This is a genomic window from Crossiella sp. SN42, from assembly GCF_023897065.1.
GTDB lineage: Bacteria > Actinomycetota > Actinomycetes > Mycobacteriales > Pseudonocardiaceae > Crossiella.
This window is the reverse complement of the sequence record NZ_JAMHIV010000005.1, coordinates 1-112,379: the sequence shown is the minus strand read 5'-3', so window position 1 is coordinate 112,379 and position 112,379 is coordinate 1. Positions and strand designations below refer to the sequence as shown.

General features: G+C 72.4%; 101 protein-coding genes, 1 pseudogene and 1 riboswitch (1 of these 103 running past the window's edge). Of the genes and pseudogenes, 49 read left to right on the top strand and 53 right to left on the bottom strand.

Annotated features, from left to right (window positions below; translation table 11 throughout):
- Positions 1-693 carry the 3' portion of a MerR family transcriptional regulator gene (locus M8C13_RS08165; RefSeq protein WP_252479880.1) on the top strand. 135 nt of this gene lie to the left of the window's left edge, so 693 of the gene's 828 nt are visible here — the last part of the coding sequence; its start codon lies off the left edge, out of view; its stop codon occupies positions 691-693.
- Between the two features lie 158 nt (positions 694-851).
- Here M8C13_RS08165 and M8C13_RS08160 read toward each other — a convergent pair whose 3' ends face one another.
- The 4 genes from M8C13_RS08160 to M8C13_RS08145 form a co-directional block, all read right to left on the bottom strand.
- On the bottom strand, positions 852-1,832 hold the full coding sequence (locus tag M8C13_RS08160) for a hypothetical protein (protein WP_252479879.1): 981 nt from the start codon (positions 1,830-1,832) through the stop codon (positions 852-854).
- A gap of 104 nt (positions 1,833-1,936) precedes the next feature.
- Positions 1,937-2,806 (bottom strand): serine protease, encoded by an 870-nt coding sequence (locus M8C13_RS08155; protein ID WP_252479878.1) that lies wholly within the window; start codon positions 2,804-2,806, stop codon positions 1,937-1,939.
- A 189-nt stretch (positions 2,807-2,995) separates the two neighbouring features.
- Positions 2,996-3,271: a DUF2277 domain-containing protein gene (locus tag M8C13_RS08150; protein ID WP_252479877.1), complete on the bottom strand. Its 276-nt coding sequence runs from the start codon at positions 3,269-3,271 to the stop codon at positions 2,996-2,998.
- Positions 3,272-3,309: 38 nt separating this feature from the next.
- Positions 3,310-3,855, bottom strand: a complete 546-nt coding sequence (locus tag M8C13_RS08145) for a hypothetical protein (RefSeq protein WP_252479876.1) — start codon at positions 3,853-3,855, stop codon at positions 3,310-3,312.
- 37 nt (positions 3,856-3,892) lie between these two features.
- Between M8C13_RS08145 and M8C13_RS08140 the strand changes: the two are divergent.
- Positions 3,893-4,778 (top strand): annotated as a pseudogene (locus tag M8C13_RS08140) (IS5 family transposase).
- Here M8C13_RS08140 and M8C13_RS08135 read toward each other — a convergent pair.
- Positions 4,762-5,430 carry an aminotransferase class I/II-fold pyridoxal phosphate-dependent enzyme gene (locus tag M8C13_RS08135; protein ID WP_252479875.1) on the bottom strand — a complete coding sequence of 223 codons (669 nt, stop codon included), beginning with the start codon at positions 5,428-5,430 and terminating at the stop codon, positions 4,762-4,764. The pseudogene M8C13_RS08140 and the gene M8C13_RS08135 overlap by 17 nt on opposite strands.
- A 75-nt stretch (positions 5,431-5,505) precedes the next feature.
- Here M8C13_RS08135 and M8C13_RS08130 point away from each other — a divergent pair, with 75 nt between their 5' ends.
- The 3 genes from M8C13_RS08130 to M8C13_RS08120 all read left to right on the top strand — a co-directional run bounded on the left by M8C13_RS08130 (position 5,506) and on the right by M8C13_RS08120 (position 8,863).
- Positions 5,506-6,420 carry a LysR substrate-binding domain-containing protein gene (locus M8C13_RS08130; RefSeq protein WP_252479874.1) on the top strand — a complete coding sequence of 305 codons (915 nt, stop codon included), beginning with the start codon at positions 5,506-5,508 and terminating at the stop codon, positions 6,418-6,420.
- A 104-nt stretch (positions 6,421-6,524) separates the two neighbouring features.
- Positions 6,525-6,701: a hypothetical protein gene (locus tag M8C13_RS08125; RefSeq protein ID WP_252479873.1), complete on the top strand. Its 177-nt coding sequence runs from the start codon at positions 6,525-6,527 to the stop codon at positions 6,699-6,701.
- Positions 6,702-6,994: 293 nt separating this feature from the next.
- On the top strand, positions 6,995-8,863 hold the full coding sequence (locus tag M8C13_RS08120; protein ID WP_252479872.1) for a discoidin domain-containing protein: 1,869 nt from the start codon (positions 6,995-6,997) through the stop codon (positions 8,861-8,863).
- A 56-nt stretch (positions 8,864-8,919) separates the two neighbouring features.
- On the opposite strand, the gene M8C13_RS08115 is transcribed toward M8C13_RS08120, so the two are convergent.
- The 3 genes from M8C13_RS08115 to M8C13_RS08105 all read right to left on the bottom strand — a co-directional run bounded on the left by M8C13_RS08115 (position 8,920) and on the right by M8C13_RS08105 (position 10,719).
- Positions 8,920-9,180: a hypothetical protein gene (locus M8C13_RS08115; protein WP_252479871.1), complete on the bottom strand. Its 261-nt coding sequence runs from the start codon at positions 9,178-9,180 to the stop codon at positions 8,920-8,922.
- The gene (locus M8C13_RS08110) at positions 9,180-9,977 is read right to left on the bottom strand and encodes a hypothetical protein (protein WP_252479870.1); all 798 of its coding nucleotides are present in this window, start codon (positions 9,975-9,977) and stop codon (positions 9,180-9,182) included. Before M8C13_RS08110 ends, M8C13_RS08115 begins: the two co-directional genes overlap by 1 nt.
- Positions 9,978-10,116: 139 nt before the next feature.
- Complete coding sequence (locus tag M8C13_RS08105; RefSeq protein WP_252479869.1) at positions 10,117-10,719, bottom strand: TetR/AcrR family transcriptional regulator; 603 nt, start codon at positions 10,717-10,719, stop codon at positions 10,117-10,119.
- A 92-nt stretch (positions 10,720-10,811) separates the two neighbouring features.
- Here M8C13_RS08105 and M8C13_RS08100 point away from each other — a divergent pair, with 92 nt between their 5' ends.
- The 4 genes from M8C13_RS08100 (at position 10,812) to M8C13_RS08085 (ending at position 17,774) form a co-directional block, all read left to right on the top strand.
- Positions 10,812-12,419: a carboxyl transferase domain-containing protein gene (locus M8C13_RS08100; RefSeq protein WP_252479868.1), complete on the top strand. Its 1,608-nt coding sequence runs from the start codon at positions 10,812-10,814 to the stop codon at positions 12,417-12,419.
- Positions 12,420-12,430: 11 nt separating this feature from the next.
- Positions 12,431-14,425, top strand: coding sequence for an acetyl/propionyl/methylcrotonyl-CoA carboxylase subunit alpha (locus tag M8C13_RS08095; protein ID WP_305883931.1), 1,995 nt, complete (start codon positions 12,431-12,433; stop codon positions 14,423-14,425).
- 1 nt (position 14,426) lies between these two features.
- Positions 14,427-15,575 (top strand): acyl-CoA dehydrogenase family protein, encoded by a 1,149-nt coding sequence (locus M8C13_RS08090; protein ID WP_252479866.1) that lies wholly within the window; start codon positions 14,427-14,429, stop codon positions 15,573-15,575.
- 75 nt (positions 15,576-15,650) lie between these two features.
- The gene (locus tag M8C13_RS08085) at positions 15,651-17,774 is read left to right on the top strand and encodes an NB-ARC domain-containing protein (RefSeq protein ID WP_252479865.1); all 2,124 of its coding nucleotides are present in this window, start codon (positions 15,651-15,653) and stop codon (positions 17,772-17,774) included.
- Here M8C13_RS08085 and M8C13_RS08080 read toward each other — a convergent pair whose 3' ends face one another.
- On the bottom strand, positions 17,775-19,256 hold the full coding sequence (locus tag M8C13_RS08080) for a hypothetical protein (RefSeq protein ID WP_252479864.1): 1,482 nt from the start codon (positions 19,254-19,256) through the stop codon (positions 17,775-17,777). It abuts the gene before it with no gap.
- Positions 19,257-19,510: 254 nt separating this feature from the next.
- The gene (locus M8C13_RS08075) at positions 19,511-20,521 is read right to left on the bottom strand and encodes a sigma-70 family RNA polymerase sigma factor (protein ID WP_252479863.1); all 1,011 of its coding nucleotides are present in this window, start codon (positions 20,519-20,521) and stop codon (positions 19,511-19,513) included.
- 50 nt (positions 20,522-20,571) lie between these two features.
- On the opposite strand from M8C13_RS08075, the gene M8C13_RS08070 reads away from it, so the two are divergent.
- Positions 20,572-21,231 (top strand): transcriptional regulator, encoded by a 660-nt coding sequence (locus tag M8C13_RS08070; RefSeq protein ID WP_252479862.1) that lies wholly within the window; start codon positions 20,572-20,574, stop codon positions 21,229-21,231.
- Here the strand turns inward: M8C13_RS08070 and M8C13_RS08065 are convergent.
- The 6 genes from M8C13_RS08065 to M8C13_RS08040 all read right to left on the bottom strand — a co-directional run bounded on the left by M8C13_RS08065 (position 21,219) and on the right by M8C13_RS08040 (position 30,279).
- Complete coding sequence (locus M8C13_RS08065; protein WP_252479861.1) at positions 21,219-23,336, bottom strand: diguanylate cyclase; 2,118 nt, start codon at positions 23,334-23,336, stop codon at positions 21,219-21,221. The two genes, M8C13_RS08070 and M8C13_RS08065, sit on opposite strands and share 13 nt — an antisense overlap.
- Positions 23,337-23,469: 133 nt before the next feature.
- Positions 23,470-24,600: a hypothetical protein gene (locus M8C13_RS08060; protein ID WP_252479860.1), complete on the bottom strand. Its 1,131-nt coding sequence runs from the start codon at positions 24,598-24,600 to the stop codon at positions 23,470-23,472.
- A 122-nt stretch (positions 24,601-24,722) separates the two neighbouring features.
- Positions 24,723-25,253 (bottom strand): pyridoxamine 5'-phosphate oxidase family protein, encoded by a 531-nt coding sequence (locus M8C13_RS08055; RefSeq protein WP_252479859.1) that lies wholly within the window; start codon positions 25,251-25,253, stop codon positions 24,723-24,725.
- Between the two features lie 36 nt (positions 25,254-25,289).
- Positions 25,290-26,273 (bottom strand): hypothetical protein, encoded by a 984-nt coding sequence (locus tag M8C13_RS08050; protein WP_252479858.1) that lies wholly within the window; start codon positions 26,271-26,273, stop codon positions 25,290-25,292.
- A 113-nt stretch (positions 26,274-26,386) separates the two neighbouring features.
- On the bottom strand, positions 26,387-27,463 hold the full coding sequence (locus tag M8C13_RS08045; RefSeq protein ID WP_252479857.1) for a ribonucleotide-diphosphate reductase subunit beta: 1,077 nt from the start codon (positions 27,461-27,463) through the stop codon (positions 26,387-26,389).
- Positions 27,460-30,279, bottom strand: coding sequence for a ribonucleoside-diphosphate reductase subunit alpha (locus tag M8C13_RS08040; protein ID WP_252479856.1), 2,820 nt, complete (start codon positions 30,277-30,279; stop codon positions 27,460-27,462). Before M8C13_RS08040 ends, M8C13_RS08045 begins: the two co-directional genes overlap by 4 nt.
- 292 nt (positions 30,280-30,571) lie before the next feature.
- A riboswitch (cobalamin riboswitch) is annotated at positions 30,572-30,809 on the bottom strand.
- A gap of 107 nt (positions 30,810-30,916) precedes the next feature.
- On the opposite strand from M8C13_RS08040, the gene M8C13_RS08035 reads away from it, so the two are divergent.
- Complete coding sequence (locus M8C13_RS08035; RefSeq protein WP_252479855.1) at positions 30,917-31,903, top strand: zinc-binding dehydrogenase; 987 nt, start codon at positions 30,917-30,919, stop codon at positions 31,901-31,903.
- A 9-nt stretch (positions 31,904-31,912) separates the two neighbouring features.
- Here M8C13_RS08035 and M8C13_RS08030 read toward each other — a convergent pair whose 3' ends face one another.
- Entirely contained in the window at positions 31,913-32,317 is a 405-nt protein-coding gene (locus M8C13_RS08030; RefSeq protein WP_252479854.1) for a hypothetical protein, read from the bottom strand.
- 198 nt (positions 32,318-32,515) lie between these two features.
- On the opposite strand from M8C13_RS08030, the gene M8C13_RS08025 reads away from it, so the two are divergent.
- Entirely contained in the window at positions 32,516-33,898 is a 1,383-nt protein-coding gene (locus M8C13_RS08025) for a polysaccharide lyase 6 family protein (RefSeq protein ID WP_252479853.1), read from the top strand.
- A gap of 91 nt (positions 33,899-33,989) precedes the next feature.
- Positions 33,990-34,721, top strand: a complete 732-nt coding sequence (locus M8C13_RS08020) for a DUF4097 family beta strand repeat-containing protein (RefSeq protein WP_252479852.1) — start codon at positions 33,990-33,992, stop codon at positions 34,719-34,721.
- Positions 34,722-34,766: 45 nt separating this feature from the next.
- Here the strand turns inward: M8C13_RS08020 and M8C13_RS08015 are convergent, their stop codons facing one another.
- Positions 34,767-36,698, bottom strand: a complete 1,932-nt coding sequence (locus tag M8C13_RS08015; RefSeq protein WP_252479851.1) for an N-acetylmuramoyl-L-alanine amidase — start codon at positions 36,696-36,698, stop codon at positions 34,767-34,769.
- 50 nt (positions 36,699-36,748) lie between these two features.
- Entirely contained in the window at positions 36,749-37,537 is a 789-nt protein-coding gene (locus M8C13_RS08010; protein ID WP_252479850.1) for an alpha/beta hydrolase, read from the bottom strand.
- A 68-nt stretch (positions 37,538-37,605) separates the two neighbouring features.
- Between M8C13_RS08010 and M8C13_RS08005 the strand changes: the two genes are divergently transcribed.
- Positions 37,606-38,664: an AraC family transcriptional regulator gene (locus M8C13_RS08005; RefSeq protein ID WP_252479849.1), complete on the top strand. Its 1,059-nt coding sequence runs from the start codon at positions 37,606-37,608 to the stop codon at positions 38,662-38,664.
- Here M8C13_RS08005 and M8C13_RS08000 read toward each other — a convergent pair.
- Positions 38,609-39,901 carry a HAMP domain-containing sensor histidine kinase gene (locus M8C13_RS08000; protein ID WP_252479848.1) on the bottom strand — a complete coding sequence of 431 codons (1,293 nt, stop codon included), beginning with the start codon at positions 39,899-39,901 and terminating at the stop codon, positions 38,609-38,611. The two genes, M8C13_RS08005 and M8C13_RS08000, sit on opposite strands and share 56 nt — an antisense overlap.
- Before the next feature lie 14 nt (positions 39,902-39,915).
- Entirely contained in the window at positions 39,916-40,584 is a 669-nt protein-coding gene (locus M8C13_RS07995; RefSeq protein WP_252479847.1) for a response regulator transcription factor, read from the bottom strand.
- A gap of 63 nt (positions 40,585-40,647) precedes the next feature.
- Between M8C13_RS07995 and M8C13_RS07990 the strand changes: the two genes are divergently transcribed.
- Entirely contained in the window at positions 40,648-42,471 is a 1,824-nt protein-coding gene (locus M8C13_RS07990) for a glycoside hydrolase (protein WP_252479846.1), read from the top strand.
- Here the strand turns inward: M8C13_RS07990 and M8C13_RS07985 are convergent.
- Positions 42,463-43,452: a LacI family DNA-binding transcriptional regulator gene (locus tag M8C13_RS07985; RefSeq protein ID WP_252479845.1), complete on the bottom strand. Its 990-nt coding sequence runs from the start codon at positions 43,450-43,452 to the stop codon at positions 42,463-42,465. The genes M8C13_RS07990 and M8C13_RS07985 overlap by 9 nt on opposite strands.
- A gap of 209 nt (positions 43,453-43,661) precedes the next feature.
- On the opposite strand from M8C13_RS07985, the gene M8C13_RS07980 reads away from it, so the two are divergent.
- Positions 43,662-44,747, top strand: a complete 1,086-nt coding sequence (locus M8C13_RS07980) for an S-(hydroxymethyl)mycothiol dehydrogenase (protein WP_252479844.1) — start codon at positions 43,662-43,664, stop codon at positions 44,745-44,747.
- On the top strand, positions 44,747-45,376 hold the full coding sequence (locus M8C13_RS07975) for an MBL fold metallo-hydrolase (RefSeq protein ID WP_252479843.1): 630 nt from the start codon (positions 44,747-44,749) through the stop codon (positions 45,374-45,376). Before M8C13_RS07980 ends, M8C13_RS07975 begins: the two co-directional genes overlap by 1 nt.
- Positions 45,377-45,428: 52 nt before the next feature.
- Here the strand turns inward: M8C13_RS07975 and M8C13_RS07970 are convergent, their stop codons facing one another.
- Both M8C13_RS07970 and M8C13_RS07965 read right to left on the bottom strand, forming a co-directional pair.
- Positions 45,429-47,231, bottom strand: a complete 1,803-nt coding sequence (locus M8C13_RS07970; protein WP_252479842.1) for a S8 family serine peptidase — start codon at positions 47,229-47,231, stop codon at positions 45,429-45,431.
- A 104-nt stretch (positions 47,232-47,335) separates the two neighbouring features.
- Positions 47,336-47,896, bottom strand: a complete 561-nt coding sequence (locus M8C13_RS07965; RefSeq protein WP_252479841.1) for a hypothetical protein — start codon at positions 47,894-47,896, stop codon at positions 47,336-47,338.
- 72 nt (positions 47,897-47,968) lie between these two features.
- Between M8C13_RS07965 and M8C13_RS07960 the strand changes: the two genes are divergently transcribed.
- Positions 47,969-49,546, top strand: a complete 1,578-nt coding sequence (locus M8C13_RS07960) for a sodium:proton antiporter (protein WP_252479840.1) — start codon at positions 47,969-47,971, stop codon at positions 49,544-49,546.
- On the opposite strand, the gene M8C13_RS45015 is transcribed toward M8C13_RS07960, so the two are convergent.
- From M8C13_RS45015 to M8C13_RS45010, 3 genes are all read right to left on the bottom strand, one after another.
- Positions 49,543-50,847, bottom strand: coding sequence for a helix-turn-helix transcriptional regulator (locus M8C13_RS45015; protein WP_305883930.1), 1,305 nt, complete (start codon positions 50,845-50,847; stop codon positions 49,543-49,545). The genes M8C13_RS07960 and M8C13_RS45015 overlap by 4 nt on opposite strands.
- 35 nt (positions 50,848-50,882) lie before the next feature.
- Complete coding sequence (locus tag M8C13_RS07950; protein WP_252479839.1) at positions 50,883-51,401, bottom strand: hypothetical protein; 519 nt, start codon at positions 51,399-51,401, stop codon at positions 50,883-50,885.
- A 293-nt stretch (positions 51,402-51,694) separates the two neighbouring features.
- Positions 51,695-52,921 carry a LuxR family transcriptional regulator gene (locus M8C13_RS45010; protein ID WP_305883929.1) on the bottom strand — a complete coding sequence of 409 codons (1,227 nt, stop codon included), beginning with the start codon at positions 52,919-52,921 and terminating at the stop codon, positions 51,695-51,697.
- 75 nt (positions 52,922-52,996) lie between these two features.
- On the opposite strand from M8C13_RS45010, the gene M8C13_RS07940 reads away from it, so the two are divergent.
- Positions 52,997-53,467, top strand: coding sequence for a DUF4334 domain-containing protein (locus M8C13_RS07940; protein ID WP_252479838.1), 471 nt, complete (start codon positions 52,997-52,999; stop codon positions 53,465-53,467).
- The gene (locus tag M8C13_RS07935) at positions 53,467-54,759 is read left to right on the top strand and encodes a GDSL-type esterase/lipase family protein (RefSeq protein ID WP_252479837.1); all 1,293 of its coding nucleotides are present in this window, start codon (positions 53,467-53,469) and stop codon (positions 54,757-54,759) included. Before M8C13_RS07940 ends, M8C13_RS07935 begins: the two co-directional genes overlap by 1 nt.
- On the opposite strand, the gene M8C13_RS07930 is transcribed toward M8C13_RS07935, so the two are convergent.
- A complete protein-coding gene (locus tag M8C13_RS07930) occupies positions 54,746-55,405 on the bottom strand; it encodes a response regulator transcription factor (RefSeq protein WP_252479836.1) in 660 nt (219 codons plus the stop codon). The genes M8C13_RS07935 and M8C13_RS07930 overlap by 14 nt on opposite strands.
- A 663-nt stretch (positions 55,406-56,068) precedes the next feature.
- Entirely contained in the window at positions 56,069-57,187 is a 1,119-nt protein-coding gene (locus tag M8C13_RS07925; protein ID WP_252479835.1) for a sensor histidine kinase, read from the bottom strand.
- A 166-nt stretch (positions 57,188-57,353) separates the two neighbouring features.
- Between M8C13_RS07925 and M8C13_RS07920 the strand changes: the two genes are divergently transcribed.
- The 5 genes from M8C13_RS07920 to M8C13_RS07900 all read left to right on the top strand — a co-directional run bounded on the left by M8C13_RS07920 (position 57,354) and on the right by M8C13_RS07900 (position 66,787).
- Positions 57,354-58,088, top strand: a complete 735-nt coding sequence (locus M8C13_RS07920) for an ABC transporter ATP-binding protein (RefSeq protein ID WP_252479834.1) — start codon at positions 57,354-57,356, stop codon at positions 58,086-58,088.
- Positions 58,088-60,520 carry an ABC transporter permease gene (locus tag M8C13_RS07915; protein ID WP_252479833.1) on the top strand — a complete coding sequence of 811 codons (2,433 nt, stop codon included), beginning with the start codon at positions 58,088-58,090 and terminating at the stop codon, positions 60,518-60,520. The genes M8C13_RS07920 and M8C13_RS07915 overlap by 1 nt, the downstream gene beginning before the upstream one ends.
- A gap of 69 nt (positions 60,521-60,589) precedes the next feature.
- Complete coding sequence (locus tag M8C13_RS07910; protein ID WP_252479832.1) at positions 60,590-61,384, top strand: FHA domain-containing protein; 795 nt, start codon at positions 60,590-60,592, stop codon at positions 61,382-61,384.
- Positions 61,385-61,460: 76 nt separating this feature from the next.
- A complete protein-coding gene (locus tag M8C13_RS07905; protein WP_252479831.1) occupies positions 61,461-62,429 on the top strand; it encodes a D-2-hydroxyacid dehydrogenase in 969 nt (322 codons plus the stop codon).
- Positions 62,430-62,488: 59 nt separating this feature from the next.
- A complete protein-coding gene (locus M8C13_RS07900) occupies positions 62,489-66,787 on the top strand; it encodes an ATP-binding protein (RefSeq protein WP_252479830.1) in 4,299 nt (1,432 codons plus the stop codon).
- Here the strand turns inward: M8C13_RS07900 and M8C13_RS07895 are convergent.
- Complete coding sequence (locus tag M8C13_RS07895; RefSeq protein WP_252479829.1) at positions 66,784-67,140, bottom strand: helix-turn-helix domain-containing protein; 357 nt, start codon at positions 67,138-67,140, stop codon at positions 66,784-66,786. The genes M8C13_RS07900 and M8C13_RS07895 overlap by 4 nt on opposite strands.
- Before the next feature lie 63 nt (positions 67,141-67,203).
- Here M8C13_RS07895 and M8C13_RS07890 point away from each other — a divergent pair, with 63 nt between their 5' ends.
- A complete protein-coding gene (locus M8C13_RS07890) occupies positions 67,204-68,064 on the top strand; it encodes an NAD(P)H-binding protein (protein ID WP_252479828.1) in 861 nt (286 codons plus the stop codon).
- Here the strand turns inward: M8C13_RS07890 and M8C13_RS07885 are convergent.
- On the bottom strand, positions 68,054-68,665 hold the full coding sequence (locus tag M8C13_RS07885; protein ID WP_252479827.1) for a TetR/AcrR family transcriptional regulator: 612 nt from the start codon (positions 68,663-68,665) through the stop codon (positions 68,054-68,056). The two genes, M8C13_RS07890 and M8C13_RS07885, sit on opposite strands and share 11 nt — an antisense overlap.
- A gap of 99 nt (positions 68,666-68,764) precedes the next feature.
- On the opposite strand from M8C13_RS07885, the gene M8C13_RS07880 reads away from it, so the two are divergent.
- On the top strand, positions 68,765-69,505 hold the full coding sequence (locus tag M8C13_RS07880) for a 3-oxoacyl-ACP reductase family protein (RefSeq protein WP_252479826.1): 741 nt from the start codon (positions 68,765-68,767) through the stop codon (positions 69,503-69,505).
- A 12-nt stretch (positions 69,506-69,517) separates the two neighbouring features.
- Here M8C13_RS07880 and M8C13_RS07875 read toward each other — a convergent pair whose 3' ends face one another.
- Together M8C13_RS07875 and M8C13_RS07870 are read right to left on the bottom strand one after the other, a co-directional pair.
- Positions 69,518-71,086 carry a multicopper oxidase family protein gene (locus M8C13_RS07875; RefSeq protein ID WP_252479825.1) on the bottom strand — a complete coding sequence of 523 codons (1,569 nt, stop codon included), beginning with the start codon at positions 71,084-71,086 and terminating at the stop codon, positions 69,518-69,520.
- On the bottom strand, positions 71,083-71,490 hold the full coding sequence (locus M8C13_RS07870; protein ID WP_252479824.1) for a hypothetical protein: 408 nt from the start codon (positions 71,488-71,490) through the stop codon (positions 71,083-71,085). Before M8C13_RS07870 ends, M8C13_RS07875 begins: the two co-directional genes overlap by 4 nt.
- Before the next feature lie 80 nt (positions 71,491-71,570).
- On the opposite strand from M8C13_RS07870, the gene M8C13_RS07865 reads away from it, so the two are divergent.
- The 4 genes from M8C13_RS07865 (at position 71,571) to M8C13_RS07850 (ending at position 74,686) form a co-directional block, all read left to right on the top strand.
- A complete protein-coding gene (locus M8C13_RS07865; protein ID WP_252479823.1) occupies positions 71,571-72,446 on the top strand; it encodes a LysR family transcriptional regulator in 876 nt (291 codons plus the stop codon).
- A 53-nt stretch (positions 72,447-72,499) separates the two neighbouring features.
- Positions 72,500-73,054, top strand: coding sequence for a TetR/AcrR family transcriptional regulator (locus M8C13_RS07860; protein WP_252479822.1), 555 nt, complete (start codon positions 72,500-72,502; stop codon positions 73,052-73,054).
- Between the two features lie 17 nt (positions 73,055-73,071).
- Complete coding sequence (locus M8C13_RS07855) at positions 73,072-74,247, top strand: FAD-dependent oxidoreductase (protein ID WP_252479821.1); 1,176 nt, start codon at positions 73,072-73,074, stop codon at positions 74,245-74,247.
- 130 nt (positions 74,248-74,377) lie between these two features.
- The gene (locus tag M8C13_RS07850; RefSeq protein WP_252479820.1) at positions 74,378-74,686 is read left to right on the top strand and encodes a hypothetical protein; all 309 of its coding nucleotides are present in this window, start codon (positions 74,378-74,380) and stop codon (positions 74,684-74,686) included.
- Positions 74,687-74,762: 76 nt separating this feature from the next.
- On the opposite strand, the gene M8C13_RS07845 is transcribed toward M8C13_RS07850, so the two are convergent.
- Positions 74,763-75,152 (bottom strand): lipocalin-like domain-containing protein, encoded by a 390-nt coding sequence (locus tag M8C13_RS07845; protein WP_252479819.1) that lies wholly within the window; start codon positions 75,150-75,152, stop codon positions 74,763-74,765.
- A gap of 326 nt (positions 75,153-75,478) precedes the next feature.
- Complete coding sequence (locus M8C13_RS07840) at positions 75,479-75,847, bottom strand: helix-turn-helix transcriptional regulator (RefSeq protein ID WP_252479818.1); 369 nt, start codon at positions 75,845-75,847, stop codon at positions 75,479-75,481.
- A gap of 273 nt (positions 75,848-76,120) precedes the next feature.
- Between M8C13_RS07840 and M8C13_RS07835 the strand changes: the two genes are divergently transcribed.
- Together M8C13_RS07835 and M8C13_RS07830 are read left to right on the top strand one after the other, a co-directional pair.
- Positions 76,121-77,350, top strand: coding sequence for a sodium:proton exchanger (locus tag M8C13_RS07835; RefSeq protein WP_252479817.1), 1,230 nt, complete (start codon positions 76,121-76,123; stop codon positions 77,348-77,350).
- Between the two features lie 58 nt (positions 77,351-77,408).
- Positions 77,409-77,933, top strand: a complete 525-nt coding sequence (locus tag M8C13_RS07830) for an RICIN domain-containing protein (protein WP_252479816.1) — start codon at positions 77,409-77,411, stop codon at positions 77,931-77,933.
- Here the strand turns inward: M8C13_RS07830 and M8C13_RS07825 are convergent.
- On the bottom strand, positions 77,915-78,730 hold the full coding sequence (locus M8C13_RS07825; protein ID WP_252479815.1) for an AfsR/SARP family transcriptional regulator: 816 nt from the start codon (positions 78,728-78,730) through the stop codon (positions 77,915-77,917). The genes M8C13_RS07830 and M8C13_RS07825 overlap by 19 nt on opposite strands.
- A 120-nt stretch (positions 78,731-78,850) precedes the next feature.
- Between M8C13_RS07825 and M8C13_RS07820 the strand changes: the two genes are divergently transcribed.
- Positions 78,851-79,309, top strand: coding sequence for a DUF309 domain-containing protein (locus M8C13_RS07820; RefSeq protein ID WP_252479814.1), 459 nt, complete (start codon positions 78,851-78,853; stop codon positions 79,307-79,309).
- Positions 79,310-79,478: 169 nt separating this feature from the next.
- Here M8C13_RS07820 and M8C13_RS07815 read toward each other — a convergent pair whose 3' ends face one another.
- The 5 genes from M8C13_RS07815 to M8C13_RS07790 form a co-directional block, all read right to left on the bottom strand.
- The gene (locus M8C13_RS07815) at positions 79,479-80,108 is read right to left on the bottom strand and encodes a DUF2625 family protein (protein WP_252479813.1); all 630 of its coding nucleotides are present in this window, start codon (positions 80,106-80,108) and stop codon (positions 79,479-79,481) included.
- Between the two features lie 5 nt (positions 80,109-80,113).
- Positions 80,114-81,355 (bottom strand): hypothetical protein, encoded by a 1,242-nt coding sequence (locus M8C13_RS07810; RefSeq protein ID WP_252479812.1) that lies wholly within the window; start codon positions 81,353-81,355, stop codon positions 80,114-80,116.
- A complete protein-coding gene (locus tag M8C13_RS07805) occupies positions 81,330-81,671 on the bottom strand; it encodes a hypothetical protein (RefSeq protein ID WP_252479811.1) in 342 nt (113 codons plus the stop codon). Before M8C13_RS07805 ends, M8C13_RS07810 begins: the two co-directional genes overlap by 26 nt.
- Positions 81,672-81,708: 37 nt before the next feature.
- Positions 81,709-84,549 carry an AAA family ATPase gene (locus M8C13_RS45005; protein WP_305883928.1) on the bottom strand — a complete coding sequence of 947 codons (2,841 nt, stop codon included), beginning with the start codon at positions 84,547-84,549 and terminating at the stop codon, positions 81,709-81,711.
- Between the two features lie 113 nt (positions 84,550-84,662).
- Entirely contained in the window at positions 84,663-85,400 is a 738-nt protein-coding gene (locus M8C13_RS07790) for a carbonic anhydrase family protein (RefSeq protein ID WP_252479810.1), read from the bottom strand.
- 253 nt (positions 85,401-85,653) lie between these two features.
- Between M8C13_RS07790 and M8C13_RS07785 the strand changes: the two genes are divergently transcribed.
- Both M8C13_RS07785 and M8C13_RS07780 read left to right on the top strand, forming a co-directional pair.
- On the top strand, positions 85,654-86,508 hold the full coding sequence (locus M8C13_RS07785; RefSeq protein WP_252479809.1) for a cyclopropane-fatty-acyl-phospholipid synthase family protein: 855 nt from the start codon (positions 85,654-85,656) through the stop codon (positions 86,506-86,508).
- Positions 86,505-87,434, top strand: a complete 930-nt coding sequence (locus M8C13_RS07780) for an OsmC family protein (RefSeq protein WP_252479808.1) — start codon at positions 86,505-86,507, stop codon at positions 87,432-87,434. Before M8C13_RS07785 ends, M8C13_RS07780 begins: the two co-directional genes overlap by 4 nt.
- On the opposite strand, the gene M8C13_RS07775 is transcribed toward M8C13_RS07780, so the two are convergent.
- The 3 genes from M8C13_RS07775 to M8C13_RS07765 are packed head-to-tail and all read right to left on the bottom strand — an operon-like array spanning position 87,428 to position 89,868.
- Positions 87,428-88,375 carry a MerR family transcriptional regulator gene (locus tag M8C13_RS07775; RefSeq protein ID WP_252479807.1) on the bottom strand — a complete coding sequence of 316 codons (948 nt, stop codon included), beginning with the start codon at positions 88,373-88,375 and terminating at the stop codon, positions 87,428-87,430. The two genes, M8C13_RS07780 and M8C13_RS07775, sit on opposite strands and share 7 nt — an antisense overlap.
- 41 nt (positions 88,376-88,416) lie before the next feature.
- Positions 88,417-89,010: a chorismate mutase gene (locus M8C13_RS07770; RefSeq protein ID WP_252479806.1), complete on the bottom strand. Its 594-nt coding sequence runs from the start codon at positions 89,008-89,010 to the stop codon at positions 88,417-88,419.
- A gap of 27 nt (positions 89,011-89,037) precedes the next feature.
- Entirely contained in the window at positions 89,038-89,868 is an 831-nt protein-coding gene (locus M8C13_RS07765; RefSeq protein ID WP_252479805.1) for an EamA family transporter, read from the bottom strand.
- 52 nt (positions 89,869-89,920) lie between these two features.
- On the opposite strand from M8C13_RS07765, the gene M8C13_RS07760 reads away from it, so the two are divergent.
- Both M8C13_RS07760 and M8C13_RS07755 read left to right on the top strand, forming a co-directional pair.
- A complete protein-coding gene (locus M8C13_RS07760; RefSeq protein WP_252479804.1) occupies positions 89,921-90,448 on the top strand; it encodes a TetR/AcrR family transcriptional regulator in 528 nt (175 codons plus the stop codon).
- 10 nt (positions 90,449-90,458) lie between these two features.
- Positions 90,459-90,977: an isochorismatase family protein gene (locus M8C13_RS07755; protein WP_252479803.1), complete on the top strand. Its 519-nt coding sequence runs from the start codon at positions 90,459-90,461 to the stop codon at positions 90,975-90,977.
- Here the strand turns inward: M8C13_RS07755 and M8C13_RS07750 are convergent.
- The 3 genes from M8C13_RS07750 to M8C13_RS07740 all read right to left on the bottom strand — a co-directional run bounded on the left by M8C13_RS07750 (position 90,943) and on the right by M8C13_RS07740 (position 96,259).
- Positions 90,943-92,220 (bottom strand): cytosine permease, encoded by a 1,278-nt coding sequence (locus M8C13_RS07750; protein WP_252479802.1) that lies wholly within the window; start codon positions 92,218-92,220, stop codon positions 90,943-90,945. The two genes, M8C13_RS07755 and M8C13_RS07750, sit on opposite strands and share 35 nt — an antisense overlap.
- Before the next feature lie 76 nt (positions 92,221-92,296).
- Positions 92,297-95,302 (bottom strand): BTAD domain-containing putative transcriptional regulator, encoded by a 3,006-nt coding sequence (locus tag M8C13_RS07745; protein ID WP_252479801.1) that lies wholly within the window; start codon positions 95,300-95,302, stop codon positions 92,297-92,299.
- Positions 95,303-95,617: 315 nt separating this feature from the next.
- A complete protein-coding gene (locus M8C13_RS07740) occupies positions 95,618-96,259 on the bottom strand; it encodes a GTP cyclohydrolase II (protein ID WP_252479800.1) in 642 nt (213 codons plus the stop codon).
- Positions 96,260-96,346: 87 nt separating this feature from the next.
- Here M8C13_RS07740 and M8C13_RS07735 point away from each other — a divergent pair, with 87 nt between their 5' ends.
- The 4 genes from M8C13_RS07735 to M8C13_RS07720 are packed head-to-tail and all read left to right on the top strand — an operon-like array spanning position 96,347 to position 99,592.
- Positions 96,347-96,745 (top strand): 6-carboxytetrahydropterin synthase, encoded by a 399-nt coding sequence (locus M8C13_RS07735; RefSeq protein WP_252479950.1) that lies wholly within the window; start codon positions 96,347-96,349, stop codon positions 96,743-96,745.
- A complete protein-coding gene (locus M8C13_RS07730) occupies positions 96,742-97,791 on the top strand; it encodes a glycosyltransferase family 4 protein (RefSeq protein ID WP_374213039.1) in 1,050 nt (349 codons plus the stop codon). Before M8C13_RS07735 ends, M8C13_RS07730 begins: the two co-directional genes overlap by 4 nt.
- The gene (locus M8C13_RS07725) at positions 97,788-98,555 is read left to right on the top strand and encodes a class I SAM-dependent methyltransferase (RefSeq protein ID WP_252479799.1); all 768 of its coding nucleotides are present in this window, start codon (positions 97,788-97,790) and stop codon (positions 98,553-98,555) included. The genes M8C13_RS07730 and M8C13_RS07725 overlap by 4 nt, the downstream gene beginning before the upstream one ends.
- Positions 98,555-99,592 carry a lysylphosphatidylglycerol synthase transmembrane domain-containing protein gene (locus M8C13_RS07720; protein ID WP_252479798.1) on the top strand — a complete coding sequence of 346 codons (1,038 nt, stop codon included), beginning with the start codon at positions 98,555-98,557 and terminating at the stop codon, positions 99,590-99,592. Before M8C13_RS07725 ends, M8C13_RS07720 begins: the two co-directional genes overlap by 1 nt.
- On the opposite strand, the gene M8C13_RS07715 is transcribed toward M8C13_RS07720, so the two are convergent.
- Together M8C13_RS07715 and M8C13_RS07710 are read right to left on the bottom strand one after the other, a co-directional pair.
- Positions 99,515-100,204, bottom strand: coding sequence for a creatininase family protein (locus M8C13_RS07715; protein WP_252479797.1), 690 nt, complete (start codon positions 100,202-100,204; stop codon positions 99,515-99,517). The two genes, M8C13_RS07720 and M8C13_RS07715, sit on opposite strands and share 78 nt — an antisense overlap.
- Before the next feature lies 1 nt (position 100,205).
- The gene (locus tag M8C13_RS07710; RefSeq protein WP_252479796.1) at positions 100,206-101,174 is read right to left on the bottom strand and encodes a zinc-binding alcohol dehydrogenase; all 969 of its coding nucleotides are present in this window, start codon (positions 101,172-101,174) and stop codon (positions 100,206-100,208) included.
- Positions 101,175-101,214: 40 nt separating this feature from the next.
- On the opposite strand from M8C13_RS07710, the gene M8C13_RS07705 reads away from it, so the two are divergent.
- Positions 101,215-101,934 carry a CDP-alcohol phosphatidyltransferase family protein gene (locus M8C13_RS07705; RefSeq protein WP_252479795.1) on the top strand — a complete coding sequence of 240 codons (720 nt, stop codon included), beginning with the start codon at positions 101,215-101,217 and terminating at the stop codon, positions 101,932-101,934.
- Positions 101,927-102,364 carry a DoxX family protein gene (locus M8C13_RS07700; protein WP_252479794.1) on the top strand — a complete coding sequence of 146 codons (438 nt, stop codon included), beginning with the start codon at positions 101,927-101,929 and terminating at the stop codon, positions 102,362-102,364. The genes M8C13_RS07705 and M8C13_RS07700 overlap by 8 nt, the downstream gene beginning before the upstream one ends.
- Here M8C13_RS07700 and M8C13_RS07695 read toward each other — a convergent pair.
- Positions 102,303-102,986 (bottom strand): dihydrofolate reductase family protein, encoded by a 684-nt coding sequence (locus M8C13_RS07695; protein ID WP_252479793.1) that lies wholly within the window; start codon positions 102,984-102,986, stop codon positions 102,303-102,305. The two genes, M8C13_RS07700 and M8C13_RS07695, sit on opposite strands and share 62 nt — an antisense overlap.
- Positions 102,987-103,068: 82 nt before the next feature.
- Between M8C13_RS07695 and M8C13_RS07690 the strand changes: the two genes are divergently transcribed.
- The gene (locus M8C13_RS07690; RefSeq protein ID WP_252479792.1) at positions 103,069-104,817 is read left to right on the top strand and encodes a sulfatase-like hydrolase/transferase; all 1,749 of its coding nucleotides are present in this window, start codon (positions 103,069-103,071) and stop codon (positions 104,815-104,817) included.
- Here the strand turns inward: M8C13_RS07690 and M8C13_RS07685 are convergent.
- The gene (locus M8C13_RS07685) at positions 104,783-105,661 is read right to left on the bottom strand and encodes an alpha/beta fold hydrolase (protein ID WP_252479791.1); all 879 of its coding nucleotides are present in this window, start codon (positions 105,659-105,661) and stop codon (positions 104,783-104,785) included. The genes M8C13_RS07690 and M8C13_RS07685 overlap by 35 nt on opposite strands.
- A 116-nt stretch (positions 105,662-105,777) precedes the next feature.
- Between M8C13_RS07685 and M8C13_RS07680 the strand changes: the two genes are divergently transcribed.
- The 4 genes from M8C13_RS07680 (at position 105,778) to M8C13_RS07665 (ending at position 109,771) form a co-directional block, all read left to right on the top strand.
- Complete coding sequence (locus M8C13_RS07680) at positions 105,778-106,980, top strand: GNAT family N-acetyltransferase (protein WP_252479790.1); 1,203 nt, start codon at positions 105,778-105,780, stop codon at positions 106,978-106,980.
- A 91-nt stretch (positions 106,981-107,071) separates the two neighbouring features.
- Positions 107,072-108,025, top strand: coding sequence for a ParB/RepB/Spo0J family partition protein (locus M8C13_RS07675; protein WP_252479789.1), 954 nt, complete (start codon positions 107,072-107,074; stop codon positions 108,023-108,025).
- Complete coding sequence (locus tag M8C13_RS07670) at positions 108,022-109,062, top strand: hypothetical protein (protein ID WP_252479788.1); 1,041 nt, start codon at positions 108,022-108,024, stop codon at positions 109,060-109,062. The genes M8C13_RS07675 and M8C13_RS07670 overlap by 4 nt, the downstream gene beginning before the upstream one ends.
- Positions 109,063-109,156: 94 nt before the next feature.
- Complete coding sequence (locus tag M8C13_RS07665; protein WP_252479787.1) at positions 109,157-109,771, top strand: QsdR family transcriptional regulator; 615 nt, start codon at positions 109,157-109,159, stop codon at positions 109,769-109,771.
- 37 nt (positions 109,772-109,808) lie between these two features.
- Here the strand turns inward: M8C13_RS07665 and M8C13_RS07660 are convergent, their stop codons facing one another.
- Entirely contained in the window at positions 109,809-111,017 is a 1,209-nt protein-coding gene (locus M8C13_RS07660) for a S1 family peptidase (RefSeq protein WP_252479786.1), read from the bottom strand.
- Positions 111,018-111,257: 240 nt separating this feature from the next.
- Positions 111,258-112,286 carry an acyltransferase gene (locus tag M8C13_RS07655; RefSeq protein WP_256508744.1) on the bottom strand — a complete coding sequence of 343 codons (1,029 nt, stop codon included), beginning with the start codon at positions 112,284-112,286 and terminating at the stop codon, positions 111,258-111,260.
- Between the last annotated feature and the right edge of the window lie 93 nt (positions 112,287-112,379).

The window sequence follows — 112,379 nt, the reverse complement described above, 5'->3', positions numbered from 1 at the left end:
CGCCGCCGCTACGGCTACGAGGACATGATCCGCCTGCTGTGGATCCGCAAGATGGCCGAGGCCGGCATCAAGCTCGACGACATGCGGGCCGCGTTCGACGAGACCCGGGACATCGGCGAAAACCTGGGCCGCCTGGAGGAAACCCTGGCCGCCCAGGAGGACGGCATCAGACGTCAGCGCCTGGCCGTCCAGCGCCTGCGGGCCGTGGGCAGCCCACTGGGACTGCTCTCGGACCTGGTGACCGACCGGCTCAGCCACCTGCCCCCTGGCGCGCTGCGCCCCGCCGACCTGGACGCCCTGCTGGTCACGGAACGGATCTTCGGCCCGCTGGCCGCCGCCATCCAGGCCAGCGCGTTCATCGTGCTGGCCACCCACCCCGGCCTGCGAGCCGAGGAAGACCGCCTGGACGCGGCCGAGGCCGCCCTCGATGACGGCGTCGATCCCGACGACCCGCGCGTCGAAGAACTCGCCACCCAGCGCTACCGCCACCTCAAGGCCCTGGGGCAGGCCATCGAGGCCGCCGGGCTGGACACGGCCGAGGAGAAGCTCTTCGAGCTCCACGGCGACCTGGACGAGGAGCAGGACGCGCGGATGAGCGCCTTCGAAGCGATCACCAAGATGCCGTACGACTTCTCGCCCGCTCGGCTGCGCTGCGTCGAGCGCGCGGGACAACTCCTCGGTCAGGGCCTCTAGGGCGTGTCTTCACAGTCCCGCCCGCGATAGCCGCGCCGGTTCGGCCGCTGGCGGCGCGGCCGGAACGCCCGAATACGCCCGGTATGAGGCCGTCCCGGCCGCACCGCCAGCGACCGAACCGATCACGACTCTCACAGACGGGACTGTGCGGACACGACCTAGCCGCAGCGCCAGCGCACCGAGCGCAGCGGCCCGCCGCCCCGGCCGAACACCACGCCGTCGTCGCCGACGTGGTTCACCCTGGCCGTGGTCATGCCCGGCAGCAGCGGCAGCAGCGTCACGAAGGACTCGGCGCGCCACACCGCGGGAGGGCCGTCGGGCCGGTCGGCCTGCCCGCCGACCAGCTGCGTGTGGTTGATCGACTCGGCCCAGGTGGAGCGCGGCAAATAGGTCACGTTGCCGTGCTCGCTGTCCCACTGCCACCCGGCGGGTTCGAGGCTGCTGAGGTCCACGCCCACGGCCATCCCGCCGCTGATGGCACGCGGGGAAAGCCTGGTGCGCAAGCCGTTCCGGCTGATGTCGCCGTCCCGCCAGACCAGCGCGGCCAGCTCCGCGGTGTTGGTGGTGTTGAGCAGCACCGCGCCCTGGTCGTCCAGGTCGACCGCGCGCACGCCCGAGGTGCCGGGCGCGTCCACGACCACGGTGCCGGTCGAGCGCCAGAGCAGGCCGACGGAGCGGTTGTCCGCGGTGCGGGTGGCCGAGGCGAGCACCTCGCCGCGGTTGTTGATCGCCAGCGCGGTCACCGAGGTGAACCCGGCTGGCACGGCCAAGCTGTGGTAGGTCCCGGCCTTGGTCTGGGTGAACAGCACCCCGGTCTCGCCCTGCAACAGCACGGTGCCCGCGGCGTTCTCGTCCACGACCAGTCGCAGCGCGGTCGCCGCCGGTGGCTGCGCGACCGGGTTTCCGTTGACCCAGCGGTAGAACACGGCCTCGGCCGAGCCCGCCTTGTAGTGCCCGGAGTAGTTGCCGCTGCCGTCGGAGCCGGTGACCGCGAAGTCGGCCGGGTCGAGCCCGGCCGGAGTCGGCACCGCGCTCGCCCGCCAGGTGCAGGCGGGCGCGGCGGTGGCAGCCGGGGCGAGGAGTCCGGTGGCGAGTACGGCGGCGAGCAGGGCAAGGCGGAGCGAAGTGGTGGCACGCATTGCTGAACCCCCTCAGGTTCCCCAGTGAGCCACCCATTCTGCGCGCCCCGCCCCGGCCCTGACCACCGTTCTCAGTCGGACAGCGCGGTTCGCGGTCGGACAGCTCAGAGCTGCCCGGCGCGGGTCAGCAGCTCGCGGTCGGCCGGTGCGAGCAGCGTGCCCACCAGGTCCTTGGTGTAGACCTCGCCGGTGGTCTCGTCCAGGTCGACGGTGCCCTTGCTGGTCACCGAGTAGACGGTGCCCTCGCCGGTGGCCGGGTTGAAGCCGGTGAACCACGGGCCGCCGCTGGAGCCACCGGCCATGTCGCAGAGCGTCTCCCACTGCGAGCCGCGCTTGGCCGGGAGCTCGCAGCGGAACAGCTTCTGGCCCAGGCCCGCCTTTGATCCCGGGTAGCCCAGGATGGTGGTCTCCAGCGAGGCAGGCGGGTCGAAGCTCAGCCGCTGGGTGCCCGCCCGGTCGCCGACGTGCTGACCGTCCACCGGATCCAGCACCACCATGGCCACATCCGGCGAGGACTGCTTGGTGTAGGAGCTCTGCAACAGGAAGGCCCGCGCCGGGTACACCCCCAGCGGCGTCTGACCCTGGTCGTAGCCCGGCGCGAACACCAGGTTGCGCACCGCGATCGGCTCCTCCCAACGGGTGTAGCCCGGCCACACGCAGTGCGCCGCGGTCACCACCACGTCCTTGGCTACCGCGGTGGCCGTGCACCAGGTCTCCGGCCCCGGCTGCTGGGTGGTGAACAACCTGCCCACGCCCCTGGCCGCCCCGGTGTGCGGCGTGGCCACCCGCTCGGCCCGGTCCCCTGAGTCCCGGCCGACCTCGCGCATCCGCTCCGGCGTCCAGTGCGCGAGCGCGGCCGCCCGGTCCGGCCGGCTGACCTGGGTGATCAGGACGGTGTCGGCGGCCGGGGCCACCGGTGCCGCGGTGGCCAGGGCGGTGGTCGCGGCGAGGGCGAGGCTGGTGAGAGTTGCCATGATCAGGAGACGCCCCGGGCCGCGGTCACGTTGCGCGAGGCCGTCGAAGACGACGGTGCGCGGGGGCCGCGACCCCCGCGGTGCCGGCCAGCAGGACGTCGACAGCTGGCGCCCCGTTGCGCGGCCTCGCCGTCCCCGTCGACCCCGGCGAGCCGTTCGCGCTGCCAGCATCTTCGTGCTCGGGACGCCCTAGCCCTTGGCTTTCGCGGCCAAACGGGCCTGGACCTCCGGCCGACGCAGCGGCGGCACGGTGGGCGGCGGCACCTTGCGGTCCGGCAGCTCGGCCAGCAGCCGGGTGGTGGTCTCCGCGACCTCGGCGACCGCGCGCTCGAAGGCCTCGCGGGTGGCATCGGAGAGCGACTGCACGCCACTGATCTTGCGGATGTACTGGCGGGCGGCGGCCTCGATCTCCTCCGGGGTCGCGGAGGGTTCCAGGCCCCGGAGCGTGGTGATGTTGCGGCACATGCGAACCACAGTACGACCGGGCACCGACAGCGGCCGGTTCACGGACCGTGCAGCAGGGCGCGGGTACTGGCTGAGTCGGTGACCGCGGCGGCGGCCTGGTCCATGGCGTCGTCGACGGCGGTGGCGAAGGCCTCCGGGCCGCCGATCGCGGCGATGGTCTCCGGCGGCAGGAACTTGATCAGGAGCGCGTCGGTGCCCGGCGGCAGCCCGGCGAAGTGCACGGTGAGCAGGCCGTGGTCGCGGAGCAGGGTCATGGCCAGTGCCGCGGTGGCCTCGATCGGGGCCAGCGGGCCGACCGGCTTTCGGCGGCCCAGTTCGGCGAGCACCCCGGCGCCGGGCAGGCGGGTGATGAACGGGGTCTGCTCGACCCAGTCGCCGAGGCGGGCGCGCAGGGCGGCACCGACCAGGTGGGTCTGCGCGACCAGCTCGCGGACCCGTTCCGGCCGGTAGTCCTGGAGGGTCTGCGCCACGGCGGGGTAGAGGGCGGGTCGGCACTCGCTGCCGAGCTCGAACGCGCGGGCACGGGCCAGGGCGACCAGGTCGGCGCGACCACCCAGCAGGCCGGCCCTAGGGCCTGTCCTCAAAGTGGGTGCGGGTGATCTGGTTTGATCTTCGGCTGTGGTGCGCAGGCATGAGCTGACCGATGAGCAGTGGCACGCGATCGAGCCTCTGCTGCCCGCCTCGGGCAGCAGAGGACGACCTCGGGTCGATGACCGCCGGGTCATCAACGGGATGCTGTTCAAGGCCAAGACCGGTATCTCCTGGCGTGACCTGCCCGAGCGCTACGGGCCGTGGAAGACGATCTACAACCGGTTCTGGCGCTGGTCACGCAACGGCACCCTGACCACCCTGGTCACCCAAGTGCGGGTGATCGCCGAGGCGATCGACGAACTGGACCGGGAGGTCTCGGTCGACTCCAGCATCGTGCGCGCCCACCAGCACTCCGCCGGAGCCCGCCGCATGCCGGCGACGGCGTCACACACAGGGGGCGGGCGGATTCTGCGGCGGGCACACCGAGCCAGCTGATCATGCCATCGGGCGTTCCCGCGGCGGACCCACCACCAAGATCCACCTGGCCTGCGACGGTCACGGACGACCACTCTCGATCGTGCTCACCGGCGGCCACGTCAACGACTGCACTATCTTCGAGCAGGTCATGGCCGGAGTCCGCTTCCGCAGGCCAGGACCAGGCCGACCAGCCACACGGCCGAGCCGGGTGCTGGCCGACAAGGGCTATTCCACTCGCACGATCCGCGCCCACCTCCGTCGACGCAACATTCCCGCCAGCATCCCGGAACGCCGGGACCAGCAGGCCAACCGCCAACGGCGCGGACACACCGGCGGACGCCCGCCGTCCTTCGACCGCACCGCCTACCGCCGCCGCAACGTCGTCGAACGCTGCTTCAACCGGCTCAAAGGCTTTCGTGCCATCGCCACCCGCTATGACAAGACCGCCACCTCGTTCCAGGCCATGATCGACCTGGCCACCCTCACACTCTGGCTTTGAGGACACGCCCTAGGTCCGCGCCGAGTTCCAGGGTGCGGGGCTGGCCGAGGACGGCCGGGCCGACCCGCGCGCCGCCCGCGTCATCCACCACGACCAGCGCGCCGTGCGCGTGCACCAGCTCGACCACCTGGTGCAGGTCCTCGGTGGTCAGCGCGTCGTAGGTGACGGCGAGGCGGGTGAGCGCGACCACCGAGACATCCCGTTGCGCGGCAAGGGTTTCCGCCAGCGCGGCCACGGTGGTGTCGACCAGGTGGCCGCCCGCGTCGCGGACCGCGCGGGCCACCGCGGGATGGCTGTGGCTGGGGGAGACGCCGAGCACGGTGGAGCCGGGGCGGACGGTGACCTGCATGGCCGCGTACAGGGCCGCGGTGAGGCGGTTGGTGACCAGGATGTCGTCCCGGCCGGACTCGCCGCCCAGGTGTTCCAGGCCCAGCTCGTGCAGGGGTTCGGCGTAGAGCGCGCCCGCCCACTCGTCGTCCAGGACCCAGGTGTCCAGCTCGGGCAGGTTGATGCGGCGGTCCAGGCCGCTGACGTTGTGCAGGGGCAGCGCCTCGGCGACGCGGTGCCGGATGTGGCGGCGGGCCTCGTCGAGTTTGCGCAGGTGGGCTCGGGTGTCGTGGAGGATGGCGCCGGGGGCGTACGGGAGGGTCACGGGTCCAGCAGACCCTGTGCCACGGTGGCACACAAGCTCAACAATTGACCGGATAGTGTTCGATATGGTGCACCGGTGCTGTCCCTGCCCGCCCTGCGCCTGCTGCACGAGCTGCGCCGCCGGGGCACCCTGACCGCGGCCGCGCAGGCGCTGCACCTGAGCCGGTCCGCGGCCAGCCACCAGCTCGCCGCGCTGCAACGGGCCGCCGGGGTCGCGCTGACCGAGAAGGTGGGCCGCACGCTGCGTTTCACCGAGGCCGGTCTGCTGCTGGCCGGGCACGCCGAGCGGGTGCTGCACGAGCTGGAGGAGGCGGGCACGGTCGCCGAGCGGGTCAGGGGCGACCCGTCGGGCGTGATCCGGATCGGCGCGGTGCAGACCATCGCCGCCGGCGTGCTGCCCGGCGTGCTCACCGACCTGGCCGCCGAGCACCCGCGCCTGCGCGTGGAAGCCGCGCACGTCACCACCGAGGAGGCCCAGGACGCGGTGCCCGCCGGCCGGCTCGACCTGGCCGTGGTCTCCTCCTACGACAGCGCCCCGCTGACCATGAAACCCGGCACCCACACCGAAGTCCTGTTCCGCGACCCGGTCCGGCTGGCCCTGCCCGCCGGTCACCGCCTGGCCAGGCGCTCCGGCGTGGTGCGGATCGCCGAGCTGGCCGGGGAACGCTGGATCGCGGGGGAGGCGGGCAGCTACTTCGGCAGGTTGGTGCCCGCGCTGTGCCACCGCGCCGGGTTCACCCCGGACATCCTGCACCGGACCAGCGATGTGGCGGTGCTGGCGGCGTTCGTGACGGCGGGGCACGGGGTGGCCTGCGTGCCCGCGATCGCGGACCTGGCCCGGGGGCCGGGGATGGTGACGGTGGGCATCGACGCGGAGGACGCGGGGCGGGACATCGTGGTGCTGCTGCGCGAGGGCAGCCGGGGGCGGCCTGCGGTGCAGGTCGCGCTGGCGGCGCTGCGTCGGCACCGGTTGGCAGAGAGCGCTCTCTAGTCAGCGGGCCGAGTTCAGCCCTCGGCGTCGAGGCCGGACCCGTTGCCCTGACCAGGATCGGCCGGGTCGAGTGCGGGCGGAAAAACTCGATCAGGGTGAAGTCCGTGTTGTCGTCGACCTCCTTGGTCCGGCACCGCGGCCCTCGGCTGGCAGGCGGACTGGCCGCTGGTGATGGCCGGGTCATCGACCTCGACGCGCACCGAGCCCGCGCGACCGTCGGCGGCCTGGAGCTGAGCTTCCGCGGTGTGGTTCCTGGCCTGCGGCCTCCGCGGTGCCGGTGATCCGGATGGCCGGGGCCTCGGCACAGGAACTCGCGCAGCAGGGTTTCCAGTTGCCGGGAGTGCGGGCCGCTTGGTGCCCCGGAGCGGTGCGACCGCTGGCGGCGCGGCCAGGGCGGGCGGCGGTGAGTCGTGCACGAGGTCAGCGGTGCCAGCGCGGCCAGGGCACAAGCGTGTATCGCGCGCTGGGTCGGGACGGGCGATTGACAGCCAGGTAAATCGTTCTAGTCTGACATCGGAGAGAGCGCTCTCACGCCGCCAGCTGACAGCCCTCCCTGAAGTTGCGAGGTGGCGCCATGCGCGCACAACACCGTTCCCTGGCGCGACGACTGCTCATCGCCCCACTGGTCGCCGCCCTGTTCGGCACCGCCCTCATCCCCGCGGCGCAGGCCGCGCCCGAACCCGGCTGGGACCAGGACTGGGCCGCGGCGGCACTGGCGGTCAACCCCGCCGCGGCCACCGCTTCCGGTTCGGAGAACCCGGACTTCGCGCCGGGCAAGGCCATCGACAACAACCCCGGCACCCGCTGGGCCAGCAACCCCGCCGACGACGCCTGGCTGCGCATCGACCTGGGCACCAGCATCCGCATCAGCCAGGTGCAACTGGTGTGGGAGGCCGCCTTCGGCCGCCGCTACGCGCTGGAGGTCTCCGGCAACGGCAGTGACTGGCGGCCCTTCTACACCGAGAACGCGGGCACCGGCGGCACCACGAACGTGCACACCTACCCGCGCGAGGTGGTCGGCCGGCACCTGCGGCTGCGCGGCATCGAACGCGCGACCCCGTACGGCTACTCGCTGTTCTCGGTGGTGGTCAAGGGCGGCGTGCCCGCACCGGCAAGCGCCACCGAGCGGAACCTGGCGCTGCACCACCTGGTCTTCGGCGACTACTACCAGCACGCCGGGAACTCGCCCGCCTTCGCGGTGGACGGCGGCTACCCGGAGAACCTGCGGGATGACGCCACCCGCTGGTCCAGCGACTGGAACGCCAACCGCTGGCTCGGCGTGGACCTGGGCGCGACCGCGCGGATCAACCGGGTCGAGCTGTACTGGCAGGCCGCCTACGCGGTGGACTACGCCCTCGAAGTCTCCGCGGACAACCGGAACTGGCGGCAGGTCTACCGGCCCTCGGCCAGTGAGGTGGCCGCGCGGCGGGCCGATGTGAAGCCGCCCGGTGAGGCGGTCGGCCGGATCGACCGGGTGAACCTGGGCGCCGACGCCCGCTACATCCGGATGCGCGGCATCGAGCGGCGGTCCTTCTACAACCCCGCGCCGCACACCGCGCAGTTCGGCTACTCGCTCTACGAGTTCCAGGTCTGGGGCACCGGCGGCAGTGCCGCGGCCCGCTACCCGGACGCGCCGCCCAGCCCCGGTGGCACGTACCAGACCACGTTCTTCGACGACTTCACCGGCGCGGCGCTGGACCGGAACCGGTGGCGGGTGCAGCGCACCGGGGCGACCTTCAACCCGGTCAACGGCGAGGCCCAGGCCTACGTCGACTCGCCGGAGAACATCAGTGTGCGCAACGGTTCCCTGGAGCTGACCGCGCGCTGGCAGCCGGGGTTCACCACGCCCGACGGCGGCAAGTTCGACTTCACCTCCGGCCGGATCGACACCAATACCAAGCACGACTTCACCTACGGCCGGATCAGCGCCAGGGTGAAGATGCCGGTGGGTGACGGCTACTGGCCGGCGTTCTGGTTGCTGGGCAGCGATGTGGACGATCCCAACGTGGGCTGGCCCGCCAGCGGGGAGACCGACATCCTGGAGAACATCGGCTACGGCAACTGGGTCAGCGCGGCGATGCACGGCCCCGGCTACTCCGCCGACGGCAACATCGGCAAGACCGAGTACTTCCCGGCTGGTGGCAGCGCGGACCAGTGGCACGTCTACTCGGCCGAGTGGACCCCGCAGCACATCGCGTTCTCCCTGGACGGCCGGGAGTACCACCGGATCACCAGGGACCACGTGGAGTCGCTGCGCGGGCAGTGGGTCTTCGACAAGAACCAGTACGTGATCCTGAACTTCGCGCTCGGCGGGGCCTATCCCGCCGGGCACAACAAGGTGACCCAGCCGTACTGGGGGCTGCCGCAGTCCAGTGTGGACCGGGTGCGCACCAGCGAGATCAAGACCGAGGTGGACTGGGTGCGGGTGGAACAACGACGTTGACCCGCGCCATGGTGGGGCGGGCAGCGCCCGATGCGCGCCGCCCGCCCCACCCCCGGTCAGCGGACCGGGTGCCAGTCCGCCTCGCGGAGCTGGACCACGTCGCCGATCAGCCCGTGCCGGTCCGTGTTGCCGGGGCCGGGCACGATGGTCACCACCCCGGTCACCTCCACGGTCAGCCCGGCGGCGGCGCCCCAATTGGACAGCCCGGCCACGTACACCGGCGGTTCTCCGTCGCGGAGGAGAACCGCGCCCGCGTGCGCGTTGCCCGCGGTGCCGCGGAGGCGGACGGTTTTCCCAGCCTGGTCGGCGAGGTTCATCAGACCTTCTTCGCGAATGCCACGGTGAACACCTGGCGGTCGAAGTCCAACAGGTCCCGCGAATAGTAGTCGAAAGTGCTCTGGAATACCTTCATGCCCGGTTCGGCGTGGTTCGCGTGCCACCAGTTCTTGGTGTTCTCGTCGTACCAGCCGTAGTCGAAGTTGACATAACCGGGGCGGGCGGCATAACGGTAGGAGTTCATGTCCACCTGGCCGCGCGCATTCGGCCGGTACATCTTCGCGGCGAACTCATCGGTCCAGTCCGGGTGCTGCTTCGAGTAGAACCGCTTGGAGAAGATGGCCGCGGTCAGCTCGCCGGTGTCCAGGTCGCGGGGGAGGGCGCGCTGCACGTTCTCCAGCTTGCTCAGCAGCGGGTGGGCGCGCACGGCGGCGGCGTACTGGGCGGCGCTGGGCCGGGACTTGATGATCTCGTTGAGCGCGGCCTGCACCTCGCGGGCCTTGCCGAAGGTGCCGAAGGACAGGCCGAGCGGCGGGTTGCCGACGTCGGCGCGCTCCAGGTTGACCACGGTGACGCCGATGCAGCCGCGGGCCAGGTTGGCGCGCTCGTCGGCGGTCATCGGGCGGCCGTGGAAGGTCTCCCACGCCTTGATGTAGTCGGCGACCTTCCAGGTCTTGGACTCGACGCCGGGTTTGAGTGGCGGGGCGATCGGCAGGCCGACGATCGAGACCGCGGCGGTGGGGGCGGGCGCCGCGGTGGCGGCGGCCGTACCCGGGATGAGCAGACCCAGACCGAGCGCGGCGGCGGTCAGGGTGCGGACCAGCACGGAATTTCTCACGGCTCGAAAGCTAGGAATTCGCAACGATTGCGGTCAAACAGTTGTGACCGCACTCATGCGGTTTTTCCCGAATGGAGCAGGGAACAACGTTTGTTCTTATTTCGGACAGCTCGCGTTACAGTGGGAAAAGCGATCCCGCTCACTTCCCGGACAACGTGCCCGGGGTGGTGAGCGCGGCCAGCGCCATTCGGTGCAGCAGGCCGGCCATCGCGGCGCGGTCCAGGTGTGCGCTGTGCGGGGTGGAGTTGAGCAAGCCGAAGACCGCGTGCGCGGCGGCGCGGGCGGCCGGTTCGTCGTCCAGGCCGGGCACCGCCTGCACGATCACCCGCACCCAGACCTCGACGTAGCGGCGTTGCAGGGCGCGGACCTGGCGGCGGTCGGCCTCGGCCAGGTTGCCCAGGTTGCGCTCGTGCACGGTGATCAGCGCGCGGTTGTCCAGCGCGAAGTCCAGCTGCCAGCCGATCAGGGCGTTGAGCGCGGACTCCGGGTCCGGCGCGGCGGCCACCCTGGCCCCGCCGCCATCCAGGAGCTTCTGGCTGATGTCCACCAGCATCTCCCCGAGCATGGCGTCCTTGCTGCGGAAATGCCGGTAGACGCCGGGGCCGCTGATGCCCACCGCGGAGCCGATGTCGTCGATGCCGACGCCGTGGAAGCCGTGCCGGGCGAAGAGCTCGGCCGCCGCGGCCAGCAGTTGTTCGCGACGGGTCGGCCCACTCTGCCGGGTGGCTGCGCTCGACGTCATAGGGGTGATACTAGCGCCGAAGGTTAGCGAGCGTTAACATCGTGGGAGACCGTGTTAACGGCCGTTAACTTTCAACGAGGAGAGTCCGGCACATGGACGTCCTGCGCAGCGCCGCAGATCCGACCGCGGAGAGTTTCAAGCGCGCCGTCGAGGAGCACACCGCGCTGTCCGCCGACCTGCGCGACCAGCTGGCCCAGGCGCGCAAGGGCGGCCCGGAGCGCGCCCGGCAGCGGCACGTCGAACGCGGCAAGCTGCTGCCGCGCGACCGCGTCGACTCGCTGGTCGACCCCGGCTCGCCGTTCCTGGAGCTGTCCCCGCTGGCCGCGCACGGCATGTACGACGGCGAGGCCCCGGCCGCGGGCATCATCACCGGTGTCGGCCGGATCTCCGGGCGCGAGTGCGTGATCGTGGCCAACGACGCCACCGTCAAGGGCGGCACCTACTACCCGATGACGGTCAAGAAGCACCTGCGCGCCCAGGAAGTGGCGCTGCACAACAACCTGCCCTGCGTGTACCTGGTCGACTCCGGCGGCGCGTTCCTGCCCCGCCAGGACGAGGTGTTCCCCGACCGCGAGCACTTCGGCCGGATCTTCTACAACCAGGCCACCATGTCCGGCCGGGGCATCCCGCAGATCGCCGCGGTGCTCGGCTCCTGCACCGCCGGCGGGGCCTACGTCCCGGCGATGAGCGATGAAGCGGTGATCGTGCGCAACCAGGGCACGATCTTCCTCGGTGGCCCGCCGCTGGTGAAGGCGGCCACCGGCGAGGTGGTCACCGCCGAGGAACTGGGCGGCGGCGAGCTGCATTCGCGCACCTCCGGCGTCACCGACCACCTGGCCGAGGACGACGCGCACGCGCTGCAGATCGTCCGGTCCATTGTGGACACCCTCGGCCCGCGCCAGCCCCAGCCGTGGCGGATCGAGCCGAGCGAGGAGCCCCTCGCTGACCCCGCCGAGCTCTACGGCGTGGTGCCGGTGGACAGCCGCACCCCCTACGACGTGCGCGAGGTGATCGCGCGGATCGTGGACGGCAGCAAGTTCCACGAGTTCAAGCGCGAGTACGGGCAGACCCTGGTCACCGGGTTCGCCCGCATCCACGGCCACCCGGTCGGGATCGTGGCCAACAACGGCATCCTCTTCGGCGAGTCCGCGATCAAGGGCGCGCACTTCATCCAGCTCTGCGACCAGCGACAGACCCCGCTGGTGTTCCTGCAGAACATCTCCGGGTTCATGGTCGGCCGCGAGTACGAGGCGGGCGGCATCGCCAAACACGGCGCGAAGATGGTCACCGCGGTGGCCTGCGCGCGGGTGCCCAAGTTCACCATGATCATCGGTGGCTCCTTCGGCGCGGGCAACTACTCGATGTGCGGCCGGGCCTACTCGCCGCGGTTCCTCTGGATGTGGCCGAACGCGCGGATCTCGGTGATGGGCGGCGAACAGGCCGCCTCGGTGCTGGCCGCCGTGCGCCGGGACCAGTTCGAGGCCAAGGGTCAGGACTGGTCCGCCGAGGACGAGCAGGCGTTCAAGGACCCGATCCGGGCCCAGTACGAGGACCAGGGCCACCCGTACTACTCCACCGCCCGGCTGTGGGACGACGGCGTGATCGACCCCGCCGACACCCGCACCGTGCTCGGACTCGCCCTCTCCGCCGCCGCCAACGCGCCGATCGAGCCCACGGGCTACGGCGTTTTCCGAATGTGAGGCAGTTGACCATGTTCGACACCGTCCTGGTCGCCAACCGCGGCGAGATCGCGGTCCGGGTGATCGACACGTTGCGGCGCATGGGCATCCGCTCGGTCGCGGTGTACAGCGACGCCGACGCTGGTGCCCGGCACGTGCGGGAAGCCGACGTCGCGGTGCGCATCGGCCCGGCCGCCGCGCGGGAGAGCTACCTGTCCATCGAGCGGATCATCAACGCGGCCAGGGAAACCGGCGCGCAGGCCGTGCACCCCGGCTACGGCTTCCTGGCCGAGAACACCGCCTTCGCCACCGCCTGCGCCGAGGCCGGGCTGGTCTTCATCGGCCCGCCGCCGGCCGCGATCGAGGCCATGGGTGACAAGATCCGGGCCAAGCAGACCGTCTCGGCCGCCGGGGTGCCCGTGGTGCCCGGCCGCAGCGAGCCCGGCCTGACCGACGCCGACCTGATCGAGGCCGCGGCCGAGGTCGGTTTCCCGGTGCTGCTCAAGCCTTCCGCCGGTGGCGGCGGCAAGGGCATGCGGCTGGTCACTGAGACCGCGGGGCTGGCCGAGGCGATTGCCAGCGCCCGCCGGGAGGCGCGCGGCTCCTTCGGCGACGACACACTGCTGCTGGAGCGGTTCGTGCAGCGGCCCCGGCACATCGAGATCCAGGTGCTGGCCGACAACCACGGCACCGTGCTGCACCTGGGCGAACGCGAGTGCAGCCTGCAACGGCGGCACCAGAAGATCGTGGAAGAGGCGCCCTCGCCGCTGCTGGATGAGGAAACCCGGCAGCGGATGGGCGCGGCGGCGGCCGAGGCCGCGCGCTCGGTGGGCTACACCGGCGCGGGCACCGTGGAGTTCATCGTCTCCGCGGACGCCCCCGACGAGTTCTTCTTCATGGAGATGAACACCCGGCTCCAGGTCGAGCACCCGGTCACCGAGCTGGTCACCGGCCTGGACCTGGTGGAGTGGCAGCTGCGGGTGGCGGCGGGGGAGAAGCTCGCACTGTCCCAAAAGGACGTTGAGCTGACCGGGCACGCGGTGGAGGCGCGGATCTACGCCGAGGACCCGGCCCGCGGCTTCCTGCCCACCGGCGGCACCGTGCTGGTGCTGCGCGAACCCGGCGACCGGGTGCGGGTGGACTCGGCGCTGCTGCCCGGCAGCGCGGTCGGCAGCGACTACGACCCGATGCTGGCCAAGTACATCGCGCACGGCCGGGACCGGGCCGAGGCCATCCGGCGGCTGCGCGACGCGCTGGCCAACTCGGTGCTGCTCGGCGTCACCACCAACATCCCGTTCCTGCTCGCCCTGCTGGCCGATGAGGACGTGGCCGCCGGACGGCTGGACACCGGGCTGGTGGAGCGCAAGCTGGACAAGCTCACCGAATCCGAGGTGCCGCAGGAGGTCTACGCGGCCGCGGCGCTGGAACGGTTGCTGGCACTGGAACCCAGCGGTCCCGCCGACCCGTGGGACGTGCCCGGCGGCTGGCGGATCGGCGAGCCGGCCTGGGCCAGCTGGCAGATCGAGACCGCGGGGCAGGAACCGGTCGAGGTCAAGGTCCGCGGCCGCGCGCACAACGCCGAAGTCGTGGTCGGCGAAGGAGATCCCGAGCCCGCCAGCGCCTCGGCCACGGTCGACGCCGACGGCGCGGTCCGGCTCACCCTGTCCTACCGGGGCCGCACCACCAGGTTCACCACCGTCCGCAGTGGACAGTCCAGCTGGCTGGCCGCGGATGGCAACACCTACCAGCTCACCGAGACCGAGAAGTTGGCCGCCGCCCGGCACGAGGCCCCCGGCGGGCGTGGTGGACCGGTCACCAGCCCGATGCCCGGCACCGTGCTGGTGGTCAAGGTCTCCCAGGGCGAGGCCGTCACCGCGGGCCAGCCCCTGATCATCGTCGAGGCCATGAAGATGGAGCACACCATCACCGCCCCGGTGGACGGCCTCGTCAGCGAACTACGGGTGCGGCCCGGCCAACAGGTCGGTCTGGACCAGGCCCTTGCCGTCGTTACTCCCCAGGAGGGATGAGATGTTGGAGCAGCTGAGCGAGGAGTACGAGGCCCTCCGCAAGACGGTCGCCGAGTTCGCCAGGGACGAGGTCGCCCCGGTCATCGGGGAGTTCTACGAGAACTGCGAGTTCCCGTACGAGATCGTGCGCAAGATGGGCCAGATGGGCCTGTTCGGCCTGCCCTTCCCGGAGGCCGACGGCGGCATGGGCGGCGACTACTTCGCGCTCTGCCTGGCCCTGGAGGAACTGGCCAGGGTGGACTCCTCGGTGGCGATCACCCTGGAGGCCGGGGTCTCCCTTGGCGCCATGCCGATCCACCGCTTCGGCACCCCGGAGCAGAAGGCGGAGTGGCTGCCCAGGCTGTGCACCGCCGAACAGCTGGGCGCCTTCGGCCTCACCGAGCCCGGCAGCGGCTCGGACGCCTCCGGCATGCGCACCACCGCCAAGCTGGACGGCGACGAGTGGGTGATCAACGGCAGCAAGGCCTTCATCACCAACTCCGGCACCGACCTCACCGGCTTCGTCACCGTCGCCGCGGTCACCGGCAAGAAACCCGATGGCCGCAAGGAGATCTCCACCATCATCGTGCCCTCCGGCACCCCCGGCTTCACCGTGGCCAAGAAGTACTCCAAGGTCGGCTGGAACGCCAGCGACACCCACGAACTGTCCTTTGAGGACGTTCGAGTGCCTGCCAAGAACCTGCTCGGCGAGCGCGGCCGCGGCTACGCCCAGTTCCTGCAGACCCTGGACGAGGGCCGGATCGCCATCGCCGCGCTGTCGGTGGGCCTGGCCCAGGGCTGCGTGGACGAGTCGGTGCGCTACGCCGGCGAGCGCGAGGCCTTCGGCCAGAAGATCGGCGAGTACCAGGCCATCCAGTTCAAGATCGCCGACATGGAGGCCCGCGCGCACACCTCGCGACTGGCCTACCACCACGCCGCGGCCAAGATGCTGCGCGGCGAGCCCTTCAAGAAGGAAGCCGCCATCGCCAAGCTGGTGGCCAGCAACGCGGCCATGGACAACGCCCGCGACGCCACCCAGGTCTTCGGCGGCTACGGATTCATGAACGAGTACCCGGTGGGCCGGTTCTACCGGGACGCGAAGATCCTGGAGATCGGCGAGGGCACCAGCGAGGTCCAGCGCATGCTGATCGCCCGGCAGCTGGGCTTGTAGGTCAGACAGCGCGGCACCCGCCGGGTCCAGTACCGTGATCGTCACGCTACGTGAGGCGACTGACGGGGGTGGACCGTGCGCGGGGACGGGGTGCGGAACGAGCTGAGCGGCTCGGCGGGCAACGTCGTGCAGGCCAGGGACATCGGCCAGGTCATCCTCGCCGCGCGCGAACGCCCGCAGGCCGTGCCCGCGCTCGCGCCGTCACCCCCGGAGCCGTTCACCAACCGCGAGGTGGAGCTGGCGCGGTTGTACGCGCTGGCTGACATGCCGGTCGGCGACCGGACCCGGCCGCCGGTGGCGGCGTTGCGCGGCATGCCCGGGGTGGGCAAGTCCGCGTTGCTGCGCCAGGCCGCTTGGCAGCTGCGCGAGCGGTTCCCGGATGGCGTGCTGCACGTCCAGTACGGCCAGGAGGGCAACTCGCCCGCCGAGGCGGTGGCCCGCTTCCTGGCCGCGTTGAGCGTGCCCGAGGCCCTGATCCCCTCGGGGTTCCAGGCCAGGGTGGATCTGTACCGCTCGCTGACCGCCGGGTCGCGCATGATCGTGGTGTTCGACGAGGTGCGGGAGGCGGCGCAGGTCAGCGCGCTGCTGCCGCTCTCGCCGGCCAGTCTGGTGCTGGTGGCGGCCGGGCGGCCGGAGCCGCTGGAGGAGCTGCACCTGGACGGCGCGGTGGACCTGCCGGTGCACCCGCTGAGCACCGAACACGGCGTCAGCCTGGTCGCCAACGTGTGCGGGGCCGAGCGGGTGGCCGGGCAACGCGCCGATGTGGTCGATCTGGTGGAGGTCTGCGGCGGGCTGCCGCTGGCACTGGGCGTGGCCGCGGCCTGGTTGAAAACGCGGCCACACCTGGATGTCCGGCAACTGGTCGACGACCTGCGCGAGACCGACCGCGACCCAGGCGAGGCCTCGGCCGAGCGGTCCGCCCGCGCGAAGGTCTTCGCCATGTTCGACCTGGCCTACGCCGACCTGCCCGCACGGTTGCGCCAGCTCTACCGGTTGCTGGGCGTGCTGGTGGGTGCGCACTTCGGGGCCGATGTGCTGGCCGCGATGGCGGAGCTGCCGGTGCGGGAGGTCCGCCGCGAGCTGGACACGTTGTGCCAGAACGGAATGGTGCAGCAGGAGTCCGGCGGGGTGTACCGGCTGCACCGCCTGGTGCGTGTGCACGCCCTGCGCAAGGCCGCCGCGGAGACGGACGAAGGCGAACGCGTTGCCGCGCTGCGCCGCGCGGTCGACTGCTGGCTGCGCACCGCCGTGGCCGCGGATGTGGCGATCAAGGGCGTGCAGTCGCTGCGGGTGACCGACCCCGCGACGATTCTCGGCGCCGAGCCGGTGGAGGTTCCGGCGCAGGCCGCCATGGCCTGGCTGCGGCGCGAGCAGCCCAACCTGCTGGAAGTGATGGACGCCGCCGCTGAGCAGGGCTGGCATCTTGAGGTGTGCCAACTGTTCGAGGCGCTGTTCGCCCTCTTCGACGCCACCAAACCGTTGGCGGCCTGGGTGCGCGCGGGCAAGCGGGCGGTCGAGTCCGCCGTGGCGGCCGGGCTCACCGCGCACGAGGTGCGTTGCCGCTGCCTGCTGGCCAAGGCTTATCAGGAGCTGGGCCGTTTCGCTGAGGCCCATGAACAGCTCGACCGGGCACGCGAGCTGGCCGGGAGCTGCGGGGAACGGCTGCTGGCCTCCACTGAGGACTTCACCGGAAACGTGTTGCTGCGTGAGGGAAAACCGGTCGAGGCGCTGGTGCGGTTCCGGCTCGCGCTGGAGATCAACGAGCGACTGCGGCGGGTCCGCGGCACCGCGATGATGAGCATGATGGTCGGCCGTGCGCTGGGCCTGCTCGGCGAGCACGAGGAAGCGCTGGCCGCGTTCGCCCGCGCCCGGTCGCTGGTGGCAGGGACCGACGCCGAGTCGATCCTGCCGAAGATCGTGCTCAGCACCGCGGGCGTGCTCGCCGCCGCCGGTGCGGACCAGGACGCCGAACGCGCCTTCGCCGAAGCGCTGGAGATCGCCGAGCAGCGCGAGGCCACCGCGCCGGCCGCGGATGCGCTGCTGGGACTTGCCGAACTCGCCGAACGGCGGGGCGAGCGCGAGTCCGGCCTCGGCTTCCGGCGACGGGCCGCCGCGCTGTTCCAGCGGATGGGGGTGCCGGACTCGGTGCACGCCACCCGCACCGCCTGGCTGCTCGCCGGACTGCCGCCGACCGGGTGATCAGCGCAGCAGGCCGGAGCTCGCCCCGGCCTGGATGGTCAGCTTCCCGGCCGGTTCGCCGCTCAGCAGCCACCGGTACAACGCCGAGCCCGCCACCGAACGCGGCACGGTGGCGTGCCGGGCCAGGACCCGGCCGTCCCGCAGGCAGGCCACGATCGCACCGGGTTCGACCTCGGTCACCGCGATCCGGGCACCGGGCCAGCGCCGCAGCGTTTCCTGACCCCAGCTGGTGGCCTCCGCCATGCCGCGGTGCCGGTCCGCGCTCCAGATGACCGGGGCCCGTTCGAGCAGTTCCGGGTCGGCCGCGTGCTCGCTGACCGCGAGGTGCCCCGGGGCATCCGGCAGGCCGGGCACCACCGGGTAGCGGCACAGGCGCACTCCATTGGCGTGAACCCGGAGCGCGTCGGGCTCGGTCACCGTCACCACCGGGGCCGGTAGAGGTTGGGCAAGCGCCTGCCACGGCGGTTCCGGGAGTTCCAGCAGCGCGTACATCCGGGTGCGCAACAGCGCCGCCGCTTGGCCGGGTGCGCCGAAGATCGAGGAGGCGATGTCCCGCTCGGCGCCGCGGGCGAGCGCCCGTTCGACCTGTAACTCCAGTGGCTGGTCGACGTGCAGCCGGGGCGTGCGCTGCCGGAGGTCGTCCATCGGTGAACCGGCGATGACCTCCGGACCGCCGTCAGCCGCCAGTAGCAACGGTTTGCCCGCTCCGGCGGCGTAGCTGGTGAGCGAGCCGTGGTCGGAGATCACCAGGCTGGCGGCCACGATCGCGGCCTGCCAGCCCTGCTCGGGCGGGACCACCACGAGTCCGGCGTCCGTGGCGCGGCGCAGCCAGGACCACACCTGCAACGCGCCGTGGCGGGCCCAGACATTGGGGTGCAACACCAGCGCGCACCGGTAGCGGTCCGCGCACAACGCGGCGGTGAGCTGTGCGGGCAGGTCGCGGTGGCGGCCGAACAGCGAGTGCTCGCCCCAGGTGGAACAGAGCAGGACGAGCTCGCGGCCCTCGGCGGCGAGGGCGGCCAGGTACTGGCGCCGCCGGGGTGCGCTGACCCGGATGCGGTCCAGGCAGGGATCGCCGGCGACCAGGGTGCGGGGCAGCAGGCGGGGTTCGACCGAGGCGATCACCGCGAGCTGGTCCTGGTGCGCGACCACCAGGGTGTCGGGGATGAGCCGGTCGCGGTGCACCAGGGCCGAGCGCCGCAGTCCGGAGATCGCGGCAGGTTCGCTGGGGGAGCGGCGGTGGTAGCCGACGCCGTGCGGGAGCAGCACAAGCGGCGCGCGAATGCGGTGCAGCTCGCCGTTGTCGCTGGCGGCCAGGGCGAGGTCGAACCGGCGGGTGAGGGCGGTGTCCCAGTCCAGGAGCCGGGCGTCCCGCTCGGTGAGGTGCGCGCGGATGCGGTGGGAGAAGGCGGAACCGTGGTCGACGGCGAAGGTCACCGCCACGCGCGGGTCAGCGAGCAGCAGGGGGAGGACGTCCCACATGCGGTTGAGTACGGCGGGGTTGCGGGCCGCGACGAGGACCTCACGTTCGGGACGGACGGTGTCCCAACGGCTTCCGGCTTCCGGCTTCCGGCTTCCGGCTTCCGGCTTCCGGCTTCCGGCTCCCGGCTCCCGGCTCCCGGCTCCCGGCTCCCGGCTCCCGGCTCGTTGATCTTACCGCCGTACCGGTGGACGTTCCGCGCCGCGGCAGTCACTTCACCGCTTCGTGTCCGCCCGCCGTCCGTCACCGCGCCAGTTTACGAACCCACTCCCGGCCACCGCTCCGGCAGCCTGAAAACCCCGAGCGCGGCGCCGTCCAGGAACGCGCTGATCGCCGCGATCCGCCCGTCCCGCACGGTGAGCACGTCCACCGCCACCAGCCGGTGCCCCTCGCCGCGGTCCATATACGCCCCGAACGCCAGCTGTCCGTTGGCCCGCACCGGCATCCGCTGCCAGGACTCCTTGAGCACCACCCCGGTCAGGAACGCGACCACGTCCGCCCGCCCGTGGAACCAGAACGGCATCGGCGGCATGGTGAACCGGACGTCCTCGGCCAGCAGCGTCACCATGGCGTCCACATCGGAGCGTTGCAGCGCCTCGATGAAGGCCGCCAGCAGTTCCCGCTGCCCGTCATCGCCCAGCTCGGCCAGCTCCGCACGCTGGGAGCGGGGCTGGGTGCGGATGGTGGCGCGGGCGCGTTGCAGGGCGCTGTTCACCGAGGGCACCGAGGTGTCCAGGGTGGCGGCCACCTCGGCGGCGCTGAAGCCCAGCACCTCGCGCAGCACGAGCACCGCGCGCTGGGTGGCCGGAAGGTGTTGCAGGGCAACCAAGAACGCCAGTTCGACGCTTTCCCGCAGCTCGTAGCCGGCGGCCGGGTCCAGGGCGAGGCGGTCGTCGGGGCAGGGTTGCAGCCAGATGGGTTCGTCCACCCGGCCGGTGAGCTCCACGTCGGGGGAGGACGGTGGCGCGTAGTCGTCGGTGAGGATGCGGCGCGGGCGCCTGCGGATCTCGTCCAGGCACACGTTGGTCGCGATCCGGTACAGCCAGCTCTTCACCGAGGCCCTGCCCTCGAAGCCCGCGATGCCCTTCCACGCCTTGACCAGCGCGTCCTGGACCGCGTCCTCGGCGTCGTGGGTGGAGCCGAGCATGCGGTAGCAGTAGGCGAAGAGCTGGTCGCGGTACGGGGTGACCAGCTGTCCGAAAGCAGCCTGGTCGTCCTGTTGCGCCAGGGCCAGCAGCCCGGGTTCACCAGCCATGTGTTCCGGCATGCGCGTGAAGCTACCGCCTGGCCCGGACAAAGCGGGCTAGGCTGCCCCGCGTGAGTGCTACCGCGCAGGAAACGTTGGCCGGTCTACGCGACGTGCTCGGGCACGCCGAGGGGGAGAACCGCCTGGTGCCGCGGATCGCGGCGGGCCAGGCCCCTCGGTCGGTGCTGGCGGCGCTGGCCGGGGAGCAGTACCGGGTGATCAGCAGTGACTGGCGGAGCCTGCTGCACCTGGCGGCGCGGGCCGAGGCGCCCGCGGCCAAGCAGTACTTCTCCACCCTGGCCGCGGGGGAGGGGATCGCGCTGGAGCGGGTGGTGCAGTTCGCCGCCGCGGCAGGGCTGGACGAGGCCGCGCTCAAGGCGTACCAGCCGTTGCCCGGTTGCCAGGCCTATCCGGCGTACCAGGCTTGGCTGGCGCTGAACGGGGACATCACCGCGGTGATCCTGGCGCTCAACGTCAACTTCGGGGCCTGGGGCGAGTACTGCGGCACGGTGTCCGCGGCGCTGGCCGAGCACTACGGGTTCGACGAGACCGGGCGCGGGTTCTTCGACTTCTTCGCCGCGCCCGCGCCGCAGCTGCTGGAGCTGGCCATGGAGGCGGTGCAGGCGGGCCTGGACGCGGGGGAGTCGACCGCGGCCGCGCACGGGTACGGGCGGTTGTTGCAGGCCTACGAGCTCTCGTTCTGGAACACCCTGGACGATCAGGTCCGGTAGCTGCGGTCCTGGCTCTCCTCGGCGGCGGGGCGGATCGGGCGCAGCGTGCCCACCGCCCCGCGCCGCTGGAGCTTCAGGAACGCGGCCACCACGTCCGGGTCGAACTGGCCGCCGCTGCCCTCCCGCAGCTCGTGCAGCGCCTGCCGTTCGCTGAGCGCCCGCTGGTACGGCCGGTCCGAGCGCATCGCCGCCCACGCGTCGCAGACCGCGATGATCCGCGCCTCGATCCGGATGTCCGTGCCGGCCAGCCCCAGCGGGTAGCCGCTGCCGTCGAAGCGCTCGTGGTGCTGGCGGATGATCTCGGCGATCGCCTCGAAGTCCGGCACCATCGCGGCCAGCCGGTAGCCGTGGTCGGGGTGCTGGCGCATCAGCGCCCACTCCTGCTCGTCCAGCCTGCCCGGCTTGGTCAGCACCTCCGGCGGCACGACGATCTTGCCGATGTCGTGCAGCCGCCCGCCCAGCCCGGCCTGGTGCGCGGTCTCCGCACCCAGCTTCATCGCCTCGGCGACCTCGCGCGCCCACCGGCTGATCGCCCGGCTGTGCTCCTGCCCGGCCAGCTTGCCGTCCACCTCGTCGGCGACCTGCCGCAGGTAGTCCACCATGGCCGCGTGGTCGGCGACCTGGCCCGCCGGCGACTCCGGCGCGCGGCCCACCACGATCCGGTCCCGGCCCTGCGACTTGGCCGCGTACAGCGCCCGGTCGGCCACCGCGACCAGCTCGCTGGGCTGCTCGCCGTGCAGCGGGTAGCAGGCGGTGCCGACCGAGACGGTGACCGCGATCCACGTGTCGGCGGAAACGGTGATGGGGCTGCTGGCCACGCAGTGCCGCAGGCGTTCGGCGATCCCGGGCAGCTCGGTGGGACTGGCGTCCGGGAACAGCAGCGCGAACTCCTCGCCGCCGTAGCGGGCCACCACGTCCCCGGCGCGGGCGCAGGCGCCCAACCGGTTGGCGATCTCCACCAGCACGTGGTCGCCTGCCGGGTGGCCGTACCGGTCGTTGATCGACTTGAAGTGGTCCACGTCCACGATGAACACCGCCAGGTGCCCGTCGGCCCGTTTCGCCCGCGCGATCTCGATCGGCAGGTGCGCCTCGAAGAACCGCCGGGTGTGCAGCCCGGTGAGCACATCGGTGATGGCCAGCCGCCGCTGCGCCGAGACCAGCCCGGCCAGCCTGGCGATGGTCAGCCCGAACAGCAGCGCACAGGCCACCGCGATCACCGGCACCCCGCTGAGGTCCCCGTTGGCGGTCTGGACCAGCAGCAGCACCGGCGCCAGCAGCGCGGCCGCGGACAGCACCGACATCCTGGCCAGGCTCGGCCCGGTGTCGGTGTTGCGCTCCGCGCGCTCGCCGACCTGCCGCATGGTCGGGTGCAGCGCGGCCGCGCCGAGGGCCAGGTTGGAGGTCAGCCAGATCGCGTCCAGGTAGTTGCCCGCGGTGTAGCTGCCGTCGAGCTGTTGCAGCACGTAGAGCGAGTCGGCCGCGAACAGCGCCAGCAGGTTGGTGCTCAGCAGCGTGAACGCCATCGGCCGCCGCCCGCCACCCATGATCAGCCGGATGGCCACCGCCAGCATCGCCAGGTCCATCATCGGATAGGCCAGCGAGGCCGCCTTGACCAGCAACGGCGAGTCCAGCCGCGCCCGGGGCCCGATCAGGTAGAGCCAGGACATCATGCCCGCGCTCACCGACAGCACCGCCGCGTCCAGCAGCCCCGGCAGGTCGCGGCCGGGGCTGCGCATCCGGATCAGCAGCAGCAGACCGGCCACGACCAGCGGGTAGTGACCCAGGTAGAAGATGTCGGCCACGTTCGGGTAGGTCGGATCGCGCAGCACGTAGTGCGCCACGTAGAAGCAGATGTCGGCCACCGCGTACACGACCTGCCCGAGCGCGATCAGCAGCCAGGGCCGCAACGGCCGCGGCCGGTTCCGCCGCACCCCGTACAGCGCGGCCACCGCCGCCGAGGAGGTGATCAGGCAGTACACGACGAACCTGGCGATCCGGCCGCCGTCATCGGTCGGGATCAGGAAGTAGATCCCGACGAAGGCGAGCCCGATGAGCAGGTAGGCCAGCCACCGGCGATCACCGGCCGGACGGCTGCTTACGTCCATGCACGACCCCTTGCTCGAAACACACCCGCGGCCGCATCATGCCCCACCCACGGGGTATGCAGAACCATTGAACCCCGGGATACCGGCAACCGCACTCGGTCAATGGTGCGGTATACGCGCGAATGGGGAGGAACTACCCACGGTCAGCGAGTAGATCCCACGGCCCGCCACGCGTGTTGCTTGAAACCAGGATGACCAGACGGCCTGCGATATGAACGCTGGTGCCCGGATACTCCGCTGCTCGCCGACGGAGGCGACGCAACGTCACGCCTTGCTCTTCTGGCGATAGCGCCTCGTCGAGGACTCCGAAGGAGAGTCGCCGGTCATCTTGGCCGAACAGGTTGAGCGGAGCCCAGGCCCCGTGGAGTCGCCGCCCCGACACGAGGTGGTCTTCTACCGGCGGCGCGCTGGCGAACAGTGTTTCTTGGACGGTGTGGCGATGGGCTTGGGCACGTTCGGCGAGTTGGTGGACGGAGGTCCAGTCATCCAGGGTGGCGCGGTTGTCGCGTTCTGTCAGCCAGGCTGGAACCTCTAGGCGCTGGTAGGTGAACGATCTCGCGGCACGTTCCACTGAGCTGCCACGCGCCTCCCGCGAAGTTTTGCCAGGCGGGCTGGCAGGTCGGCTCGGCTTGCGGCGAGGCGCGAACAGGTCCACCGTCACCCCGTGCTCGCTCGCGTAGGCCCATGACATGACGAATGGGTGGTCCCGATGGTATTCGGACCACGTCAGCAGCTCGTTGAGACGCCTTAGGTTCTCCGCCAATGCCTTTGACGGTGCCTTGCGGTATCGCCCGCGGGCCTCACCTGCGAGCTGCTTCTTCGGCCAGCCGAACAACAAGTCTGGCTTGATGCCTCGCTTCCGGTAGGACTTGTCCGGGCCTATCGGCAACGCGTCGAGATGGTGCAGTGATCCGCTGCGGTGCCAGCGGGAGCTCGCCTCTACCGCAGCGGTGAGCATGGCCATGCCCAGCGACTCCACGACGAAGTGCCGAAGGTGGTGCGAGCTGGTCCGCACCACATCGGGCTTGAGCCTTAGCGGCCCGTTCTCAGGAGTGTCCAGGTAGGACAGCAGGATGCGGGCTTCGGGGAAGTGACTTTCGAACCGTGCCGGACAGGGAGTGGCCAGTGTGTTGATCTCGACCAGCCGGGCGAGGTTGATGTCGAGCCGCCGGGTGCGCGGTGTCAGCTCCGCGCTGAGACGGGCGATACCTGTCTGACTGGGATCGACGGTCCAGCTGAAGTCGCGCAACATCACCCAGGTCACCAAGCCAGGCTAGCCGCGGGGTCGCCTCGGGCAGTGCCGGGCGACCCCACACGATCAGGTCAACGGTGGAGCTGGGAGGTCGTGCCCGCGGTGCCACGTTCTCACCTGGCGGGGCAGGCCATCTAGTGCGCGAAGTCCCAGCGGGTGGCGCCGTGCGGTTCCGCGGTGGCCACGCCGATCGCGGTGTGCAGCGTGAGCCGGTACACATGCCACGGCGGCGGCCCCGCGCTCGGTGCCGTGAACGGAGCGGTGAACCCCTCATCCGTCACCGTCGCCGGCCACCCGCCGCTCCGGTAGACCTCAGCCAGCTTCTCCAGGTCAGCGGCCTCGGTGACCCGGTGCGCCGAACCCTCCAGCACCAGGTCAACGCCGCGCAGCCGGACCGAGACGGTGCACGCCGGATTCACCGCCAGGTTGCGGGACTTGCGGGTGCCGGGGCCGCTGACGAAATACAACGCGTCATCTACCCAGACGGCTCCGACGCCTGCTGAATGCGGTCTTCCATCGGGGCGCACGGTGGCCACGAAGAAGGTGAGGTCGGCTTTGGGGGTGTCCGCGGCGAGAATGTCGCGGGGCCGGCTCCACGGCAGTTCCGCGGAGCCGTACTGGTCGAGGTTGCGGGTCGCGATGGGCTCGTGCGTTGAGTCGGTCATACCCGTGCGTCGAACGGGATCGGTCGTTTTCGACATTCAGGCCAGACCTTCTTCTTTTATCGCCGTCCACGGGTCCCCGCCGTCGGTGGCCAGCACCACCACGATGCGCCCGGAGACCGACACGGCGGGCGAGGAGCCCAGTGCGGCGTGCTCGTCCTCGTCCAGGTCCTCGCCGAGCACGGCCAGCGCGTACCGCCTGCTGTCCAGGCCGAACAGGTCGAGGGGCGCCTGGGCGCCGCGCAGCCGGTGGCCGAGCAGGGTGTGCTCGGTGGGCGGGGCGGTCTCGTGCAGGTAGCGCTCGACCTCGACGACCCGGGTCGCGGCCTCCTCGGCGAGTGGGCCGACGGCGGAGTCGTCCACCGCGGGGCCCTGGTAGAGCTCGGTGCGGACCTTGCCGGAGTTGCCGTCGAACCAGGCGGAGCCGTCGGCCGGGCGGTACAGGTCCACGGTGATGCCCAGGTCGCTGGCGTAGGCCCAGGTCATGACGAACGGGTGGTCGTCGTGCCGGGCCGACCACTCCAGCATGGTCTCCAGCCGCAGCCGGGGCTCGGCCAGCACCCGGGAGGGCGGGTTGCGGGCCCGGCCCTTGGCCTCCCCGGCGAGCCTGCGGCCCGGCCAGCCGAAGAGCAGGTCAGGGCGCACGCCGCGGTTGCGGTAGGCCCGGTCCGGTCCGATCGGCAGCACGCGGGGCTCGCCGACGGCGGTGGAGTGCAGGCCCAGGCCGAGGCACTCCACCACGAACTGCCGGATGTGGTGCGAGCTGCCGCGCACCGACTCCTCGCGCAGGCTCAGCTGCCCGGAGGCGGGAGTGCGCAGGAAGGACAGCATGATCCGGGTCTCGGCGAACTGGTTGTCGAACCGGGTCGGGCTCAGCGTGGCCAGCGCGTTGACCCGCACCAGGTGGGCCAGCGAGACCTCCAGGCGGGAGCGGCCGGAGCCCCGGGAGAAGGCCAGCTGGTGGTCGCCGAGCAGGTCCGGCGCCAGGGACCAGGTGATGTGGCGGAGGCTTGCCCAGGTCATGATCACACGCTATCCCCGGCGGGCCTCGCGGTCGCGATGGCTGGCCGGTGAACCGGGGAAAACAGCGATGGCGCCGCCCCGCGGGACGACGCCATCAGCTGCTCAGCCGGAGCTCAGTCCCAGTCCAGCGCGCCACCGCTCTGGTACTCGATGACCCTGGTCTCGAAGAAGTTCTTCTCCTTCTTCAGGTCCATCATCTCCGACATCCACGGGAACGGGTTCTCCGCCTCCGCGAACACCGGCGCCAGGCCGATCTGGGCGCAGCGGCGGTTGGTGATGAAGTGCATGTACTGCTCGCACAGCTCCGCGTTGAGCCCGAGCAGGCCGTTGGGCATGGTGTCGCGGCCGTAGGCCACCTCCAGCTCACAGGCCTCGCGGAGCATGGTGCGGATCTCCTCCTGGAACTCCGCGGTCCACAGGTGCGGGTTCTCGATCTTGATCTGGTTGATCGCGTCGATGCCGAAGTTCAGGTGGATGGACTCATCGCGCAGGATGTACTGGTACTGCTCGGCGATGCCGACCATCTTGTTCCGCCGGCCCAGGGAGAGGATCTGGGCGAAGCCGGTGTAGAACCACATGCCCTCGAACACCACGTAGAAGGCGACCAGGTCGCGCAGGAACGCCTGGTCCTTCTCCGGGGTGCCGGTGCTGAAGTCCGGGTCCTCCAGGTTCTGCGTGTACCGCAGCGCCCAGGCCGCCTTGTCCGTGATGGAGGGCACCTCGCGGTACATGTTGAACAGCTCGCCCTCGTCCAGGCCGAGCGACTCGCAGATGTACTGGAAGGTGTGCGTGTGCACGGCCTCCTCGAAGGCCTGGCGCAGCAGGTACTGGCGGCACTCCGGGTTGGTCAGGTGCCGGTACACCGCGAGCACGATGTTGTTGGCCACCAACGACTCCGAGGTGGCGAAGAAGCCCAGGTTGCGCTTGATCGCCCGGCGCTCGTCCTCGGTCAGGCCGTTCGGGGACTTCCACAGCGCGATGTCGGCCTGCATGGACACCTCGGTGGGCATCCAGTGGTTGTTGCAGCCGGCCAGGTACTTGTCCCAGGCCCAGTGGTACTTCAGCGGCAGCAGCTGGTTGACGTCGGCCCGGCAGTTGATCATCGCCTTGTCGTCGACGCTGACCCGGCCGCCGGAGCGGTCGATCTCGCCGAGGCCGGTGGCGTCGACGGTGGGCTCAAGGGCGGTCACTGGCAGGCCTCGCAGTCGGGGTCGGTGATGGAGCAGGCCAGCGCCTCGGCGGCCTCGGTGGCGGCCGGGGAGGGCGCGGGCGCGGGGGTGCTGAGCACGGGGGAGACCGCGTTGAGCTTGCCGTCGGTGCCGCGCAGGGTGGACTTCTCCACGTGCGTGGCGCTCTGGGCGCGCAGGTAGTACGTGGTCTTCAGGCCGCGCAGCCAGGCCAGCTGGTACAGCGAGTCCAGCTTCTTGCCGCTGGGCTTGGCCATGTACAGGTTGAGCGACTGGGCCTGGTCGATCCACTTCTGCCGCCGGGCCGCCGCCTCGATCAGCCACTCGCTGTCCAGCTCGAACGCGGTGGCGTACAAGGACTTCAGCTCAGCCGGGATGCGCTCGATGGCGCCGAGGCTGCCGTCGAAGTACTTCAGGTCGCCGATCATCACCTCGTCCCACAGCCCGCGCTCCTTCAGCTCGCGCACCAGCTGCGGGTTGACCACGGTGAAGTCGCCGGACATGTTCGACTTCACGTACAGGTTGCGGTACAGCGGTTCGATCGACTGGTTGACCCCGGTGATGTTGGCGATCGTCGCGGTCGGCGCGATGGCCATCACGTTGGAGTTGCGCATGCCGACCTCGACCACGCGCGCCCGCAGCGTGTCCCAGTCCAAAGTGGACGAACGGTCCACCGCGAGGTCGCCCTCCCGGTTGTCGGCCAGGATCTGCACCGAGTCGATCGGCAGGATCCCCTTGCTCCACAAGGAACCCGGGAAGGACTCGTAGGCGCCGCGCTCGGCGGCCAGCTCAGCGGAGGCGGAGATGGCGTAGTAGGAGATCTCCTCCATGCTGCGGTCGGCGAACTCCACCGCGCCGGGGGATGCCATCGGCAGCCGCAGCGCGTAGAGCGCGTCCTGGTAGCCCATCAGGCCAAGCCCCACCGGACGGTGCCGCAGGTTCGACCGGCGCGCTTCCGGGATGGTGTAGAAGTTCACGTCGATCACGTTGTCCAGCATGCGGACCGCGGTGCGCACGGTCTTCTCCAGCCGGGCGTGGTCGATGCCCTCGGCGGTCACGTGCTGGGCCAGGTTGACCGAACCCAGGTTGCACACCGCGACCTCGTCGATCGTGGTGTTGAGGGTGATCTCGGTGCACAGGTTCGAGGAGTGCACCACGCCGGAGTGCTGCTGCGGGGAGCGCAGGTTGCACGGGTCCTTGAAGGTGATCCACGGGTGCCCGGTCTCGAACAGCATGGTCAGCATGCGCCGCCACAGGTCCTTGGCCTGCACCCGGCGGAAGACCCGGATCTCGCCGCGGTCGGCGGCCGCCTCGTACTCGGCGTACTTGCGGGAGAACTCCAGGCCGTAGGAGTCGTGCAGGTCCGGCACCTCGTCCGGGGAGAACAGCGTCCACTGCCCGTCCGCGCGGACCCGGCGCAGGAACTCATCCGGCACCCAGTTCGCGGTGTTCATGTCGTGCGTGCGCCGCCGGTCGTCGCCGGTGTTCTTGCGCAGGTCGAGGAACTCCTCGACGTCGATGTGCCAGGTTTCCAGGTACGCGCAGACCGCGCCCTTGCGCTTGCCGCCCTGGTTCACCGCCACCGCGGTGTCGTTGGCGATCTTCAGGAACGGCACCACGCCCTGGGACTTGCCGTTGGTGCCCTTGATGTGCGCGCCGATGCCGCGCACCGGCGTCCAGTCGTTGCCCAGCCCGCCGGCGTACTTCGACAGCAGCGCGTTGTTGCTGATGCCGTGGAAGATGCCCTCCAGGTCATCGCCCACCGTGGTGAGGAAGCAGGAGGACAGCTGCGAGCGGGTGGTGCCCGCGTTGAACAGCGTCGGCGTGGAGCACATGAAGTCGAAGCTGGAGATCAGGTCGTAGAACTCGATCGCCCGCGCCTCGCGGTCGTCCTCGCGCAGCGCCAGGCCCATCGCGACCCGCATGAAGAAGGCCTGCGGCAGCTCGTAGCGGTGCTCGTCGCTGTGCAGCAGGTAGCGGTCGTAGAGCGTCTGCATGCCCAGGAACTGGAACTTCAGGTCCCGGTCGGCCACCAGTGCGGCGCCGAGGCGCTCCAGGTCGAACTTGGCCAGCTCGGTGTCCAGCTGGTCCAGCTCCACCCCGCGCCGGATGAACTCGGCGAAGTAGGTGGGGTACTCCCTGGTCATCTGCGCGTGGCTGGCCACCCGGTGCTCACCGGCCAGGAAGGTCAGCGCCTCGCCGCGCAGCTTGTCCATCAGCAGCCGGGCGCTGACGTAGGAGTAGTTCGGGTCGGTCTCGACCATGGTGCGCGCGGCCATCACCGGCGCGATGCTCAGCTCGGCGGGGCTGATGCCGTTGTAGAGGTTGCGCAGCGTCTCGGCCAGCACCGCCTCGCTGTCCACCGCCGTCAGGTCCGCGCAGGACTCGGAGATGACCAGCGCCAGCCGGTCGGTGTCCAGCGGGATCAGCGTGCCGTCGGCCTGGCGCACGGAGAACTTCGGCGCGGGCTTGGGCGTGGCCTGCTCGCGGGCCTTGTTGTGCTCCTCGCGGTAGAGCACGTAGGCGCGGGCGACCTTCTGGTGCCCGGCCCGCATCAGGGTCAGCTCGACCTGGTCCTGGATCTGCTCGATGTGCAGCGGCCGGTCCGGGCCGGCGTGCCGCAGCAGGCCCTGCGTCACCGAGGCGGTCAGCTCGGCGATCTGTTCGCGCACGCGGGGCGAGGAACCCGCGTCGGTGCCTTCCACGGCGAGGAAGGCCTTGGTCATCGCGGCCGTGATCTTGGCCGCCTCGAACGGGGACACCGCGCCGTTGCGGCGGATCACCGTGACCGCGCCGGCTGCGATCTCTGGCGAATGCACTGACACGAAAGCTGCTCCAAAAGGTGTGCTGGACGGTTGAGGGCAGCGCCGGGCGGCCGAGGACCCGGAGCCGGGTTCGGTTGCCGTCGCTGGGGAAGAGCGGGGTGAAACTGGCTAGCTCTGAGGCTCGCTACAGCTCGCAGGCGATGCGGTCATACAGGTCGTCTCTCCTCGCGAGCGTCGGCGTCAGTGGGCCGCGGAGTCAGAGGCAGGCGAGGGCCGACCGGGGCGCGCGCATGCGCCGCCCAGTCGTCCGCTCGGCCTTCCCACGAGACCGCGAACCAGGCGCACCGGCGGTGCGCCCGCTGACGGCAGGTCTTCGGACTCGCGGGCACACGCCAAGCGCTGGCGCACCTACTGGCCGTCGCTTCCCGGACCGTGGCGTCCAGTGCTGTACCGGCCCTGGTGCTCGGCCGGTGACGGCGGTCGTTCCCACTCACCGCTGCGGGGCAGTCCCGGAGTCGCACCGGGTTCCCTGTTGCCTCGCCTGGCGTTTGCGTGCCCGGCGAACCATCAGCGCAACGGATACTACATGTAGGGGTAGTCCGCGCAAGCGCACCCAATATGGCCGTGTGTCGCGTGTCGGTGAGGCATGACACGATGGGGGTGGACTGATCACGGTGCGTGGAGGTGCGGAGTGCGGGCATGGCGTGTGCACGAGCTGGGCGAGCCGCGGGACGTGCTCCGGCTGGACGAGGTCCCGGAGCCGGTCGCCGGGCCGGGACAGGTGCTGGTGAAGGTCCGCGCGACCGCGTTGAACTTCCCGGACGCGCTGCTGTGCCGGGGTCAGTACCAGGTCCGCCCGCCGCTGCCGTTCACTCCGGGGGTCGAGCTTTGCGGTGAGGTGGTCGCGCTCGGTGAGGGCGCCAGTGGGTTCGCGGTCGGCGACCGGGTCATCGCCACGCCCGCGCCGCCGCACGGCGGGCTGGCCGAGTACGTGGCGGTCAATGCCGCCGAGCTGCTGCCCGCCCCCGAGGCGCTGGACGACGCCCAGGCCGCCGGGTTCCACATCGCCTACCAGACCGGCTGGTTCGGCCTGCACCGCCGGGCCGGGCTGGCCGAGGGCGAGACCCTGCTGGTGCACGCCGCGGCCGGTGGCGTTGGCAGCGCGGCCATCCAGCTCGGCAAGGCCGCTGGCGCCACCGTGATCGGCGTGGTCGGCGGGGCGCGCAAGGCCGAGGTGGCCAAGGAGCTGGGCGCGGACCTGGTGATCGACCGCAAGCAGGAGGACGTGATCGCCACGGTGAAGGAGTTCACCGGCGGCCGCGGCGTGGACGTGGTCTACGACCCGGTGGGCGGCGACTCCTTCCGCGCCGCCACCAAGGTGATCGCCTTCGAGGGCCGGATCGTCATCGTCGGCTTCGCCAGCGGCGAGATCCCCAGCGCCGCGATGAACCACGCCCTGGTCAAGAACTACTCGCTGCTGGGCCTGCACTGGGGCCTGTACACGCACAAGGACCCGGCGCTGGTCCGGCAGGCGCACCTGGAGCTGTCCGCGTTGGCCGATGAGGGCCTGGTCGACCCGCTGGTCAGCGAGCGGCTGCCGCTGGCGGAGGCGGCGGCGGGCGTGCAGAAGCTGGCCGAGGGCGACACCGTCGGCCGGGTCGTGGTGACCATGGACTGACGCCCGGCGTCAGCAAATCATCGGACGATTGGCGTTGATGAGCTCGAAGCGCCGGTCGAACATCGCGCTGCGCCACCCGGCGAAGAAGGCGTCCGCGGCATTGCTGAGGTGCCTGCCGGCCGGCACCGGATAGACCACGCACACCCAGTTCACGGAGACGCTCAGCACCAGTTCGCCGGACGCCCGGGCGCCGCGCACCACACCGGCGGCCTGGGGGCCGTGCTCGCCGAAGCCGCCGTCCAGACAGAGCGCCAGGTCGGCTGCCGCCTGGCCGGCGGTGTCGAACATCGCCCACCGGTACTTCGGCGAGGGCCGGCCGAGGTGCCACGGCTCGAAGAAGGCCGCCGAACTCCAGCCCGGCCCGACGTGCGTCGCACGCTCTCCCGGGCTCGGGTGGGACTCCTTGGGGAGCATGATGTTGTAGGGAGTCTTACTCGCTGGGCTCACCCGCTCATCCAAGGGCCGGCCCGCGACGTGGTCCACCCCGTTCCAGGGACAGGACCTGCTCTTTCACATCCGTGCACTGTGGGATTCGGCAAGGTTCTTGACTATACGTCGGACGGGTCCCTAGCTTGTGCTCACCGCCGCGCCGACTCACTGGAGAGCTGGCACATGAGAAGAAACACCGCTGTGCTGTTGCCCGTGCTGGCGATGGCACTGGTCTTTACCCTGCCCTCAGCTGCCACCGCAGACTCCGCCGCGCCGATCCGGGTGAACAGCCTTTCCGCCCTGCAGAACGCCCTGAACTCAGCCAAGCCCGGCGACCGGATCGAGCTGGCCGACGGCACCTACAACGCCACCGGCCCGATCACCGTCCGCCGCTCGGGCACCTCCGCCGCGCCGATCGAGGTCACCGCCGCGAACGTCGGGAAGGCGGTCATCACCGGCTCCACCGGCTTCGCCTTCGACGGCAACGTCAGCTACGTGACCCTCAACGGGTTCTCGCTGCGGCACGGCGGTTCGCTGTCGGTGCCCACCGGCTCGCACCACATCCGGTTGAGCCGCAACACGATCCAGTTCAGCTCGGACGGGAACTGGGTCACCGTCAGCGGAAACGACGTGGAGGTGGACCGCAACACCTTCCAGAACCGCACCACCGCAGGGGTCTTCCTGCAGGTCTCCGGGCCCGGCGACGACATCGCCAAGCGCACCAAGATCCACCACAACTACTTCTACAACCACGGCTTCACCGGGGCCAACGGCGGTGAGGCGATCCGCTTCGGCTTCAGCCACAAGCAGAGCTACAACTCCGGCGGCGTGATCGAGCACAACCTGTTCGAGAAGGCCAACGGCGACCCGGAGGCCATCTCGGTCAAGGCCTCCGAGACCACCGTGCGGCACAACACGATCCGGGACAGCAAGGGCTACATCGTGCTGCGGCACGGGCACCGCAACACGGTGGAGGGCAACCTGCTGCTCGGCGCCACCGGCATCCGCTTCCACGGCAACGATCACAAGATCATCAACAACTACGTGGCGGCCAGTGGCGGCCGGGCGCTGGTCTTCGGCAAGGGCTCGGAGGCCGACAGCGGGCCGGCCAGCACCGGGCACGACCGGCCGGACCGGGTGACGGTGGCCTACAACACCTTGCTGGGCACCAGTTCCGTGGTGGACAGCGACGGCGGCACCTTCCTGCCCAAGGACTGCGTGCTGGCCAACAACATCATCGTCGGCAGCTCCGGCTCGCTGGTGGCGATGCGCAGTGGCGCCACGGTGAAGTACGAGGGCAACATCGCCCACGGCGCCAGTGCAGGCATGCCCGCCGGTGGCTACCGCAACGTGGACCCGAAGCTGACCACGGATGCCAACGGGCTCAAGCGGTTGAGCTCGGGCAGCCCGGCCATCGACGCGGGCGTGGGCAGCTACTCCTACGTCACCACCGACTTCGACCCGCACGCGCGCAGCGGCAAGCTGGACGTGGGCGCGGACGAGTTCGGCGGTTCGGTGGCCCGCAAGCCGTTGCAGAAGTCCGACGTCGGACCTTCGGCACCGTGATCCACTTCCGGCGGGGGTAGGGCTGGCACCACCCCCGCCGGAGGGGACAGCCCGCTCGTGCGCGCGGCCGCGGGCTCGTTACGGTCTGCGCATGAGGACGCTGAAGGTGGGGGCAGTGCTGCTGGCGGGTCTGGCGGCGCTCAGCGGGTGTTTCGCGTTCGCGGCCAACCGGGAGACCCAGCAGCAGGACCACGACCGGAAGGTCAGCCGGGTCGAGGTGACCCTGGACAGCGGTGACGTCGAGATCCGCGCGGGCGCGGACAACAAGGTCGGCATCACCAGGAAGCTGGAGTGGGGCACCAGCAAGCCCGCGTACCGCGAGGAGTGGGACGGCGACACCCTGCGCGTGCACCCGCCGACCTGCTCGAACAACTGCTCGATCAGCTACGTGCTCACCGTGCCCGCCGCGGTCTCGGCGAAGCTGCGCACCGACTCCGGCTCGATCACGGTGCGCGATGTCACCGGCGAGCTGAACCTGGAGACCGACTCCGGCGACGTGCGCGCGGACAACCCGGTCGCCGCGCTGTTCGTGCGGGCCGACTCCGGCACGGTCACCGCCACCGGCGCGCGCTCACCCAAGGCCGAGCTGCGCACCGACTCCGGCGACATCAGGGCCGACTTCACCGCCGCGCCAGGCAGTGTCACCGCGAACGCGGGCAGCGGCACGATCGAGATCGGCGTGCCGAATGAACCGGCCGGGTACAAGGTGGACGCCAAGGTCGAGTCGGGCAAGCGGACCGTCTCGGTCACCGAAGAGGCGGGCAGCCCGCGCTCGATCAGCGCGCACACCGACTCCGGTGATGTGACCGTGCGCTACGCCTAGCGCGCCCGGCGGACCGGTGAGGGCCGCCTCCGCCGGGCGCTGGCGCTACCAGCTGGGGCTGACCCGGACGTCCGCCGCCTTGACGAAGAACGCGCGGTGGCCGAAGAACACCTGGTAGTACCGATCCTTGCCGCGCACCACCGTCCGCGGTCCTTCCCAGTTCTGCGCGAAGTAGTAGTCGGTGGGCACCTCGTGCTCGGCGAGCACGTACTTCTCACCCGCGCGCATCGTGTACTGCAACGGCGCGATCGGCTGGTACGGCACCCCGGTGCCCTCGTAGGCGGCTTCCTCGGGGTAGGCCCGGCCGAACACCGGCACCTCGGTCAGGCCGGGGCGCGGGGTGACCACGTACCCGGTGCTGTTGACCGCGGCCGGTTTCGCGCGCGGGTTGTGGAACCAGGCCTTCTGGCCCAGGTACCAGATCGCGGTCCACTCGCCGCGGCGCTCGGCCACCGCGAACCGCTGGCCGGTGTCCACCCGGCCGCCGTGGTCGCTGACGTGCCGGGTGCTGTTGCTGCCGTCCGGCCGCAGCCCGGGATCCTTGACCAGCGGGGCGTCCGCGCTCGGTTCGGTGTGCAGGAACACCGAGGTGGTGCCGCGCACCGGGCAGGGGTCGGCGGGTTTGGCGCTGTCGCAGCCGTACATCACCGGGTGGTTGCTGGCGTAGTCCGGTTTGATGGTCACGATCCCGGCCCACGGTCCGGTGCTGGCGTGGAAGGGCGCGCCGAGCAGGTCGAAGTAGTGCGCCCAGTCCCAGTAGGGGCCCGGGTCCCAGTGCATGCCGCGCACGGTGGCCGGGGTGGTGCCGGGCACGTTGTCGTGGCCCAGGATGTGCGCCCGGTCCAGCGGGATGTCGTACTTCTTGGCCAGGTAGCGGACCAGCCGGGCCGAGGAGCGGTACATCGCCTCGGTGTACCAGGTGCCCTTGGCCGCGAAGCCCTCGTGCTCCAGGCCGATGGAGTGGGTGTTGACGTACCAGTTCCCGGCCTGCCAGGCCACGTCCTCGGCCCGGACGTGTTGGGCCACATGGCCGTCGGCCGAGCGCAGGGTGTACTGCCAGCTCACGTACTTCGGGTTCTGCACCAGCTTCAGCGTGGTGTCGTAGTAGCCCTCGGTGTCGTGCACGATGATGTACTTGATCTTCAGGTCGCGCGGGCGGTCGGCCTGGTCGTGGTTGCCGTAGCTGCCCGGCTTGCTCGGGTCGTAGTGCTCGTACGGCGCGGGAACCCATTCACAGCCCAGGTTCTTCGGGCACTCGGTGGCCTCCGGCTTCGGCGCGCGCAGCCCCAGACCGTCCACTTGGGACACTCGCGGGCTGATGCCGGGATCGGCGGCCAGGCGCACCCGGTGGCCGTCGTCGGTGACCCGCTCGGTCCCGGTGCGCAGCAGCTCGAAGACCTCGTCGGCGAACCGGCGCGCGGTCGCGGTGTCAGTCGCACCGCTGTAGCGCGCCACCGCGCCGTACCAGTCCCCTGGCGCGCTGCCGCCGCCCAGTTCGCGCTGGTACTGGGCGAGCACGGCCGCGCCGCCGCGGATGTTGGCCACCGGGTCCGAGCGCAGCGCCGAGGGCGCGGTCCCGGTCAGCCGGGCGGCCAGGTCGATGGTCTGCAACCCGGCGGGGGAGACGCCTGCCGGTGCGGGCTCGGGCAGTTGGAGCGGGCGGGCGGTGTCCCCGCGCGGGTCCTCGGCGCCGTCCCCGTGGTGGGTGTCCGGGGCGACGCCGAGGCCACGGGCGTCAGTGAGGTGCAGGGGGCCGAAGCCCGCGCCGCGGCTGGGTTCGCCCGCGTTGGCGTCCCAGCGCGAGAGCAGGTAGCCGACGCCGAGCAGCACCGTCGGTGGCACGCCGAACTCGGTGGCGGCGGCCGTGAACGCGTCCTGCCGGTCCGCCGGAGCGGCGGTCGCGGACACCGGGCTGAGCAGTGCGCCGAGCACCGCGAACGCGGCCCCCAGCGCGAGATGACGCCGTACAGCGGACATGTGGACATCTTTCTCAGAGGTCCGCTTGTGTGGCAATAGTCCACAAGGAGCTAAGGGCGTAGCTGGTGGCGGTCCAGCCAGTCGTCGATGGCCTTGAGCGTGCCCGGCAGGTGGGTGCCCGCGTTCATCATGTGGTCCGCGCCGGGGATCTGCACGAAGCTGCCGCGCGCGCCGTACTTGCGCGCGGTCACCCGGCCGATCCTGGGCACCGTGCACTTGTCGAGCTCACCGGCGATGACCAGCACCGGGGCGTCGCTGGCCCGGTAGTCCACCTTCGCCCGGCGCTTGTGGTCCAGGAACCACAGGACCATCTGCCGGTAGACGGTGCCGGACTCCGCGCACAGGCTGTCGTAGAACGGGTCGGAGATCTCCCTGGGGGTGGCGTTGCAGATGTGGCTGTCCCAGACCTTCTTCGACACCGGGTACATCGGCTGACCGGCCAGCCACCGCGGCAGGTACCGGCCCCACAGCGCCATCGGCGCGAGGTCGAAGGTGTGCATCCCCCACGCGGGCGCGGTGCCGAGCAGGATCTGGCCGCGGTGCGGCACCCTGGCCGCGAGCAGCTGGGCCAGCAGCGCGCCGAGGGAGTGCCCGACGATGATCGGCGGCGTCGCCATCCGCCCGACCAGCTCGGCGTAGTCGGCGACGAAGTCGAGCAGCCCGAGCTTGGTCATCCGCTGCGCGTTCGCCCACACGTCGACCTGCCTGGGGTTGCCGTGGTGGCGCGCGGTGGGCCGGTGCACGCGGAAGCCCCTGGCCTGAAGTTCGGTGCCGAACTCGCCCCAGTTCTCGCCGTTGCCCCAGGTGCCGTGGATGAGGATGAGGTCCTGCTTCGCCATGTGCGCACCCTTCCCTGCCGCCGCGCCCCCTTCTTGACATATCGAGACACCCGGCGACACTGGCCATCGTGGACGAGTCGGTGCGCGCAGGGGCCCTCCAGGGCTTCCACGGGCTGGTCCGCGACCTCGGCGGCGACCCGGAACCGCTGGTCAGGCAGAGCGGGCTGGACCCGGAGTCCCTGCGCGACCCGGAGGCCATGGTCTCCCTGCCCGCCGTCGCCCTGCTGCTGGAGCAGGCCGCCCAGCGGCACGCCTGTCCCACCTTCGGCCTGCGGCTGGGCAGCCGCCAGGACCCCGAGGTGCTGGGCCTGCTGGCCGTGGTCATCCAGGACACCGCGACCGTGGCCGAGGCGCTGCGCACGGTCTCCCGGTACCTGTTCGTGCACAGCCCGGCCTACGAGCTCGCCCTGGAGGATCCCAGCCGCCAGCTGCCCGGCTGCCTCACCCTGCGCTTCGACGTCAGCCTGGCCACCGGGGTCCCGCAGCGGCAGTTGCTGGACGGTTTCCTGGCCGCGGCCTTCCGGATGGCGCGGGCGCTGGTGCCGGCCGAGCTGCGGCCGAGGGGTGTCTCGATCCCGCACACCCCGACCGGCCGCCCCGAGGAGTACCGGGACTGCTTCGGCGCCAACGTCTTCTTCGCCCAGCCCTACGCCGGCCTGCACTTCGGCCGCGAGGTCCTGACCGCGAGCATGCGCGGCAGTCAGCCGCGGTTGCGCGAGCGGGCCGCCGCCTACCTCGCCGCGCGCCAGCCTCCGGCCGGGCACGGGGTTTCCGCGCGGGTGCGCGACGTGCTCAAGAGCACCGTGGGCGTCAACCGGGGCACCAAGGCGGAGATCGCCGCGCTGCTCGGCCTGCACCCGCGCACCCTGCAACGGCGGCTCACCGCGGAGGGCGCCGCCTTCGAGGAGATCCGCACTGAGGTCTACCGGGCGGCGACCTGGCGGTTGCTGCGCGAGACCCGGATCCCGTTGAGCCACACCGCCGCTGCGCTCGGCTTCTCCGAGCAGTCGGCGATGAGCCGGTCGGTCCGGCGCTGGTTCGGCACCACCCCCAGCCGGATCCGCGCGCAGGTCAGCGGAAACGCAGGCGCAGCAACGTTCCGCCGTCCTGGGGACGTTCCGCGCTGACGTGCGCGCCGTGCGCCCGCGCCACTTGGCCGACGATGGCCAGCCCCAGCCCCGAACCCGGCAGCGACCGGGCGGCGGGGGAGCGGTAGAACCGCTCGAACACCCGGTCCAGGTCCTCGACCGGAATCCCCGGACCGTGGTCCCGCACGCACAACTCCTTGTCCCGCAAGGAGATCCGCACCACCCCGCCGGGCGGGCTGAACTTGGCCGCGTTGTCCAGCAGGTTGCGCACCGCCCGCGCCAGGCGGCCGGGCTGGCCGGTGATCACGGTCGGGTCCAGGTCCAGCATGAACGCGGTGCGCGGCCAGTGCGTGCCCACCTCGGCGGTGACGTGCTCGACCAGCAGGTCCAGCCGCAGCTCCTCGGTGGGGTCACCGGCTTCCTCGCCGCGGGCCAGGTCGATCAGGTCGGTGACCAGGGTGGTCAGCTTGGTGGCCTGGGTGTGCAGCGCGGCGAGCACGTCACCGCGCTGGCTCTGGGTGAGCTGGTCGGCGCGGCGCAGCAGGTCGACGTTGGCGCGCAGCCCGGTCAGCGGGGTGCGCAGCTCGTGCGAGGCGTCGGCGACCAGTTGTCGTTGCGCGGCAAGGGCTGCGTCCAGTTCGGCGAGCATGGTGTTGAACCCGGCGGAGAGCCTGGCCAGCTCGTCCGCGCCGTCAACCTCGATGCGCGCCTGCGGATCCCGGCTCGCCGCCACCCGCTCGGCCGCCTCGGTCAGCGTGGCCACCGGCCGCAAACCGGTGCGCGCCACCAGGTATCCGGCCGCGGCGGCCACCGCGACGCCGACCAGCCCGGCACCGATGAGCGCCCAGCCGATCCGGGTGAGGCTGTCGTCGGTGCGGTCGGAGCGGACCGCGACCTGCACCGCCACTCCCTCGGCCAGCGGGGAGGTGAGCATCCGCACCGGGTGGCCGCCGATGGTCGCGGCGCTGAAGAAGGCGGTCCGATGGCCCGCGGCGACCGCGCGGGTCTCCTCGGTGACCGGCAGTCCGGCGTCGTCGGTGATGCGCCCGTCCGCGGTCACCTTCTGCGCGCACGCGGGCGCGGTGATGAACTCGCAGGGGCCGGCGGGGATCCAGGCGTCGGGAGCCGCGCGTTTCAGCCGAGTCACCTCCCGCTGTAAACCCAGGTCGGTCGATCGGTGCAGTTCACCCGCGATCAGCAGGTAGGCGGCCACCGCCATTGCCGTGGACGTCAGCGCGACCGCCACCGCGCCGGTGACTGCGATTCTGACGCGCAACGGCCATCGGCGCCTCATGGATCACCCAGTCGATAACCAATACCCCGCACGGTGTGCAGCAACGGGGGCTCGCCGGGGGTCTCCAGCTTGCCGCGCAGGTACCGGATGTACACCGCCAGCGAGTTCGCTGTGGACAGTCCGGGCCCCCACACCCGGTCGATGATCGACTCCCGGGGCAGCGCCCGGCCCGCGTTGCGCGCCAGCACCTCCAGCAGGGCGAACTCGGTGCGGCTCAGCTCGATCCGCCGGTCCCCGCGTCGCACCAGCCTGGCCTCGGTGTCCACGGTGAGGTCCCCGTGCCGCAGGACCGCCGGGTCCTCCGGGTAGGCCCGCCGCAGCAGCGCGCGGACCCTGGCCAGCAGCTCGGCCAGGTCGAAGGGCTTGACCAGGTAGTCATCGGCCCCCGCGTCCAGCCCGGCGACCCGGTCACCGGCCGCGTCCCGCGCGGTCAGCACCAGGATCGGGGTCCGGTCACCGCCCGCCCGCAACCGGCGGCAGACGGTGAGGCCGTCGGTGAAGGGCATCAGCAGGTCCAGCACCACAGCGTCCGGTCGCCAGTCCGCGATCTCGGCCAGGGCCAGCCCGCCGTCGGTCACCGAGCGCACCTCGTGGCCCTCGGAGGTCAGCGCCAGCTCGACCGCCGTGCGCACCGCCTCGTCGTCCTCCGCCACCAGTACCCGCATCGCTCCCGATGGTAGCCAAGGGATTCTCACCCGACTCTCATCTGCACCCGACATGGTGACCGAGTGCGAAGATCACGTGAACGAATGGTGTCCGGCGGACTCACCCTCGCCCTGTTGCTCGCGGCCCTCCCAGCCCATGCGGAACCGGCGAACCTGCTGCGGTTCTCGCTGGCAGGCGGGGCTGTGCGGGTCGATCCGTCCACAATGGAGATCACCGGCGCGGCCCTGGTGTCACGGGGCGCTGACGGGTTGGGCCGGGTGGAGGGCTTGCGGCGCAACGGCGACGGCGTGAGCTGGCAGTACCCCGAGCGGGGCTACCGGGTATGGACCGGGGTGCGGGACGGCCGGTTGCGGGTGACCGTCCACGGTGGATCGGGCCGCCTGCGCTGGCCGGTCACCGGTGCCGACCCGGCCACCAGCCGACTGGTGCTGCCCCGTGGCGAGGGCCTGTCCGTGCCGGTGCGGGACACCTGGTGGGCCGGCCGGCTGGGCAAGGTGGCGCTGACCGACGGGATGACACTGCCGTTCTGGGGCCAGCAGCTGGCCGGGCGCGGGGTGAGCTACCTGGTGTCCACCGACATCGGCACCGAACTCGATGTGTCCACTGTGGACAATCGGTTGCACGCGACCGCCGAACACCGTTTCGACGAACGGACTCCGGAGCTCACCGTCGACATCGGACTCACCGAAGGATCACCGGTGGCCGCCGCCGCGGACTACCGCCGGTTCCTGGCGGCCAAGGGCGGGTTGGGCAGCCTCAAGGAGAAGATCGGGGCCAACCCGGCGGCCGGCAAGCTGCTCGGCGCGCTGCACGCCTACGGCTGGGGCCAGGCCAGGGAGGTCGAGGGCGTGCGCAGGCTGAAGGAGCTTGGCCTGGACCGCCTCTGGCTGGGCTACGACGGCGAGCCGATGAGCAAGGAGGCGATCGCCGCGGCCAAGAAGGCGGGTTTCCTGGCCGGACCCTACGACTCCTGGGACAACGCCCAGGACCCGGCCACCGCGGACAACCCGGGCTCGGTCTGGCCGGGCAACCTGTGGCCGGAGGGCTGCGTGCGCAAGGCCGACGGCAGCTTGCGGACCGGCTTCGGCGGCCGCGGCTGCTACCTCAGCACCGCCGCGCTGAGCAGCGAGGTCTACCGGGACCGGGTCCGCAAGTGGACCGCCAACGGCGCCGAGACCTACTTCCTGGACGTGGACGCCGCGGGCCAGCTCTTCGACGACCACGCACCGGCCCATCCGATGACCCAGGAACAGGACCGCCGCAACCGCCTGGCGCGGATGGCCTACCTCTCCGGCGAACGCGGTCTGGTGCTCGGTTCGGAGACCGCGGCGGGCTGGGCGAACCGGGTGCTGGCCTTCAACCACGGCTCGCTCACCCCGGTCACCGACGCGCTCTGGGCCGAGCAGAAGCGTTGGGGCGCTTGGTATCCGGAGCAAGCCCCGGCGTTCTTCTTCAAGCCGGTGGAGCTCTCCGCCGAGCTGACCCGGTTCATGTTCGACCCGGCGGTGCGGGTCCCGCTGTACCAGACCGTGCTGCACGACTCGCTGATCGCCACCGACCGCTGGGAGCTGCCGCTGTCCAAGCTGCCCGCACTGGCCAAGGACCGCATCCTGCTCGCGCTGCTGTACAACACCCCGCCGAACCTGGTGCTGGACAAGGGCGAGCTGGACCGGCACGGCGAGCGGATCGCCGAGCTGCACCGGGCGTTCGCGCCGCTGCACAAGCTCGCCGGCGCGGCGGCGATGACCGGGTTCAGGTGGGTGAACGGCGATCCGCTGGTGCAGGAGACCGAGTTCGACAACGGGTTGCTGCGGGTGCGGGCGGACTTCCGTTCCGGCTGCGTGCGGACCAACGTGTCAGCCGAGTACTGCCCCGCGTCATGGTGACCGGAGCGAACTGCCGCGCACGATGACCTCGGCGTCCAGGGTCACCGTGCTCGGTAGCCGGGCCGGGTTGGCGATCCGGGCCAGCAGCAGCTGGGTGGCCTGCACGCCGATCTGGTAGGCGGGCTGGGTGACCACGCTCAGCTGCGGTTCCAGCAGCGTGGTCCACGGCGCGTCGTCGAAGGAGACCAGCCCCAGGTCCGACCCGGCCCGCAGTCCCAGCTCGCGCATCGCGGCCAGCACGCCGACCGCCATCGCGCTGTTGCCCACCAGCAGCGCGTCCGGCCGGTCCGGCCCGCCGAGCAGTTCGGTCGCGGCGACCTGCGCGCCCGCGGCCCGGTACTCGGCCCGCCACAGCAGTTCGGGCCGCCCGGTCGCGGCGAGTGCGTCCCGGTAGCCCGCGGCGCGGTCGTCGGCGGTGGGCACCCCGGCCGGGCCGGTCAGGCAGGCCACCCGCCGGTACCCCTGCTCGAGGAGGTGCTCGGTGGCCTGCCTGGCGCCCTGCCTGCTGTGCACCAGCACCATGTCGCAGGGCCGGTCCGGCACCCTGCGGTCCACCGCGACCACCGGCGTGCCGCTGTCGAAGAGCGGGTCCAGGCCGCCGGGCAGGCCCGAGGGCGAGACGATCACGCCCGCGGCCCGCTCGCTCAGCGCCACCTCGACGTAGCGCCGCTCCTTGTCCGCGTTCTCATCGGAGTTGCACAGGACCACCTGGTAACCACCGGCCTGCGCGGTGTCCTCGACCCCGCGGGCGATGGCGGTGAAGAACGGGTTCTCCACGTCTGAGATGATCAAGGCGAGCACCGCGGTCTCCTGCCGGCGCAGGTTGCGGGCCAGCCCGTTCGGCCGGTACCCGAGCTCCTTCGCCGCCGCCCGCACCCGGCTCACCAGCTCCGGGTCCACGGTGGACTTGCCGTTCAACGCCCGCGAGACCGTCGCGGTGGACACCCCTGCCCGTGCGGCTACATCACTGATCGTCGCCAACTTGTCTGACCCCTTGCTGCGCGCTGTCCCCGCGGACACCTTATTGACCCTGCCGCAAATTAAGAAAGAATCTTGGCGAAATCGTTTGCCTGCACGTTGCGCTTTCCTCCGGTCGGGCATTGATCCACTCGGTTGACGACACCGTCCCAGGCGTGGCGAATGATGCGCATGTCTGCAACCGTGGCCGGGGACAGCGAGAGGAGAGCACCGTGGCTCAAGAGGTCCGTGGCGTCATCGCCAGGAGCAAGAACGCGCCCGTCGAGCTGGTGACGATCGTGGTACCGGACCCCGGGCCCGGCGAGGCGGTGGTCAAGGTGCAGGCCTGCGGGGTCTGCCACACCGACCTGCACTACCGCCAGGGCGGCATCAACGACGAGTTCCCGTTCCTGCTCGGCCACGAGGCCGCGGGCGTGGTGGAGGCGGTCGGCGAGGGCGTCACCGAGGTCGAGCCCGGTGACTTCGTGGTGCTGAACTGGCGCGCGGTCTGCGGCCAGTGCCGCGCCTGTCGCCGGGGCAGGCCCTGGTACTGCTTCAACACGCACAACGCGGCCCAGCCGATGACGCTGACCGACGGCACCCCGCTGACCCCGGCGCTGGGCATCGGCGCGTTCGCGGACAAGACCCTGGTCGCCGCGGGCCAGTGCACCAAGGTCGACCCGGAGGCGCGCGCGGCCGCGGTCGGGCTGCTCGGCTGCGGGGTGATGGCCGGCATCGGCGCGGCGATCAACACCGGCGGGGTCGGTCGCGGCGACTCGGTGGCGGTGATCGGCTGCGGCGGGGTCGGCGACGGCGCGATCGCCGGATCGGCGCTGGCCGGCGCGCACACCATCATCGCGGTGGACGTGGACCCGGGGAAGCTGGAGGTGGCCAAGGGCTTCGGCGCCACCCACGTGGTCAACGCGCGGGAGACCGACCCGGTCAAGGCGATCCAGGACCTCACCGGCGGCAACGGCGCGGACGTGGTGATCGACGCGGTCGGTCGCCCGGAGACCTGGAAGCAGGCCTTCTACGCCCGCGACCTGGCGGGCACCGTGGTGCTGGTCGGCGTGCCCACCCCGGAGATGACCATCGAGATGCCGCTGATCGACTTCTTCTCCCGCGGCGGCGCGCTCAAGTCCTCCTGGTACGGCGACTGCCTGCCCAGCCGGGACTTCCCGATGCTGGTCGAGCTGTACCGGCAGGGCCGCCTGGACCTGGACGCCTTCGTCTCCGAGGAGATCCCGCTGGACGGGGTGGAGGGCGCGTTCGAGAAGATGCACACCGGCGGCGTGCTGCGCTCGGTGGTGGTCTTCTGATGGGCGTCCGGATCGACCACGCGGTCACCTCCGGCACGTTCAGCCTGGACGGGCAGACCTTCGAGGTGGACAACAACGTCTGGGTGCTCGGCGATGAGGCGGAGTGCGTGGTCTTCGACGCCCCGCACGACGTGGCCGCGATCCGGCGGGTCATCGGTGACCGGCGGGTGGCCGCGATCCTGGCCACGCACGCCCACGACGACCACATCCGGTTCGCCCCCGAGCTGGCCGAGGCCACCGGCGCGCCGATCCTGCTGCACCCCGACGACCTGCCGGTGTGGAAGCTGACCCACCCGGACCGGGAACCGGACGACCTGCTGCGGGACGGCCAGGTGATCGAGGTGGCCGGCACCGCGGTGCACGTGCTGCACACCCCCGGCCACGCGCCGGGCGCCTGCTGCTTCCACGTGCCCGAGCTGGACGTGGTGTTCACCGGCGACACCCTGTTCCAGGGCGGTCCCGGCGCCACCGGGCGTTCCTTCAGCAGCTTCGACACCATCATCGCCTCGATCAGGGACCGGTTGCTGACCCTGCCGCTGAACACCACCGTGCACACCGGCCACGGCGGCAGCACCACGATCAGGGCCGAGGCGCCGAACCTGCAGGAGTGGATCACCCGAGGGCACTGACAAGTCCGGCGAGGGCTCCTGTGTGGCGGCGCGGAGCCCTCGCCGGATCCGGTCAGCGGGTGACGTTCAAGGTGAACTCGCCGCTGCCGGTCTTGTCACCGCCGGTCGCGGTGATGCTGATCTTGTAGCTACCGGGTGCGGTGTTGAAGCCGACCCAGATGAACGCGGTCGAGGTGCCGCCGTCGGAGACCTGCGCCGGGGAGAAGTGCACGCTGGTGCCCGAGGGCGCGCCACTGGCGGACAGCGTCGCGCCGCCGCCGGTCACGCTGATCCTGGTCTGCAGGAAGCCACCCGGCCGCGCGCTGCCCGAGGCGGGGGACAGCGAGACGGCCAGCGGGGAGCCGCCCGGCTTGCCCACGGTCAGCGACACGGCCGCGGTGCGGGTGGCCGACTTCGACTTGCCGGAGACCGTGACCTGGTAGCTGCCCTGCGGCGTGCCGGTGGTGGTCGCGATGGTCAGCTTGGCGCTCTCACCCGCGGTCACCGAGGCGGGGGAGAAGGTCGCGGTCGCGCCCGAGGGCAGGCCGCCGGCGGTCAGTTCCACCGGCTCGGCCTGGCCCTTGACCACCTTGGTCGTCACCGTCGCCTCGGCCGAACCGCCCGGCTCGGCCACGGTCACCGAGGCCGGGTCCACCGCCACCGAGAAGTCGTTGGTGACCGGGGTGCCGCCGATGAAACCGCTGTACAGCAACCGGTTCGGCGAGCCCTGCTTGATGTCGCCGAGCTTGTCCGGGGTGGAGTTGTTCACCAGCGCGTCGCGCACCTGCTGGTTGGTCGCCGAGGGGTTCTCGTTGAGGTACAGCGCGGCCACGCCGGCCACGTGCGGGGCGGCCATCGAGGTGCCGCTCATCGACTTGGTGCCGGTGTCGCTGGTGTGCCCCGCCGAGACGGTGTCCGTGCCCGGCGCCCAGATGTCCAGGCAGGAGCCCCAGTTGGAGGAGGCGTTGAACTGCGGCCAGTCCGCCCGCTTGTCACTGGACATGGTCGCGCCCACGGTCACCGCCTCGGCCACCCGCGCCGGGGTGAACCCGCAGGCGTCCTGACCGGAGTTGCCCGCGGCCAGCACGAAGGTCACGCCGGAGCTGATGGCCTTGCGCACGGCGTCTTCCAGGGCCTGGTTGGACCCGTTGCCGCCCAGGCTCATGTTGGCCACCGCGGGCTTCTTCGCGTTCTTGGCCACCCAGTCGATGCCGGCGATGATCTGCGACCACTGCCCGGTGGCCTGGCAGTTCAGCACCCGCACGCCGACCAGGTTGACCTTCTTGGCCAGGCCGTACCGGCTGCCGCCGACCGTGCCCGCCACGTGCGTGCCGTGCCCGTGGCAGTCCGCGGCGTCGGCGTCGTTGTCGATGAAGTCGTAGCCGCTCCTGGCCCGGCCGCCGAACTCCTGGTGCGAGTTGCGGATGCCGGTGTCCAGCACGTACGCGGTGACCGCGCTGCCGTCGTTGGCGTAGCTGTACTTCTTGTCCAGCGGCAGGTCCCGCTGGTCGGTGCGGTCCAGGCCCCACTCCGGGTCGTTCTGGGTGTCGGTGGCCCGCGCGAACCCGTCCTGGGTCACGTAGTCCACCCTGGGGTCCGCGGCCAGCCGCCTGGCCTGGTTCTCGCTCATGCTCGCGGCGAAGCCGTGCAGGGCCGCGCCGTAGCTGGCGGTGACCCGCCCGCCGTACTGGCCGGTCAGCGCGTCGGCCGCGGCCGGACCGTCCTTGAGCACCACGATGTAGCTGCCCGCCACCGCATCCGGCGTGGCGCGGATCGTGCCCTCGGCCGGTGCGGCCGTGGCTGGCGCGGCGGCCGCGCCCAGCGCGAGTAACGCGCCGAGCGCGGTCAGGACCGCCGCCCGATTTCCTTGTCGCATCGTGACTCCTTCGCAGGGGGTGTTGCGGAAGTCACGATCAGCCAGCGGTGTGAGCCGGACAATCAGGGCGGGGATCCGTAGGGGTACCTATCTATTGCCCCGGTCTATGGCACTGGCCAGCGGCGGACCACCGGGGCGGCCGGGTCGTCGTAGCCGAGCAGCACATCGGCGGTCTCCACCGGCCGGGCGGCCTCGCGGTAGAGCTGCTGGCCCGGCAGGTAGCGGTGGGTGTAGCGCTGGAGGACCTGCTCGGGCGAGCCGAACAGCGCCACGTCGCGGGCCAGCGCCCTGCGCAGGGTCTCCGCCGGGGACACCTCCAGGTAGATGGTCAGGTCCCAGCAGTCGCGCAGGTCCTCGACCAGCAGGAACACCCCCTCGGTCAGCAGGGTTTCGCCGGGCGGCAAGGGTTCCAGCACCCGGCGGCGCAGCGCGGGGAAGTCGAAGCAGTCCGCCAGATAGCCCTCAGGGGAGAGCGGACCGCGCCGGTGCCGCACCCGCTCCGGCCGGTGGAAGTCGTCGATGCTCAACCGGCGCAACGGGATCCGGTCGGCCAGTTCGGCGGCCAGGGTGGTCTTGCCCGCGGCGTCCGGTCCGGTGAGCGCGACCCGGCGCCGCCCGGCGACCAGCCCGGCCAGCCGGTCCAGCAGTTCCGATCGGGTGATCACCGGCCCAGCGTAGCCAGCGGGGTCCGGCCTGCTCGGTTACCGTGCGGCTCACCGAGGCGGTGGAGGTGGGCGGTGCAGCTGCTGCTGGTGGTCGTGGGCGCGATCGGGATCACCGCGCTGGCCAGTCGCAAGGGCCTGCAACCCGCGCTGGTCGTGGTGGTGATCGCGGCCGCGGTCTCCTTCATCCCCGGCCTGCCGCGGTTCGAGCTGGCGCCGGAGCTGATCCTGACCGTGGTGCTGCCGCCGCTGCTGTACTCCGCGGCGCTGGACTTCTCCTTCGTCAGCCTGGCCCGCAACCTGCGCGCGATCCTGTTCCTCGGCGTGGGCATGGTGCTGGTCTCCGCCGCGGTCACCGGACTGGTCGCGGCCTGGGCGGTGCCCGGCCTGGCGCTGGTGCCCGCCCTGCTGCTGGGCGCGGTGGTGGCCCCGCCGGATGCGGTGGCCGCGCTGGCGGTGGGCCGGAAACTGGGGCTGCCCAAGCGGTTGATGGCCATCCTGACCGGGGAGAGCCTGGTCAACGACGCGGCCGCGCTGACCCTGTTCACCCTCGCGGTGGCCGCGGCCACCGGCAAGGACACCCTGTTCGGCAACCCGTTCCTGCTCTTCGGCTACGGCGTGCTGGCCGGTGTCCTCATTGGACTGGCCCTGGCCTTGGTGGTGCACGGGATCCGGTCCCGGCTGCGGGACAGCGGGCTGGAGACCGCGCTCGGGCTGATCGTGCCCTTCGCCGCCTACCTGCTGGCCGAGGAGGTGCACGCGTCTGGGGTGCTGGCGGTGGTCGCGGCCGGGATCACCTTGGGGCACAACGACGCCCGCGCCTCCTTCGCCACCCGGTTGCAGGGCAGGCAGGTCTGGCACAGCCTGGACGTGCTGCTGGAGGCCTTCGTCTTCGCCTACATGGGTTTGCAGTGCAAGTTCGTCTTCGCCGGGCTCGCCGCGACCGGGATCTCCTGGCCCGCCTTCGTCCTCGGCGCGACGGCGGTGCTCGGCACGGTGCTGCTGGTGCGCCCGGCCTGGGTCTTCCTCACCTACGGCCGTGGCCTGCTCCGCGGGCGACTGACCGTAGGCCTGCCGCGCGGGCGACGCCGCCTGGTCCGGGAACGGTTGCCGTGGCAGTACATGGCGGTGATCTCCTGGACCGGTATGCGTGGCGTGGTCACCATGGCCGCCGCGGCGGGGGTGCCGGCCACCGTGCCCGGCCGGGATCTGATCCAGGCGCTGGCGTTCGTGGTCGCGGTCGGCACGCTGCTGATCCAGGGCCCCACGCTGCCGCCGCTGATCCGCTGGCTGCGCCTGGAAGCCCCGGAGGAACAGCGGCGCGCGGAACTGGGCGCGGCCAAGGCCAGGGAGGTCACCAGGGCCGCGGCCAAACAGGCCCTGAGCACCCCGCCGGAGGGCGCCGACCCGGAGGCGTTCGCGCGGTTGCGGGAGCGGTTCACCACCGCGCTGGCGGCCAGCAAGGAGTCCGACGAGACCCGGATGTCCCCGGCCGAACGCGGCCTGCTGCTCACTGTGCGGCAGCAGCTGCTGGCCGCGCAGCGGACCGCGCTGGTGCGGGCGCGCAAGGCGGGGGAACTGCCCGATGACATCGTGCGCGGCGAGCTGGAACGCCTTGACCTGGAAGAGGCCGCGGCGCAGGCGGCACGTTAGCCGCGGATCAACCCGGACCGCCCGGACACCCCGAGCTTGCGGTAGACCTGGGACAGGTGCAGCTCCACGGTGCGCACCACCACGCCGAGCCGGGCCGCGATCTCCTTGTTGCTCAGCCCGGCCCGCACCAGCGCGGCGATCCGGCCCTCCTGACTGGTCAACGGCGGCGGCGCGGCGCGCGCGGCCCAGCGGGTGTTGCCGATCATCGCCGCGGCCTCCCGCGCGGCGGCGAAGGCCTCCTCGGCGGCCAGCTGCTGCCCACGCGCGGCCAGCAGCAGCCCCAGGTCGTGCCGCACCTGCACGAGCTCCGCGCCGTGCACCAGGGCCGCGGCCTCGGTGAGCTGCGCGGCGGAGTCCCAGCCCGCCGCGTGCAGCGCCCGCCCGATCGGCCGCGGCGCGCCCCAGCGGCGGGCCGCCACCAGCTCGGCCCTGGCCAGCGAGGCAGCCAGCGGGCCGCGTTGCAGCGCGTGCGCGCACAGCGCGGCCTGGGACCGCCAGGGCAGCACCGCAGGATTGGCCACCGCCCAGCCGTCCAGCTCCCGGCCACAGGCCAGGAAGTCCTGATAGCCCAACAGGAACTGGCCCTCCGCCCGGTGCAGCGCACCCCTGGCGGCGAGCAGTTCGGCCCGGTCGGGCGTGGTGTCCAGCGCGCCGTCCAGGTCGTGCTCGCGGAAGTGGTCGCGGGCCCGGCCCAGCTCGCCGAGGTCGACCAGCGCGGCGGCCAGCCAGGCCACGCTCAGCCCGGCGAACTGCGGGTAGACCCCGCGCGCCAGCAGCGATTCCAGCTCCTCGGCCGCCTGCCGAGGTTGCCCGGCCCAGGTGGCCAGCCGGGCCCGCACCAGGGTCAGCGCGTCCCGCTGTCGCGCCGACCGCGCCCAGCCCTCGGTGGCCGCGGCCCGCGCGCAGTGCGCCCGTGCGGAGGTCAGCTCACCGGCATAGGCCAGCGCCATCACCGAGTACCAGAAGCAACCGGCCTCGGTCCAGGCCGCCGAGTCCAGCACCCGCTCGGCCAGCTCGACGCTGCCTGCCCGGTCCACGCCGCGGTTGGTCAGCAGGATGGCCCGCATGGCCAGCTCACGTTCCGGTGGCACCGGATCCGGCCGGTCCGGGCAGCGCGCCGCGCCCGGCCGGGGCCCACCGGCCACATAGGACAGTCCGGCCAGCGCGGGGCCGGTGGTCGAGGGCACGCCGACGGCCCGGCCGAGGACCTCGGCCACCACGCGGTCCGCCTCGGCCCACCGGCCGCCCTCCACCAGGCGCAGCCGGAGCGCTCGCGCGGACTCGACCCATTCCTCCAGCATGGTCCGATGATCCTCACACGGGGTGCCGGGCCTGCTCAAGACCGGTGGCCGACGGAAACCGGCGCGCTGAGCGCGGTGTGCACCCGGTAGCCGTCGGTCACCGGCTCGCGCCAGCCGGACAGGCCGAGGAAGCCCCGGCCGTCCTCCCGGAAGTAGAGCTCACCGGCCACCGCCTTCGGCCGCGCGGGCAACGCGTCCAGCCAGTCCCTGGCCTGGCCCAGGTTGCCCAGGCGGGTGAGGCCGAAGAACCCAGGGGCAGCTGACCGGGAGCCGACCCGGCCCAGTCGGTGGTAGGTGCGCGGCCCGGAGGAGTAGCCGGGCGGCCCGTCCAGGCCCCACAGCGACCAGGGCTCGGCGTCGGTGGCCCACTGGCTCCAGGTCAGCACCGAGGCACCGTCCAGACTGGGCAGACAGGCCACCCCGAGCAGGTCCGCAGGCCACTGCTGCCGCCGCCACCGGCTGACCCAGGCGGCCACCGCGGCACGCTGCCAGTCGCCGCCGGTGTGCGCCAGCTCGACCTGCACGGACTTGGCGCCGATGTCGTAGATGATCATCACTAGCTCCCGTCAGCTGACGTACGGGCGAACGGTCCGGGCCTCGCGCAACGCCAGCGCCCACCACACCGACTCATCCAGCAGGGTCACCAGGGCGATCGCCCCGCCATCCTGCGCGCGCACCCCGCCGCCCAGTCGGCGACCTTCCTGCTGCGGCAACCGGCGCGGGCGCTGCCCACCAGCACGGCCACCCGGATGAGGTCGGGGATCATGGCCACAGTTACCCAGAGCGGCCCTGGCTCAAATGTCATACATGTGACCTGGGTCACAATAACCCTTCGGTCCGACCGCAACTACCGCAGCGCGGTGCGCAGTCCGTCCCGCCCGGCGATGCCGAGCTTGCGGTAGGCGCTGGACAGCCGCAGCTCCACCGTGCGCACCGACACCGCCAGCTGCTCCGCGATCTCCCGGTTGCCGTGCCCGGCCCGCGCCAGCCTGGCCACCTGCTCTTCCTTGCCGGTCAAGGCTTCCACCGGCCCGCCGAGCCCGTGCAGGGCCAGTTCGGCGGCCCGCTGCCCCCGCGGATCGCCCACCCGCTCGGCCAGCGTCCGCGCCGCGCTCAAACTGCTCCGCGCCGCTGACAACTCCTTGCGCGCGGCCAGCCGAACCCCCAGCTGGTAACGCACCAGGCTCAACTCCCGCCGGGCCTGCGCCACCTCCAGCAGATCGGCCGCCTCGCTCAGCTGCTCGACCTCGTCCCCGCCGCGCACCACCGCCACCGTGGCCAGCGCCGCGCCCAGCACCCTCGGCTCACCCCACCGCTGCGCCGCGGCCAGCTCCTGCTCGGCGAGGTCAACGGCCAGGTCCTCACGCCGAACCGTCATCGCGGCCAGCGCCGCCCGCCCGCGCCAGGGTGCGATCGCCGGGTTCGCCACCCGCTGCGCCAGGAAACCCCGCCCGCTGGCCAGGTGGTCCCGCAATCCGGCCTGCGCCTGCCCGGCCGCCACCCGCACCACGCCGCGCGCGGCCAGCAGCATCGGCCGGCACGGCGCCCGCCACTGCACCGCCGTGTCGAAGTCGTGCCGGGCCAGCAACGCCGCTGCCTGGTCCACCGCGTCCAGGCCCACCAGCACCTCGGCCAGCCACCCCGCCGCCACCAGCCGCACCGGTCGCGGCGCAGGCACCGTGAGCAGCTCCTCCAGCGCCGCCCGCGCCCCGGCCAGGTCCCCGCGCTGCACCGCGATCCGGGCCCGCACCCGCAGCATCATGGCCAGCCGGTGCTCGGCCCCGGCCAGCTGCGGGTCGACCTCCTCGACCAGCCGCGCGCAGTGCGCGTCCGCCGCGGTCAGCTCACCGGCCGCGGTCAGGGTGACCAGCGCCCGCCACACGCAGATCGGGTCGTCCCGGCACGGCGGCCGGCTCAACGCGACCTCGGCGAAACGCACCGAGTCGGCCCAGTTCCGCCCCTGCACCATCAGCGAGGTCGCCCGCAACGCGGCGCAGTCCTGGTCCGTGTCCATGGCCGGCCACGGCGTGCCACTGGCCAGCTCCCGTGACCGGGCCCCGGACTCCGCGTGCATTCCGCATGATATTCACACCGGGACGCCGAAGTGGTCGAATGGCAGGGCCGGGAACCCACCAGTGGAGAGGTCGTCATGACGGACGTCGAGCAGGCGCGGGCCAGGTTTCAGGAGCTTCGCGAGCGCAAGCACCAGGTCACCCCCGCGGAGCTGGACGAGCTCTGGGCCCAGCTCCCGCCGGTGCCCGCCGAGGAGATCCTGGGCCGCTGGCAGGGCGATGAGTTCAGCACCGGCCACCCGCTCAACGGCCAGCTCGCCGCCGCCCGCTGGTACGGCAAGGAGTTCCACTCCCTGACCGACGCCAAGCCCCTGCTCTGCCGGGACGAGCAGGGCGAGCTGTACTCCAACGTCGAGGCGGGCCAGGGCGAGGCCAGCCTGTGGAACATCGAGTTCCGCGGCGAGGTCACCGCCACCATGGTCTACGACGGCCAGCCCATCTTCGACCACTTCAAGCGGGTGGACGAGCGCACCCTGCTGGGCATCATGAACGGCAAACACACCCAGCCCACCGGCGAGCACTTCTACTTCTTCCTGGAACGCGCCTGATGCGCGGCCACCGCACCCGCACCCTGACCACCGCCGCCTGCCTGACCACCGCCGCCTGCCTGACCACCGCCGCCTGCCTGATCACCACAGCCTGCCTGCTCGCCGCTCACTCCCTCGCCGCCCCGCCCAGCGCCGTCGCGGAGCCTGCTGGTGGCCGGTGGCTCACCTCCTGGGCCCAGTCCCAGCAATCCCTGGCCCCGCAGACGCTGGACAACCAGTCCATCCGCATGATCACCCACCTCAGCCAGGGCGGCCCGGCCCTGCGTGTCCGCCTGCAGAACGAGTACGGCACCACCCCGCTCACCATCGACGCCGCCGCGGCCGGTATCAGCGCGGGCCAAGGCGCGGTCGTTCCCGGCACCTCCCGCCTCCTCCGCTTCCACGGCCGCCCCGCCGTCACCGTGCCCATCGGCGGCGAGGTCTGGAGCGACCCGGTCCCGCTGCCCACCCGCGCCCAGGACGACCTCGCCGTCAGCCTGCACCTGCGCGGCCAGTCCCGCCCCAGCGCCCACCAGGCCGCCCTGCGCGAGAACTACCTCACCCCAGCCGGTTCCGGCGACCGCGTGCACGACCCGGCCCCGTACCCCCTCAAGACCGGCTCGACCTACCTGGTCAGCGCCGTGGACGTGCGCACGACCCAAGCCGGCGGAACCGTGGTCGCCTACGGCAGTTCGGTCGTCGACGGCCACGGCAGCACCAGTTGCGGCCCCGGCTGCACCGCCGTCAACCGCCGCTGGACCGACGACCTGGCCCGCCGCGCCAACGAACTCCCCAGCCCGCAACGCTTCGCCGTGGCCAACGCCGGCATCGGCGGCACCACCAGCGCCGCCACCTGCCCGCTCACCCCACCCCCGGTAGCGGACCTGCACGGCCTGGCCCGCCTGGACCGCGATGTGCTGTCCCTGCACGGAGTCACCGCGGTGATCTACTACTACGGCACCAACGACCTGGCCTTCGGCTGCCGCGCCCCAGCCATCCTGGACAGCTACCGCGCGGTCTTCGCCCGCCTGCGCGCGGCCGACATCAAGATCCACGCCGTGCCAATCACCCCGCGCCCCGGTTATACGGCCCAGCAGAACCGGGACCGCGCCGAGATCAACGCCTTCGTCCGCACCGGCGGCAACTGCGCGGGCGCCTGCGACAGCGTCCTGGACTTCGACCAGGTCCTCCGCGACCCGACCAATCCCAACACCATCCGCGCCGGCTACGACAGCGGCGACGGCATCCACGCCAACCAGGCCGGCCACGCCGCCATGGCCAACGCCGTCCCCCTCCCACTCACCGCGGACTGACCAGCCCGGTCTCATACGCCACGATCACCAACTGCGCCCGGTCCCTGGCATGCAGCTTGCTCAGCAACCGCCCGATGTGCGTCTTCACCGTGGCCACACTCAACCGCAAGCTCTGGCTCAGCTCCACATTGGACAGTCCGCGCGCGATCAGCACCAGCACCTCACGTTCCCGCTCGGTCAGCCCATCCAACTCGCGGGCCGGTGACTGCGCGGGCTCAGGCCGCCGCGCGAACTCCGCGATCAACCGCCGCGTCACACTAGGCGACAACAACGCCTGCCCCTCCGCCACCACCATGATCGCCTGCAACAACTCCGCAGGCGGCGTGTCCTTGAGCAGGAACCCACTGGCCCCGGCCCGCAACGCCGCGTACACGTAGGAGTCCAGGTCAAAGGTGGTCAGGATCAACACCCGCGGCCCCGGCTCCGCCCCCGAACACAACACCCTGGTCGCCTCAATGCCGTCCATCTCCGGCATCCGGACATCCATCAGCACCACATCGGGCTTCTCCCGGCGAGCCAACTCGACTGCCGCCACCCCATCAGCAGCCTCCCCCACCACGGTCAACCCGGGCGCGGACCCAACCAGTAAAGCGAAACTACCGCGCACCAACGTCTGGTCATCCGCGATCAACACCCGAACCGTCACCGCTCACCCCCAGCCCCACACCGGCGACCCGAGACCCCCTGTGAGCACCGCCGCCAGCCCCCGCCACGATCATCGAGCACACGCCGATCCGGGTACGCGCTCCTGTCACCAGACCCGCCCCCCAACGCCGCGCGCCTCCGTCGCCGAGTCGCAACCCCGCCGCCAAGCCCAGCCCCGCCAACGAGCCCGCCCCGAACCTCGTTCGCCGCGCGCACTCCGAACGCCAAACCCAGCCCCAACCCCAACCCTGCCCCCACCACCGCGGCCGCCCCCACCACCGCGGCCGCCCCCACCACCGGGACCGCCTTCACCACCGGGGCCGCCTTCGCCACCGGGGCCGCCCCCATCATCGGGCCACCTTCCATCATCGGGCCGCCCCACCGCCGCGCACGCCTCGATCGCCGCGCGCATCCTGAACGCCAAGCTCAGCCTCATCGCCGTGCCCGCCTCCAGCGCCGTGCCCATCCCCGGCACCGTGCCCGCCCCCAACACTGTGCTCGTTCCCAGCGCCGTGCCCATCCCCAGCGCCGTGCCCATCCCGAGCACCGTGCCCGCCCTCTGCACCGTGCCCGCCCCCAACGCTGTGCTCGTTCCCAGCACCGTGCCCGTTCTTGCCGCCGAGCGCCCCACGACCTCGCGGACCAGCCCAGCCAGCCACCGCACTCACCCCGCCCCACCGATCGGCAGCCGCGCGCACACCCCAAACCCGCCACCGGCCAACCGCCCCGTGGTCAGCGTGCCGCCGTAAGCCGCGACCCGCTCCCGCATCCCGACCAACCCGTGTCCGCCCCCGCCCCCGGCCACCGCCCGCCTGCCCCCCGGATCGGTCACCTCCACCACGACCTCGGCGCCGTCCTCGCGCAGCCGCACCTCACAGCTCCCGGCCCCGGAGTGCAGCACCACATTGGTCAGCGCCTCTTGCACGATCCGGTACACCGCCTGCTGCACCCCCTCCGGCAACTCCAGTTCGGCCACGTCCAGCTGTACCGTCACCCCGGCCGACTCGGCCAGCTGCGCCAGCCCGGGTAACTCGGCAAGTCCTTGCACGGGACGCAGTTCCACCTCCGCGCCGTCCGCGGAGCGCAGCACGCCCAGCATGCGCCGCAGGTCCGCCAGCGCGTCCCGGCTGGTCGCCTCGATCACCGCCAGCGCGGCCTTGGTCTCCTCCGGCTGGGTGTCGGCGACGTGGTTGGCCACGCCCGCCTTGACCGCGATCAGGCTCATGCTGTGCGCGACGATGTCGTGCAGGTCGCGGGCGATCCGTAATCGCTCGGCCAGCACCACCCGCTGTTCGCGCTGCTCGGCCATTACCGCTTCGTCCCGCTGGCGGAACTGGGCGAACCGGCCCATCGTCCACGGACCGATGGTCAGCAACACCGTGAGCATGATCCACAGGACCGAGCTGAATAGCGCCGGTATGACCGTGACGAGCATGGACAGGCCCATCAGCGCCATCGAGCGGCGGCGGGGCTCGACCAGCGCGACCAGGTACAGCACCAGCGCGACGGACACCACGGCCAGCTGCCCGATCAGCAGCAGCGCGGCCACGGCCGTGAAGGGCAGCAGCACCAGCATCGCGCCCAACGGCCAGCGGCGGCGCACGATGACCGGCCCGCCCACCCCGAGCGCGATCAGCCAGGCCAGCCACTCCGGGCCGGTGTACGGCTCGATCACGCCGGAGCTCATCGTCAGTGCGGCGGTGACCACGGTGATCGTCGCGCCCACCACGAGGTCCAGCCCCACGAGGTAGGCGCGCTGAGCGCCACTGTCCACACTGGCCATTCCCTCACCCTGCCACAGGGCCGCCGGCTTGGGATCAGCCCGAGGTCTGTCCGACCACGGTATGACGCGCACCGCCCCGGCGGCTCCCGGCCAGACCACGGTCGGACGCCAAAGACCAGGCCGTGCTCCGATGGCAGCGGCCGCCGATTCGGGGACCGTTCTGGGCATGACACAACCCACCTCCGCGGTGCGAGCCAGAGGGCTGACCAAGACCTACGGGGCAGGCGTGCGGGCGCTCGCCGGCGTCGACGTGGACCTGCACCGCGGCCGGTTCACCGCGATCATGGGGCCCTCCGGCTCCGGCAAGTCCACCCTCATGCACTGCGTGGCCGGGCTCGACCGGCCGAGTGACGGCCGGGTGTGGGTCGGCGAGACCGAACTGACCGAGCTCTCCGATGACGAGCTGACCGTGCTCCGCCGCGACCGGATCGGCTTCGTCTTCCAGGCCTACAACCTGTTACCCACCCTGACCGCGCTGGAGAACATCACCCTGCCGTTCGCGCTGGCCGGCACCAGGCCCAAGCCAGGGGTGGTCTCGACCGTGGTCGGCGCGATGGGCCTGGCCGACCGGCTGAACCACCGCCCGCACCAGCTCTCCGGCGGCCAGCAGCAGCGGGTGGCCTGCGCCCGCGCCCTGGTGACCAACCCGGACGTGGTCTTCGCCGACGAGCCCACCGGCGCGCTGGACTCGGCCAGCTCGGCCGAACTGCTCGGCTTCCTGCGCCGCGGTGTGGACGAGCTCGGCCGCACCGTCGTGATGGTGACCCACGACCCGGCCGCGGCCGCCTACGCCGACCGGGTGCTGTTCCTGGCCGACGGCCGGCTGGTCGGCGAACTGCACGAGCCGACCGCGGAGCGTGTGCTGGACCGGATGAAATCACTGGAAGGGGTGACCGCCTGATGTGGCGGACCATGCTGCGCGACCTGCTGGCGCACAAGGGCCGCGTGGCGATGACCCTGGTCGCGATCACCCTAGGTGTCACCGCGGTGGTAGGCGCCTGGGTGGTCAGCGACTCGATCGCGACCACCATCAGCGGACAGGGCGGGCGGACCGGCGTCGGCCTGAGCGTGCGGGCCGACCGGCCGGACACCCGGCTGCCGGAGGCCGAACTGGCCCGGCTGGCCGCGCTGCCCGGCGCCACCGCCACTGGCGTGCGCACCGGCCATGCCGGACTGCCCGGCCCCGACGGCAAGCTCGTCCGTACTCGCACCCCCTTGGGGCACACCGGCACCGGCTGGGACGACACCGGCCGCTTCACCCTGCTCTCCGGGCGGCCACCGGCCGCGGCGGGGGAGATCGCGGTCAACCGGGTGGAGGCGGCCCTGGCCGGACTCGACGTCGGCGCCCGCACCAGGGTGCTGCTCGACGGTGGCCGCTGGGAACCGGTCACCGTGGTGGGCCGGTATGACTACCGCACGCTCGGTGAGGACGACCAGCCCGCGGTCGCGCTCGCCCCGGCGGAGGCAGAACGCTTGCTGGGCAAGGGTTTCCGGCGCATCGAGCTGACCGGCGTCACCCCGGCCGCGGCCGCCGGGCCCGGCCGGGTGGTGCAGACCGGGGCGGAGCTGGCCGAGGTCGTCGACGCCGATCGGGCCGAGGGCCTGATGGACCTGCGGATCACCCTGCTGCCGTTCGCCTTCGTGGCGCTGATGGTCGGCATGTTCGTCATCGCCAACACCTTCGGCATGCTGCTCATCCAGCGCACCCGCCAGCTGGCCCTGCTGCGCGCGGTCGGCGCGCGGCAGAGCCAGGTCCGCCGCACGGTGGTGCTGGAGGCCACCCTGCTCGGCCTGGCCGGCGGCACTCTGGGCGCCGGGACCGGCGTCGCGGTCGGGCCGCTGATCATCGGGGTGCTCCGGCCGGGCGAGCACATCGAGTTCACGGTGAGCCCGCTGGCCATCCTGCTCGGTTACGCGGTCGCCGTCGGCACCACCGTGCTGGCCGCCTACGGCCCGGCGCGACGGGCCGCCAAGGTGTCCCCGATGGCCGCGCTGCGCACCGACCCGACCCCGCCGAGGGCCACCCGGCGGGCCCGCACCCTGGCCGGGCTGGCGGTGCTGGCCACCGCGCTGGTGGCCGTCCTGGCCACCGCCGACCCCAGTGCGGACACCCTGCCCCGCATCATCGGCCTGAGCGCTACCGTGGTCGCCGCGCTGGGGGTGCTGCTGCTCGCCCCGGCGCTGGCCGCGCTGGTGCTGCGCCCGCTGAGCCGCTTCGGCAGCCCGGCGCTGCGACTGGCCATCCGCAACGCCGCCGGTGATCCGCGGCGCACCTCGGCCACGGCCACCGCGATCACCATCGGGGTCGCCCTGGTGTGCGCCTTCGCCACGCTCAGCGCCACCTTCGGCGACCTGATCGCCTCCACCACGCGGGCCACCGTGCCCACCAGCACCACGGTGATCCGCCCTGCCCTGAAAGGACAATCCCATCTGACCAGAAATGATCTGTCCACAGTGGACAAAGTGCCGTCGGCGGCCACGGTGGTGGCCGCGCGGGAGGCGCTGGCCGAGCTGGCCTACGAGGGCGGCGGCACCCGGCGGGTGGTCTCCGCGATCGACCCGGCCGCCTTCGGCACGGTGCTCACCCCCACGGTCACCGACGGCGTGGCCGACCTGCGCCGGGGCGCGCTGATCTCCCGCAACCAGGCCGACATGCTCGGCCTGCGCCTGGGCGAGCGGTTCACCATGACCTTCGACGGCGTCACGGTGGCCAGCACCGTGGCCGGGGTGTACGAGGCCACCGAGCTGCAGGCGAGCATCTACTTCGACCAGGCGCAGGTCCCGCCCGCCCTGCAAGACAAGATCACCACCATCTACGCCACCGGCCCGGACCCGGCGGCCACCCGCGCCGCGGTGCTCGCCGAGTTCGCCGACCGGCCCGATGTCACCGTCACCGACCAGGCCGGCCTGGTCGCCGAGGGACAGGAGACCCAGCGCCTGGCATTCGTGATCATGTACGCCATGTTCGCCCTCGCCGTGCTGATCTCCCTGTTCGGCGTGGTCAACACGCTCGCGCTGGCGGTCATGGCCAGGGTCCGCGAGCTCGGCGTGCTGCGCGCGGTGGGCGCCACCCAGAGCTTGCTCCGGGCCGCGATCCGCTGGGAGAGCGTGGTGATCTGCCTGTTCGGCGCCATCCTCGGCGTGCTGCTGGGGGTCGGCTCCGGCGCGGTGATGCAGCACGCGATGCTCGGCCAGTCCCTGCTCGACGCCACCGTTCCCTTACCCGTGGTGGCGCTGACCCTGGCCGGCCTGGTCACCGCGGGGGTGCTGGCCGCCATCTGGCCGGCCCGCCGCGCGGCCAGGATCGACCTGCTGACCGCGGTGGCCAGCTAGGTCGCGCCCCGGGAACCCTCCCGGCACCGCGTGCCACGCTCCGATCAGACGACCTGGCAGGAGGCGGACATGATCGAGCAGCTCGCGGTGCCGGGCGGGCAGGCCCTGCCGTCCGGGCACCACAGCCTGGCCTGGGGGGTGCGGGCGAACGAGGTGCCCGGCACCCTGCACGTGCTGTCGGTGACGGGAGGGATCACGGTCGGGCCCCGGGAGGGGCGGCAGATCGTGTTCGGCCGCAACCGCCCGGACGTGCACGTCTGCGTCGGCGAGCACGACCGGCGGATCAGCCGCCACCAGGGTGCGCTCACCCACCGGGGCGACCGGTGGTGGATCAGCAACCTGGGGCGGTTGCCGCTGCGGCTGCCGGGAGCCCGGCTGCTGTGCAACCAGGACGAGCCGATCCCGCTGGCGGCCGGGTACACCCCGCTGTTCGTCCGCGGCAGCAGCGGCCGCGAACACCTGCTGGAGGTCCATGTCCGGGCCCAGGACGGCGAAGGGCCCGACATCCAGCACGGGGCCTCGACCAGTCCGCCGCACACCTGGGCGCTCACCCCGGCCGAGAAGCTGGCGCTGGTCGTGCTCGGTCAGCGCTACCTGCTGCACGAGCTGTACCCCAACCCGCTGTCCTGGCGGCAGGCCGCCGAGCACCTCAACGAGATCCGCCCCGAGGAGGGCTGGACCCACAAGAAGGTCGAACACCTCGTCCTCGGCGTCCGCAACCGGCTGAGCCGCGGCGGCGTCCCGGGCCTGACCAGAGAGGAGGTCGGCGAACCCGTCGGCAACACCCTCAACCACAACCTGATCCGCGAACTGATGGAGAACACCACCCTGGTGCCCCCGGACCTCGGCCTGCTGCACGACTGAACGCCAGTGACGGGCCCGGCCGGACCGCGACTCATGGTGCTGGGCGCGAAGCCCGGGATCAGCGACGATGGCCGTTATGAGTTTCACCCTGGTGCTGGTGCCGCCGCAGGCCGAGGAGACCGTGGACTGGCCCGCGCGGCTGGCCGAGGCGGTGCCCGGGATCCGGGTGCTGCGGCCGGAGACGGCGGCGGACACCGTGGCGGCGCTGCGGACGGCGGACGCGGTCTACGGCGCGCTGCCGCCGGAGTTGCTGCGGCACGCGCGGCGGCTGAGCTGGTTGCAGGCGCCGCAGGCCGGGCCGCCGGCGGGGTTCTACCACCCGGAACTGATCGCGCATCCGGTGCAGGTGACCAACATGCGGGACACCTACACCGACCACGTGGCGGCGCACGCGCTGGCGCTGGTGCTCGCGCTGGCCCGCGGGCTGCCCCGCTACCTGCGCGAGCAGACCGCGGCACGCTGGGCGCCGGACTGGGCGCCGACCGCGGTGCTGCCGCTGGCCGAGGCCAGTGCGCTGGTGGTCGGGGTCGGCGCGCTGGGCAGCGAGATCGGACGGCTGCTCGCCGCGTTCGGGACCAGGGTGACCGGGGTGGACCGGCGGCGGGTGGACCTGCCGACCGGGTTCTCCGAGCTGCGACCGGTGGGAGAGCTGGACTCCTCGCTGCCGGAGGCGGACCTGGTGGTGCTGACCGTGCCGCACACGCCGGAGACCGAGGGCATGTTCGACGCCCGGCGGTTCGCGCTGTTCCGGCCCTCGGCGTACCTGGTCAACATCGGGCGCGGAGCCACCGTGCGGCTGGCCGATCTGGTGGCGGCGCTGGATGCCGGTCGGCTGGCCGGGGCGGCGCTGGATGTGTTCGAGCAGGAGCCGCTGCCGCCGGACCATCCGCTGTGGCGGCGGGCGGATGTGCTGCTCACCCCGCACGTGGCCGGGGTGGGGCCGCACGCGGACAGCAGGCGGTTCGCGGTGTTGCTGGAAAACGCGAAGCGCTTCGCGGCCGGGGCCGAACTGGTAAACCTGGTCGACAAGGCGCAATGGTCTTGAAAGCGCAGTGGTCCTGAAAGCGCAGTGGTCCTAGTCGAGAACCGGGCGGGAGAAGGCTGGTGAGCCTGAGTTTCGCGGAGGTGGTCGAGCAGCACACCGGGGCGGGGTTCGTCGACCGGGGCTGGCTGCGCGCGGAGGTCGAGGCCGCGCTGGACCGCGGGCACGTGCTGGTGACCGGGGAGCCGGGGGCCGGTAAGACGAGTTTGCTGGCGGCGCTGGCCGAGGGGCATCCGGACTGGTTGCGGTACTTCGCCCGGCGGGACAGCCGGACCACGCTGGCCGGCACCGACGTGCAGTCCTTCCTGCTCGCCGTGGGGCACCAGCTGGCGCGGCAGCGGCCGGAGGTGTTCCAGCCGGAGCGGCTGGGTGTGGTGGTGCGGCAGCGGGTGGAGAACGTGGCCGCCGGTGGCCGGGTGGTGGGGATCCGGATCGAGGACCTCACCGCCTCACCGTTCCACCGGACCGCGGTGCTGGAGGTGGAGCAGCGGCTCGGCGGGGTGGCCGGGTCGGTCAGCGGGGTGGAGATCGGGCGGGCGAACCTGGAGCCCCGGCTGCTGGAGCCGGACAACCTCGCGCACCTGGCCCTGCTCGACCCGGCCGAGGCGTTGCACAGGCTCGATCCGGCGGCGCGGATCGTCATCCTGGTCGACGCGCTGGACGAGCTCGCCGGGAGCAGCCTGCTGGACTGGCTGGCCGGGGGCCCGGAACTGCCGTCGAACGTGCGGCTGGTGCTCAGCTCGCGCCCGCACGCCGAGCTCGGTCCGCTGCGGTTGGCCCGTGCGCTGACCGAGGTGCCCATCGACCCCGGGTCCGGGCGGGTGACGGCGGATCTGCTTGCCTACGCCGGAAAAGTGCTCAGTGTCGAGCCGGTCGCGAGCGCGGTGGCGGCCAGGGGTGAGTTGCTGGACCAGTTTCACCGGAACGTGGTCACCCGGGCCGCCGGGAACTTTCTCTACCTCGCCACCTACGCCCGCGCGCTGGCCGAGGCCGATCCCGCGCTGACCGGTCGGCTGCTGGGCTTCGACGGCATCCCGCCCGGCCTTGACGGGTTGTACGGGTTCTTCGTGGAGACCGCGCGCGCCGACCTGCGGCGGCTGGGCCAGTTGGAGATCCGCGAACCGACCGGGCCGCAGGACCGGCTGACCGATCCGTGGCTGGGGCTCGGGCAGCCGATCCTCGGCGTGCTCACGGTCGCCCGCGAACCGGTCAGCACGGCCGAACTGCTCGCCCTCGGCGGCATCCGGGTCTGGCCGAGGGCGGTGCGCGCGGCACTGTCCCGGTTGCGCTGGCTGTTGGCGGAGCGCGCGGACCGGATCAGCCTGTACCACGCCTCGATTGGCGAGTTCCTGCGCGGCGAAGCGGCCCACCGCGACCATCCGGACTGCGCGGTCGACGAAACCGAGTGGCACCAACGCATTGCCGCCCACTACCGCGGCGGCGCGCCGAGTTGGTCCGCGCTCGACTGGTCCGCGGTGGACCGCTACGGGCTGCTACACCTTGCCGAGCACGTCACCCGCGCGGGCGGAACTTTTGCGGAACAGGCCGCGGAACTGGTCTGTCCCGGGCTGCGCCAGGCCATCGCCGCCGCGTTTGGCAGCGACCGGCACTTCGCCCGCTGCGTCGACCTGGTCGCCGAACGGATGCCCCCGAGCCTGCCGGGCACGCTCTACCTCGGCGTGGTCCGCCGCCAGCTCCGCCGCACCAGCCGGGGCCTGACGCCCAGGGTGCTTGGACTGATGGCCCGGCTCGGTCAGGTCGGCCAGGCGCTGGACCACCTGTGGGCGCTGCCGCCCTCGCTGCAACAGTTCCAGAGCGCGCGGGAGATCCACCGGCACGCGGGTGGCCAGCGGGAACTGATGGTGGAGACCGCGCTGACCATTCCGGCGGACCAGGTGGCCAGGGGGACTCCGGCGAAGGCACTGCCGTTGGAGGAGGCGGCGCTGGAGTTCGCCGCGGACGATCTGCCGCGGGCGCTGCGGTTGTGGGCGCACGCGCAGCGGGGGCAGAGCGGGAAGCGGATCTGGGCGCCGGACGCGCTGTACCGGGCGGCGGCCAGGGTGGCTGAGCCGTTGGCGGCGCGTGCGTTGCTCGGGAAGATCAGGGGGTGCCGGGCGGGGGACTGGCTTGACCTCGCGGCACGACTGGCAGCGGACGGCGCACCGGAAGCTGGGGCGGGGGCACCGGATTCTCGAGCAGGGGAGCGGGGAGCTCAGGCTGCGGTGCGAGATGCTCGGCCCGGGGTGCGAGATGCTCGGCCCGGGGTGCGGGATGCTCGGCCCGGGGTGCGGGATGCTCGGCCCGGGGTGCGGGATGCTCGGCCCGGGGTGCGGGATGCTCGGCCCGGGGTGCGGGATGCTCGGCCCGGGGTGCGGGATGCGCTGGCCGAGGCCGTCGCCGAACTGGCGCGGGCACAGCCCGGGGAACGGCTGCTCTGCTTGGCGCGGTTGGCCGTGGCCCAGCCCGAGCGGGCGCGGGAGCACCTCGCGCGACTGATCGCCGAGGCCGCCGCCGCGCCGGAGGGCAAGCACGATGCGAAGCAGGAGCTGGCCGCCGGGCTGGTCTGCGCGGCAGCGGTGCCTGGGCTGGATCCTGTTGTCGCGGAACGGTTGCTGGCGCGGCTGGAGACCTTCGAGGTGTGCGGGTTCATCGACGACTCGTGCCTGAGCGCGGTGCGGTTGCTGGCGGCCCGGGGCGCGACCGGGCGGGCGATGGCGTTGCTGGAGCGGGTGATCCGGTGGAACGGCACGCTGTGGACCCGGCGGAAGGCCAGTGTGGTGGTGGCCGAGTTCGATCCGGTGGCGGCGCGGGGGCTGCTCGATCCGGGGGAGGTCACTCCTGCGGGCGAACCTGGTTCGTTGCGACGGATGCGGCATGAGGGGGATCTGAGCAGCCTGGCCATCGGGCTGGCTCCGCTGGACCTGCCCGCGGCGCTGGCCACGATGCGGGAGATGACCGACCATCAATGGTCCATTGTGAACAACGACCGGTGGACGACGGCGGCCGTGATCGGCCAGCACCTGCTGGACTCCGGCCGCCGCGAGGAGGCCGAGGCGGTGCTGGCGGAGGTCCAGCGGGACAGCGGGCAGGCCCCGGCGCTGGTTGATGTCCGGCCGACGGGGCCGTACCGCGTGATCGGCGGCGCGCCGCCGGACCCACTGGCCAAGGTGAGTACGGCGGCCTACCAGTTCAACCACACCGGGGACTGGATGCGGTTGCGGGAGCGGCGTTTCCACCGGGATCCGGCCGAGGTGGTCCGGGCGATGAGTCCCGATTCGTGGTCGGTGGGCAACCCGCACACCTGGGGGCGGGTGGTGCGGGTGCTGGCCGAGACCATCGCCGAGACGGAGCCGGGCAGGGCAGCGGCGCTGGTGGATTCGCTGGTTGATGCCGGGGAGCGGGCGATCGGGCTGGCCGCGCTGGGGGGAAGGGCGGCGGCGGAGGAAGAGCTGAGGGGAAGGGCGGCGGCTGCGGAGCAGGTGGGTGGAGGCGCGGCGGCCGAGGAGACGCTGGGGCGAAGGGCGTCGTTGGCGGAGGCGCTGGGGCGGGTCGCGGCATGTGAGTGGCTGGCGGCGGACCAGGACGCGCAGGCTTTCGCCTATGTGCGGGCTGATCACCGGGTCCGGTTCGAGGTGGCCGTGCGGATGTTGCGGTGGGGGCCGGAGCAGGCGCTGGAGATGCTGGAGCAGAGTGGGGCGCGGTACCTGACCTACGCCTGCGCGCTGAGCTACGCGATGCTGGCCGGGTTCGAGCCACCCTCAGGTGGTGATCCGCTGCTGGTCGACATCGTGCGGGCACGGCAGGGCCTGGCCGGCATCGAGGATCCGCTGTACGCGGTGCTGGGGGAGCGCGCGGGGTTTGACCGGTTGCGGGAGTTGTTCGGCACGCCGCGGTTGCCCGCAGCGGCGGGTTTGATCGCCTACCTGGCCGAAAGTCATGACCTGCGCGGGCTTGCCGTGGAAGCCGTTGCCGCCGCCCGCGCCAGTCCACCGGCCACCGGGGCGGTCGCCCTGCTCCAGTTCGCCCGCTGCCCAGCCCTCGCCGACCTGGTCGACCCGGCCGAGTTGCACGCGGAAGCCCTCCGGCTGGATCCGCGCGACCCGCTGGTCAGAGTGGAACGCGACGAGGTGCTCACCCGGCTGTTCCCGGTGCTGCTCGGCACCCACCCCGCGCTCGCCCTCGGCTACCTCTACCAGGCCTTGACCGACAACTGGGACCACGCCATGGCCCTGCTCGAACACGCCGCCGTGCCGATCACCTCCACCCTCGGGCCGGGGGCCGCCGGGGTGCTGCACGAACGGCTCCGGCTGGCGGTGGCGTGTGTGGGCGAGGTGCCGGGGGAGCTGGACGGGGTGCGTTAGGTCAGGTTGCGGCCGATCCACTCCAGCACCGCGTACAGGCGTTCGGCGAGCTCGCGGCCGGGTGGGGTCAGCGCGTAGCTGACCTTGGGTGGGGTGTCGGGCTCGACCGAGCGGGCGATCAGGCCGTCGCCGACCAGGTCGCGCAGGTTCTGCGAGAGCATCTTCTCACTGATGCCCTCGACCTCGTCGCGCAGCGCGGCGAACCGGAGCGGGCCGTCCAGCAGCGCCGCCAGCACCAGGATGCCCCAGCGGCTGGTGACATGGCCGAAGACCTCGCTGCCCGCGCAGTTCACGTGAAGCCGGTCACGTGCCACCGGAGCCTTGCCCTGATCTGCCTGCGAGCCAACCGTCACCTCCGGAGCTTACCCGGAAGTGCGTCCTTACCAGCGCGGATGCCACCGCCTAGCGTCCAGGACATGGTGCGAGACAACAACATCCTGGTGACGGGCGCGACCGGCAACGTCGGCGGCGCGCTGCTGCGGCAGCTGCTGGCGCGCGACATCACCCCGCAGTCGCTGACCCGCGACCCGGCCACCGCCAACCTTCCCCCGGGCGTGCCGGTGGCCATCGGCAGCCAGGCCGATCCGGCCGCGCTGACCGCGGCGCTGGACGGGGTGGACTCGGTGTTCCTGGTCTGGCCGTTCGACGGTGTGGACCGGGCCGCGGAGGTGGTGGCGGCGATCGCGGCGCGGGCCCGGCGGATCGTGCTGCTGTCCTCGGCCGCCGTGGACGACACCGCGGACCCCCAGCCCGACCCGATCGCCGAGCACCACGCGCGCATCGAGCGCCTGATCGAGGACTCCGGTCTGGAGTGGACGTTCCTGCGCCCCTTCGCCTTCGCCGCCAACACCCGGCAGTGGATCGGGCAGGTCCGGGCCGGGGACGTGGTGCGCGGCAGTCACGGCGGGGCCGGGTTCACCCTGGTGCACGAGGCGGACCTGGCCGAGGTCGCGGTGCGCGCGCTCACCGAGGACGGCCACCAGGGCGCCAGGTACCTGCTGAGCGGGCCGACCGTGCACACCCAGATCGAGCAGGTGCGGATCCTCGGCGAGGCGCTCGGACGGCCCTTGCGCTGGCAGGAGATCCCGCCGGGCGAGGCCAGGGCCGCCGCGCTGTCCTGGCTGGATGAGTCCATTGTGGACACCGTGCTGGCCGGGTACGCGGCCATGGTGGACAACCCGTTGCCGCCCACCGGTGTGCTGGAGCAGTTGCTCGGGCGGCCGGGGCGGAGCTTCCGGGAGTGGGCCGCCGAGCACGTGGCCGAGTTCACCCGGTGACCGCGGCCAGCGCGTCCCAGGAGGCCATTGCGGCGTCCACGACCGCGGCCAGCTCCGCCCGGGTGGCGCCGCTGCGGGCCTGGATGGACAGGCCCTGCCACAGGGTGTTGTAGAAGGCGGCCAGCGCGTCGACATCGGCGCCGGCGCGCACGTCGCCGTCGGCGATGCCGCGGATCAGCCGCTGCCGCAAGGCTTCCTGGGTCTCCCGGCGCAGGCCGGCCAGGAAGTCGCGGACGCTCTGGTTCTTGGGCGTGTACGTGGTGGCGGCCAGCACGATCATGCAGCCAGCCGGTTTCGCGGGGTCGGTGTAGGCGCGCACGTTGACCCGCAGCACCTGCTCGAAGGCCGCGCGCGCGGTGGGTTCCTCGCGCAGCGCGCGGGCCGCGGCCTCGCCCTCGGTCTCGTCGTAGTGGGCCACCGCCTCCCGGAACAGTTCCTCCTTGGTGCCGAAGGCGGCGTACAGGCTGGAAGCGTTGATGCCCATCGCCGCGCTCAGGTCGTTCAGCGAGGTCCCCTCGTAGCCGTGCTCCCAGAACACCTCCATCGCGCGGCGCAGGGCCGCGGTGCGGTCGAACGCTCGTGGACGGCCCCGGGTTGCCATGCCAAACCCCTTTCTGTAGCGATCGACCCACAAAGCGTTGACAGGCCTCTCGGCTGCACGATACCAATTGTGTAGTGATCGACCCAGAAATGAGGGGACATGCCGGAACTCGCAGGTAAGGTGGCTCTGGTCACCGGGGGCAGCCGCGGCATCGGCGCGGCCATCGCCAGACGGCTGGCGGCCGACGGGGCCGATGTGGCACTGACCTACGCCAGCGCCGCGGACCGCGCGCGGGGCGTGGTCGAGCAGGTCGAAGCCGCCGGTCGCCGGGGCCTGGCCATTGCCGCGGACAGCGCGGACCCCGCGGCCGTGGTCGGCGCGGTCGAGCGGACCGTGGCCGAGCTCGGCCGGATCGACATCCTGGTCAACAACGCCGGGATCTTCCGCTACGGCACCGTTGACGAGGTGGATCTGGCCGAGGTCGACCGCACGCTGGCCATCCACACCCGCGCGGTCTACCTGGCCAGCCAGGCGGCGGCCAGGCACATGGCGCCGGGCGGCCGGATCGTCAGCATCGGCAGCTCGCTGGCCGAGCGGGTGCCCTACCCGGGGGTGGCGCTGTACGCGATGAGCAAGTCCGCGCTGATCGGCTTCACCAAGGGCCTGGCCCGCGACCTCGGCGCGCGGGAGATCACAGTCAACCTGGTGCACCCCGGCTCCACCGACACCGACATGAACCCGGCCGACAGCCCGCAGGCCGAGGAGGAACGCGGCTTCACCGCGCTCGGCCGCTACGGCAGCCCCGAGGACGTGGCCGCCTCGGTCGCGCACCTGGTCGGCCCCGGCGGCCGCAACATCACCGGCTCCGCGATCACCGTGGACGCGGGCGCGAACGCCTGAGAGCGGGCCCGGTCAGACCACCTCGAAGTTGGCCATCATCGCCATGTCCTCGTGTTCGGCGTTGTGGCAGTGGAAGACGAACCGGCCGCGGTAGTCCTCGAACCGGGCGATCACCTCCACCGCCGCGCCGGGGCTGAGGTCCACGGTGTCCTTGAGGCCGCCGTCGAACGGGCCCGGCGGGCCGCTGCCGCGGGAGAGGATGTGGAAGCCCACCAGGTGCAGGTGCACGGGGTGGTGCACGTCGGCGACGAACCGCCAGATCTCGGTCTCGCCCAGGCGGGGCCGGGCGTCCATCCGGTCCGGGGCGAACGGTTCGCCGCCGATCACCCAGCCCGTTCGGCCGTGCACCTGGCCTGCGGTGAAGGCGAAATCCCTGGTGACCGTGGCCTGTGCCCGGCTGAGCGGGGCGAGCTCGCTGAGCTTGGCCGGGATCCGGCTGTCGTCACGGGCCTTCCTGGTGACCACGAACCGCATGACCTGCGCGGTGGAGCCGGCGCCGAGCCGGTTCAGCACCGTCACCTCGGTGCCGACCGGGTACCGGCCGAAGTCGACGACGACGTCGTAACGTTCCGCCGGCGCAAGGGGAATGTGGTCGTGCGTGCGGGGCGCGTCGAGCAGGCCCTGGTCGCTGCCGATCTGGACGAATCCGCCGCCGCCGGGCGGTGGCGGGTCAAGCGCCAGGTCGTAGCGGCGGGCGTTGGAGCCGTTGAGCAAGCGCAGCCGGTAGCGGGCCGCGGCCACCTCGTGCACCGGCCAGGGCGCGCCGTTGACCAGGACCACGTCGCCGAAGACGCCCTCCACGTACCCGGGTTCGACGCCGGGAATGCTGCGCAGCAACGGATCCAGCGACGGGTAGGCGAAGGCGCCGTGCTCGTCGAAGGCGCGGTCGCCGATCATCAGCGGCAGCTCGCGCTCACCCGCGGGCAGGCCGAGGGCGTCCTCTTCCTCGTCGCGGACCAGGTGGAAACCGGCCAGGCCCCGGTAGACCGCGGGACCGGTGAAGTCCATCCGGTGGTCGTGGTACCACAGGGTCGCGGCCCGTTGCCGCAGCGGGAAGACGTAGTCGCGGGAGCCGTAGGCGATGTTGGCCTTGGCGTCGTACATGTCGTGGCCGCCGTGACCGCCGTCCCAGCCGGAGACCGGCATGAGCAGGTCGGTGGGGTAGCCGTCGTGCTCGGCCGGGGTGTGGCCGCCGTGCAGGTGCACCACGGTCGGCACCGGGAGCTCGTTGCGGTGGCGCACCACCACGGTCCGGTCCCGCCGTGACTCGATGGTGGGGCCGGGGAAAATCCCGTTGTAGCCCCAGATCGGCGTCCGGATGCCGGGCAGGATCTCGGCGGTGGTGGCGCGCTGGGTGATCGTGTAGTGATCTGCCTCGTCTGTCCGATGTGGACGGAGGACCGGTGGGATGGGCAGGGGCACCCGGAAGGGTTCGGGCAGCGGGACCTTGCTGTGCAACAGTTCCCCGGTGCCCGGCGAGTCCGCGCGGAGCAGCCGAGGGGTGATCATCCCGGCCGCGAGCAGCACACCCGCGCCGCCGGCCAGGCCGAGGAAGCGCCGCCGGGACAGGCGGGCGCTCATCGGGCCGCCTGCCACTGGACCGGCCGCCAGACCGCGATCGTGGTCAGCGCCATCGCGGTGACCAGGGCGACGCCGAGCGGGATGTGCAGGTCGAGCGCGCCGAACAGGCCGGCGAAGTACTGCCCGGTCTCCCCGGCGGCGGTGAGCAGGCTGACCCAGAACAGCCAGCGCGGCCCGTGCGCCAGCCACAGCACCAGGGTGGCCAGGAGCTGCGCGTAGCTGAGGTAGGACACGGTGTCGGCGCCCCAGCGGTGCAGCCAGAGCATGTCGTAGTCCCCGCTCAGGTAGCCGCCGGCGAACACCGGCTGGCCGATGATCGCCACGGCGTGCGCGCTCACCAGCGTCCGGCTCACCCGCAGCGCCCCGATCGCCAGCCGGCTCGGCGTAGTCACGGTTGCGTTCACGTGCTCGAAGTTAAGATCCGCCGCCTTATGCTGTCCAAGACAAGATTCGTTATCTGCTCATAACAGAACAGGCATCAGCAGTGGATCTTCTGGCACTCCGCTACTTCCAGGTGCTCGCCCGGCTGGAGCACGTCGGCCGGGCCGCCGAGCAGCTCCGGATCGCGCAGCCCTCGCTCAGCCGCACCCTGGCCCGGCTGGAGGAGGACCTGGGCGTGCCGCTGTTCGACCGGCACGGGCGGCGGATCCGGCTCAACCGCTTCGGCGCGGCCTTCCTGCGCCGGGTCGACCGGGCGCTGGCCGAGCTCGACGACGCCCGCCGGGAGCTGGCCGACGCCGCCGGGCTGGAACGCGGCATCCTCGCGGTGGCCACCGAGACCCTGCTGCCGCTGTCGGCGGTGATCCAGAGCTTCGTCGCCGAGCACCCGCTGGTGGACGTGCGGCTGTTCCAGTCCACGGCCGGGGACATGGCGGCCCAGCTGCGCGAGGGTGAGGTCGACCTGTGCATCGGCTCGCAACCCTTGCCCGGCAACGACATCCGCGCTCAGGTGCTGCTGGACGAGCCGGTGCTGCTGTGCGTGCCGGCCGGGCACCGGCTGGCCGGGCGCGAGCGGGTGCGCATCGCCGACCTGGCGGGCGAACCGTTCATCACCACCCGCCCCGGCTACTGGCCGCGCGCCCTGGCCGAGCGGCTGTTCGCCAAAGCCGGGCTGGAGCTGGACATCGTGTGCCAGAGCGATGAGCCCGAGGGGCTGTTCCACCTCATCGGCGCCGGGCTGGGCATTGGGCTGGTGCCCTCCTTCGGTCGCCGGATCGACATCCACGCCAACGTCGCCTGGCTGACGGTGGACGAGCCGGACTGCCGCCGGGTGCTGAGCCTGGCCTGGCGGCAGGACAGCTACCTCTCCGTCGCCGCCCAGCGCTTCCGCGACCACGTCATCGACCGCTTCCAGCACTAGCTGCTACTGTCAGGGCAGTCGTACAGGGCGATCGCCCTGAAAGGTGGTCAACGATGGCGAACACCGCGGCGGCCAGGGGCCGTGAGGCGCGGGAACGGCTGCTCAGCGCGGCGGTCGAGCTGATCCCGGAACGTGGCTGGACCGCGGTGAGCACCAGGGTGCTGGCCGAGCGGGCCGGGGTCACGCCGAGCGTGGTGCACTACCACTTCCCGGCCGTGCAGGCGCTGCTGCGGGAGGCCGCGGTCGGCGCGATGGGACAGCTGCTGGCCGGGCTGGATGCGGTGCTGGCCACCGCGCGCACCCCGGCCGATGCGGTGGACGCGCTGGTGGCCTCGGTCGGCGAGCACACCGGCACCGATCCGCTGTCGCTGCTGTTCGTCGAGGCGTTCCTGGCCGCGACCAGGGACGAGGAGCTGCACCGGGAGATCGGCGCGGTGCTGGACGGGTTCCGGCAGCGGCTGGGGGAGTGGCTGGCCGGGCTCGGGGTGCCCGAGCCGTGGGAGACCGCCGCCGTGCTGGCGGCCACCATCGACGGCTTGCTGCTGCACCGGGGCCTGGGCGCCGGGCTGGACACGACCGCTGTCCTGCGCCGCCTGGTCGCGGGCTGATCCGGGTGGAGGACGGGATGAGGGTAGTGGTCTGCGGGGCCGGGATCGCCGGACTCGCGCTGGCGAACCAGCTGGCCCGGCTCGGCGCGGAGGTGGTGCTGCTGGAACGGGCTGCCGGTCCGCGCGCCCAGGGATACATGATCGACTTCTTCGGCGCGGGCTACGACGCGGTGGAGAAGATGGGGCTGCTGCCCGCGATCGAGCAGGTGGCCTACTTCGTCGAGGAGGCCGCCCTGTTCGATGAGCGCGGTCGTCGCCGGGCCGCCGTGCAGTACCGGCAGTTCGCCAGGTCGTTGCGCGGACGGCTGCTCAGCATCATGCGGCCCGACCTGGAACGGGTGCTGCGCGAACACCTGCCGTCCACAGTGGACCTGCGCTTCGGCGCGGCCCTGACCGGGGTCGCCGACCGCGGTGACGGGGTGCTGGTGACCCTGGCCGACGGCACCGAGTTGGCGGCTGACCTGCTGGTCGGCGCGGACGGGATCCATTCCACGGTGCGCGGGCTGGTCTTCGGCGAGGAGCGGAAGTTCCTGCGCTACCTGGGTTTCCACACCGCGGCCTTCCAGTTCGAGGCGCCGCGGCTGCACGCGGCACTGGGCGGCCGGTTCAACCTGACCGACACCATGGGCCGGCAGCTGGGCCTGTACGCGTTGCGGGACAACCGGATCGCCGCCTTCACCGTGCACCGCGCACCGGATCCGGCGCTGCCTGAGGACGTCCGGGCCGCGCTGCGGGAGAACTACGGCGGGCTGAGCTGGCTGGCCCCTGCCGCGCTGGAGAACTGCCCACCGGCGGCGGAGATCTACTACGACCAGGTCGCGCAGGTCGAGCTGCCCAGCTGGCACCGGGGACGGGTCGTGCTGGTCGGCGACGCCTGCTACGCGGTCTCGCTGCTGGCCGGGCAGGGCGCGTCGCTGGGCATCGCCGGGGCGTACCTGCTGGCCCACCAACTCGATCAGGCGCCGAGGATCGAGGACGCGCTGGCGGCGTACGAGCGGCGGTGGCGGCCGGTGGCCGAGGAGAAGCAGCAGGTCGCGCGGTCCGGGGCGCGCTGGTTCCTGCCCGAGTCGCCGACCCGGCTGCGGCTGCGCCGCCTGGCGCTGCGGGCCTCCCGGCTGCCGCTGGTCGACCGGGTGGTGGCGCAGACCCTGGCAGGCAAGCCGGTTACCGCCATCGCGGAGCTGCGGTCCTGACCGGCCCAGCAGCACGGGGTTTCGGCCCTGGTTGAAACCACTGCTCCAAGTGGCCGCCTGCCCCTAACCTCCGTGATCACCGGATCGTCGAGAAGGACGGAACAGAATGCAGCTGGTCAGGAAGATGCTCGTGAGCGCGGCAGTGGTCACCGCGGCCGTGTCGGGCACGCTCGTGCTGGACGCCACCCCCGCGCGGGCCGACGTGTGGGACTGCCACGCCAACGCCGACCAGGCCGCCAACTTCGGTGAGGGCACCTGCGACTCGGGCTTCGGCACCTACCGCGTCGTGGTCGAGTGCAACATGGCGCACTGGCCCTACACCAGGAACATCAACGGTCCCCTGGTGGAGAAGCGCGAGGGCTCCTGGGGCCCGGTCTCCCGGGTCGACGGCCAGCCCAACGGCTGCCACGTGACCAAGGCGTGGGTCGTCGCCTACTGACTCGCCGGCACAACGGCTGACCCGGCCCGCGACCACTCGGTCGCGGGCCGGTTCCCGTTCGAACGCCCGCCGGCCCTCAGGCGCGCACCCAGCTCAGCGCGGCCACCCGCTTGCGGCCCTCGACCTCGTACTCCGGCGTGCTCAGCGTGAGCCGGTCGCCCTCGAAGCGCACTGCCCGCCGCTGCTGCGCCCCGGTGAGGTCCGGGTGCGAGCTGATCTCCAGCTGGTGCACCACGAAGTCCCCGTCCAGCGTGTAGCTGCCGGTGTAGCCGAAGTAGTAGTCCACGCCGTGGGTCTGGCCGTCGGTGCGAGCCAGGTGCACCGACATGTGGCCGCGGGCGGTGTAGAGCAGGCGGCCGTTGGGGCTGGCGCCGAACGGGTCGCTGATCTTCTCGCCGGTGGCCGCGTCCAGCTCGCGGTACCAGTCCAGCCGCCACCGCCCCACCAGGGACGCCTCGGTAGTCATGGGCGCGAATCTATCCCGACGGCGGTGGCTCGCTCCGGTCCAGGGTCTGCGCCTGCTCCTCCTCGGCCGGCTGCGCCCGTTCGGCCGACCGGTCCGGGGACGGCGGCAGGCGCGAGCACACGATCGGCCAGTGCGGGCTCATGTTCGGCACGGGTCACCCCCAACGACGTTGCGGCGGGGTGACCGGCCTGGCCGCGACGCCGACCGGCCACCCCCGCGGTTTCCGGGAACCGCGGTAACCGGTCTACGCCAGTGGGGTTGTGCGCTGCCGGGCCGGAAATGCCTGACAACAAACTCTGAACAACCCCTGAACAACCACGGCGGGCTCAGGTCATCGGCGGGTCGGGAGCCAGGGTGCCGTCGGGGGCGATGTGGTCGAAGATCTGCTGGATCAGCGTGATCACGTGCGGGTCGTCCACGGTGTAGAGCTGGCGGCGGCCGTCCCGGTGCCCGGAGATCACCCCGGCCAGCCGCAGCTTGCTCAGGTGCTGGGAGGCGGTGGCGATGCCGATGCCGACCCTGGCGGCCAGGGTGCCCACGTCGTAGGAGCCGTGGGTGATCAGCCAGACCAGGTGCAGGCGGACCGGGCTGGCCAACAGGGCGAAGGTCTCCGCCCCCGAGCGCAGCTGGGCGGGGGTCGGTTCGGTGGCCGCTCCGGTGGTCGGCGGCTCCGCGGGTGCTGGCGATGTCGGCATGTCCCGGCCATTGTTCCGCTACCGCGTGCGCACCGGCCAGCTCGCCGCCTCGTTTCGATAGTTGCGCAGGTGACGAAATGATGTGACACTGGGGGCACTCCGAAGGGGAGTAGCCCGCAACACCGCACGTCGACATGCTGAGGACCCCGTGTCCTCCGGCGACGGGACCGGCTCCGGCCGGTGGGCGAGACCTTCGGCCAAGCAGTCATGCCTGGCCGAGCCTCCCTGGAGACCCGGTCTGGCCGTCCGCCGCCCGGGAAGGAACCCCGCACCGTGCCCAGCAAGCTGGTCCGGCCACTCGCCCTCTGCGTCTCGCTCACGCTGCCCGCGCTGATCACCCGCGTGGCCGGGGCGCACCTGCCGCCGCCCGCCGCGCTGCTGCTCTTCGGCGCGGCCGTGGTGGCCGCCTCCTTCCTGCTGGCCTGGGCCGCCGAGGCCGCGCAGGCCGACATCTCCGGCGGGCTGGCCATCGCGATCCTGGCGGTGATCGCGGTGCTGCCGGAGTACGTGGTGGACCTCTACTTCGCCTACACCGCCGGATCCGACCCGACCTATGTCGCCTACGCCGCGGCCAACATGACCGGCTCCAACCGGCTGCTGCTGGGCCTGGGCTGGTCGGTGGTGGTGCTGATCGCGCTGGTGGTGGCCAAGCGCCGCAGCGGGCGCAGCGTGCGGGAGCTGGTGCTGGAGTCCGGTTACCGGGTCGAGCTGGGCTTCCTGGCCATCGCCTCGGTGGTGGCCTTCCTGATCCCGGTCAGCGGCCAGATCCCGCTGCTGCTCGGCTTCGCCCTGCTCGGCTTCTTCGGCTTCTACCTGTGGAAGGTCTCCCGGTCCGAGGCGCAGGAGCCGCACCTGGTCGGCCCGGCCGCGGTGATCGGCGCGCTGCCCCGCCGCGGCCGCCGGACGCTGGTGATCGGCCTGTTCGCCTTCGCCGCGGTGGTCATCCTGGCCAGCGCGGAACCCTTCGCGCACGGCCTGATCGCCACCGGCAGGCAGTTGGGCGTGGACGAGTTCCTGCTGGTGCAGTGGCTGGCACCGCTGGCCTCGGAGTCACCGGAGTTCATCGTGGCCATCCTGTTCGCGGTGCGCGGGCAGGGCTCGGCCGCGATCGGCACCCTGATCTCCAGCAAGGTCAACCAGTGGACGCTGCTGGTGGGCAGCCTGCCGGTGGCCTACCTGCTCGGCGGTGGCGGCGCGGGCGGTTTGCAGCTGGACGCCCGGCAGATCGAGGAGTTCCTGCTCACCGCCACCCAGACCGTGCTGGGCGTGGCCGCGCTGCTGGCACTGCGCTTCCCGCGCTGGGCCGCCTGGACCCTGCTCGGGCTGTTCGCGGTGCAGTTCGCGCTGCCCGGCCAGGCCGCCAGGTACGTGCTGTGCGTGATCTACCTGGTGCTCGCCATCGGCGCGCTGATCCGCAACCGGGCGCACATCCTGCCCACGCTGGCCGCGCCGTTCCGGCGGCAGCAGGCCGAGGTGGCCGAAGCGGAGCTGGCCCGGCGGTGAGCTGACGGTTCCCAGTTCCCTCAAGAACCGCTCATGATGGGGGCGGCACGGTGCTGGCATGCGTGTAACCAGCAGGATCGCCTGCTCCATCGCCGCGGTTGTCACCGTTTTCCTCGCGGTCGCGTTGCCCGCCAGCGCGGCCGCGCCCATCACTACCCACCTGAAGTTCCTGCACAGCCAGAAGTGCCTGGAGACCGCCAACAACACCGGGCACAACGGGGCCAGGGTCCAGCAGTGGAACTGCGCCGCCCAGCCCGCCGCGTACTGGATCTTCAACCTGCACCACCACAACGGAACGGTCCCGGTCTACTGGATCCAGCACAAGGAACACCCCGCGCAGTGCCTCAAGATCGCCGGGCCGAGCTCGGCGAACGGGGCGCGGGCCGAGCTCTACACCTGCGCGGGTCAGCGTGAGGCCTACTGGGAGCTGCGCCTGAAGGAGGACGACCCCCGCTACGCCTACCTGCGCAACGAGCTGACCGGGAAGTGCCTGCAGATCGCCGGGGCCAGCCAGGCCAACGGTGCGGTGGCCGAGCAGTGGGACTGCCAGGGCCAGCAGAACGCCTACTGGAACCGCGACTGAACACCGGCTGACCGGCCTGGACTGGCGTGGGCCGTGTGCCCGCGCCAGCCCCAGGCGGTCGGCCGGGGAGTGAGGCCGCACAGGATTCGCCGGTGCAGTTGCCGCAGCGGCGCACCGGGTTCCACGCCCAGCTCCTCGACCAGCCGGGTCCGCAGCGCGGCGAAGCAGCGCAGCGCCTCGGCCTGTCTGCCGGACTGGCACAGGGCGATCATCAGCTGCTCGGCGGCGCGTTCGTCGAAGGGGTGGCTCGCGGCCCGGCCGGCCAGCGCGGGCAGCAGTTCGCCGTGGCGGCCCTGGCGCAGGGCGAGGTCCGCGTGGTCCAGCTGGGCGAGCAACCGTTGCGCGTGCAGGACCTCGCGCCGGGCGTTGAACCAGGGCAGGTCGATCCCGGCGCAGAAGTCGTCCCGCCACAGGGAAAGAGCCTGCTCGAACAGGGTGACCGCGCGGTGTTCGTCCCGCTCGGCGCGGGCACGGGGGAGCAGGTCCTGGAAGCGGTGCAGGTCGATCGCGTGTTCGGGGACGCGGAGCCGGTAGCCGCCCGCGTCGCGTTCGATCGACGCGCCGCCCGCCCTGGCCAGGATCGCGCGCAGCCGGGAGAGGTAGGAGTACAGGGCGCCGGGACCGCCGGGCGGCGGTCGCCGGCCCCAGAGCCGGTCCGCCAGCTCGGACCGGGTGACCGCGCGGTTGGCCTCGATGAGCAGGGCCGCGAGCACGACGCGCTGCTTGGCGTGGCCCAGGCCCACCCGGTGACCGCCCGAGCACATCTCGACCGCGCCCAGCACTGCGAAGGTCGCCATGTTCGCCAGACTGACCTCTCCAACACTGCCGGATAAGCGTCCTGGCGGTCAGCTCCCGGCACATTCGCGCCACGCCGGTGGGATGATGGGCCGGTGAGCTCGGATGGCAGTGCACCCCGGTTGGACCGCGATCGCGACGAGGAGGGCCGCGCCCGCAACGCCCGGCCCAGGGACGGGCTGGGCAGGCCGCTGCCGCACGGCGCGCCCGGGATCGAGCGCCTGCCCGAAGGGGTTGTGCGATCACCGGAGGAGACGCTGACCGAGGCGCAGCGGCTGCTCGACGCGGGCATGCCCTTCCACGCGCACGAGATCCTGGAGGACGCCTGGAAGTCCGCCGCGGAGGCGCACCGCCTGCTGTGGAAGGGCCTGGCCCAGCTGGCGGTGGGCGCCACCCACGCCGCGCGCGGCAACCACACCGGCGCGGTCACCCTGCTGCGCCGCGGCGCCGGGAACATCGAGGCGTACCAGGAGGATCCGCCGCACGGCATCGACGTGGCCGGACTGCTGTGGTGGGCGCACACGCACGCCGAGGAGCTGGCGGCGGGCACCGGGGACCTGCCAACGCCCCGGCTCCGTTAGGGCGTGTCCTCACAGTCCCGCCCGCGATAGCCGCGCCGGTTCGGCCGCTGGCGGCGCGGCCGGAACGCCCGAATACGTCCGGTATGAGGCCGTCCCGGCCGCACCGCCAGCGACCGAACCGATCACGACTCTCGCAGACGGGACTGTGAGGACACGCCCTAGGCGCGGGTCAGTCGGTGTGCAGGCGGACCTCGGCGCCGTCGGGCAGGCCGTGCACCTTCTGCGCGATCGGCCCGCGCACCCGCATGCAGTACACCGCGTCCCTGGCCACCAGGTTGGCCTCGTCGAACTTCCCGCCGAGCACGAACGGGCGCACCGGCAGCAGCCGCTCGCGGTAGCCGAGCGGGCCGTGCCGGTCCTGCCAGTCGGTGGCGAAACCCTTGGCGGCGTTGAGCTCCAGGTCGGCGGCCAGCCAGCTCATCCAGTCGGCCAGTGAGCCGCCGAGGTTGGTGCGCTCGGCGGTCTCCGGGTCGAAGCTGACCACCCGGTCGCCGGAGACGGCGAACTGCACGCCGAAGAGGTCCTGGCCGAAGCAGAACAGGTCGGCCGCCAGCTCGCCGTAGGTGTCCTTCCAGAGGCTGGGCTCATTCCACTCGGCCAGCTCCGGCCCGAGTCCCTCGGTCCCGGCGCGGAAGACCTGCACACCGCCGTTGGCGATGGTGAAACCGTTGGTGTGGCTGAGCAGCTCGGCCAGTTCGGCGAACGGGCCGGAGTCGGCGCCCAGGTGCAGTTCCACCGGCGCGCCCAGCGGGTGGCGGCCGCGGGCGAGCAGGTCGGCGAAGTCGGCTGGAATGTCCACTGTGGTCAGTCCGTTTCCCTGATGACGACCGGGCTCCGGTCGTCGAGCCCCTGCACCTGGTAGCCGAGGGTAACCCCGGCGCTGCGGTTGTCGCTGTAGTCGATGTGCTTCACGCTGGGCACCCAGGGGTGCTGCCTGCCACCTTCGTAGGTCATCGCGGGCGGGTACTCGTCCTTGTCCTTGCGCCGTTCGCCTTCCTCGGGCACGTACGGGGGGATCGGGTTGGTGGACTGCCTGCGCCGGGCACGGGCGATCCGTTCGCGCTCGGAGCGGGGTTCGGTCCGATCCACGTGCAGCACGTCCGGCAGCGGCGTGCCCGGCTTCGACGTGCTGCCCTCCCAGATGGTGCCGCTGCGGGCCTCGTTGATGTGCTGCAGGGCCTCGGGGTGCCGGTCCCTGGACAGGTAGATCTCGAGGGGCGTCTCCTTGCCGTCCTGCGACTCCGCCAGCTCGTGCAGCCCGTTACGGGCGATCGAGCCGGCTTCGAGCACCGCGTCGCCCACGGCCTCACCGACGACGTCGGCCAGGCCGGTGACGGTCTCGCCCGCCGACTGCAGCTGGTCGCTCCCGGTCAGCTCGCCCAGGCTGCTCAGCCCGGTGCCGAGCAGCTCGGTCGCGCTCTTGGTGATGTCGTCGGCCGGGTTGTCCAGCTGTCTGCTCAGCCAGGACAGCCCGTCGCCGATCATGCGCTGGTTGTCCGGTTCGAGCAGGAACTCGATGATCTCCTTGATCCCCTTGCCCTTGCCCCCGGACGGGTCCGGCATTGGTGGTGGCTTGCCCTGTGCGGTGCGGGCCGCGGCGGCGTTGATCAGCGTGCGGGCCTGGCCGCCGAGGACCGAGGCGTAGAACTCCTCGAACAGGCCCCGAACCGGTTGTGGCAGCGTCTGCACCAGCGCGTACCGGCCCAGGTTGGTCTCGATCAGGTCGGTGATGCCGGTCTTCACGCCGGTCACCTCGGTGGCGAAGTTGTTCGCCCGCACGACAAGTTCGCCCATCCGCCCGCCGGCTTCGGTGGCGCTGGTGAGCGTCTTGCCGGCCCTGGTGTCGAAGGCGGTGCCCGCCGAATCGGGCCAGTCGGCCCGGACCGGGGCCAGGTCGTGCCCGCCTGCCTGGGTGAACCGGGTCTGGCCGCCGCGCCAGCCGGTGGCCAGCTGCTTGACCCGTTCCTCATCGGGTTCCGGCCAGCCGCTGATCGCCTTGACCTTGGGCCACAGGCCCAGCTCAGAGGTGGGCTCCGGGATCGGCACCTGCGCCACCTCCCGTCGGCATGGCCGCCGCGGACGCGCTGTCCGCGTTGAGGTAGTCCTCGGCGCAGTGCGTGCCGACCTTGGCGTCCTCGGCCATCGCCGGGCCGATCCGGTCCGCGGCGGTGCGGGCGGCCTGGCCGGGCGCGGTGTAGACCGAGCGGAACGCCTGGCCCAGGACGTCGCCGCCGATACCGGACTCGGCGCCCGCGATGGCCGACTTGTCCTGCTGCCAGCCCTGCTCGAGCTCGGCGGCCCGCTGGGACAGCGCCTGCATCGCGGTGCGCACCCCGGCCGGGCGCATGTGCGCGAAACTCATGCCGACAGGGTGGATGCGCGCGCTCAGCCGTGGGCGGTCATGGCCGGTTGCTGTCGTCGGCGCGGGCCAGCAGCGCGGTCAGCGCGGTGCGGGAGGAGACGCCGAGCTTCTGGAAGGCCCGGCTCAGGTGGGTCTCCACGGTCCGCTCGCTGACCACCAGCAGCGCGGCCACCGCGCGGTTGCTGTGCCCCTTGGCCACCAGCCCGGCGATCTCCGCCTCGCGCGGGGTCAGGCCCAGCGGGTTCGAGCCCGCGGTCCTGGGCACCCGGCGGCCCAGCCGGCGCTGGTAGCGGAGCACGATCTCGGTGTGCGTGCCGGCCCCGCAACCGGCGAACACCGCGGCCGCTTTGTCCATTGTGGACAGTGCGCGGTCCCGGTCGCCCAGGGTGGCGTGCAGCTGGCCGGCGAGCAGGGTGGCGCGGGCGGACTGGACCGGGAACCCGGCCGCGGTGAAGGCGGTGGCGGCGGACTCGGCCAGGGCCAGCGCGGACTTGGTGTGCTCGGCGGACTTGCCGCAGGCCCGCGCGTAGGCCTTGGCCAGAGTGGCCGCCGCGCCGCTGTAGGGCAGCAGGTCCTCGGTCAGCGCGGCCGCCCGCTCCGCCCAGTCCGCGGCCTCGGCCGGGCGACCCCGCCGGGCCGCGATGTGCGCCAGCTCCAGGTAGGTCAGCACCCTGGCCCGGTGCAGGGTGCCCGGCAGCTCGGGGCCGCCGAGGCCTTCGATGGTCTCGGCCAGCGGGACCTGGTGGCCGAGGCGGGCCCGGACCAGGTCCCGGATCAGCGTCAGGTGCGGGGCCAGCGGGTGCCAGCTCGCGCAGGACAGCGTGGCCACCTCGCGGCAGGCCCGTTCGGCCGCGGGCAGGTCCAGGCAGTACAGGGCCACCGCCGCGCGGGCGCAGAGCACGTTGACCAGCAGCGGTTCGATGCCGGAGAGGCGAGCCGCGTCCAGGGCCTCCTCGGCCAGGGCGATCGCCTCGGGCACCCGCCCGGCATGGGCCAGCACGGCCGCGGTGGTGCCCAGCACCTCGCCGCCGAAGGTGAGGTGGCCCAGCCGCTGGGACTGCCGCCGCACCCGGTCCAGCCTGCGCAGCGTGTCGCCGAGGCGCAGGTGGCAGATCGCCTCCACCAGCGGCACCAGGTGCGAGATGCCCAGGTGCGCCAGGTGGTCCGCCTCGTCCACGCGGTCGTAGATCTCGGCCGCCTCGTCCAGCGCGCGCACCGCCTCGGGCACCCGCCCCAGCTCGGGGTAGCACCAGGCCAGCATGGCCAAAGCGGTGCAGCGCAACGCATCCGGCAGCTGGAGCCGGAGCGCCTCGCCCGCTGCCTCGGCGGCCTCGGTGAAGCGGCCGTCCAGCACCAGGGACAGCGCCAGGTTCAGCCACAGCGCGGCGGTGGCGGCGTCCGGGCGGCCGTACTGCCTGGCCAGCTCGTCGCGCACCAGCCGCCTGCCCTCCTCCGGCTGCCAGAGCAGGCGGCTGGTGGTCGCGCACAGCACCACCGCCTGGTGCCGCAGCGCGGGCGCCCCGGCGGGCGTGGCGTCCAGGTGCATCCGCAGCAGGTCCCAGCATTCCAGGTAGTGCCCGCACATCATCAGCGCGTGCGCCAGGTCCAGCCGTAACCGGCGGCCCAGCTCGTCGCCGGGGTCGGGGTGCCCACGCAGCGCGACCCGCAGCCAGCTCACCGCGGTGGCCGGGGCCTGGGCCAGCGCCAGCCCGGCCGCCTCGCGCAGCAGCCGCACCGCCTCCGCGTCGCCCACCGCAGCGGAGCGGGCGATGTGCGGGGCGATGGTGGTCAGCGCGGCCCCGCGCTCGGTGAGCAGCCGGGCCGCCCTGCCGTGCGCGGCGGCCCGCCACAGCGGGGTGGCCGAGTGGTAGACGGCGTTGCGCAGCAGCGGGTGCCGGAAGGTCACCCGCTGCCCGGCGCCGGTGCCGCGCAACAGGTCCGCCTCGAACAGCTCCTCGGCCGCGGCGTGCGTGTCCGCCAGGTTCAGGCCGGCGGCCGCGGCCACCAGCTCGGGGTCGACCTGGTCGCCGATCACCGCGGCCGCCCGCGCCACCAGCCGGGCGGCCGGGGAGAGCCGGGCGAACTCCGTGCGCAGCACCGCCGCGATGCCCGGCGGCACCTCCGCGCCCTCTTCGGCGGGGACGGCCAGCTCGCCGCCGTGCGCGAGCACCTGGAGGTAGAGCGGGTTGCCGCCGGAGAGCTCGTAGAGCCGCCTGCGCCTGCGGTCCGTGGGCAGCAGCTGGCAGGCGGCCTCGAAGTCCAGTGGGGCCAGCTCGATCCGGTGCCGGGTGTCGTCGTGGGCGGGGCCGGTGAGCGCCGCGGCCAGCTTGTCCGGCAGCTGCCGCGGCCGGTGCGCGAGCAGGAGCAGCAGGGGAGTCGCCGGTGGGCGGCGCAGCAGGTGGGTGAGCAGTTCGGCGGTGGACTCATCCGCCCAGTGCAGGTCGTCCAGGGCCAGCACCAGCCCGGCCGGACCGGCCAGCGCGTCCAGCGCGGCGGCCACCGCGCGGTGCAGCAGGTACCGCTCGGCGGCCTGCGGCGGCGGGGCCGGCGGCACCCGCTCGGCCAGGCCGGGGAAGGCGGTGGCCAGCCAGCGCAGGTGACCGGGGCCCAGGGCGGCGGCTTGCTCCTCGGTCAGCGCGGCCAGGTGGTGGTCGAGGGCGTCCAGGAACACCCCGAACGGCAGGTCCCGCTCGAACTCGCCGGCCCGCCCGGCCAGCACGGTCAGGCCACGGGCGCTGGCCCGGAGACCGGTCTCGTGCAGCAGCCGGGACTTGCCGATGCCGGGCTCGCCGACGACCTCCACCGGGGTCAGACCACCGGGCAGCGCGTCCAGCAGTAGATCGAGCTGGGCCAGTTCACGCTGACGGCCGACAAACATCCGGTCAGTGCAGCACAGAGTGAGCCGTCGCGGGGTCGATCCCGCCTGCCTCACCTGGTTGATGGAACGCGCGGGCCGGACCGACCGGTCTGACCCGCGCTGTTCCAGTCGGCTCAGATCAGGCCGACCTCGGTGAACTTGCGGCCGTTGAGCGGCTGCGGCTCACGCGAGTTGCCGTGGTTGAACAGGCCCTGGAACCGGGCCAGGGTGGCGGCGCCGACGGTCTTCTCGGTGGTCAGGTACCACTGCACACCCTCGTCGAACGGGAAGGTGGTCAGCGAGCCCTCGTAACGCAGGGTGTGCCGGCTGTGCGGCAGCAGCGAGTTCAGGTCGATGCTGGGGATGCGCACCTGCTCGCCGCACTCCGGGGCCAGCTTGGCCAGCACGGTGTCCACCGCGGAGTGCCCGCCCACCCGCAGCGGCACGCCGATCACCAGCAGCTTGCCCGCGGTGCTGCGGTGCACCAGGTGCATTTCCAGCGGGTCGCGGCGGCCGTTGAACTGGTGCTCGGCCGGAGTGTGGAAATGGAGCTGGATCAGGTCAAAACGGACACCACCCGCGGTGACAAATCCGGCGCCCGGCCGGACATCCGCCTGCTCGGTTTCCTCGTGGTCGCGGGTCTGACAGCCGTTGGGCTTGTCCGCGTCCTTCTGGACGTACTTCAGGACCAGTTCGGAGTGTCCGTAGGTGACATCTAACTTCGGGTGGCTTGGATCGATCTGGATAGCCCCTGGCACCACGTTGACCGGGCTCTGCGTGGCAGGCGCCTGGGACTGGGCGACCGGGCTGACCACCACGGCGGCGACGGCGACCAACGGCAGCAGGACAGAAAGGGATCGTTTCAGAGTCACTTGCAGGACCTTTCAGGAAATTGAAATCACCCAGGCGGGCAAAGCCCGCGAACCGGTTCATTCAAGACCTAAGGGCCGGGTAAGGGCATCAGTAAAAGGAATGATCTGCGTCACCACTAACGGCCTTTCGGTCTATTTTCATTTCACCCGAACGGCCTAAGGTGTCATAAAGGGCGGGAAAAGGTGACAATTCGGGCGGGGTTGACCGCCCTGAAGAGAGTCCGGTAGGCAGGGAACCTCTGGGGAGGTGTTGATGACGATCCGCGGCCACCGCGACGTCACCGCCGAGGCGGTTGGCGCGTACTACGACCAGATCACCGAGTTCATCGACGGCGATCTCGGCGGCAGTTTCCACGTCGGCTACTGGGCCGGTCTGCCCTACGGCACCCCGGTGCAGGAGGCCGCGCAGCGGATGACCGCGCTGATGATCGACAAGCTCGCGGTGCGGCCCGGCCAGCGGGTGCTCGACGTGGGCTGCGGCACCGGCCGTCCCGCGCTGGAGCTGGCCAGGTCCACCGGCGCGGAGGTGGTCGGCGTGAACGTCAGCCGCCGCCAGCTCGACCTGGCCGAGCGCAACGCCGCCGAGGCCGGGCTCACCGAGCGGGTGCGGTTCGAGTTCGCCGACGCGACCGACCTGCCGTACCCGGCGGAGTCCTTCGACGGGGTGTGGCTGTTCGAGTCGCTGTTCCACATGCCCGACCAGGCCAAGGTGCTCCGGCAGCTGGCCGAGGTGCTGCGGCCCGGCGGCCGGCTGGTGATCGCCGACCTGGTGCAGCTGGTGCCGCTGACCGAGGAGCAGAACCAGGAGCTGCGCGAGACCTGGGCGCTCAACAGCATCGCGGCCATCCACCCGCTGGTCAGCTATCCGGCGCTGCTGGCCGAGAGCGGGCTGGAGCTGGTGGAGTCGCTGGACATCACCGAGGACTCGCTGCGCGGCACCTTCCGCGGCCTGCAGGCCGAGCACGACGCCTATGTGGCCGCCAACGGGGAGCTGCCGGAGGAGGCCGACGCCGGGGTGGACAACGGCTGGGCCAAGCTCGCGGTCACCCCCGAGATCGGCTATGCCGTTGTGGTGGCAGGGAAACCGTCCCCTACTGTCGGCGGGTGACCCCGCACGCCCACGCCCTCTTCGCCCACCGTCTGCCCGCACCGGCCGCCGCCGCGATCAGCCAGGCGCTGGCCGGTGCCGGCCTCGCCACGCACCAGGTCGAGGCGGACAACACCGACAGCACCGCCGAGGAGCTGACCAGGCTCGCCGAACACTTGGACGGGCCGCTGCTGCTGCTCGGCCACGGTGTCGGCGGCACCGCCGCGCTCCAGGCCGCCGCGCGGATTCCGGCCGTCACCGCGGTGGCCACGCTGGCCGCACCCGCCCCGGCGGAGGCGGTGGCCAGGCTCGGCGCGGCGCTGCTGGTGCTGCACTCGCCGACCGACGCCACGGTGGGGATCGAGCACGCCCGGCGGATCTTCCTGGACGCCCGGCACCCCAAGTCCTTCCTCGCGCTGGACAGGGCCGACCACGACCTCGTCCGCCCGCGCGATGCCGCCTACGCGGGCGCGATGATCGCCGCCTGGGCCGCGCGGCACCTGCCCGAGCCCGCCGCCGAACCCGAGGGCCACGTGGTGGTCACCGAGAACGGCACCGGGACCTACGGCCAGACCATCACCGTGGGCAGGCACGTGATCACCGCCGACGAGCCGCGCCCGCTGGGCGAGGACAGCGGGCTCTCGCCGTACGACCTGCTGCTGGCCGGGCTGGGCGCGTGCACCTCGATGACGCTGCGGATGTACGCCGAGCGCAAGGGCTGGCCGCTGGAGCGGGTCAGCGTGGCGCTGCGGCATTCCAGGGTGCACGCCAGCGACTGCGCGGACTGCGAGACCAAGGACGGCAGGCTGGACCGGATCGAGCGGGCCATCCGGATCACCGGTCAGCTGGACGCGGAGCAGCGTCAGCGCCTGCTGGAGATCGCCGACCGCTGCCCGGTGCACCGCACGCTGCACTCGGAGATCATCATCGACACGGCGGCCTACTGAAGGTAGCCCTGCACCTCGCTGGCGGGCCGGGTGCTCGCGTCCTCGGGGTCCTGGCCGAACTCCGCCATGGTCGGCTCCTCTCCAGGACGACTAATTGCGAGCGTAGTCCGGAGCAGACCGCAGCGCCCGGATCGCCCAGTCCAGCGCGGGCGCGAGGGGTTCGGGCGCGGACCAGCCGTTGACGGTGGCCAGCAGGCGCAGGTAGCGGTCGCGGCGCGGGTCGGCGGCGGCACTGAGGCGGGCGAGCAGGTCCGGGATGTCGGAGTGCTGCGCGAGGATGGCTTCGGCCACTGGGCGGGCCGCGGGCGAGGCCGGGTCCAGGCCTTCGGCCAGTGCGGGGGAGACCCGGTCGCGGACCGTGGCGGCGAGGTCCGGCTGGGGAGTCCTGCGGCTTGCTGGTCGGCCAGGTTGCGCAGGAGCGCGCGGAAGTCCGGGTCCTGGGTCAGCGCGGCCAGCTCCAGCCAGGCCTCCAGCTGCGCCGTGGTCGGCTGCGGCGGCAGTTCCGGGGTGAGCGACTGGCTGATCCCGCCGCGCCGGGTGAACACCGCGTCCAGGAAGTCCTCGACCAGGCGCAGCCGCTCGGCCTCGGTGCTGGTGGCCAGCCGGTGCAGCAGGTCCAGCTCGGGCACCGTGGTGGCGACCCTGAGCACGGCCTGACGCAGGGTGAGCGCGCGGATCTGGGTGGCCAGGGCCTCGGCGTGCGCGGCGGCCACCTCGGGCAGGGTCAGCTCGCGGTCCAGCACCCGGCGGATCACCGGCAGCGGTAGGTCCAGGGCGCGCAGGGTGCGGATCAGGTCCAGGCGGGCCAGCGCGGCCGGGGTGAAGCGGCGGTGTCCTGCCTGGTCGCGCGCCGAGGGGACCAGGCCCTGGTCGGCGTAGAAGCGGATCGCCTTGACGGTCAGGCCGGTGCGCCCGGCCAGTTCGCCGATCGAGTAGTCCATGCCCCCACCCTCGGACCTCCCCTTGCCGGAGGCGCAAGCCCTCAGCAGATCGACTGGGTCCCGGTGTCCAGCGCGCGCCGGTGCAGCCGGTCCAGCCGGTGCTGGAGCGAGCCGGTGACCTCGGCCTCCAGCAGCAGCACCCGGCAGCGCAGGTCAGGCCGTCGAGTGTCCTTTGTGGACACCAGCTCGGCGAGCAGGCTGGTGGTCAGCTCGTCCAGGCGCTGCCGGATCACCGCGAGATCGGGACGGGTGGCAGGCGCGCGGTCCGGGTGCCGGGTCCAGAAGGCGAACAGGCCGCGCTGCACCGCCTTGTTCGCGGTGATCTGGTCCTGGAAGAAGCGGACCGTGCCCTCCGGGTCCAGGCCGAGCGGGCCCGCCTTGGCGCGCACCGCGTCGAGCACCTGCTGCTCGCGCACCGGATCGTCGATCGGCCTGCCGGTGCCGAACTTCGCGGCGGCCACCAGGTCGCCGACCAGCAGCCGCTGGATCACCAGCTCGGCCAGCGGACCGAGCCCGCGAACCTGCTGGGCCTCGACCGTCGCGGTGACCGGGGTGGCGGCCACGGCGGCCGGGCCGCCCACGGTGAGGGCGCCGAGCAGGACCGAGGCGAGCAGCGCGAGGCGACGGAGGCGCATGGCTGCACAGTAGACCGGCGGATCGCGCTAAAGCGAGACCAGCAGCACCCCGCCCGCGACCGCGACCAGACCCGCGATCCGCCACGCGGTCAGGCGTTCGCGCAGCACCAGCGCGCCGAGCAGCACGCCCAGCACCACGTTCAGGGTGCGGCCGGTGGCCACCGCGCTCACCGGTGCCAGGGACATCGCCACCAGCACCAGGCCGTAGCTGGCCGGGGCCAGCACCGCGATCGGCAGCGCGCGCCGCCAGTGCGCCAGCACCGGGCGGACCGGGCGGCGGCGCAGCCGGAGGACCGCGGACAGCAGCACCACCTGCCCGAGGTTGGCCACCGCGAGGTAGGCCAGCAGTTGGACGCCGAGCTGGTTCACCGCGTAGGCGTCCCACAGCGTGTAGGCGCAGCTGCACACCGCCACGCCCAGCCCCAGCAGCGTCCCGCGCGCCATCCCCTGCCGCTGCCACACCCGGTCCAGCGCCAGCACCCCGCCGAGCACCAGCCCGATCCCGCACCACGCCTGGAGCCGCGGCCAGCCCGTCCACGGGATGGTGGCCACGGTGACCAGCACCGGCGGCGTGCCCCGGCTGACCGGGTAGACCACGGAGAACTCGCCTGCGCGGTAAGCCTGTTGCAGCACAACGGCATAGGCGGTGTGCAGCACCATGCTGACCAGCGCGGGCCACACCGACGGCAGCACCGTCCCGTTGGTCAGCGCCCAGCCCAGCAGCCCGAGCGAGGCCGGCGCGGCGATCACCGAGTACAGCCAGACGAACTCCGGTCCCTGCTGTGGCGCGGACTTCACCAGCAGGTTCCACCCGGCGTGGCACAACGCGGCCACCGTCAACAACCCCAGAGCGATCACGTAGACAGTGTCTACCAGCTAGAGTAGACGGTGTCTACGAAAGGAGTGGCCGATGGTGGCGGACGATCTCCGGGAACAGCTGCTTGGCGCGGCCGCCGAACTGCTCGACCACAGCGGCGTGGAGGCGGTGACCATCCGGGAGACCGCCCGGCGCTGCGGCGTCTCGCACGGCGCGCCCCGCCGCCACTTCCCCTCGCGCACCAGCCTGCTCGGCCACCTGGCCATCCGCGTCGCCGGTGAGCTCGGCGCGGCGCTGGACCGCACCGGCGAGGAACCGGACCGGCTCGCCCGCGCCTACCTCGACTTCGCCGCCGCCCGCCCGCACGCCTTCGACCTGCTGCTGCGGCACGACCTGCTGGAGGCCTCCGGCGCGAACCTGCGCTCGACCACGATCCCGCTGGTCGGCCGCTGGTGCGCGGCCTGGCGGGCGGCGCACCCGACGGACACCGAGGAGGACGCGCTGGCCCGGCTGGTCGGGGTGCACGGCATCGCCTCGCTGGTCTCGCACCAGGCGCACCGGGCGATCGCCCTGGACGTGGATGCACTGCTGGCGCGGGTGTTGCGCGCGGAGACGACCTAGGCTGCGGGGCATGACGAAGATCGACCCCGCCACCACGGCCCTGGTGCTGGTGGACCTCCAGCGCCGGATCATCGCGCTGCCCACCACCCCGCACCCCGGCTCCGCGGTGCTGGCCAACGCGATCCGGCTGCGGGACGCCTTCCGCGCCGCCGGAGCGCCGATCGTGCTGGTGCAGGCCCACCGCCCGAACGTCGAGCAGCCCGAGGGCAGTGAGCTGGACCCGGCGCTGGCCCCGGCCGAGGGCGAGGAGCTGGTCACCAAGCACACCATCGGCGCCTTCTACGGCACCGGGCTGGACGCCCACCTGCGCGGTCTGGGCGTGCGCACGGTGGTCTTCGGCGGGATCGCCACCGAGATGGGGGTGGAGTCCACGCTGCGTGCCGCGGCCGACCACGGGTACGAGACGGTGGCGGCGGCGGATGCGATGACCGGTTTGTCGGCGCTCGCGCACGAGTCGGCGCTCACCGTGGTCTTCCCGCGGCTCGGCGAGGTGCTCAGCACCGAGGAGATCGTGGCGGCGCTGGGCTGAGACGGCTTCGCCGGGTTGCCCAGCCTGCCAGCACGGTGAGCGCGAAGGCGGGCAGCAGCGCGTTGAGCGCGGGCACACCCCACGGCGCGAGCAGCCCGATCGCCGCGGTGACCGCCCAGATCACCAGTGCGCTGGGCACCCAGGTCGGGGGTGGTGCCGGGAGTTCGCCGCTGGGGCGGGACTCGTCGAGGAGTGGCCGCCAGCGGCGCACCACGTAGTACTCGGCGGTGGCGATGCCCACCACCGGTGGCAGCACCCCGGCCAGCACCGCCAGCAGACTGTCCATAGTGGACAGAACGCCGGTGGCGGAGGCGATCGCGCCGAGCGCGCCCAGCAGCACGGTGAGCAGGCGCGGGCCGGGACGGCGGCCGATCAGGGTGTCCAGGGCGTTGGCCAGACTCAGGGTGCCGACGTAGAGGTTGAGGTTCTGGATGTTGGCGGTGGCGGTGATCAGCACCGCGATGCCCAGCAGGCCGGAGCCCGCGGTGACGATGGCGACCACGTCCTTGGTCTGGAAGGCCAGCGCCAGCGCGATCCCGCACAGGCCGATCAGCAACTGGCCGAGCACGGTGCCGAACACGGTCAGCCGCACCACGTCCGCGCGGTCGCGGGTGAAGCGAGTGATGTCGGGCGCCACCACGATGCCGATGATCCACACCCCGACCACCGCGGTCACCCCGGCCGGAATCGACATGCCCCCGGCCGGTTCGGCCAGTGGGCGGTCCCAGAGCTGGGTCACGGCCAGATATGCCGACAGGGCAAGGAAAGCGGGCGCGGTGACCGCGGCGGTGCGGGCCATCACGGTGAAGCCGAACATCACGATCGCGGTGATCCCGGCGCCGGCGATGAGCGCCCACACCCAGGTCGGGCCGCCGACGATGGTGTGCAGCCCTTGCGCCACAACGGTGTTGAGCACGCCGAACCAGCCGGTGACGCAGCAGGCCAGCACCAGGCCGAGGATCGCCGAACCGTAGCGGCCCAGGCCGGTCCACCGGGTGAGCACGGTGGTGGCCAGTCCCTCGCGCATACCCATGGTGCCCATGGCCAGCAGCGCCACGGTCTGGATCACCAGGCCCAGCACCAGAACCCCGGCCGCCGGCCAGAACCCCAGCGAGATGCCGAGCAGCGCGCCCAGCATCAGCAGGCCGATGTTGCCCGCCTGGCCGAAGGACTGCACCGCGACCGTCCGCCAACCGTGTCGCGCCGCGGGCGGAACCCGGCGCAGGGTGTAGTCCTCAGCCACGCGAGGGAGTATGGGGGGAGTTCACCGGTTGCGACCGGCGGACTGAAATTTCCCGTCGTTGGCCTGAAAAGCCGGGCTACTCGGCGCGTTCGGCGTCCAGCTTGGCCAGTTCGCCGCGCGCCTCCTCGGCCTCGCGCATGCCCAGCTCGGCGAACAGGGCCAGCGCCTGCCGCCAGTGCCGGTGCGCGTCGGCCGGGCGGTCCAGGCCCTGCTGGATCCGGGCCAGGCAGCGGTGCGCGCAGGCCCGCTGGTAGGCATCGCCCACCTCGGCGGCCAGCGCCTCCGACCGGCGCGCGTAGTCCAGGGCCAGCTCGAACAGCCCGCTGCGCAACGCGGTCTGGCCCAGGCCGAGCAGCGCCTCGGACTCGTGGCCGGGGCTGGCGATCTCCCTGGCCAGGGTCAGCGCCTGCTGGTAGTGCTCGCGCGCGTCCGCCAGCTCGCCGCTGTCGAAGCAGACATCGCCCAGGTTGCGCAGGGCGTAGCCGCGCAGGCCCCGGTCGCCGGTGTCCTCGGCGGCGGCCAGCGCCAGCCGCAGCTCCGTCAACGCGTCACCGCGACGGCCCAGGCCCCGATAGCCCGCGCCCAGGCCGATCCGCGCGCCGATCTCCACCTGCCGGTCGCCGGTCTCCTCGGCCAGCGCGACCGCGCGCCGCAGGTGGGTCAGCGCCTCCTCGGCGCGGCCCAGCGCGGGGTAGGTGTGGCCGAGCCCGGTGAGCACGTGGCCCTGGAGGCTGACATCGCCCGCCTGCTCGGCCGCGGCCAGCGCCTGCTGGAAGTGCCGGAGCGCCTGCTCGTGCCTGCCCAGCCGCCGGTGGGTGAAGCCCAGCCCGGCCTGCGCGTAGCCCTGCACGCCGACCAGGCCGGCCTGCTCGGCCAGCACCAGCGCCTTGGTCAGGTGTTCCAGCGCCAGCGGGTACCGGCCCTGCCACCAGTAGACGTAGCCGAGCCGGTACTGCGCCTGGCCCTCCAGCGCCTCGTCGCCAGCCGCGCGCGCGTGCGCGATCACCTTGCTGTGCAAGGCGTGGCCGTCGTCGTAGTAGCCGCGGAAGTTGAGGTAGTGCTGGAGCGCGGCGGAGAGGTAGGCGGCGTGCTCCGGCGCGCAGTGGATGGCGGTGGTGACCAGGTTGCCGCGCTCGCGTTCCAGCCACATCCCGGCCAGCGCGCGGGTGCCCAGCTCGGGGCCCGGCCGGTCCGGGGCGGGGGAGTCGGTGCGCAGGTGCTTGTCCACCGGGACCAGGGTGTTCATCGCCGCGGCGGTGCTGTGCCGGTAGAACTCGCACAGCCGGTCCAGCGCGGCCTGCCGCTCGATCTCCTGCTCTTCGCAGCTGACCAGCTGGCGGGCGTGCGCGCGGCACAGGTCGTGGAAGCGGTAGCGGCCGGGCGCGGGCTGCTGGAGCAGGTGCACGTCGACCAGGTCCTCCAGGCCCTGCTCCACCTCCTCGGGGTCGCCGTCGGTCAGCGCGGTGGCGGCCCAGGCGTCCAGCTCCGCACCGGGGTGCAGGCCGAGCAACCGGAACAGCCGCTGCCGGGCGGGGGAGAGCTGCTGGTAGGACAGCGCGAACGCGGCCGCCACGCCGACATCGCCCGCGGTCAGCTCGCCCAGCCGCCGCCGCTCGTCGCGCAGCCGCGCGGCCAGGTGCTCCACCGTCCAGCTGGGCCTGCTGCGCAACCGGGCCGCGGCGATCCGGATGGCCAGCGGCAGCGCGCCGCACAGCGCGACCACCTCGGCCACCGCCTCCGGTTCGGCGCAGGCTCGCTCGGACCCGGCGATCCGGGCGAACAGGGCGGTGGCGTCGCCGTCGGGCAGCACGTCCAGGGACAGGATGTGCGCGGCCTCCAGGTCGGTCAGCCGGTGCCTGCTGGTGATCAGCACCAGGCATTCCGGGTTGCCCGGCAACAGCGGGCGGACCTGGGCCGCGCTGGCCGCGTTGTCCAGCACCACCAGCGCCCGCTTGCCTGCCAGGTGCCGCCGCCACAGCCCGGCCCGCGCCTGGAGCTCGTGCGGGATCTTCTCCCCGGGCACGCCCATCGAGCGCAGCAGGGTGTGCAGCGCGGCGGCCGGTTCGGTGGGCTGCTGGTCCTCGGTGTGCGCGTGCAGGTCCAGGAACAGCTGCGCGTCGGGGTAGCGGTCGGCGATCTGGTGCGCGGCCCGCACCGCCAGCGTGGTCTTGCCGATGCCGGCCATCCCGTCGATCGCGGTGATCACCACCGCGCTGCTGGCCCCCGGCACCGCGGGCAGCCGGTCCAGCACCTGCCGCAGCTCCTCGTCCCGGCCGGTGAAGTCGTCGATGTCCCTGGGCAGCAACCGCCACGCGGGCGCGGCCGCCTCGGGCGCGGGCGCGGCCAGCGCGCTGTCCCCGGCCAGCATCCGCTGGTGCAGCGCGCGCAGGTCCGCGCCGGGCTCGATGCCCATCTCCTCGATCAGCGCGGTGCGCACCCGGTGGAAGGTCTGCAGCGCCTCGGCCTGCCGCCCACTCTGGTAGAGCGCCACCATCAGCTGACCGGCCAGCCGCTCGTCCAGCGGCCGCTGCCCGGCCCACGCGGTCAGCCTGGGCAACAGGTCCAGGTGCTTGCCGCAGCGCAGCGCCACCTCCACGTGGTCCAGCTCCGCGGCCACCCGCACCCGCTCGAACCCGGCCCGCACCTGGTCGAACCACGGCGTGTCGAACCCGGCGAACGGCTCGTCCCGGCACAGCGCGAAGGCCTGCTCGAACAGCGCCAGCCGCTCGGCGTCGTTGTCACTGGCCCTGGCCGCCGCGACCAGCCGCCGGAAGCGGTGCAGGTCCACCGACTCCTCGGGCACGGTGAGCACGTAGCCGCCGGACTGGCGCTGGATCCGCACCTGGCCGGTCTCGTCCAGGACCTGCCGCAGCCGGGTGAGGTAGCTGCGCAGGGTGCCCCCGGCCCGCTGCGGCGGCCGCTCGCCCCAGACCCGCTCGATCAGCTGGTCGGCGGTGACCGCCTGGTTGGCGTTGACCAGCAACGCGGCCAGCACCCGCCGCTGCCGGGCCGGTCCCAGGTCGAGCAGCCGTCCACCCGCCCGCGCCTCGACCCCGCCCAGCACCAGGAACTCGACCGTCACGCATCCCCCTGTCGTCACCCCCGGCTTACCAGCCCCGAGCAGCGAGTTCAACGTTCATTCAACGTCTTGGCGGCCGGCGTCCGGCAGAGTGTGGCAGGGAGCGGGCTGCCCACTACCTGGGGGTGCGGGCAGCCCGCCAATCGTTTTTCTGGTCCAGGTCGTGTCCGCGCGGTCCCGTCTGCGGAAGTCGTGATCGGTTTGGGCGCTGGCGGCGCGGCCGGGACGCCCTCATACCGGACGTATTCGGGCGTTCCGGCCGTGCCGCCAGCGGCCGAACCGGCGCGGCTACCGCGGGCGGGACCGCGCGGACACGACCTAGCAGTGTTCCTTCTGCGGCTCGCCGAAGACCTCGACCTGGGGCAGGTCGTGGCCGAGCCGGTCGCGTTTGGCGGTCAGGTAGCCGATGTTGTGCCGGTTGGCCGGCATCACCAGCGGGACCCTGGCCACCACCGGGATGCCGTGCGCCTCCAGGGCCTGGAACTTGTCCGGGTTGTTCGACAGCAGGCGCACCGAGCGGATCCGCAGGTGCCGCAACACCTTCGCGGCCGGGCCGTAGTCCCTGGTGTCCACCGGCAGGCCGAGCTCGGTGGCCGAGTCCAGGGTGTCCAGGCCCTGCTCGTCCTGCAGCACGTGCGTGCGCACCTTGGCCACCAGGCCGATGCCCCGGCCCTCGTGGCCGCGCAGGTAGACCAGCACGCCGCTGCCCTCGCGCACGATCGCGTCCAGCGCGCCGTTGAGCTGCTCGCCGCACTCGCAGCGCATGGCGCCCAGGATGTCCCCGGTCAGGCACTCCGAGTGCACGCGCACCAGCACGTTCTCCCGGTCCCGCGCGCGGCCGTAGACCAGCGCCAGGTGCTCGTGCCCGTCCGCCCAGAACGCGATGGCCCTGAACCTGCCGCGCCGCGTGACCAGGTCGGATTCGGCGATCTCGGTGTCGCTGAAGGCTTGTGTGTACATCCGGCCTCTCCTCACCCCAGTCCGGCCGGGCGTTGTCTACGCTCGGCCGGAGGTTGCCCCGTTTTCCGCACTGCCCTGGAGGTCACCCTGTTCAGCATCACCGTCCGTGATCACGTCATGGTCGCCCACAGTTTCCGGGGCGAGGTCTTCGGTCCGGCACAACGCCTGCACGGAGCTACGTTCGTGGTGGACGCCCGGTTCAGCCGGGCGGAGCTGGATTCGGACAACATCGTGGTGGACATCGGGCTGGCGACCAGCGAGCTGGGCGAGGTGCTGGCCGAGCTCAACTACCGCAACCTGGATGAAGTGCCCGTTTTCGCCGGGATCAACACCTCCACCGAGTTCCTGGCCAAGCACATCGCCGACCAGCTGGCCGCCAGGGTGCACGCCGGATCGCTCGGCGAGGGCGCGCGCGGGCTGGCCAAGATCGAGGTCACCCTGCACGAGTCGCACGTGGCCTGGGCGAGCTACGAACGCCCGCTGTGACCGTCTGGTTCGTGCTGCCCGGCGACATCGACGACCGGGCCGCGCCCAGCGGCGGCAACGTCTACGACCGCAGGGTCAGCCAGGAGCTGACCGCCCTGGGCGTGGACGTGCGCGAGCTCCCGATTCCCGGGACCTGGCCGCGGCCGGATCAGGCCAGCCGGGCCGCGCTGGCCGCGGCGCTGGCGGACCGGCCGGCCGGGGCGGTGGTGCTGCTGGACGGGCTGGTCGCCTGCGGGGTGCCTGAGCTGCTGCGACCAGAGGCGGACCGGCTCAACCTGGTGGTGCTGGTGCACCTGCCGCTGGCGGATGAGACCGGCCTGGACCCGGCGCTGGCCGACCGGTTGGACGAGGCCGAGCGGGCCGGCCTGCGCGCCGCCCGCGCGGTGGTCGCCACCAGCTCCTGGGCCGCGCGGCGGCTGGTCGAGCGGCACGGGCTGGCCGCCGAGCTGGTGCACACGGTGTTGCCGGGCGTGGACCCCGCACCGCTGGCTTCCGGCACGGACGGGGTGTCCGGGTTGCTGTGCGTGGCCTCGGTGACCCCGCGCAAGGGCCACGACCTGCTGGCCGAGGCGCTCGCGACGGTCGCGGAGCTGCCCTGGCGGTGCCGGTGCGCCGGGCCGATGCGGGATGAGGCGCAGCTGCGGCTGGTGCGGGAGATCGTCGAGCGGCACGGGCTTGGCGAGCGGTTCCAGTTGCTCGGGCCGCTGACCGGGGAGCCGCTGGAACGGGAGTACCAAGCGGCCGACCTGCTGGTGCTGCCCTCCCGCGCGGAGACCTACGGCATGGTGGTGACCGAGGCGCTGGCCAGGGGCGTCCCGGTGCTGGCCACCTCGGGCAGCGGCGTGCCGGAGGCCCTCGGTGACGGCGGCCTGCTGGTGCCGCCGGGTGATCCGGCCGCGCTGGCCGCGGCGCTGCGGCGCTGGCTGACCGATGCCGACTTGCGGCGTGAACTGCGGGTTTCCGCCCGTCGACGGCGGGCGGAGCTGCCCGGCTGGGTGGATTCGGCCAGGGAGCTGGCGCACGTGCTGGCTACTGTGCGCGCATGACCTACACCCCGGAATGGCTGGCCTTGCGCGAACCGGTGGACGCCGAGTCGCGCGCCACCGAGCTGCTCGACCCGCTGCGCGCCGCGCTCGACCCCGCGGCCGGGCTGGTCATCCACGACCTGGGCTGCGGCAGCGGTTCCCAGGCGCGCTGGCTGTCCGGGCGGCTGCCCGGCCCGCAGCGCTGGGTGCTGCACGACCAGGACCCGCGGCTGCTCGCCCTGGCCGGGGCGAGCCTGGACGTGCCGGTGGAGATCCGTCAGGGCGATCTCGGCGACCTGCGCGCGGAGGATCTGGCCGGGGCCTCGCTGGTGACCGGTTCCGCGCTGCTGGACCTGTTCACCACCGAGCAGCTGAACGGATTGGTGTCGGTCATCGTAGAAGCCGGTGTGCCAGCTTTGTTCACCCTCTCCGTCGCCGGGCGGATCGAACTGGACCCGGCCGAGGCCCTGGACCCCGAGTTCGAGGCCGCCTTCAACGACCACCAGCGCCGCCACGGCCTGCTCGGCCCGGACGCGCCCGCCGCGACCACCGAGGCCTTCCAGCGCCACGGCTACCGGGTGACCACCCGGCCCAGCACCTGGCGGCTCGGCCCGGACCGGCCCGAGCTGACCACGGAATGGCTGCACGGCTGGGTCGGCGCGGCCGTCGAACAGGAACCCCGGCTGGCCGAGCAGGCCCCGGAGTACCTGCGGCGCAGGCAGGCCACCGAGTTCCGGGCCCTGGTGCACCACGTGGACCAGCTCGCGCTACCGGGGGCGGGCTGATGCGCGCGCTCTGGCCCTGGCTGCGTCTGGTCGCGGCGGCGGGCATCCTGGCCGCGCTGGGCTGGCAGCTGGGTGCGGGCGCGGTGCTGGACGGGCTGCGCTCGATCGGGTTCGGCTCGGTGCTCGCGGCACTGGGCATCGGGCTGCTGACCACCGTGGCGAGTGCGGAGCGGTGGCGGCTGGTGGCTCGGGGGCTCGCGTTGCCGTTGACGCTGGGGCGGGCGGTCGCGGACTACTACCGGGGGCTGCTGCTGAACGCGGTGCTGCCGGCCGGGGTGCTCGGGGATGTGCACCGGGCGGTGAGCCATGGCAAGGAGTCCGGGGACCTGGGGCGCGGGGTGCGGGCGGTGGTGTTCGAGCGGTTCGCGGGGCAGGTGGTGCTGATCGCGACCGGGGTCGGGGTGCTGGTGAGCGGGGGCGTGCCCGCGCTGAGCTTCGCACCGAGCGTTGCGGGTCAGGGCGGGGCGGGTTCTGCCGCGGGCCACGGCGTTGCCGATTCCGTTGCGGGCCAAGGTGAGGCGGGATTGCCGCTCGGTCCGATCCTGGCGGGCCTGTTGCTGCTCGCCGGGATCGCCGTCGTGCTGCTGCTGCGCCGCAAGCCCGCGGTGCGCCGGGAGTTCGCCGCGACCCTCGCCGACGCCAGGGCGCTGCTCGCGGGCGGTCTGCTACTCCGGGTCGGGCTGCTGTCCGCCGCCGGGGTCGCCGGGCACGTCCTGCTCTTCCTGGTGGCCGCCAGGGTCGCGGGCGTGACCGCGCCGCTGAGCCAGCTGCTGCCGTTGTTCGTGTTGGCGCTGCTGGTGATGGCGGTGCCGGTCAACCTCGGTGGGTTCGGGCCGCGCGAGGCGTTCCTCGCGGTGGCCTTCGGCGCGGCTGGACTCGGCGCGGCACAGGGGCTGACCACCGGGGTGGTGTACGGGGCGCTGGCGCTGGTCTCCGCGCTGCCCGGGGTGCTGACGCTGCTACCCCGGCAGCGCCGCGAGGGTGTGCCGGAACGTCTCGACCAGCCCGGCCAGCAGCTCCGCCCCCTTGCGGGCTGAGGCCAGCGAAGGGCGGCCGATGACGCCGGACTCGGTGTAGGCGGACAGGCCCAGGGTCAGCAGGTGCGGGCGTTCCTCGGCGTCGTGGTCGCTGGTCTCGAAGCCGGGGCGCAGCAGTTCTGGGTTGGTGTGCAACAGGATTGAGGTTTCCAGCTCGCCCGCGTGCATGTCCGCGCGGGCGGAGGTCTCGATCCCGGCCCGCTCCCGCGCGACCCGCCAGTCCGCCGAACCCGGGAACAGGGCCAGGTCCTCGGACTCCTGGACCAGGTTGGACAGCACGTAGTTGCCGCCGTGCGCGTTGACCAGCACCAGGTTCGGCACCCCGGACTTGCGCAGCGATTCCGCGATGTCGCGCACCACCGCGTACAGCGTGGGCGCGCTGATGCTCACCGTGCCCGGCCAGGCCGCGTGCTCGTGTGAGCAGGAGATGGTGATCGGCGGCAGCAGCTGGACCGGGTGCGCGGCGGCGAGCTCGCGGGCGATCGCGCACGCGATGAGCGTGTCGGTGGCCAGCGGCAGGTGCGGGCCGTGCTGCTCGTGGCTGCCCACGGGCAACAGGGCCACCCGGGCCCCGCGCTCGCGGACGTCCACGGTGGTGTCGGTCGGGAGCATGTCAGGCACCGTAGTCAATGCGGTGGCACAGCGCCGGGAGCGAGCCGTCGGCCAGCCTGGGCAGCACCTCGGGCAGCTCCTCGAACCGGCTCGACCCGGTGATCAGCGCGTCGAACACCGGATCGGCCAGCAGCTCCAGGGACAGCGCCAGCCGCTGGGCGTGGTCGCGGTCCGGCCGGGCCACCGTGCCCACCTGGCTGCCCCGGATGCGCAGCCTGCGCGAGTGGAAGGCCTCGCCCAGCGGCAGGCTGACCCGCCGGTCGCCGTACCAGCTCAGCTCCACCACCTCGCCCTCCGGCGCGAGCAGCTCCAGGGACAGGGCCAGGCCGGCCTCGCTGGCGCTGGCGTGCAGCACCCGGTCGTTGTCCCGCAACGCCTGCTCCGGCGAGGCGAAGGAGACCCCCAGCGCCTCGGCCACCGCGGCCCGGCTGGGATCGGTGTCCACCAGTTGGACGCGCACACCGGGGAAGCGGGCCAGCAGCGCGGCCGCACCGCACCCGATCATGCCGCCGCCGACCACCGCGATCCGGTCGCCGACCATCGGCCGGGCGTCCCAGAGCGCGTTCACCGCGGTCTCCACCGTGCCGGCCAGCACCGCGCGCGCCGGTGGCACGGCATCCGGCACCGGGGTGACCGCGCGCGAGCCCACCACGTACTCGGTCTGGTGTGGATAGAGGCAGAACACGGTGCGCCCCATCAGGTGCCGCGGTCCTTGTTTCACCACCCCGACGTTGAGGTAGCCGTACTTGACCGGCCAGGGGAACTCGCCCTCCTGGAACGGCGCGCGCATGAGCGCGTGCTGGTTCGGTGGCACGCCGCCGCGCAGCACCAGGGTCTCGGTGCCCCGGCTGACCGCGGTGTGCAGCGTCTGGACCAGGACGTCACCCGGCCCCGGATCGGGTGGAAAAACCGGTCGGATCTCACAATTTCCCGGACCGGTGACCCAAAGTGCCCTTGCTGAACGTTTCACCAATGGAACCTCCGAGAAAGCGGACGACGGTGAGGGACCGATGACCACACTTCAGCACACCACGGCGCCCGCCGTGCCCGAGCAAGCGGGGTGGATCATCGCCCAAGTCGCGCTGCTCGGCCTCATCGGCGGCACGGTCGGGCTGGGCACCCTGGGCTGGCTCACCGGACTCGCCTACGCCACCGCCACCTTCTTCCTGGTCAGCCACGCGCTGCGGCGTGCCGGAACCACCCTGGGGCCGGCCGACCGGGTCACCCTGGCCAGGGGCGGGCTGGTCGGTGTGGTCACCGCGCTGGTGGCCGACCGGGCCGAGGCCGGCACCCTGCTGGTGGTGCTGGCCGCGGTCGCGCTGGCACTGGACTGTGTGGACGGACAGGTGGCCAGGCGCACCGGCACCACCTCGGCCTTCGGCGCCCGGTTCGACATGGAGGTCGACGCCTTCCTGATCCTGGTGCTCAGCGTGCACGTCTCGCTGCACCTGGGGCCGTGGGTGCTGCTGATCGGCGTGGCCAGGTACCTGTTCGTGGCCGCCTCCTGGGTGCTGCCCTGGCTGCGCGGGGCACTGCCGCACAGCCTGGCGCGCAAGGCGGTGGCCGCGGCGCAGGGCATCGTGCTGGTGGTGGCCGCCTCGGCGGTGGTGCCGTACGCGGAGGCGCTCACCGCGGCCGCGCTGGGCACGCTGCTGTGGTCCTTTGGTCGCGACATCGCCTGGCTGCGGCGACAGGCGCCCGTTCTGGTGGAAGGATCCCGTCATGGCTGAACCGGCGTCCCCCGCGCGCATCGCGGGCACGGTCGCACTCTGGGTGCTGCGGGTGCTGCTCGCCGCCTACTTCGTCTACAGCGGCTACCTGCTGCTGGGTGACGGCCTGGTGGGCAAGTTCGACAAGATCGGCCTGGGCCAGTGGCTGCGCTACCTCACCGGCGTGCTGGAGGTCGCGGGCGCGGTCGGCCTGCTCGTGCCGCGCCTGGGCGGACTGGCCGCGCTGGGCCTGGCCGGGGTGATGGCCGGCGCGGTGGCCACCGAGCTGTTCCTGTTGCGGGACACCGCGGGCGCGCAGCTGCCGGCGACCCTGCTGGCGCTGGCCGCGGTGGTCGCGGTCTTCCGCTGGCCGGACGTGACCGGCGCGCTCAGGCTGCTCCGTCCCGCTTCGGCAGGTACCGCAACACCGCCACGTCCCCAAGCCGGGTGACTTCCTCCAGGTGGAACCGCCGGGCTGGTCCGCCGGGAAACTCGGCCGGGTTCACGAACCGCGGCGCGCTGGCCTGGCCGATGAGCATGGGCGCGATGGCGATCCGGACCTCATCGGCCAGCCCCTCGGCGAGGAAGGCGGTGTGGATGCTGCCGCCCCCCTCCACCATCAGCCTGCCGACCCCCCGAGCGCCAAGATCGTCCAGCAGCGCGCCGAGCTCGACCTCGGCGCCGAGGGAGACGACCGTGGCCAGCTCGCCCACCCGCGCGGTGGCGGCCGGCGCGCCGGAATCGTTGGTGTACACCAGCTTCTGGCCACCGCAGTGCCAGAACTTGAGCCCGGGATCCAGCTCGCCGGAACCGGTCACGGCCACCTTCGCCGGGTACTCGGGCAGCCCCCGCGCGATCCGGGAGGCCCGGCGGTCCTGGCAGTTGACCAGCAGGCGGGGGTTGTCCGCGCGGATGGTGGCGGCCCCGATGAGGATGGCGTCGGACTCGGCGCGCAACTGGTCCACCCGGTCGAAGTCCTCGGCGTTGGACAGCGGAAACCGTTGCGGGCTCACGTCATCGATGTAGCCGTCCACGCTGACGGCGACGCTGAGCAACACGTGCGGACGGGTCACGTCTGGACACGCTACCCGTGAACCGGCCGCGACCGGCGCACGTCTACCCGGACAGCGCAACGCTTGGCGGAGAGGACAGCGAATGTCGACAGTGGACGGTCATGCGACCGGGGACGCGGCGGACACCCGCACCGCTGCGCCCCGCACCGCCAAGCCCGCCGCACCGCGCACGCCCGCGCCCGCTGAGACCGCCGCGCCCCGCACCGCGCTGGGCCGCATCGCTGCCTACTGCGCCACCGCCGCTCGCCTGGCCGCCGCCCTCGCCTCGTACCGCACCGTGCTGCGCCGCGCCGCCGCCCGCCTCGCCACCGCTCTGGCCGCGCTCCTCGTCCTCGCCGCCCTGTTGCTGCCCAACGACATCGACCGCCTCACCCCGGCCGCCTTCACCCGCATCCCCGTCGAAGCCCCGCTCGCCCTCCTCCTGCTGCTCGCCCTCCCCGCCAAACCCCGCCGCGTCGCCGCCCTGCTCGGCGGCCTGGCCCTCGGCCTGTTCACCGCGCTGAAACTCCTCGACCTGGCCTTCGACTCCGTCCTCCTGCGCCCCTTCGACCTGGTCCGTGACTGGTCCCTGCTCGCGCCAGCCGTGGACTACCTGGACGTCACCCTGGGTGGTCCGGCCGCTTTCGCCGCCCTGGCCGCAGCCGTGCTGCTCGTGCTCGCGCTGATCGCGGCCGTGGCCTGGTCGGTGCGCAGACTGACCACCGTCGCCGCGCGCCGCCGCCGGAGCGCGATCCGGGCGGTGGCGCTGCTCTCGGTGGTCACCATCAGCGCCGGGCTGCCGGTCGCGGCGAGCGCCACCGCGGCCTTCGAGCACGCCCAGCGGGTGCGGGCCGGACTGCTCGATCAGCAAGCCTTCGCGAAGGCGGCCGCGGTGGACTCGTTCCGGGACACTCCCGGCGCTGAGCTGCTGACCGCCTTGCGTGGCAAGGACGTTGTGCTCAGCTTCGTGGAGAGCTACGGGCGGGACGCCGTCGACTTCCCCGGTGTGAGCTCGGTGCTGGCGGCCGGGACCCAGCGGCTCGGGGAGGCGGGATTTGGCGCGCGCAGCGGGTTTCTCACCTCGCCGACCGCCGGTGGGGGCAGCTGGCTGGCCCAGGCGACGCTGCTCTCCGGGCTGTGGGTGGACAACGAGCAGCGCTACCGCACCCTGGTGGCCAGCGACCGGCTCACCCTCAACAAGGCCTTCCAGCGGGCAGGCTGGCGCTCGGTCGCCGTGGTGCCCGGCATCACCAGGGCCTGGCCGGAGGGCGAGTTCTTCGGCTACGACCGCATCCACCCGGCCGACGGCCTCGGCTACCGCGGCCCACGCTTCGGCTACGCCACCACCCCGGACCAGTTCACCCTGGCCGCCTTCCACCGCCTGGAGCGCAACGGTTCGCCGGTGCTGGCCACCATTCCGCTGGTCACCAGCCACGCGCCCTGGACACCGATCCCGGACCTGCTCGACTGGTCCGCCCTCGGTGACGGCTCCGGCTACCGCGCCGCGCCCCCGGCCGAGGACCGCACCCCGGCCCAGGTGCGCGCCGACTACGGGCGGGCCGTGGAGTACTCGCTCAACTCGCTGATCTCCTACCTGCACAGCCACGCCAACGACAACCTGGTGCTGGTCTTCCTCGGCGACCACCAGCCCGCCCAGGTGCTCACCGGCGCGCAGGCCACCAGGGACGTGCCGATCACCGTGGTGGCCAAGGACCAGGCCGTGCTGGCGCGCACCGCGGACTGGGGCTGGACGCCCGGCCTCAAGCCCGCGCCGGACGCGCCGGTGTGGCCGATGGACGCCTTCCGGGACCGCTTCCTCAGCGCGTTCGGCGCGGACCCTGGCGTGCGGTGAGGATCCGCTGGACCTCCTCGGCGATCAGCTCCGCGTCGGTGAGCGGCACCAGGTGGCCGGAGCGGGGCGCGAGCACGTGCCGGCCGCCCTCGGTGAGCAGCGCCCGCCGCCGGTGCGACTCGGTGACCGCCGCCCTGGTCCCGCGCGGCATGCCAGGGGAGTCCAGCGCGCCGGAGATGGTGGTGACCGGGATGCCGGTGAGGTCGGGTGGGTTGTCCCGCAACGCGTGCAGCCCGCTGGGCACCCCGGCCAGTTCGGCGGCGCGGACCCTGGTCACCGCCATGGTGAAGCCCTCCCGCCGGATGTCCGCCCTGCACTCCGGCGGCAGCACCGCGGTCGCCCGCCGGTAGGCCAGGCCGAGCAGGCGGAGCCGGGCCAGCAGCACGGTCATCCGCTGCGCGGTCCGCTCCAGCTTGCGGACCCGCTCGGTGAACATCAGCTCGCACAGCTCGTCGGTGGCGTCCACCAGCACCACCCCGGCGATCCGGTCAGGCCGGGCCGCGGCGGCCAGCCGGACGATAGGCCCGCCCCAGCTGTGGCCGACCAGCACGAACGGTCCCTCGCCCAGGTGGTCCAGCAGCGCGTTCAGGTCCGCGACCAGAGTGTCCAGGTCGCGCGGGCCGGGGGAGGCTGGGCTGCGGCCCAGGCCGGAGCGGTCGTAGGCGACCGAGGTGGCGAAGCCGGACACCGCGGGCTGCACCAGGCCCCAGAACGACCGCGAGGCGGCCAGCCCGGACTCGAAGACGACCGTCGGTGCGCCCTCGGGGCCGGGAAGTCGCTGGTAGAACAGCTCCCGGCGGTCGGGCGTGCGCGCGGTGCCCGGTGTGCCCTGCGGATGACTCATCCGTTCCCCCAGTGAAGTTAGGTAACCCTTACTTGGGGACTGTAGCGGACCGCAATTCGGTTGACCTGGTCCCGGGCCGGGACTCAACTGGCCCGGACACCTTTCCGAGGAGGCACATGGAGATCCGGGGTACCACTGATGAGGATCTTGAGGGCTTCATCAGCACGATCCACGCCGCGTTCGGCCGCTTCCCGGACACCCCGACCGGCGGTCCGATGTGGTCCGCGCTGGAGCTGGACCGCTGCCTGCGCGCGGTGACCGAGGACGGGCGGCCGGTCGGCACCACCGCCGCGTACTCCTTCGAGCTCACCCTGCCCGGCCAGGTCCTGGTCCCGGCCGCCGGGGTGACCGCGGTCGGCGTGCTGCCCTCGCACCGGCGGCAGGGCGTGCTCAGCGCGCTGATGCGGCGCCAGCTCACCGACCTGCGCGCCAGGGGCGACTTCCTCGCCGTGCTGCTGTCCTCCGAAGCGGTGATCTACCGCAGGTTCGGCTACGGACCGGCGACCTACACCCAGCGGATCACCGTGCCGCGCCACCGATCCGCCTTCGCTCCGCCCAGGGCGGGCGGCACAACGACCGGCTCGATCGAGCTGCTGCCGCGGGCCGGCTGCGGCCAGGTCCTGGAAGAGCTCTACGACCGGTACCGCCGCTGGCAACCCGGCGCGCTGTCCCGCCCGCACCACTGGTGGGCCTCGGGCGCGGGACAGCCGCCGATCTCCGCCACGCCGCGCTTCATCGCGCTGCACCGGGACGCCGAGGGTGCGCCGGACGGCTATGCCAGCTACTCCCTCGCCGAGTCCGGGACGCTGACCGTCGACGAGATCATCACCACCGACGACGCGGTCTTCACCGCGCTGGCCCGGTTCGCCCTCGGCCACGACCTCATCGCCCAGGTCGTGGTCAAGCACGTCCCGCCCGGCCATCCGCTGCGTTGGCAGCTCGCGGACTTCCGCGCGGGCGAGGTCACCCAGGACACCGACTGGCTCTGGGTGCGGCTGCTGGACATCCCGAGGGCGCTGACCGCGCGCGGCTGGTTCGCCGACGGGGAGCTGGTGCTCGACGTGGCCGACCCGGCCCTCGGCGAGCGCGGCCGGTATTTGCTCACCGTCCGGGACGGCCAGGCTGAGTGCCTGCCGACCGACCGGGCGCCCGACCTGTCCCTGGACGTCAGCGACCTGGGCTCGATCTACCTCGGCGGCACCGCCCCGAGCCTGCTGGTGCGCGCCGGGCACATCCAGGCCCACCACCCGGACGCCGCCGCGCTCGCCGACCTGCTCTTCCGCGCCGACCGCGCCCCGCACTGCCTGCACTGGTTCTAAATCGGCAGAACAAGACGAGACAACTTCATGTCTCGTTTCAGGAGTTTGTTGATTGTGGACTCAAAAGTGAGACGATTGCTATAGACGTCTCATGAACCTGGGGTGGCGGGACCAGACGGCCCGCACGGCGTCCTGGCCGGAGCTGGACTTGGTCGAGTTACCGGTGCGATGGGTGCCGGTGGCCGCGCTGCGGGCCGGGTCGATGTCGCCGCGCCGGGCCGGTGAGGACGCCGGGCACGTGCGGCTGCTGGCCGACAGCGTGGCCGAGCTGCCGCCGATCCTGGTGCACGCCGAGTCGATGCGGGTCATCGACGGCATGCACCGGCTGCTCGCCGCGGTCGCGCGCGGCCGGGTGGAGGTGGCGGCCTGCTTCTTCGACGGCAGTGAGCGGGACGCGTTCGTGCTCGCGGTGCGGGCCAACATCAGCCACGGCCTGCCGCTGACCGCCGCCGACCGCAGCGCCGCGGCAGGCCGGATCCTGCGCAGCCACCCCGAGTGGTCGGACCGGCTGATCGCCAAGGTCACCGGGCTCTCCCCGGGCACGGTGGCCGGTATCCGGCAGCGGGACGAGCAGGCGGGCCACCCGGCGACGCGGATCGGCCGCGACGGCAGGGCCAGGCCGGTGAACAGCGCGGACGGCCGCCGCAAGGCCGGGCAGCTGTTCGCCGAGCGGCCGAGTGCCTCGCTGCGGGAGGTGGCCAGGGCGGCCGGGGTGGCGGTGTCCACCGCGCAGGACGTGCGCAGGCGGCTGCGGGCAGGCCAGGACCCGGTGCCTGCCGGGGTCCGCTCCCGGAGCGCGCGGCCCTCGGCGCCGGTGGACCGGGAGACCGTGCTGCGTGCCCTGCGCGCCGATCCGGCGCTGCGGTTCACCGAGGCGGGCCGGGCGCTGTTGCGCTGGCTGGACGCGGCGCCCTCGGCCAGCGCGCTGGACCTGGTGGTGGCCAGTGTGCCGGAGTACCACCGCGCCGAGCTGGCCGAACTGGCCACCGGCGCGGCCAGGTCCTGGCAGGACCTGGCGGCGCGGCTGCGCCGGAGCGCCAGATGACCGAGGTGGCCCGGATCCGGCAGCTGCTCGGCAGGCACTGGCCGGCGCACTGGAACGGCCTGCCGCCGCAGCGGCTGCCCCGCTGGGCGGCCAGCACCCTGTACGAGACCTGGCTGGTGCCTGGCGACGAGGCCGCGCACGTGCTCACCCTGCGCGGCCACCACGACGACTCCTGGGCCGAGACCCGGTACGCGCTGCGCCGCCGGGTGCTGACCAGCTGCCAGTCCCGCGGCCTGCCCGTGCTGCCGCCGGCGCCCACCACCGAGGGCGAGCCGGTGGCCTGGCTGGACGGGCTGGCCGCCGAGCTGACCCCCGCGGTCAAGGGCGCGGTGCCCAACCAGTTCGCCCCGCCCCAGGTGGACGTGATGATCACCGCCGCGCTGGACCTGCGGGAGGGCCTGGACGAGCTGCCCCCGGACCTGCTGCGTGGCCTGGCCGAGATCCCGGCCGCGTCCCCGGTCAGGGACTGGCGGTCGGCGGTGGTCCGGGCCAGGCACCTGCTGCCCGCGGCCGAGCGCAGGCCGGACGTCTGGGGCTGGACCGCCACCTCGGTGCTGCGCGGGGTGCTGGCCGCCGGGCCGGTGCTGGCCACCGTCGCCGGGCGCAGGCCCCTGGACTCGGTGGTGCACGGCGCCCCGCACGATGACAACGTGCTGCTCTCCGGCGGCCGCGAACCGCAGGTGCTGGCCATCCTCGGCTTCGACGAGCTGCACGCAGGCGACCGGCTGGTGGACCTGTCGGTGATCGCGGACACCGCGGCCAGGGTCCGGGTCGGCGAGACCGCCCGCCGCCGCGCGCTGGCCCAGTTCCTGGCGCGGGCGCTGGACCGGGAGCTGCTGCGGGAGGGAGAGGAGCGGTTCCTGATGCCGGTGCTGCTGGCCAGGACCGTGCCGGTGGTGGTGGAGCTGATGAGCAGGCTGCTGCGCGAGGGCGTCGGCGCTCCGGTGCTGGCCGACCGGCTGGATCGGCTGGACCCGATGCGCAAGGTGAACGTGCACCAGTTGCTCACCGGGGCCGAGGTGCAACCCTGCTGCTGAGCTGTTCGACCGCGCCCGGGGAGCGGTCGGCGTGTCCCGTGGTGAGGCAGATCGGCGGAGTGTGTCGCGGTGAGACCGGACGTAGGATGCCCGCATGCCGGACAGATCCCGCGCCGCCCAGGAGACACCGTTGAGCCGGGCGCTCGCCGGTGGCGGCCTCGCGGCCAAGGCGACCCCGGTGGACGCCTTCCGGCTGGCCAGGTCCTGGTTCCTGGACGGCCGCCGGGTGGACATGGTGCAGCTGGCCGAGGAACTCGGGGTCAGCCGGGCGACGCTGTACCGCTGGTGCGGCAACCGGGAGCAGCTGCTCGGTGAGGTGATCTGGTCGCTGACCGAGGACCAGCTCAACCGCACCAAGGCCGGCATCAGCGGCAGCGGCGTGGACTACGTCACCGAGGTGATCGGTTCCTGCATCGCCCAGTTCCGCACCTTCAAGACCTTGCGGCGCCTGCTCTCCGACGATCCGGAGTACGCGCTGCGGCTGATGACCTCCAAGCACGGCATCGTGCAGGGCCGGGTGATCAACTGGTGCGCGGAGCTGCTGTCCGGGCTGGACCTGCGGCCGGAGGTGGACCTGGCCGACCTGTCCTACGTGGTGGTGCGGATCTGCGAGTCCTTCGTGTGGAGCGACATGATCACCGGGGCCGAGCCGGAGACGGAGAAGGCCGTGGTGATCATCCGTTTGCTGCTCGGCGCAGCCGAACGCTGAAACCGGTGGGGACCGCGCGGGTCCCCACCGGGCTGGGTCAGCTGGTCTTCAGCTTGAGGCCGTAGGCGTTGAGGATCTCGCCGATCGGCTGGAAGTAGGCCACGTTCGGCTCGCCCGCCTTCTCGCCGCAGAACGCCTTGTCCTTGTTGTCGATCCGGCCGTCACCGTTGGTGTCCCGGATGAAGTAGCCGATGCCGCCGCTGGTGACGCCCTGCGCGGTGTTGCCGGCCATCCAGGAGCCGCCGCTGTCGCCGCCCTCGGTGCACACGCTGGCCTGGGTCATCTCCTCCACCGTGGTGCCGTCGTCGTAGTTGATCGTGACGTCCAGGGACTCCACCTCGCCGCAGGTCCAGTTGGTGGTGCGGCCGGACTTGCAGATGGTGCTGCCCGGCGCGGCCACCCCGTGCCCGGTGACCCGGACCGCGGTGCCGTTGTACTTGGTCACCGACGCCTGCGCGGTCCAGTCCGCCGACAGCGAGGAGTAGGCGTAGTCGTTGGTGGGGAAGCTGTGCGCCCGCACCGTGCCGAGGTAGGTGCCGTTGCGGCGGAACTCCCCGTCGTTGATGCCGTCCGCGCAGTGCCCGGCGGTGATCATCGCCGGCCTGCCGTCGCGGTCGGTGGCGGTGAAACCGACCGAGCACACGTAGTTGTTCGCGCCCACGCTGAACTCGATCTGCTGGCCGCCGTAGAGGTTGGCCTGCTTGCTGGCCTTGCCCGCGCTGCGCCGGACCTGCACGCCGTTGATCGCATCCGCTTGCGCGGCAATGGAATCATGCGCCGCGCCGGCCGGGATGGTGGCGACCACGGTGTTGTTGACGACGTCGGTGTGGCTGGTGCTGCCCCGGACCCCGGCGAGCAGCTTGCGCACGGCCTGCTTGGCCGAGGCCAGCGCGTCCGCGCCGTTGGCGACCAGCTTGGCCTTGGCGCCCGCGGCTTCGGCCACCTTGGCGGCCGCGTCGTCGGTGACCGCGACCACCAGGCTGCCCGCCTCCAGGAAGGCCCCGCCGGCCCGCGCGCCCAGTTCGGCGGTGAGCCGCTGTGCGGTGCGGGACAACGAGTCCTGGGTGGTGATCCGGCGCACCGCGGTGTCCCGGTCCAGGCCGCCCGCGACCAGGTGGTCCACCGCGGCCGCGGTCGCGCCGTCCAGCTCCGGAGCGGCGACGGCGCTGGGGCCGGCCAGCACCGCGGTGGCCGCGATGGTGACCGTGACCCCGGCGCGCAGGGAACGCCAGACTCGATCCGACATGAATCCTCCTTGATGCCCAGCGCGCACACCAAGGGATGAGCCCTCGTCATCCCGCAGGGGCTGGTGTGGCGCTGTGTCCGCAGAGTCTGCGTTTTGTTGTGGCCACAAGGAATGGCCCGCTTTTCAAGTGGCGTTCAGTTCGGCGCACTCTGTTCAAAGCAGTTCAGGCCGATCGGCGGGTGCGCCGGCGACGGCCCAGGTCCGGGGCCGTCGCCGGGTGTGGTGCTGACCAGCGGTAAGTCACAAAGCTGGGAAAGGCACCCGCTCGCGTCCCACCTGCTGGACCGGGGCGGAGAACCGGCGGACCAGCGGCACCTCGACGTAGCGGTGCAGCAGCCAGGCGGCCAGCGCGGCGCAGGGCAGGAACAGCCCGAGCGAGATCAGCAGGCCCTCGCCGGTGTCCACTGTGGGCGGTGTGCCCACCACGAACTCCAGCAGCACCGCGATGGTGAGCAGGTGCACGGTGTAGAAGGCGAAGGACCGGTCGCCCAGGTAGACCATGGCCCGGCCGCGCAGCACACTGCGGTCCCCGCGCAGGTCGGTGGCCGCGGCCGCGGCCACCAGCAGGGCGCAACCCAGCCCGTGGATGGCGCCGAAGGCGTAGGTGGGCGGCAGGAACGGGCAGGCCAGGATCGGCAGCAGTGGCAGCCAGGCGGTGTGCCGCAGCCGCAGTCCGGTCAGCCTGCCCTCACACAGCAGGCGCGCCATGACCATGCCGAGGATGAACTCCGGCAGCCTGCTCAGCGGGAAGAAGTAGGTCAGCCACAGCTGTTCCAGCGACAGGGACAGCGCGGCGTCGCTCTCGGTGATGTGCTGGCCACCGAGGAAGTTGTCCGCGAAGACCACAAAGGACAGTCCGGCGGCGAACACCGCGACCGCGGTCAGCCCCAGCCGCCGCGCCGGAATCCTGGAGACGATCCGGTGCAGCAACGGGAAGCAGAAGTAGAAGAACACCTCGCAGGCCAGCGACCAGGTGATCGCGCTGGCGAAGCCGAGGTACGCCGAGCTCGGATACCACACGTGCACCAGGAACACCTGCGCCAGTGCCGGGCCGAGACCGATTTCCTCGGTGAGGCTGGGCAGGCTGGAACTGGCTCCCCAGAACACCATGAACAGCAGGGTCAGGCCTAACACCAGCACATGGTTCGGGAAGATACGGACATAACGCCGTCGCCAGAACCGGGTGGTGCTGTCCCTGGGCCGCACCGACCAGGTCAGCACAAATCCGGAGAGCACGAAGAACAGCGACACCGCGGCATAGGAGAACAGCTGCGAAAGCCCTAGGTCGTGTCCTCACAGTCCCGTCTGCGAGAGTCGTGATCGGTTCGGTCGCTGGCGGTGCGGCCGGGTCGCCGCCGCAGC

Bases quoted from the DNA above. Each gene is read 5' to 3' on its own strand.
- M8C13_RS07785 (WP_252479809.1), top strand. From the start codon at position 85,654: ATGACGATCCGCGGCCACCGCGACGTCACCGCCGAGGCGGTTGGCGCG.
- M8C13_RS07755 (WP_252479803.1), top strand. From the start codon at position 90,459: ATGACGAAGATCGACCCCGCCACCACGGCCCTGGTGCTGGTGGACCTC.
- M8C13_RS45015 (WP_305883930.1), bottom strand. From the start codon at position 50,847: ATGCTGGAGGAATGGGTCGAGTCCGCGCGAGCGCTCCGGCTGCGCCTG.
- M8C13_RS07690 (WP_252479792.1), top strand. From the start codon at position 103,069: ATGTCGACAGTGGACGGTCATGCGACCGGGGACGCGGCGGACACCCGC.
- M8C13_RS08080 (WP_252479864.1), bottom strand. From the start codon at position 19,256: ATGTGGGACGTCCTCCCCCTGCTGCTCGCTGACCCGCGCGTGGCGGTG.
- M8C13_RS08155 (WP_252479878.1), bottom strand. From the start codon at position 2,806: ATGGCAACTCTCACCAGCCTCGCCCTCGCCGCGACCACCGCCCTGGCC.
- M8C13_RS07670 (WP_252479788.1), top strand. From the start codon at position 108,022: ATGACCGAGGTGGCCCGGATCCGGCAGCTGCTCGGCAGGCACTGGCCG.
- M8C13_RS08105 (WP_252479869.1), bottom strand. From the start codon at position 10,719: ATGACGTCGAGCGCAGCCACCCGGCAGAGTGGGCCGACCCGTCGCGAA.
- M8C13_RS08015 (WP_252479851.1), bottom strand. From the start codon at position 36,698: ATGTCCGCTGTACGGCGTCATCTCGCGCTGGGGGCCGCGTTCGCGGTG.
- M8C13_RS07740 (WP_252479800.1), bottom strand. From the start codon at position 96,259: ATGTACACACAAGCCTTCAGCGACACCGAGATCGCCGAATCCGACCTG.
- M8C13_RS07975 (WP_252479843.1), top strand. From the start codon at position 44,747: ATGGGCGTCCGGATCGACCACGCGGTCACCTCCGGCACGTTCAGCCTG.
- M8C13_RS07920 (WP_252479834.1), top strand. From the start codon at position 57,354: ATGACACAACCCACCTCCGCGGTGCGAGCCAGAGGGCTGACCAAGACC.
- M8C13_RS07935 (WP_252479837.1), top strand. From the start codon at position 53,467: ATGCGCGGCCACCGCACCCGCACCCTGACCACCGCCGCCTGCCTGACC.
- M8C13_RS08025 (WP_252479853.1), top strand. From the start codon at position 32,516: ATGAGAAGAAACACCGCTGTGCTGTTGCCCGTGCTGGCGATGGCACTG.
- M8C13_RS07970 (WP_252479842.1), bottom strand. From the start codon at position 47,231: ATGCGACAAGGAAATCGGGCGGCGGTCCTGACCGCGCTCGGCGCGTTA.
- M8C13_RS08090 (WP_252479866.1), top strand. From the start codon at position 14,427: ATGTTGGAGCAGCTGAGCGAGGAGTACGAGGCCCTCCGCAAGACGGTC.
- M8C13_RS08010 (WP_252479850.1), bottom strand. From the start codon at position 37,537: ATGGCGAAGCAGGACCTCATCCTCATCCACGGCACCTGGGGCAACGGC.
- M8C13_RS07875 (WP_252479825.1), bottom strand. From the start codon at position 71,086: ATGAGCGCCCGCCTGTCCCGGCGGCGCTTCCTCGGCCTGGCCGGCGGC.
- M8C13_RS07805 (WP_252479811.1), bottom strand. From the start codon at position 81,671: ATGAGTTTCGCGCACATGCGCCCGGCCGGGGTGCGCACCGCGATGCAG.
- M8C13_RS07720 (WP_252479798.1), top strand. From the start codon at position 98,555: ATGCGCGCGCTCTGGCCCTGGCTGCGTCTGGTCGCGGCGGCGGGCATC.
- M8C13_RS07885 (WP_252479827.1), bottom strand. From the start codon at position 68,665: ATGGCAACCCGGGGCCGTCCACGAGCGTTCGACCGCACCGCGGCCCTG.
- M8C13_RS07700 (WP_252479794.1), top strand. From the start codon at position 101,927: ATGGCTGAACCGGCGTCCCCCGCGCGCATCGCGGGCACGGTCGCACTC.
- M8C13_RS07725 (WP_252479799.1), top strand. From the start codon at position 97,788: ATGACCTACACCCCGGAATGGCTGGCCTTGCGCGAACCGGTGGACGCC.
- M8C13_RS07830 (WP_252479816.1), top strand. From the start codon at position 77,409: ATGCGTGTAACCAGCAGGATCGCCTGCTCCATCGCCGCGGTTGTCACC.
- M8C13_RS08075 (WP_252479863.1), bottom strand. From the start codon at position 20,521: ATGCCGGAACACATGGCTGGTGAACCCGGGCTGCTGGCCCTGGCGCAA.
- M8C13_RS07715 (WP_252479797.1), bottom strand. From the start codon at position 100,204: ATGCTCCCGACCGACACCACCGTGGACGTCCGCGAGCGCGGGGCCCGG.
- M8C13_RS07665 (WP_252479787.1), top strand. From the start codon at position 109,157: ATGCCGGACAGATCCCGCGCCGCCCAGGAGACACCGTTGAGCCGGGCG.
- M8C13_RS08065 (WP_252479861.1), bottom strand. From the start codon at position 23,336: ATGGACGTAAGCAGCCGTCCGGCCGGTGATCGCCGGTGGCTGGCCTAC.
- M8C13_RS07860 (WP_252479822.1), top strand. From the start codon at position 72,500: ATGGCGAACACCGCGGCGGCCAGGGGCCGTGAGGCGCGGGAACGGCTG.
- M8C13_RS08150 (WP_252479877.1), bottom strand. From the start codon at position 3,271: ATGTGCCGCAACATCACCACGCTCCGGGGCCTGGAACCCTCCGCGACC.
- M8C13_RS08160 (WP_252479879.1), bottom strand. From the start codon at position 1,832: ATGCGTGCCACCACTTCGCTCCGCCTTGCCCTGCTCGCCGCCGTACTC.
- M8C13_RS07845 (WP_252479819.1), bottom strand. From the start codon at position 75,152: ATGACTACCGAGGCGTCCCTGGTGGGGCGGTGGCGGCTGGACTGGTAC.
- M8C13_RS07705 (WP_252479795.1), top strand. From the start codon at position 101,215: ATGACCACACTTCAGCACACCACGGCGCCCGCCGTGCCCGAGCAAGCG.
- M8C13_RS08095 (WP_305883931.1), top strand. From the start codon at position 12,431: ATGTTCGACACCGTCCTGGTCGCCAACCGCGGCGAGATCGCGGTCCGG.
- M8C13_RS07770 (WP_252479806.1), bottom strand. From the start codon at position 89,010: ATGCGCCTCCGTCGCCTCGCGCTGCTCGCCTCGGTCCTGCTCGGCGCC.
- M8C13_RS07925 (WP_252479835.1), bottom strand. From the start codon at position 57,187: ATGGCCAGTGTGGACAGTGGCGCTCAGCGCGCCTACCTCGTGGGGCTG.
- M8C13_RS07685 (WP_252479791.1), bottom strand. From the start codon at position 105,661: ATGAGTCATCCGCAGGGCACACCGGGCACCGCGCGCACGCCCGACCGC.
- M8C13_RS08050 (WP_252479858.1), bottom strand. From the start codon at position 26,273: ATGACCTGGGCAAGCCTCCGCCACATCACCTGGTCCCTGGCGCCGGAC.
- M8C13_RS07910 (WP_252479832.1), top strand. From the start codon at position 60,590: ATGATCGAGCAGCTCGCGGTGCCGGGCGGGCAGGCCCTGCCGTCCGGG.
- M8C13_RS07840 (WP_252479818.1), bottom strand. From the start codon at position 75,847: ATGCCGACATCGCCAGCACCCGCGGAGCCGCCGACCACCGGAGCGGCC.
- M8C13_RS07680 (WP_252479790.1), top strand. From the start codon at position 105,778: ATGGAGATCCGGGGTACCACTGATGAGGATCTTGAGGGCTTCATCAGC.
- M8C13_RS45005 (WP_305883928.1), bottom strand. From the start codon at position 84,549: ATGTTTGTCGGCCGTCAGCGTGAACTGGCCCAGCTCGATCTACTGCTG.
- M8C13_RS08120 (WP_252479872.1), top strand. From the start codon at position 6,995: ATGCGCGCACAACACCGTTCCCTGGCGCGACGACTGCTCATCGCCCCA.
- M8C13_RS07855 (WP_252479821.1), top strand. From the start codon at position 73,072: ATGAGGGTAGTGGTCTGCGGGGCCGGGATCGCCGGACTCGCGCTGGCG.
- M8C13_RS08100 (WP_252479868.1), top strand. From the start codon at position 10,812: ATGGACGTCCTGCGCAGCGCCGCAGATCCGACCGCGGAGAGTTTCAAG.
- M8C13_RS08020 (WP_252479852.1), top strand. From the start codon at position 33,990: ATGAGGACGCTGAAGGTGGGGGCAGTGCTGCTGGCGGGTCTGGCGGCG.
- M8C13_RS07760 (WP_252479804.1), top strand. From the start codon at position 89,921: ATGGTGGCGGACGATCTCCGGGAACAGCTGCTTGGCGCGGCCGCCGAA.
- M8C13_RS45010 (WP_305883929.1), bottom strand. From the start codon at position 52,921: ATGCACGCGGAGTCCGGGGCCCGGTCACGGGAGCTGGCCAGTGGCACG.
- M8C13_RS07660 (WP_252479786.1), bottom strand. From the start codon at position 111,017: ATGTCGGATCGAGTCTGGCGTTCCCTGCGCGCCGGGGTCACGGTCACC.
- M8C13_RS07995 (WP_252479847.1), bottom strand. From the start codon at position 40,584: ATGCGGGTACTGGTGGCGGAGGACGACGAGGCGGTGCGCACGGCGGTC.
- M8C13_RS08030 (WP_252479854.1), bottom strand. From the start codon at position 32,317: ATGCTCCCCAAGGAGTCCCACCCGAGCCCGGGAGAGCGTGCGACGCAC.
- M8C13_RS07905 (WP_252479831.1), top strand. From the start codon at position 61,461: ATGAGTTTCACCCTGGTGCTGGTGCCGCCGCAGGCCGAGGAGACCGTG.
- M8C13_RS07675 (WP_252479789.1), top strand. From the start codon at position 107,072: ATGAACCTGGGGTGGCGGGACCAGACGGCCCGCACGGCGTCCTGGCCG.
- M8C13_RS07940 (WP_252479838.1), top strand. From the start codon at position 52,997: ATGACGGACGTCGAGCAGGCGCGGGCCAGGTTTCAGGAGCTTCGCGAG.
- M8C13_RS08115 (WP_252479871.1), bottom strand. From the start codon at position 9,180: ATGAACCTCGCCGACCAGGCTGGGAAAACCGTCCGCCTCCGCGGCACC.
- M8C13_RS07775 (WP_252479807.1), bottom strand. From the start codon at position 88,375: ATGGACTACTCGATCGGCGAACTGGCCGGGCGCACCGGCCTGACCGTC.
- M8C13_RS07915 (WP_252479833.1), top strand. From the start codon at position 58,088: ATGTGGCGGACCATGCTGCGCGACCTGCTGGCGCACAAGGGCCGCGTG.
- M8C13_RS07890 (WP_252479828.1), top strand. From the start codon at position 67,204: ATGGTGCGAGACAACAACATCCTGGTGACGGGCGCGACCGGCAACGTC.
- M8C13_RS07880 (WP_252479826.1), top strand. From the start codon at position 68,765: ATGCCGGAACTCGCAGGTAAGGTGGCTCTGGTCACCGGGGGCAGCCGC.
- M8C13_RS07825 (WP_252479815.1), bottom strand. From the start codon at position 78,730: ATGGCGACCTTCGCAGTGCTGGGCGCGGTCGAGATGTGCTCGGGCGGT.
- M8C13_RS08055 (WP_252479859.1), bottom strand. From the start codon at position 25,253: ATGACCGACTCAACGCACGAGCCCATCGCGACCCGCAACCTCGACCAG.
- M8C13_RS07950 (WP_252479839.1), bottom strand. From the start codon at position 51,401: ATGATCATCTACGACATCGGCGCCAAGTCCGTGCAGGTCGAGCTGGCG.